At 69.4% G+C, this 115,343-nt stretch carries 99 protein-coding genes and 1 pseudogene (1 of these 100 running past the window's edge); 56 read left to right on the top strand and 44 right to left on the bottom strand.

Going from position 1 to position 115,343, the window contains the following annotated elements:
• From SROS_RS37955 to SROS_RS54085, 3 genes are all read right to left on the bottom strand, one after another.
• Nucleotides 1-352, bottom strand: the 5' end (the start) of a protein-coding gene (locus tag SROS_RS37955) for a cytochrome P450 (RefSeq protein ID WP_043653761.1). The gene continues 743 nt to the left of window position 1, outside the view; 352 of the gene's 1,095 nt are visible here — the first part of the coding sequence; the start codon lies at nt 350-352; its stop codon lies beyond the left edge, outside the window.
• A gap of 206 nt (nt 353-558) precedes the next feature.
• On the bottom strand, nt 559-897 hold the full coding sequence (locus tag SROS_RS37950) for a hypothetical protein (protein ID WP_148269330.1): 339 nt from the start codon (nt 895-897) through the stop codon (nt 559-561).
• Between the two features lie 92 nt (nt 898-989).
• Nucleotides 990-2,516: a golvesin C-terminal-like domain-containing protein gene (locus tag SROS_RS54085; RefSeq protein ID WP_012894263.1), complete on the bottom strand. Its 1,527-nt coding sequence runs from the start codon at nt 2,514-2,516 to the stop codon at nt 990-992.
• A gap of 698 nt (nt 2,517-3,214) precedes the next feature.
• Between SROS_RS54085 and SROS_RS37940 the strand changes: the two genes are divergently transcribed.
• Nucleotides 3,215-4,171, top strand: a complete 957-nt coding sequence (locus tag SROS_RS37940) for a TIGR03885 family FMN-dependent LLM class oxidoreductase (RefSeq protein ID WP_012894262.1) — start codon at nt 3,215-3,217, stop codon at nt 4,169-4,171.
• Between the two features lie 554 nt (nt 4,172-4,725).
• Complete coding sequence (locus SROS_RS37935; protein WP_012894261.1) at nt 4,726-5,478, top strand: restriction endonuclease; 753 nt, start codon at nt 4,726-4,728, stop codon at nt 5,476-5,478.
• Nucleotides 5,479-5,481: 3 nt separating this feature from the next.
• Here the strand turns inward: SROS_RS37935 and SROS_RS37930 are convergent, their stop codons facing one another.
• The gene (locus SROS_RS37930; protein ID WP_012894260.1) at nt 5,482-5,847 is read right to left on the bottom strand and encodes a winged helix-turn-helix transcriptional regulator; all 366 of its coding nucleotides are present in this window, start codon (nt 5,845-5,847) and stop codon (nt 5,482-5,484) included.
• 87 nt (nt 5,848-5,934) lie between these two features.
• On the opposite strand from SROS_RS37930, the gene SROS_RS37925 reads away from it, so the two are divergent.
• Complete coding sequence (locus tag SROS_RS37925; protein WP_012894259.1) at nt 5,935-6,558, top strand: NAD(P)-dependent oxidoreductase; 624 nt, start codon at nt 5,935-5,937, stop codon at nt 6,556-6,558.
• 315 nt (nt 6,559-6,873) lie between these two features.
• On the opposite strand, the gene SROS_RS37920 is transcribed toward SROS_RS37925, so the two are convergent.
• Nucleotides 6,874-7,311, bottom strand: a complete 438-nt coding sequence (locus SROS_RS37920; RefSeq protein ID WP_012894258.1) for a nitroreductase family deazaflavin-dependent oxidoreductase — start codon at nt 7,309-7,311, stop codon at nt 6,874-6,876.
• A gap of 120 nt (nt 7,312-7,431) precedes the next feature.
• Here SROS_RS37920 and SROS_RS37915 point away from each other — a divergent pair.
• Nucleotides 7,432-8,637: pseudogene (locus SROS_RS37915) on the top strand (RNA-guided endonuclease InsQ/TnpB family protein); the annotation flags it as partial.
• 176 nt (nt 8,638-8,813) lie between these two features.
• Here SROS_RS37915 and SROS_RS37910 read toward each other — a convergent pair.
• A complete protein-coding gene (locus SROS_RS37910; RefSeq protein ID WP_052317224.1) occupies nt 8,814-9,566 on the bottom strand; it encodes a bleomycin resistance protein in 753 nt (250 codons plus the stop codon).
• 644 nt (nt 9,567-10,210) lie between these two features.
• Between SROS_RS37910 and SROS_RS37905 the strand changes: the two genes are divergently transcribed.
• Nucleotides 10,211-10,792, top strand: a complete 582-nt coding sequence (locus SROS_RS37905) for a sugar O-acetyltransferase (protein WP_012894255.1) — start codon at nt 10,211-10,213, stop codon at nt 10,790-10,792.
• Complete coding sequence (locus SROS_RS37900; protein WP_012894254.1) at nt 10,789-11,511, top strand: TetR/AcrR family transcriptional regulator; 723 nt, start codon at nt 10,789-10,791, stop codon at nt 11,509-11,511. The genes SROS_RS37905 and SROS_RS37900 overlap by 4 nt, the downstream gene beginning before the upstream one ends.
• Before the next feature lie 521 nt (nt 11,512-12,032).
• Here SROS_RS37900 and SROS_RS37895 read toward each other — a convergent pair.
• A complete protein-coding gene (locus tag SROS_RS37895; protein WP_012894253.1) occupies nt 12,033-12,485 on the bottom strand; it encodes an Lrp/AsnC family transcriptional regulator in 453 nt (150 codons plus the stop codon).
• A gap of 62 nt (nt 12,486-12,547) precedes the next feature.
• Between SROS_RS37895 and SROS_RS37890 the strand changes: the two genes are divergently transcribed.
• Both SROS_RS37890 and SROS_RS37885 read left to right on the top strand, forming a co-directional pair.
• Nucleotides 12,548-13,342 (top strand): AzlC family ABC transporter permease, encoded by a 795-nt coding sequence (locus SROS_RS37890; RefSeq protein ID WP_012894252.1) that lies wholly within the window; start codon nt 12,548-12,550, stop codon nt 13,340-13,342.
• Between the two features lie 9 nt (nt 13,343-13,351).
• Nucleotides 13,352-13,681, top strand: coding sequence for a branched-chain amino acid transporter permease (locus tag SROS_RS37885; protein ID WP_012894251.1), 330 nt, complete (start codon nt 13,352-13,354; stop codon nt 13,679-13,681).
• Nucleotides 13,682-13,872: 191 nt separating this feature from the next.
• On the opposite strand, the gene SROS_RS37880 is transcribed toward SROS_RS37885, so the two are convergent.
• Together SROS_RS37880 and SROS_RS37875 are read right to left on the bottom strand one after the other, a co-directional pair.
• The gene (locus tag SROS_RS37880; protein ID WP_012894250.1) at nt 13,873-14,472 is read right to left on the bottom strand and encodes a dihydrofolate reductase family protein; all 600 of its coding nucleotides are present in this window, start codon (nt 14,470-14,472) and stop codon (nt 13,873-13,875) included.
• A complete protein-coding gene (locus tag SROS_RS37875; RefSeq protein ID WP_012894249.1) occupies nt 14,469-15,350 on the bottom strand; it encodes a metalloregulator ArsR/SmtB family transcription factor in 882 nt (293 codons plus the stop codon). Before SROS_RS37875 ends, SROS_RS37880 begins: the two co-directional genes overlap by 4 nt.
• A gap of 531 nt (nt 15,351-15,881) precedes the next feature.
• Here SROS_RS37875 and SROS_RS50350 point away from each other — a divergent pair.
• Nucleotides 15,882-16,223, top strand: coding sequence for a hypothetical protein (locus SROS_RS50350; RefSeq protein ID WP_148269329.1), 342 nt, complete (start codon nt 15,882-15,884; stop codon nt 16,221-16,223).
• 311 nt (nt 16,224-16,534) lie between these two features.
• On the opposite strand, the gene SROS_RS37870 is transcribed toward SROS_RS50350, so the two are convergent.
• On the bottom strand, nt 16,535-17,368 hold the full coding sequence (locus tag SROS_RS37870; protein ID WP_012894247.1) for a dioxygenase family protein: 834 nt from the start codon (nt 17,366-17,368) through the stop codon (nt 16,535-16,537).
• Between the two features lie 414 nt (nt 17,369-17,782).
• Here SROS_RS37870 and SROS_RS37865 point away from each other — a divergent pair, with 414 nt between their 5' ends.
• The 5 genes from SROS_RS37865 (at nt 17,783) to SROS_RS37845 (ending at nt 24,175) form a co-directional block, all read left to right on the top strand.
• Entirely contained in the window at nt 17,783-18,787 is a 1,005-nt protein-coding gene (locus SROS_RS37865; protein ID WP_012894246.1) for a MurR/RpiR family transcriptional regulator, read from the top strand.
• A 199-nt stretch (nt 18,788-18,986) separates the two neighbouring features.
• A complete protein-coding gene (locus tag SROS_RS37860) occupies nt 18,987-20,456 on the top strand; it encodes an APC family permease (RefSeq protein ID WP_012894245.1) in 1,470 nt (489 codons plus the stop codon).
• Nucleotides 20,453-21,772, top strand: a complete 1,320-nt coding sequence (locus tag SROS_RS37855) for a glutamine synthetase family protein (protein ID WP_012894244.1) — start codon at nt 20,453-20,455, stop codon at nt 21,770-21,772. Before SROS_RS37860 ends, SROS_RS37855 begins: the two co-directional genes overlap by 4 nt.
• Entirely contained in the window at nt 21,762-22,919 is a 1,158-nt protein-coding gene (locus tag SROS_RS37850; RefSeq protein WP_012894243.1) for an amidohydrolase family protein, read from the top strand. Before SROS_RS37855 ends, SROS_RS37850 begins: the two co-directional genes overlap by 11 nt.
• Entirely contained in the window at nt 22,916-24,175 is a 1,260-nt protein-coding gene (locus SROS_RS37845; protein ID WP_012894242.1) for a M20 metallopeptidase family protein, read from the top strand. The genes SROS_RS37850 and SROS_RS37845 overlap by 4 nt, the downstream gene beginning before the upstream one ends.
• Before the next feature lie 12 nt (nt 24,176-24,187).
• On the opposite strand, the gene SROS_RS37840 is transcribed toward SROS_RS37845, so the two are convergent.
• The 6 genes from SROS_RS37840 to SROS_RS37815 all read right to left on the bottom strand — a co-directional run bounded on the left by SROS_RS37840 (nt 24,188) and on the right by SROS_RS37815 (nt 31,534).
• A complete protein-coding gene (locus SROS_RS37840; protein ID WP_012894241.1) occupies nt 24,188-25,441 on the bottom strand; it encodes an NAD(P)/FAD-dependent oxidoreductase in 1,254 nt (417 codons plus the stop codon).
• On the bottom strand, nt 25,438-26,877 hold the full coding sequence (locus SROS_RS37835) for an NAD(P)/FAD-dependent oxidoreductase (RefSeq protein ID WP_245564430.1): 1,440 nt from the start codon (nt 26,875-26,877) through the stop codon (nt 25,438-25,440). The genes SROS_RS37840 and SROS_RS37835 overlap by 4 nt, the downstream gene beginning before the upstream one ends.
• A 20-nt stretch (nt 26,878-26,897) precedes the next feature.
• Nucleotides 26,898-28,331, bottom strand: a complete 1,434-nt coding sequence (locus tag SROS_RS37830) for an FGGY family carbohydrate kinase (protein WP_012894239.1) — start codon at nt 28,329-28,331, stop codon at nt 26,898-26,900.
• Nucleotides 28,328-29,911: an amino acid permease gene (locus SROS_RS37825; protein ID WP_012894238.1), complete on the bottom strand. Its 1,584-nt coding sequence runs from the start codon at nt 29,909-29,911 to the stop codon at nt 28,328-28,330. Before SROS_RS37825 ends, SROS_RS37830 begins: the two co-directional genes overlap by 4 nt.
• Nucleotides 29,912-30,015: 104 nt before the next feature.
• A complete protein-coding gene (locus tag SROS_RS37820) occupies nt 30,016-30,783 on the bottom strand; it encodes a DeoR/GlpR family DNA-binding transcription regulator (protein ID WP_012894237.1) in 768 nt (255 codons plus the stop codon).
• A gap of 337 nt (nt 30,784-31,120) precedes the next feature.
• Nucleotides 31,121-31,534: an ATP-binding protein gene (locus SROS_RS37815; protein ID WP_012894236.1), complete on the bottom strand. Its 414-nt coding sequence runs from the start codon at nt 31,532-31,534 to the stop codon at nt 31,121-31,123.
• A gap of 239 nt (nt 31,535-31,773) precedes the next feature.
• On the opposite strand from SROS_RS37815, the gene SROS_RS37810 reads away from it, so the two are divergent.
• Entirely contained in the window at nt 31,774-32,628 is an 855-nt protein-coding gene (locus SROS_RS37810) for a PHP domain-containing protein (RefSeq protein WP_012894235.1), read from the top strand.
• A gap of 35 nt (nt 32,629-32,663) precedes the next feature.
• On the opposite strand, the gene SROS_RS37805 is transcribed toward SROS_RS37810, so the two are convergent.
• From SROS_RS37805 to SROS_RS37770, 8 genes are all read right to left on the bottom strand, one after another.
• On the bottom strand, nt 32,664-33,083 hold the full coding sequence (locus SROS_RS37805; RefSeq protein WP_012894234.1) for a PPOX class F420-dependent oxidoreductase: 420 nt from the start codon (nt 33,081-33,083) through the stop codon (nt 32,664-32,666).
• 298 nt (nt 33,084-33,381) lie between these two features.
• Nucleotides 33,382-34,347 (bottom strand): D-isomer specific 2-hydroxyacid dehydrogenase family protein, encoded by a 966-nt coding sequence (locus SROS_RS37800; RefSeq protein ID WP_012894233.1) that lies wholly within the window; start codon nt 34,345-34,347, stop codon nt 33,382-33,384.
• 197 nt (nt 34,348-34,544) lie between these two features.
• A complete protein-coding gene (locus SROS_RS37795; RefSeq protein ID WP_012894232.1) occupies nt 34,545-35,915 on the bottom strand; it encodes a hypothetical protein in 1,371 nt (456 codons plus the stop codon).
• 255 nt (nt 35,916-36,170) lie between these two features.
• Nucleotides 36,171-38,255 carry a DEAD/DEAH box helicase gene (locus SROS_RS37790; protein ID WP_012894231.1) on the bottom strand — a complete coding sequence of 695 codons (2,085 nt, stop codon included), beginning with the start codon at nt 38,253-38,255 and terminating at the stop codon, nt 36,171-36,173.
• Nucleotides 38,252-39,646, bottom strand: a complete 1,395-nt coding sequence (gene brxD / locus SROS_RS37785; protein ID WP_012894230.1) for a BREX system ATP-binding protein BrxD — start codon at nt 39,644-39,646, stop codon at nt 38,252-38,254. Before brxD ends, SROS_RS37790 begins: the two co-directional genes overlap by 4 nt.
• Nucleotides 39,643-41,145: a hypothetical protein gene (locus SROS_RS46540; protein WP_012894229.1), complete on the bottom strand. Its 1,503-nt coding sequence runs from the start codon at nt 41,143-41,145 to the stop codon at nt 39,643-39,645. The genes brxD and SROS_RS46540 overlap by 4 nt, the downstream gene beginning before the upstream one ends.
• Nucleotides 41,146-41,219: 74 nt before the next feature.
• Nucleotides 41,220-41,744, bottom strand: coding sequence for a hypothetical protein (locus SROS_RS37775; RefSeq protein WP_012894228.1), 525 nt, complete (start codon nt 41,742-41,744; stop codon nt 41,220-41,222).
• On the bottom strand, nt 41,741-43,384 hold the full coding sequence (locus tag SROS_RS37770; RefSeq protein WP_012894227.1) for a hypothetical protein: 1,644 nt from the start codon (nt 43,382-43,384) through the stop codon (nt 41,741-41,743). Before SROS_RS37770 ends, SROS_RS37775 begins: the two co-directional genes overlap by 4 nt.
• A 539-nt stretch (nt 43,385-43,923) precedes the next feature.
• On the opposite strand from SROS_RS37770, the gene SROS_RS37765 reads away from it, so the two are divergent.
• From SROS_RS37765 to SROS_RS48250, 4 genes are read left to right on the top strand one after another with little or no spacing between them, the layout of a single operon-like run.
• Complete coding sequence (locus SROS_RS37765) at nt 43,924-49,095, top strand: DEAD/DEAH box helicase (protein ID WP_012894226.1); 5,172 nt, start codon at nt 43,924-43,926, stop codon at nt 49,093-49,095.
• Nucleotides 49,092-51,917, top strand: coding sequence for a helicase-related protein (locus SROS_RS37760; RefSeq protein ID WP_012894225.1), 2,826 nt, complete (start codon nt 49,092-49,094; stop codon nt 51,915-51,917). Before SROS_RS37765 ends, SROS_RS37760 begins: the two co-directional genes overlap by 4 nt.
• Entirely contained in the window at nt 51,914-55,990 is a 4,077-nt protein-coding gene (locus SROS_RS37755) for an Eco57I restriction-modification methylase domain-containing protein (protein ID WP_012894224.1), read from the top strand. Before SROS_RS37760 ends, SROS_RS37755 begins: the two co-directional genes overlap by 4 nt.
• Nucleotides 55,987-57,246 carry an HNH endonuclease signature motif containing protein gene (locus SROS_RS48250; RefSeq protein WP_012894223.1) on the top strand — a complete coding sequence of 420 codons (1,260 nt, stop codon included), beginning with the start codon at nt 55,987-55,989 and terminating at the stop codon, nt 57,244-57,246. The genes SROS_RS37755 and SROS_RS48250 overlap by 4 nt, the downstream gene beginning before the upstream one ends.
• Nucleotides 57,247-57,327: 81 nt before the next feature.
• Here the strand turns inward: SROS_RS48250 and SROS_RS37750 are convergent, their stop codons facing one another.
• From SROS_RS37750 to SROS_RS37740, 3 genes are read right to left on the bottom strand one after another with little or no spacing between them, the layout of a single operon-like run.
• Nucleotides 57,328-57,516 carry a hypothetical protein gene (locus tag SROS_RS37750; RefSeq protein WP_052317129.1) on the bottom strand — a complete coding sequence of 63 codons (189 nt, stop codon included), beginning with the start codon at nt 57,514-57,516 and terminating at the stop codon, nt 57,328-57,330.
• Nucleotides 57,517-57,526: 10 nt separating this feature from the next.
• A complete protein-coding gene (locus tag SROS_RS37745) occupies nt 57,527-57,736 on the bottom strand; it encodes a DUF397 domain-containing protein (RefSeq protein WP_012894222.1) in 210 nt (69 codons plus the stop codon).
• A gap of 14 nt (nt 57,737-57,750) precedes the next feature.
• Nucleotides 57,751-58,644: a helix-turn-helix domain-containing protein gene (locus tag SROS_RS37740; protein ID WP_245564785.1), complete on the bottom strand. Its 894-nt coding sequence runs from the start codon at nt 58,642-58,644 to the stop codon at nt 57,751-57,753.
• Between the two features lie 364 nt (nt 58,645-59,008).
• On the opposite strand from SROS_RS37740, the gene SROS_RS37735 reads away from it, so the two are divergent.
• The 7 genes from SROS_RS37735 to SROS_RS37705 all read left to right on the top strand — a co-directional run bounded on the left by SROS_RS37735 (nt 59,009) and on the right by SROS_RS37705 (nt 67,836).
• The gene (locus SROS_RS37735) at nt 59,009-59,467 is read left to right on the top strand and encodes an ATP-binding protein (protein WP_012894220.1); all 459 of its coding nucleotides are present in this window, start codon (nt 59,009-59,011) and stop codon (nt 59,465-59,467) included.
• A 289-nt stretch (nt 59,468-59,756) separates the two neighbouring features.
• Entirely contained in the window at nt 59,757-60,359 is a 603-nt protein-coding gene (locus SROS_RS37730; RefSeq protein ID WP_012894219.1) for a hypothetical protein, read from the top strand.
• Between the two features lie 207 nt (nt 60,360-60,566).
• Complete coding sequence (locus SROS_RS37725) at nt 60,567-61,220, top strand: DUF433 domain-containing protein (protein WP_012894218.1); 654 nt, start codon at nt 60,567-60,569, stop codon at nt 61,218-61,220.
• Nucleotides 61,201-61,650 (top strand): PIN-like domain-containing protein, encoded by a 450-nt coding sequence (locus tag SROS_RS37720; protein WP_043653755.1) that lies wholly within the window; start codon nt 61,201-61,203, stop codon nt 61,648-61,650. The genes SROS_RS37725 and SROS_RS37720 overlap by 20 nt, the downstream gene beginning before the upstream one ends.
• 134 nt (nt 61,651-61,784) lie before the next feature.
• Nucleotides 61,785-63,893, top strand: coding sequence for an AAA family ATPase (locus tag SROS_RS37715; RefSeq protein ID WP_148269328.1), 2,109 nt, complete (start codon nt 61,785-61,787; stop codon nt 63,891-63,893).
• Entirely contained in the window at nt 63,890-65,110 is a 1,221-nt protein-coding gene (locus tag SROS_RS37710; RefSeq protein WP_012894215.1) for an McrC family protein, read from the top strand. Before SROS_RS37715 ends, SROS_RS37710 begins: the two co-directional genes overlap by 4 nt.
• Nucleotides 65,111-65,307: 197 nt before the next feature.
• On the top strand, nt 65,308-67,836 hold the full coding sequence (locus SROS_RS37705) for a GmrSD restriction endonuclease domain-containing protein (RefSeq protein WP_012894214.1): 2,529 nt from the start codon (nt 65,308-65,310) through the stop codon (nt 67,834-67,836).
• 291 nt (nt 67,837-68,127) lie between these two features.
• Here SROS_RS37705 and SROS_RS50345 read toward each other — a convergent pair whose 3' ends face one another.
• From SROS_RS50345 to SROS_RS50340, 3 genes are all read right to left on the bottom strand, one after another.
• Nucleotides 68,128-68,613, bottom strand: a complete 486-nt coding sequence (locus SROS_RS50345) for a hypothetical protein (protein WP_012894213.1) — start codon at nt 68,611-68,613, stop codon at nt 68,128-68,130.
• Nucleotides 68,614-68,850: 237 nt separating this feature from the next.
• Entirely contained in the window at nt 68,851-69,879 is a 1,029-nt protein-coding gene (locus SROS_RS37695; RefSeq protein WP_012894212.1) for an AraC-like ligand-binding domain-containing protein, read from the bottom strand.
• Between the two features lie 100 nt (nt 69,880-69,979).
• A complete protein-coding gene (locus SROS_RS50340) occupies nt 69,980-70,426 on the bottom strand; it encodes a hypothetical protein (RefSeq protein ID WP_148269327.1) in 447 nt (148 codons plus the stop codon).
• 89 nt (nt 70,427-70,515) lie between these two features.
• On the opposite strand from SROS_RS50340, the gene SROS_RS37690 reads away from it, so the two are divergent.
• Nucleotides 70,516-71,547 (top strand): endonuclease/exonuclease/phosphatase family protein, encoded by a 1,032-nt coding sequence (locus SROS_RS37690; RefSeq protein ID WP_081453311.1) that lies wholly within the window; start codon nt 70,516-70,518, stop codon nt 71,545-71,547.
• 69 nt (nt 71,548-71,616) lie between these two features.
• Here the strand turns inward: SROS_RS37690 and SROS_RS37685 are convergent, their stop codons facing one another.
• The gene (locus tag SROS_RS37685) at nt 71,617-71,907 is read right to left on the bottom strand and encodes a hypothetical protein (protein WP_148269326.1); all 291 of its coding nucleotides are present in this window, start codon (nt 71,905-71,907) and stop codon (nt 71,617-71,619) included.
• 125 nt (nt 71,908-72,032) lie between these two features.
• On the opposite strand from SROS_RS37685, the gene SROS_RS50335 reads away from it, so the two are divergent.
• Nucleotides 72,033-72,437, top strand: a complete 405-nt coding sequence (locus SROS_RS50335) for a hypothetical protein (protein WP_148269325.1) — start codon at nt 72,033-72,035, stop codon at nt 72,435-72,437.
• A gap of 1 nt (nt 72,438) precedes the next feature.
• Here the strand turns inward: SROS_RS50335 and SROS_RS37680 are convergent, their stop codons facing one another.
• Nucleotides 72,439-74,400, bottom strand: a complete 1,962-nt coding sequence (locus tag SROS_RS37680) for a DUF6571 family protein (RefSeq protein WP_012894209.1) — start codon at nt 74,398-74,400, stop codon at nt 72,439-72,441.
• 445 nt (nt 74,401-74,845) lie between these two features.
• Between SROS_RS37680 and SROS_RS37675 the strand changes: the two genes are divergently transcribed.
• The 4 genes from SROS_RS37675 to SROS_RS37660 all read left to right on the top strand — a co-directional run bounded on the left by SROS_RS37675 (nt 74,846) and on the right by SROS_RS37660 (nt 80,751).
• On the top strand, nt 74,846-75,238 hold the full coding sequence (locus tag SROS_RS37675; protein ID WP_012894208.1) for a hypothetical protein: 393 nt from the start codon (nt 74,846-74,848) through the stop codon (nt 75,236-75,238).
• Between the two features lies 1 nt (nt 75,239).
• Nucleotides 75,240-77,693: a DUF4132 domain-containing protein gene (locus SROS_RS37670; RefSeq protein WP_012894207.1), complete on the top strand. Its 2,454-nt coding sequence runs from the start codon at nt 75,240-75,242 to the stop codon at nt 77,691-77,693.
• A 216-nt stretch (nt 77,694-77,909) separates the two neighbouring features.
• Nucleotides 77,910-79,655, top strand: a complete 1,746-nt coding sequence (locus SROS_RS37665; protein WP_012894206.1) for a hypothetical protein — start codon at nt 77,910-77,912, stop codon at nt 79,653-79,655.
• A gap of 199 nt (nt 79,656-79,854) precedes the next feature.
• Entirely contained in the window at nt 79,855-80,751 is an 897-nt protein-coding gene (locus tag SROS_RS37660; RefSeq protein WP_012894205.1) for a phosphorothioated DNA-binding restriction endonuclease, read from the top strand.
• 253 nt (nt 80,752-81,004) lie between these two features.
• Here the strand turns inward: SROS_RS37660 and SROS_RS37655 are convergent, their stop codons facing one another.
• Nucleotides 81,005-82,120: an ADP-ribosylglycohydrolase family protein gene (locus SROS_RS37655; RefSeq protein ID WP_012894204.1), complete on the bottom strand. Its 1,116-nt coding sequence runs from the start codon at nt 82,118-82,120 to the stop codon at nt 81,005-81,007.
• Between the two features lie 841 nt (nt 82,121-82,961).
• Between SROS_RS37655 and SROS_RS50325 the strand changes: the two genes are divergently transcribed.
• The 9 genes from SROS_RS50325 to SROS_RS37615 all read left to right on the top strand — a co-directional run bounded on the left by SROS_RS50325 (nt 82,962) and on the right by SROS_RS37615 (nt 91,654).
• Nucleotides 82,962-83,240 (top strand): hypothetical protein, encoded by a 279-nt coding sequence (locus SROS_RS50325; RefSeq protein WP_148269324.1) that lies wholly within the window; start codon nt 82,962-82,964, stop codon nt 83,238-83,240.
• A gap of 62 nt (nt 83,241-83,302) precedes the next feature.
• On the top strand, nt 83,303-83,884 hold the full coding sequence (locus SROS_RS37650) for a hypothetical protein (RefSeq protein WP_012894202.1): 582 nt from the start codon (nt 83,303-83,305) through the stop codon (nt 83,882-83,884).
• A gap of 730 nt (nt 83,885-84,614) precedes the next feature.
• Nucleotides 84,615-85,664, top strand: coding sequence for an ABC transporter substrate-binding protein (locus tag SROS_RS37645; RefSeq protein WP_012894200.1), 1,050 nt, complete (start codon nt 84,615-84,617; stop codon nt 85,662-85,664).
• A complete protein-coding gene (locus SROS_RS37640) occupies nt 85,661-86,653 on the top strand; it encodes an ABC transporter permease (RefSeq protein WP_012894199.1) in 993 nt (330 codons plus the stop codon). The genes SROS_RS37645 and SROS_RS37640 overlap by 4 nt, the downstream gene beginning before the upstream one ends.
• The gene (locus tag SROS_RS37635) at nt 86,650-87,363 is read left to right on the top strand and encodes an ABC transporter ATP-binding protein (RefSeq protein ID WP_012894198.1); all 714 of its coding nucleotides are present in this window, start codon (nt 86,650-86,652) and stop codon (nt 87,361-87,363) included. Before SROS_RS37640 ends, SROS_RS37635 begins: the two co-directional genes overlap by 4 nt.
• 137 nt (nt 87,364-87,500) lie before the next feature.
• Nucleotides 87,501-88,607 (top strand): ABC transporter substrate-binding protein, encoded by a 1,107-nt coding sequence (locus SROS_RS37630; protein ID WP_012894197.1) that lies wholly within the window; start codon nt 87,501-87,503, stop codon nt 88,605-88,607.
• On the top strand, nt 88,607-89,614 hold the full coding sequence (locus tag SROS_RS37625) for an LLM class flavin-dependent oxidoreductase (protein ID WP_012894196.1): 1,008 nt from the start codon (nt 88,607-88,609) through the stop codon (nt 89,612-89,614). Before SROS_RS37630 ends, SROS_RS37625 begins: the two co-directional genes overlap by 1 nt.
• A complete protein-coding gene (locus SROS_RS37620; RefSeq protein WP_012894195.1) occupies nt 89,604-90,755 on the top strand; it encodes an LLM class flavin-dependent oxidoreductase in 1,152 nt (383 codons plus the stop codon). The genes SROS_RS37625 and SROS_RS37620 overlap by 11 nt, the downstream gene beginning before the upstream one ends.
• Entirely contained in the window at nt 90,752-91,654 is a 903-nt protein-coding gene (locus SROS_RS37615; RefSeq protein WP_012894194.1) for an aliphatic sulfonate ABC transporter substrate-binding protein, read from the top strand. Before SROS_RS37620 ends, SROS_RS37615 begins: the two co-directional genes overlap by 4 nt.
• Before the next feature lie 129 nt (nt 91,655-91,783).
• On the opposite strand, the gene SROS_RS37610 is transcribed toward SROS_RS37615, so the two are convergent.
• Together SROS_RS37610 and SROS_RS37605 are read right to left on the bottom strand one after the other, a co-directional pair.
• On the bottom strand, nt 91,784-92,545 hold the full coding sequence (locus SROS_RS37610; protein ID WP_043653745.1) for a hypothetical protein: 762 nt from the start codon (nt 92,543-92,545) through the stop codon (nt 91,784-91,786).
• Between the two features lie 154 nt (nt 92,546-92,699).
• Nucleotides 92,700-93,503, bottom strand: coding sequence for a helix-turn-helix domain-containing protein (locus SROS_RS37605; protein WP_245564429.1), 804 nt, complete (start codon nt 93,501-93,503; stop codon nt 92,700-92,702).
• A 334-nt stretch (nt 93,504-93,837) separates the two neighbouring features.
• Between SROS_RS37605 and SROS_RS50315 the strand changes: the two genes are divergently transcribed.
• The 4 genes from SROS_RS50315 (at nt 93,838) to SROS_RS37585 (ending at nt 95,107) form a co-directional block, all read left to right on the top strand.
• Nucleotides 93,838-94,071, top strand: coding sequence for a hypothetical protein (locus SROS_RS50315; RefSeq protein ID WP_143121272.1), 234 nt, complete (start codon nt 93,838-93,840; stop codon nt 94,069-94,071).
• Entirely contained in the window at nt 94,068-94,460 is a 393-nt protein-coding gene (locus tag SROS_RS37595; protein WP_012894191.1) for a hypothetical protein, read from the top strand. Before SROS_RS50315 ends, SROS_RS37595 begins: the two co-directional genes overlap by 4 nt.
• A 96-nt stretch (nt 94,461-94,556) precedes the next feature.
• Complete coding sequence (locus tag SROS_RS37590; protein ID WP_148269323.1) at nt 94,557-94,835, top strand: type II toxin-antitoxin system Phd/YefM family antitoxin; 279 nt, start codon at nt 94,557-94,559, stop codon at nt 94,833-94,835.
• The gene (locus SROS_RS37585; RefSeq protein WP_012894189.1) at nt 94,832-95,107 is read left to right on the top strand and encodes a type II toxin-antitoxin system RelE family toxin; all 276 of its coding nucleotides are present in this window, start codon (nt 94,832-94,834) and stop codon (nt 95,105-95,107) included. The genes SROS_RS37590 and SROS_RS37585 overlap by 4 nt, the downstream gene beginning before the upstream one ends.
• Before the next feature lie 99 nt (nt 95,108-95,206).
• Here the strand turns inward: SROS_RS37585 and secA2 are convergent, their stop codons facing one another.
• Nucleotides 95,207-97,420, bottom strand: coding sequence for an accessory Sec system translocase SecA2 (gene secA2, locus SROS_RS37580; protein WP_012894188.1), 2,214 nt, complete (start codon nt 97,418-97,420; stop codon nt 95,207-95,209).
• A gap of 181 nt (nt 97,421-97,601) precedes the next feature.
• Here secA2 and SROS_RS54080 point away from each other — a divergent pair, with 181 nt between their 5' ends.
• Together SROS_RS54080 and SROS_RS37575 are read left to right on the top strand one after the other, a co-directional pair.
• On the top strand, nt 97,602-97,727 hold the full coding sequence (locus SROS_RS54080) for a hypothetical protein (RefSeq protein WP_012894187.1): 126 nt from the start codon (nt 97,602-97,604) through the stop codon (nt 97,725-97,727).
• Nucleotides 97,724-98,515: a class II aldolase/adducin family protein gene (locus tag SROS_RS37575; RefSeq protein WP_012894186.1), complete on the top strand. Its 792-nt coding sequence runs from the start codon at nt 97,724-97,726 to the stop codon at nt 98,513-98,515. The genes SROS_RS54080 and SROS_RS37575 overlap by 4 nt, the downstream gene beginning before the upstream one ends.
• 132 nt (nt 98,516-98,647) lie before the next feature.
• On the opposite strand, the gene SROS_RS37570 is transcribed toward SROS_RS37575, so the two are convergent.
• Entirely contained in the window at nt 98,648-98,995 is a 348-nt protein-coding gene (locus SROS_RS37570) for a hypothetical protein (RefSeq protein ID WP_012894185.1), read from the bottom strand.
• Nucleotides 98,996-99,195: 200 nt separating this feature from the next.
• Entirely contained in the window at nt 99,196-100,086 is an 891-nt protein-coding gene (locus tag SROS_RS37565; protein ID WP_012894184.1) for a DMT family transporter, read from the bottom strand.
• A 307-nt stretch (nt 100,087-100,393) separates the two neighbouring features.
• On the opposite strand from SROS_RS37565, the gene SROS_RS37560 reads away from it, so the two are divergent.
• Both SROS_RS37560 and SROS_RS37555 read left to right on the top strand, forming a co-directional pair.
• On the top strand, nt 100,394-100,756 hold the full coding sequence (locus SROS_RS37560) for a VOC family protein (RefSeq protein WP_012894183.1): 363 nt from the start codon (nt 100,394-100,396) through the stop codon (nt 100,754-100,756).
• Nucleotides 100,757-101,057: 301 nt separating this feature from the next.
• The gene (locus SROS_RS37555; protein WP_245564428.1) at nt 101,058-101,948 is read left to right on the top strand and encodes a DMT family transporter; all 891 of its coding nucleotides are present in this window, start codon (nt 101,058-101,060) and stop codon (nt 101,946-101,948) included.
• A gap of 177 nt (nt 101,949-102,125) precedes the next feature.
• On the opposite strand, the gene SROS_RS37550 is transcribed toward SROS_RS37555, so the two are convergent.
• The gene (locus tag SROS_RS37550; protein ID WP_012894181.1) at nt 102,126-103,403 is read right to left on the bottom strand and encodes an FAD-dependent oxidoreductase; all 1,278 of its coding nucleotides are present in this window, start codon (nt 103,401-103,403) and stop codon (nt 102,126-102,128) included.
• 74 nt (nt 103,404-103,477) lie between these two features.
• Between SROS_RS37550 and SROS_RS37545 the strand changes: the two genes are divergently transcribed.
• The gene (locus SROS_RS37545; RefSeq protein WP_012894180.1) at nt 103,478-104,116 is read left to right on the top strand and encodes a TetR/AcrR family transcriptional regulator; all 639 of its coding nucleotides are present in this window, start codon (nt 103,478-103,480) and stop codon (nt 104,114-104,116) included.
• A 68-nt stretch (nt 104,117-104,184) separates the two neighbouring features.
• On the opposite strand, the gene SROS_RS37540 is transcribed toward SROS_RS37545, so the two are convergent.
• Nucleotides 104,185-104,766 carry a GNAT family N-acetyltransferase gene (locus tag SROS_RS37540; protein WP_012894179.1) on the bottom strand — a complete coding sequence of 194 codons (582 nt, stop codon included), beginning with the start codon at nt 104,764-104,766 and terminating at the stop codon, nt 104,185-104,187.
• 216 nt (nt 104,767-104,982) lie between these two features.
• Between SROS_RS37540 and SROS_RS37535 the strand changes: the two genes are divergently transcribed.
• From SROS_RS37535 to SROS_RS37525, 3 genes are all read left to right on the top strand, one after another.
• Nucleotides 104,983-106,188: an acyl-CoA dehydrogenase family protein gene (locus tag SROS_RS37535; protein ID WP_012894178.1), complete on the top strand. Its 1,206-nt coding sequence runs from the start codon at nt 104,983-104,985 to the stop codon at nt 106,186-106,188.
• 109 nt (nt 106,189-106,297) lie between these two features.
• Nucleotides 106,298-107,476, top strand: a complete 1,179-nt coding sequence (locus tag SROS_RS37530; protein ID WP_043653740.1) for an acyl-CoA dehydrogenase family protein — start codon at nt 106,298-106,300, stop codon at nt 107,474-107,476.
• A gap of 242 nt (nt 107,477-107,718) precedes the next feature.
• Complete coding sequence (locus SROS_RS37525) at nt 107,719-108,852, top strand: acyl-CoA dehydrogenase family protein (RefSeq protein ID WP_012894176.1); 1,134 nt, start codon at nt 107,719-107,721, stop codon at nt 108,850-108,852.
• A gap of 223 nt (nt 108,853-109,075) precedes the next feature.
• Here SROS_RS37525 and SROS_RS37520 read toward each other — a convergent pair whose 3' ends face one another.
• From SROS_RS37520 to SROS_RS37505, 4 genes are all read right to left on the bottom strand, one after another.
• Nucleotides 109,076-110,095 carry a CU044_5270 family protein gene (locus SROS_RS37520; RefSeq protein WP_012894175.1) on the bottom strand — a complete coding sequence of 340 codons (1,020 nt, stop codon included), beginning with the start codon at nt 110,093-110,095 and terminating at the stop codon, nt 109,076-109,078.
• On the bottom strand, nt 110,088-110,678 hold the full coding sequence (locus SROS_RS37515; protein ID WP_245564425.1) for an RNA polymerase sigma factor: 591 nt from the start codon (nt 110,676-110,678) through the stop codon (nt 110,088-110,090). Before SROS_RS37515 ends, SROS_RS37520 begins: the two co-directional genes overlap by 8 nt.
• 245 nt (nt 110,679-110,923) lie before the next feature.
• On the bottom strand, nt 110,924-112,366 hold the full coding sequence (locus tag SROS_RS37510; RefSeq protein WP_012894173.1) for an MFS transporter: 1,443 nt from the start codon (nt 112,364-112,366) through the stop codon (nt 110,924-110,926).
• A 359-nt stretch (nt 112,367-112,725) separates the two neighbouring features.
• The gene (locus SROS_RS37505) at nt 112,726-113,481 is read right to left on the bottom strand and encodes a class I SAM-dependent methyltransferase (RefSeq protein WP_012894171.1); all 756 of its coding nucleotides are present in this window, start codon (nt 113,479-113,481) and stop codon (nt 112,726-112,728) included.
• A gap of 72 nt (nt 113,482-113,553) precedes the next feature.
• On the opposite strand from SROS_RS37505, the gene SROS_RS37500 reads away from it, so the two are divergent.
• The 3 genes from SROS_RS37500 to SROS_RS37490 all read left to right on the top strand — a co-directional run bounded on the left by SROS_RS37500 (nt 113,554) and on the right by SROS_RS37490 (nt 115,310).
• Nucleotides 113,554-114,123 (top strand): CGNR zinc finger domain-containing protein, encoded by a 570-nt coding sequence (locus tag SROS_RS37500; protein WP_012894170.1) that lies wholly within the window; start codon nt 113,554-113,556, stop codon nt 114,121-114,123.
• Between the two features lie 142 nt (nt 114,124-114,265).
• A complete protein-coding gene (locus SROS_RS37495) occupies nt 114,266-114,868 on the top strand; it encodes a hypothetical protein (protein ID WP_012894169.1) in 603 nt (200 codons plus the stop codon).
• On the top strand, nt 114,858-115,310 hold the full coding sequence (locus tag SROS_RS37490; RefSeq protein ID WP_012894168.1) for a hypothetical protein: 453 nt from the start codon (nt 114,858-114,860) through the stop codon (nt 115,308-115,310). The genes SROS_RS37495 and SROS_RS37490 overlap by 11 nt, the downstream gene beginning before the upstream one ends.
• Nucleotides 115,311-115,343 lie beyond the last annotated feature (33 nt).

Below are 115,343 nucleotides of genomic sequence, written 5' to 3'. Positions count from 1 at the left end.
GCGGCAGCCCGAGCATGTCGCTGATGGTCTCCAATGTCAGGGGGATGGCGAAGGCCTCCATGAGATCGACGGGATCGCCTTGGTCGAGCATCGCTTTCAGCTGCATCGCGGCGCGGTTTTCGATCTCGCCACGGCGTTTCTCGATCGCCTGCGGGGTGAACCAGTCTTTGACGACGTTGCGCACCGCCGAGTGTTTGTCGCCGTCCAGACCGAGGAGGGTGCCTTCGAGGCCGACGTCGTCGACGTCGAGGGCGGCCTCCCGGGAGCATCCCTCCTGGCGCAGCACCTCCTTGACATCGTCGTAGCGGGTGACGAGTTTGCCCGGGGTGCCGTTGGCCCGGATGATCTCCACAACGCCGGTGTCGGTCTCCCGAAGTGCGTGATACCGCGCGTTTTTGTACAGGCCGGGCCGGTTGACCCCGTCCGGGCCCTGATCCAGCGGATGGGCGACCGGACAGGCGGCGGAGCTTTCAGAAGAGGGAAGAGGGGACATCGAGAGGGGAACCCTTCATACGGTGTGAGGTGGGGACAGCGCAGACAGCTGGCACGAAACACAGATCAAGAGGCGACCACCAGGACGGTCGCGGCGGTCGCGGCGCCCAGGGCCGCGCCGACCACTGTCTGCGCCGGCGTGTGCTCGCCCAGACGCACCCGGGCCCAAGCCGAGACAGCGATCACCCCCACGCCCGCGGCGGCCGCCGGGCCAAGGCGCAGACGGCCCAGGGGAGGCAGACGGCCACGGTCGCGGTGTGCCAGGACACATCCCAGTGGGCGGTGATCGGTGAGCACGCCGAGCATCACCAGCAGTGTCACCATCACCTCGACGACCGGGACGGGGGCGCCGGACTCGATCAGCGCCCCCAGCCCCATGATCAGTGTTGAGGCCGTCAGCGGCAACGGCACAATGCGGCCACGGCCGTCTTAATGCATGCTGGCCCCTCCGGCGGCGGGCCCGGCGAGAGGTGCTCGCCGGGCCCGCCGTACGCCGGTCAGACCCGTGTGATGCGGACGGCGTCGGCGACGATCAGTCCCGTGCCGGCGGTCCACCGGCTCACCCCGACGACGTTGTAGTCCCCGGCGTTCAGCGTGAAGGTGCCGATGGCGCGCCAGGCGCCGCCGCCGGTCCGCTGGTCGACGTAGACCGTCTTGTTGCCGCTGGAGGTGGTGACGATGTACGGCGCGGCGGTGTTGTAGCCGGAGGTGGCCGGGTACCAGGCCTCGACGCGGTAGGTGGCCGTGGCGGGGATGGCGGCCCGGTACCAGGCGGTGTCACTGGCCGTCACCGGTTCGGCGTACCGGTAGTCGGCGCCGTAGCGCTGGCCGGAGTAGGTCGAGGTACCCCAGTTGGCGCTCGCGGTGAACCTCCCCGCCGTGGTGTTGTCGACGATGGTGGACCAGGTGGTGGTGGTGCCGTTGACGTACTGCATGTACCTGGTCCAGTCCCAGTTCGGGCCGGGGTCGGTGTGGTCGTTGCCCGGGACCTCGACGTGGCCGACGATGTGGGCGCGGTCCTTGGGGATGCCGTAGCGGTCGGCGATGTTGCGGGTCAGCGCGGCCGAGGAGCGGTACATCGCGTCGGTGAACCAGGAGGCGTCGTTGACGTAGCCCTCGTGCTCGATGCCGACGGAGCGGCTGTTCCAGTCGCGGGCGTGCCAGGCCCGGTCCTTTTCGCGGACCATCTGGGTGACGTCGCCGTCGGAGGAGCGCACGACGTAGTGCGCCGAGACCTGGGCGGCGGGGTTTTGGAACCAGGAGATGGTGCCGGCGTAGGAGCCCTGGGTGACGTGGATGACGATGCGGTCGATGGCGTTGCTGGTGGGCCGGTTGGAGACGGTGTAGTTGCTGGAGCTGGCGGCGACCCATTTGGCGCCGGGGTAGTCCACGGCGGCGGCCAGGTGGGGGGTGTTCAGGTCGCGGGCCTGGGCGTAGGGGCCGCGGTCGGGCTGTACGGGCTGCGGGGGGACGGTCACGGTGCCGGTGGGCGCGGCGGTGTTGACGCCTTTGGCGAGCAGGTCGTAGACGGTGTCGGCGTACAGGCGGGCGACGTCGGGGGAGGAGGCGTTGCCGTATCGGGCTATGGCGGTGTACCACTTGCCGGGGTCTTTGCGGGTGGTGGCGTCCAGTCCGAGTTTGTCGGCGTGGGCGCGCAGGATCGCGGCGCCGCCGGTGATGTTGGCGGTGGTGTCGGTCTTGAGGGTGTCGATCGGGGTGGCGGTCAGTTGGGCGGCCTGTTCCAGGGTGTGGGTGGTGGGGTTGCTGACCAGGTGCATCACTCCGTAGCCGCCGCTGGCGCTGGGGGCGCCGTGGTGGTCGTCGAGGTGGGTCTCGGCGTAGGCGAGGGCGACGAGCAGGTCGCGGGGGACCTCGTAGGTCGCGGCCGCGTCGGCGAAGGCGTCGGCCAGGGGGTCGGCCGGAGCGGCGCTCGCGGGCGGGCTGAACACGCTCAGTACGGCTACCAGCAGGCCGGCCGACGTGACCGCCATGCGCCGCGACCGGCGTACCTGGACAGAAACCATGAATCCTCCTCCAGGGGGGAAGCTTTCCGGAAATCGGAAAGCCCGGAGGTTTGACACGGTAAGGAACGATATCTCCCGCTGTAAAGACATTTGACAAAAAGATGCATGCTGATGAAGATTTTCTCCCTCGCCTGCCGGGATCCATCGGAAAGGAGAGATCGCGGACGGGGCCCACCGGTTTCTCTGGCGCGTTCCACCGGACTCGGTGCCTTTTCCGATCCGGTTCCGGCGCGTGTCCGCGAGCCGCCGACCGGCGCTTCCGGGCAGTTCGCCGTCGAGGACGGGAAGCCTCCGACGCCTTTCGGTGGTGATGGAGCGTTCCGCTCTCGTGCGGGTCGTCATGCGCGACCTCTGCCGTTCCTTTCCACGGAGGAAGGCCACGGACAAACGGGGGCCGATACGCGGAGCGGACACTCATGAATCATTCTTACGGCCATTGTGCGATTCCGATTACCGGCATCGCACGGATTGATCATGATTTACCGGCGCCGCGCGGATGGACGCCCCCTGGGGCGGAACGGAGATGAACGGGCACCGCCACCGGCGGAACCTGTACACCGCATCCGTGGACGCAGCCCGGGTGTGAGCAGCCGGGCGCGGGCCGTCTCGGACGGCCGGTTTCGGGTGGGCCGTCCTGAATGACTCGTTCCAGAGGGGACTTTCTGCGTGGACGCCCGTCTCGCGGGTAGCCGGAGGTCATGGCGACCTATGGCTTTCACTCATCACATGAGCAGATCCATCCGGCCGAGCTGCTGAAAGCGGTGACGCGGGCGGAACAGGCGGGCTTCGCGGCGGCGATGTCGTCGGACCACTTCTCCCCGTGGAGCGAGCGGCAGGGGCACTCCGGCTTCGCCTGGTCCTGGCTGGGCGCCGCCCTCCAGGCCACGGAGCTGCCGTTCGGCGTCGTCAACGCGCCGGGCCAGCGCTACCATCCCGCGATCATCGCTCAGGCGATCGGCACGCTGGGGGCGATGTTCCCCGGCCGGTTCTGGGCTGCTCTGGGCACCGGGGAGGCGAGCAACGAGCACATCACCGGTGACCGCTGGCCGCGCAAGGACGTCCGTACGGCGCGCCTGCGGGAGTGCGTCGACATCATCCGGGCGCTGCTGGCGGGGGAGGAGGTCAGCCATGACGGCCTGGTGACCGTGGACCGCGCCCGCCTGTGGACCCGGCCGGACGTCCCGCCCAAGCTGGTCGGAGCCGCGGTGAGCGCCCAGACCGCCCGCTGGTGCGCGGAGTGGGCCGACGGGCTGATCACCGTCAACCGTCCGATCGAGACGCTGCGCGAGGTCGTGGAGGCCTACCGGGGGGCGGGCGGCCGGGGAAAGGTCGCCCTCCAGGTCCACCTGAGCTGGGCCGAGAGTGAGCAGGAGGCTCTGGCGATCGCCCACGACCAGTGGCGGAGCAACGTCTTCGGGCCGCCGGTGAGCTGGGATCTCGACACCGCCGAGCTCTTCGACGTCATCTCCGCGGACGTGCCCCCGTCGCGGGTGACCGAGTCGGTCAACGTCTCCGCCGACCTGGGGCGGCACGCCGCCTGGATCAACGACTACGTGGAGCTGGGTTTCGACGAGATCTACCTGCACCACGTCGGCCAGGAGCAGAGTGCCTACATCGACGCCTTCGGCGCCAAGGTCCTCCCTCAACTCCGCTGACGCCTCTCCGGCGCATCTCTCCGTCTCTCCGCCGCTACTCCCTCGCCGGCGCTTCTTCACCGATGTCTCCGGCGCGTGCCCCGGGCAGGCTCCCGGGGCGGCGGGAGATCCGGGTGAGCGTCGCCCCGGGAATGGCCTCGGGGCGGCTGGCTTGGGAATGGTCTCCGGGGCAGTCGGGTGGCTGCGGGTCTGTGGGGGCCGGGTGGGCATCGCGCGGGAATGGCCTCCGGGCCGGTTGGGAGGACGGGGGCTGCGGGGAATCTGAGTGTGGGGTGCTCCGAGTGCTTTTCCGCCGCCTTTGTTATGTTCTTATCGCCCGTTGTGTGGAAATTTCCGGAAGGTGCCGTGCTCGACGTACTCCCTGATTTCAGGGCCGTTCTCCCTCTCCGGTGTGGGGAGTTCGACGGGCGGTCCTGCCTGGTTGAACCCTTGCTTTCCGGGCATTTGGGATTTTATCTACCGTTTGGCGATGACTCCGGAATCCGGTGGGGAGATTCTGTCGGTGGGGCGATTCAAAATCGTCATCGACCCGCTCCCGCTCTGGAGGTCCCCCGATGGCAAGACGTAGATCGACGGCAAGGCAGCGTCCCCGGCGGCGTAAGAGCAAGAAGGGAAACGTCTGGGTGCCGTGGCTGTTCGGCGCGCTTGCCGCGATCATCGTTGTCCCCTACGTGCTCGACGCCGTCCGCGTCTACTGGCCGTGGCTGCTGGGGGTGACCGCGCTCCTGGCGGCCGGGGCCGTCGGAGTGATCGTCGTCCGGCGCCGCATGATCACGGCTGACCGTGATCGGTGGATCGCCGTCCACGGCCGCCTGGGCCAGATCGATCGCATGACGGGGCCCGAGTTCGAGCACCTCGTCGCCGAGCTCATGCGGCGCGACGGATTCAGCGATGTGCGCCGGGTCGGCGGAGGGGGAGACCTCGGCATCGACGTCACCGGGGTGGCGCCCTCCGGGCGGCTCTTCGCCGTCCAGTGCAAACGCTGGTCGAGATCGGTGGGTTCACCCGCCGTCCGCAACGTCGTCGGCGCGGTGGCCAACACCTACCGGGGGCACCAGGGAGTCGTCGTCGCCTCCTGCAGGTTCACCCCGCCCGCGTGGGCGGAGGGCACCTCGGGAGGGCTCGTCATGATCGATCGTGACCAACTGGCCGAGTGGCTGACCGGCGCCTGCTCCCTCCCCGGCGCGCGATCACGGCCCCGCCTCCTGGACAGGCTGCCGGGCCGCCCTGCCGTCCGGCGGGCCGTACGTCCTCCGCCCGTCGTGCGGGAGGACGGTCCCGGCTTCGACGGCGCGGCCGCCGACTGACACCTATGCCGTGGCCCGGGTGTCGTGCAGGTCGCGGGCCGACATCACCGCGTTGACGTTGTGCTCGGCCCAGTCGGTGACGGCCTGCAGCGGCTCCTGGAGCGACTGGCCGAGCTCGGTCAGGGTGTATTCCACCCGGGGCGGGACCTCGGCGAAGACCTTCCGGGTCAGCAGGCCGTCGCGCTCCATCGCCCGCAGGGTCTGCGTCAGCACCTTCGGCGTGACGCCGCCGATCATGTCGCGCAGCTCGGTGAACCGGCGCGGCCCCCGGTGCAGGCTCAGCACCACCAGCACCGACCACTTGTCGCCGATGCGGTCGAGCACCACCCGGGTCGGGCAGGACGGGTCGAAGAAATCTCCTTGCTGCATGGTTTCCAACGTATACCAATAGCACGTTGAAGTAACCAGTATCCGATGGATACGGTCGATTCGACACTGCGTTTCAGGAGGTTGACGATGAAGATTCTGCTGATCGGCGCCAGCGGCATGATCGGGAGCCGGATCGCCGCGGAGGCCCGCGACCGAGGTCACGAGGTCACCGGCGTCACGCGCAGCGGCGCGGAGGGGACAAAGGTCGCCGATGCCTCGGACCCGGCCGCGGTGGCCGGGCTCGCCGCCGGTCACGACGCGGTCGTGTCGGCCATCGCCCCGCCGCGGGACGGTTCCGAGCCTTCCGGCCCGCTGCTGGCGGCCGTCCGCGGCGTGCTGGAGGGGCTCCGGGGGGCGGGCGTGCGCCGCCTCGTGGTGGTCGGCGGTGCGGGCAGCCTGGAGGTGGCGCCGGGGGTGCGGCTCGTTGACACCCCGGGGTTCCCCGAGATCTACAAGCGCGAGGCCCTGGCACTGGCCGAGGCACTGGAGCTCCTGCGCTCCGAGGCCGGTGACCTGGACTGGACCTACATCTCCCCGGCCGCCGTCATCGAGCCCGGCGAGCGCACCGGGAAGTTCAGGCTGGGCGGCGACCAGGTGCTCGCCGACGCCGAGGGCAACAGCTTCATCTCCGCCGAGGACTACGCCGTCGCCCTGGTCGACGAGCTGGAGAAGAACGAGGCCGTCGGGCGCCGGATCACCGTCGCCCACTGACGGCTGACGCGGCGGGCGGGCGAGGCCCGCCGCGGCGCCCCGTCCGGATCCGCCGGCGGACCCCCTCGATGCGCCGACGCGTGTACCTTCTCGTCTCGCTCACCGGGGCCGGGCCGGCCCATCCGGGGTAGTGCCAGGCCGACCCGACTCTGTCGAGGCTGCTCCCCCCTGCCCGGCGATTCCAGGGTCGAGCCGCCTCCGGCTTCGCTCCGCCACCACGACGGCAGAACAGCGGTGGACTTCCACCTCCACACGGACGGACCAGCGCTCCGTGGCGCACCGGGGCTCATGGCACGCTTCTCACCGGCACCCCATCTAGCCGGCGCTGGGACCGGCCCGTTCCAGCACCACTACCGGGATCGCCCTGCTGGTTCCCGTCCGATATCGCTCGTAGTCCGCCCAGAGTCCCGCCATCATCTCCCACAGCCGTTCCCGTTCCTCCCCCTCCGCCTCCACGGCCGTCACGGCGAACTGTTCCGCCCCCACCTGTACGTGCGCGGACGGTTCGGCGAGCAGGTTGAGATACCAGGCGGGATGCGCGTCCGCACCTCCGTTCGATCCCACGACGACCAGCCGCTCACCGTCCGTTCCGTAGATCAGTGCCGTCCTCCGTGGCAGGCCCGACCTGCGCCCCCGCGTGATGAGCAGCAGCGTCGTCACCCCCCACCGCCGGTGCCCTTTGCGCCCGTCCGTCTCTATGTATTCCTTGATGTGCTTGGCGACCCAATCGATCGGGCTGTCCGTGGGGTTCATCAACTACCTCCAGCGTGGAGACCCCGTCCTTCAGGGCGGGGAGGAAACGCGGCACAGCGCCGCATGGGATTTTCTCGAACACGCGTACGGCGCCGGCCGTGCTGCGTCATGATGTGCGCCATGGCGCAGCCTGTGAAGCGGGCCTTCACCTACCGCTTCTATCCGACCCCCGAGCAGGCCGAGCAGCTTGCCCGGACGTTCGGCTGCGTCCGCCTGGTCTACAACAAGGCACTGGAGGAGCGCAGCCGCGCCCACGCCCTCCACGGTCGCCGTGTCTCCTACGGGGAGTCGTCGGCCATGCTCACCGCGTGGAAGCGCACCCAGGAGCTGGCGTTCTTGGGTGAGGTGTCGTCGGTGCCGTTGCAGCAGGCCCTGCGCCACCTGCAATCGGCGTTCACCAACTTCTTCGCCAAACGGGCCGCCTATCCGCGGTTCAAGTCCCGCAAGAGGTCCCGGCTGTCGGCCGAGTACACCCGTTCGGCGTTCACCTGGCGCGACGGGCGGCTGACCCTGGCCAAGACGGCCGGCCCGCTGGACATCGTGTGGTCGCGGCCGCTGCCCGAGGGGGCCGAGCCGTCCACGGTGACCGTGAGCAGGGACGCGGCCGGGCGGTGGTCGGTCTCCATCCTGTGCGAGGACACGATCCGCCCGCTGGACCCGGCCGACGGCGTGGTCGGCCTCGACGCCGGGATCACCTCCCTGCTCACCCTGTCGCGGCCGATCCCCGGCCTCAGCGACGCCGTCGGCAAGGTCGCCAATCCCCGCCACGAACGCGCCGACCGCGCCCGGCTGGCCCGCGCGCAGCGCGCCCTGGCCCGCAAGGAGCGGGGCTCCAGCAACCGGGCCAAGGCGCGGGTGCGGGTCGCGCGGGTGCACGCTCGGATCACCGACCGCAGGCGTGACCACCTGCACAAGCTCACCACCTCGATCGTCCGCGAGAACCAAGTGATCGCGATCGAGGACCTCACCGTCCGCAACCTGATGAGGAACCGCCGCCTGGCCCGCGCCATCTCGGATGCTTCCTGGCGGCAGGTGCGGACCATGCTGGAGTACAAGGCGCGGTGGTACGGCCGGGAGCTGGTGGTCGTCGACCGCTGGTTTCCCTCCTCCAAGCTCTGCTCGGCGTGCGGCACGATCGCTCAGGTCATGCCGTTGGGGGTGCGGGAGTGGGTATGTGCGGCTTGTGGCGCCGCCCACGACCGAGACGTCAACGCCGCGAAGAACGTCCTCGCCGCCGGGCTGGCGGAGAGGTGAAACGCCTGTGGAGCCGGTGTAAGACCTCAAGGGAGCCTTTCTCCTGGCGGGCGACTGGCGGTGAAGCAGGAAATCCGACCTGTGAGGGTGGGAATCCCCTCCCCTCGGGGAGGGGAGGATGTCAATGAAACGTCCTCCGCGTGCTGTGCTTGCGGCCTTCGAGTTCGAAGGTCCGCCGAAACCATCCGGTCGGCCCGTACGACGAGGTCGCGGGTCCGGGTGCCGAAACTCTCGTCTGGACCAGGCGGCTACGGACGGCGGGAAGCGGCACGATGATCTTGTGCTGCCTGCTCCAGGTCCGCCGCGTTGGCCAGCGCATCGGAGAGGCTTTCGCGTTGCGAGTCGTCCAGCGGGGTGTTCCGGACGCGGTCGAGGAGGCTGCCGGCCGTGTCGGGGTCGTCGAGCCTGATGGCCAGTTCGGCCCGGTAGACGAGGGCCTCCACGAGTGTGGTGACCGGTGTGAGGCCGTCTTGCCCGGCGAGCTTGCCGTCCAGGATCTTCGCGGCCTGGCGGGTGTCGCCCCTGGACTCCCCCTGGACGATCGCGTTCTCCAGCGCCCGCGCGAGCGGTCCCCCCGCCACGTCGCCGGAGCCGCCGGGGGACGGCGAGTCCTTCGTCCGGAAGATGCGGATCCAGTTGCCTCCCGGGTCGACGACGGTGAACCCCGTGGCATCGCCGGTGTTCTTCCGCTTCCGCGGCCGTGTGATGCGCGGGATGCCGGAGAGCAGGAGCTTTCCGTGGACGGCACGCATGCCCTCGGCGAATTCCTCGAACAGCGCGGCGGTGTCGTCCACGGCGACGATGCACGAGCCGTACGACTGCTCCGGATCGAAGTCGGCGATGCCGGCGAAATGCAGTTCGATTCCGCCGCGCCGGACAACGACGTACGGATTCGGGCGGGTCTGCCGGTAGGTCCTGTCGAAGCCGAGCATGCCGTAGAAAGCGGCGATCTCGTCGATGTCCCGGCAGGGAAGGATCGGGATGGTCGTCTCACGCTTCACGGTCGCACCTCGAATTCCGTTGTGGATGATGGCCACGTCGTGGGGTCACCTCCGTGACCTACGACCGCCAGACGGTCGCTGAGCGGTGATGGTCGCCCGTCCGGCTCCCGGGCCGGGGTCGTACCCGTCGGGGAGGCCGAGAGCATCAGGGGCCCCACTTTCACGTATATGCCGTACACATTGGTGGGCAGCATATCGGCAAAAGTGATCAGGGTGGTGTATCCGGGGTCGGCTGCCGGTCGGCGGGGACGCGTCCGAGCCCGGATCGCAGCATGCGGACCGGTGCGCGCGAGACCGGAGCGCGGGCCTTGGGGCCGGTATGGGGCGGCGATGTCCCGGTGGGCCAGGCTTCCGTGGCCGCCGCGCCGGATGCGGGGGTTCTCCCGGGTCTCGATCGCGCCCGCGCCCGCGGGGACCGTCCGGCTCGCCCGGCCCGCCTCCATGATGATCGGCGCGGCGCCCGGGTCGAGCCGCGGCCGGCAGCCGCTCAGGATCACGGTCGGCCGAATTTCGTCACGAGTTTTGTCACATATGGAGCCCGTTCATCGTCGGTGAGATCACCGCGCGTGCCGGTCCTTCTCGCTCGCGGCGGGCCGGCCCGACTCCGGCGTCGGCGCCTTCGGGCGTTAGGTACGCTTGTACATATGATGGATCGCGTCACTGACACCGACCGGCGCTCGCAGCGTGAGCGGATGCTCGCCGGTGACCTCTACATCGCCGCCGACCCCGAACTGGCGGAGGAGGGCCGCCGGGCGGCCAGGCTGATCGAGCGCTACAACGCCACCCCGGCCGACGAGGCGGGGGAGCGCCGCCGCATCCTCGGGGACCTCCTGGGAGGCATCGGCGACGACGTCGAGATCCGGCCTCCGCTGTACTGCGACTACGGCTACCAGATCCGGATCGGGGCCCGCTCGTTCGTCAACTTCGGCCTGGTGGCCATCGACGTCGGCCGGATCACCATCGGGGACGACGTGCTGATCGGCCCGAACGTGCAGCTGCTGACCGCGACCCATCCCGTCGAACCCGGGCCCCGCCGCGCCAAGTTCGAGGCCGCGGAGCCGATCACGATCGCCGACAACGTCTGGCTCGGCGGCGGGGTGATCGTCTGCCCGGGGGTGAGCATCGGCGAGAACACGGTCGTGGGCGCCGGAGCCGTCGTCGTCAGGGATCTGCCGGCCAACGTGGTGGCGGTGGGCAACCCCGCCCGGATCGTGCGCCACCTGTGAGCGGGGAGGCTGCCGAGCCCGCGGCACCGCCGCGGGACGCGCGGGCGGGGAGCCCCGAGGCGACGTCCCCCGGGGAGAGGACGGCGCTCCCCGGGGACGCGGCGACGTCCCTCAAGGGCGGGCGGAAGGGTACGGATGGCGCGGAGGGGGAGGGGGCTCCGGTTCCCGCCCGGCGCCCGCGCCGCCATGATCCGAACAGGCGTGACCGCATCATCGACGTCACCATCGACGTGATCGCCGAGCACGGGCTCGCCGGTACCGGCCACCGCAGCGTGGCGGAGGCGGCCGACGTCCCCCTCGGCTCGATGACCTACCACTTCGCGAGCCTGGACGAGCTCGTCGAACTGGCCTTCTCCCGCTACGTGAGCGTCCTGGCCGACCGTTTCGACGCGCGCCTGGCCGCCGCCCCCGAGAGCGGGGACCTTGCCGCGATCGTCACCGACGTGATCATGGTCGACTTCCTGCGGGCCCGCCGTGACCTGGTGCTCGCCTACGAGCTCTACCTCGGCGCCGCCCGCAATCCCGCTCTGCGGGAGGTGACGCGGACCTGGATGCGCCGGAGCAGGCGTGCCCTGGAACGGCTCACCGATCCGGCGACCGCCCGGGTCCTCGACGCCCTGCTGGAAGGACTCGTGCTGCACAATTTCCTCGCGACGGACCCCATGACGCGCGAGGAGGTCCACCAGGCGGTCGCCCGCGTCATCGGTCCCGCCCGCTAGAAGATCATTGAAGATGCCGGGGGCCGACCTCGCCGCGAACCGTCACCCAGCTGATCGCCGCGATCGCCGACGCGACCGGGCTCGGGGTGTGGCCGGCGGAGAACGTCGCGCACGCCGGGCGGCGTCCAGATCAGGTGCGGAAGGAGCTTCTCAAGCGCTTCCGGTCACCGAGAGCGGCGTGCAGGGGATCCGGCATCCGGCCATTCACGCGAGCCCCGCCCGCTCCCGCCGCCGCGCCACTCCATGCCGGGTGGTCAGGGTGCCAGGGGGACCGGGACCCCGAACCCGCGGGTATCCGGTCGGCACGTTCTCCGGTGCGGCGGCTGCGCCGGCCAGGGCCCCGTCTCCCCGCAGCCACCAGACCAAGCACCTTCACCCGAAGGACAAAGGCTGTGACGCGGTCCTACTGCTCGCAGGAGCTTTCGGTCTCGGCACTGCAGGTGTCGAAGCCACCGGCGCCGTTGGCGACATCAATGTCGCCCTTGCCGGTCAGGTCGTACGGCTCCGGAGCCTTATCACCGTCAGTCCTTGATGCGCTTCATGGTCAGGTGGGAGTCGACCCGGGAGACCGCGGGCAGCGGCAGGATCTGCTGGGTGAGGAACTTCTCGTACGCGATCTGGTCGGCGACCGCCACGCGGATGTAGTAGTCGGGGCGCCCGAACATGCGCCGGAACTCCACGACCTCCTCCAGTCCCGCGACCCGGGCCTCGAACTCCTCCACGGTCTGCAGGTTGTTGACCGCGATCTCCACCGACACGACCACCTCCAGGGAGCGGCCCAGGGCCGCGGGCGAGATCTGCGCCCGGTAGCCGGCGATGACGCCGGCCTCCTCCAGCCGCTTGACCCGGCGCAGGCACGGGGGCGGCGTCAGCCCCACCCGGCGGGCCAGCTCCACGTTCGGCAGACGCCCGTCCTGAGTCAGATGAAATAATATTTCACGATCAATGCGATCAAGGCTAATGGAATTACTCATAGGCTTTTCCTCTGGCAATTGTTGAAACCATATTATGCGCTATACGCACTAAAATTGCTTCCATGAGTAGAAAGCGCACCAGAGGCGCGTCGCAGGACTTCGCCGCGGCGGCGACCGACACCGCCTCGGTGGGACTGAGCCTGTTCCCCCTGGGGATCAGCTTCGGCATCCTGGTCGTGCACACCGGTCTGGCCTGGTGGTGGGCGCCGGTGTTCACCGCCGTGATCTACGCCGGGTCCCTGGAGTTCCTGCTGCTGGGCCTGGTCGCCACCGTGACCCCGCTGGGACAGATCGCCGTCACGGCACTGCTGGTCAACCTCCGGCACGTCTTCTACGCCCTGTCCTTCCCCCTGGCCCGGGTCCGGCCGCTGGGCCGTCTCTACGCCACCTTCGCCCTCACCGACGAGGCCTACGCCCTGACCACCGGCGACCGCGCCCGCTGCTGGAGCAGCGCCCGCATCCTGTGGATGCAGGTGCTGTGCCAGGGCTACTGGGTCGGCGGCGCCACCGTCGGCGCACTCGCCGGCTCGCTGATCCCGTTCACCCTGCACGGCCTGGACTTCGCGCTGACCGCCCTGTTCGTGGTGCTGACGATCGACGCCTGGCGGGCCCAGCGGGACCTGCCCGCCCCCCTGCTGGCCGCGACCGGTTTCGCCGCCGCCGCGCTCCTGGCCCCCGGGCAGGTGCTGCCGGTCGCGATGGCCCTGTTCACCGCGGGCCTGCTCGTCCGCTACGCCGTGGGCCGCCGCACCACCGCGCCCGTGCCCGGCGGCCCTGACCACGACGACCGCCCCATGCTCGCTCCGGCCGCATCGGCCCGGGAAAGCGCTCCGGCCGCATCGGCCCGGGAAAGGTAGGACCCCACCATGCCCAGCCCGCTCTACCTGGCCGCCGCCGTAGCCCTCAGCGCCGCCGTCACCTGGGGCCTGCGCGCCCTGCCCTTCGCCGTCCTGACTCCGCTGCGCCGCTCGGCCGTCCTGGGCTACCTCGCCATGCGGATGCCCGTCGGCATCATGCTGATCCTGGCCCTGTACACCCTGCGCGACATCCGCCCCACCGCCTGGCCGGCCGTACTGCCCACCGCCCTGGCCCTGGCCGCCGCGATCGGCCTGCACCTGAAAACCCGCAACGCCGTCATCAGCGTCCTGGGCGCCACCGCCCTGCACGTGGTGCTGTCGACCCTGTGGCAGAGCTGAAGCCCCGCCGCGCGGCCGCCCTGCCGTACATTCCCTGCGGGGACGCTTGAAAGCGCCGCCCGGCTGGAGACGGTCCTACCCGGCTTCGCCGACCGGCGGCGCGTCCAAGCCGTGGCCATGTCCTTCACCGTGCGCCCGGCCCGACCGGCCGCCGAATTGCTCCCAGCCCTCAGGTGCGCTGATCGGCCGGCTCAGCGGACCCGGTCGTAGACCATGGCGATCTCGCCCAGCTCGCCGGTCTCCTGGTGTGTGAGCGTCCACTTCGAAGCCGGCAGGCCGTCGTCGAACAGTCGCTGCCCACCCCCGGCGATCTCAGGGAAGATCATGAGGTACAGCCGGTCGAGCAGGTCTGCCGAGAGGAGCGCCTTGATGACGCTCGCGCTGCTGTTGACGAGGATGTCGCCCTCACCGGTGGCCTTGAGGTCGGTGACGACGCCCGCGGCGGGGGCGTTCACCACACGGGTGCGTTCCCACGGCGCTTCGGCCAAGGTGGTCGAGAAGACCACCTTTTCCGTGTCGACCAGCCACTTCGCGTATCCGCGATCACGCGGATCGGCGTTCTCGTCTTCGGCGACCGACGGCCAGTACCCCATGAATCCCTCGGCGTTGAGCCGGCCGAGCAGCGCCGTCGTCGCGCCCTCCCAGATGCGGGTCATGTGGTCTCGCGCGACCTCGGTGGTCACATACGGGGCGAACGCCCCGAAATCGCTGGGCCCGCCGGGACCGTTGTAACGCCCGTCGAGGGTGAGGCTCAGGTTCGCGGTCACCCTGCGGCCGGTCGAGTCGGTCATTTCGTGCTCCTTGTATCGGTGTCGTGCGAGGTGTCGGTGTCGTGCGGGGTATCGGTGTCGTGCGAGTCCGCGGCGAGGGTCGCCGCGAGCTTGTCGAGGCTCTGGCCGAAGCCGATCTCGATGCCTGCGATGAAATCCGCGGAGTCGACTGTGCTGTCGGTGATCCGCCAGCGGACGTCGAGGTCCGTGCCGGTGTCGACGGGCCGGAGGCCGAGGTCGACATGGGCGGTGAAGGCGAGGCCGCCGTCGGGAAGCAGCGGGGAGAGCCGGTAGGCGAGGCGCTCACCGGGGCGTACGTCGTCGACGACTCCCTCCGCGCGCCCGGCGACCAGGTCGGAGCCGTCGACGTCCTCGGCATCGCGGTACTCGTGGACGATCCGCCCGCCCGGTCGCGCCTCGAAGACGACCTCGGAGACGCGGAGGTCGTCGGGCGTCCACCATCGGGCGAGCAGGGAGGCCTCGGTCAGGTGGCGCCAGACCAGCTCGGGGCGTCCCACCAGCGACCGGAGGAAGCTGAACGAGCGGCCGTCGGCCCACCCCGGCTCCTCGGCGGCGAGCCGCTCCGCGTGGAGGCTGAGCCCGTAGCGGTCGTAGGTCTCGCGCGGGCCACCGACCTGGTCCGCGGTGTCGGCGAGCCGGTTGAGCGCAGCCGCCAGGTCCCGCAGGGGGTCGGGCCGGAGTGCGTAGATGCGGCGCTGGCCGGTGCGCTGGGAGACGACGACGCCGGCGCGCTCAAGGGCCTGCAGGTGCTTGGTCGTCTGCGGCTGGCGCGCCTCGGCGAGCCGGGCGAGGGCGCCGACCGAGCGGGGCCGCTCGGCCAACAGGCTCACGAGCCGCCAGCGGGCCGGGTCGGCCAGTGCGGTGAGGAGTGCGTCCATGGAGGCAAGTATTCTCCACGGAGAATATTCGCGTCAAGGAATATATGCGGATCGGTCGGGTGGCGCCGGGACCGGGCGGGCCGGGGCGGGCCGGGTCGTCGGCGGCACCTCCGCGGGCCGGCGGCGGGGATGTGGTCGGATCGCGGCCGGTGCTGACCCTGGCGCACGCGACCGGCCCGGCCGGAGAGGCAGACCTCTTCATGGGCGGGCCTCTTCATGGGCGGGCCTCGCTGCCATGAGGAGATCATCGATCAAACGACAAACAGGCTGGGGGGTGATCTCTTTGTGTGGGAATTGATGCGACTTATACTTTATGTGACTATTTGTTGCAGATAAGCGGGTATCCCCTGCCTGCGCATATAAATACCTCTCCAAAGCGAGGCAAATACTCTTGCTATTTGCCGGAAAGGGGTAGGTGTGCCTGGTAAATGCTCATTCATCATCCTCGGGCCGGCACTTATCGCCTCCCTCGCGCTCCCTCAGAGCTCCGCCGCGGAGGCCCTGGCTGCCCCGTCCCGAGCGAATCCAGAGGTGGCGGCCCCGTCGGCACCGCAAGATCCGTGCGACGACAAGGGGCATGGCTGCCAGCCGGGCATCACTCAGGGCCAGCTCGACGGCCATCGCTGCATTCCTTCCGACCCGCATGGTCACGGAGACTCGGGCCTGCCGGACTTCGGATACGGCTACTCCATAGGTCACGCACAAGGCTGGGCTCACGAGGAGTGTGACGACAGGGGGGAGTGGACGGACGACAACGGCAACGGCTATGACAATGGCAACGACAACGGCTACGACGACGGCAGCGACTATGACAATGGCTACGACAACGGCAATGGCTACGGCAATGGCAACGGTGCCAGCCACGATGGTTGATAGCCAGTACTGCAGCCATGTTCTGTGATTTGCAGTTCGGCCTGTGTCGGATGTGGTGACGTCTGGCGGGCCGGGTGGAGAACTGTCGGCTCGGGGTGTTTCTCGCATGCGCCACGCCACGCGGGCGGGTATTGAACGGATGCCGAGTCGTACCCGCCCAAGTCCTGGTCGGCCGGGATCGCCGCGAGCAGGCCGGCGGGTGGGACGGCGCCGGGAGCTCCGGACCGGCAGGGCCGTACGCCGTCGTGCCGTCAAGGCCGGGGGGAGTGCCGCCGCCGCGGTCCTCGCGATCCACGGCGGCGACGGGTGCGTCAGACGCGCTGCCAGAGAGCCGGCACGTTCGGGGGCTCCCATCCGGCGTAGGCGGTGTGCGCCTGCAGGCACCGGTAGGTCAGGTTGGCGTAGGTGACCTGGTCACCGGCTCGGTAGCTCGCGCCGGCCCTCCAGGTGCCGCTCGGGGGCGGGGTCGTGGTCGGCGTCGGGCTGGGGGACGGCGTGCCGATGATGTTGAGAACGAAGTCGAAGCTCGCCTCCCTTCCCGAGCCGACCGTGCGCACGTTCATGAGCAGCGACGGGTGGAAGATGGTGTCGGTGTTGTTGCGCGGCTCGTTCGGGAAGTAGAGCTGGGTGGTGAGGACCGGCCGGTTCGGGGCCTGGACCTTGACGTGGATGTGCCGGGTGCGGCCCGGATACAGGCCCGGCACGATCGTGGTCAGCTTGAACGCGCCCTGGGCGTCGCTGAACTGGTGCCCGCGGAAGGTGTACCCGGTGTTGTCGTAGGCACCGTTGGTGTCCGCCTGCCAGAAGTCCAGCAGCGCGTTGGCGATCGGCTGGCACGACCGGCCGAAGACGTAGCCGCTGACGGTCAGCGGGACGCCGGGGCCGGTCAGCGTGCTCCGCAGGGGCGAGTTGGGCTTGAAGTAGGGGCCCTCGGTCTGGGCGATCGTCGGGTCGTCGCCGTCGTCGCAGAACGGCGTGGGGTCGAGCAGCTGGCCCGTCCCCTGCGCGTTGCGGGCCAGCGCGGGGGCCCCGAACAGCAGCGGAGCCGCCGGGGCTATCAGGGCGGCCTTCAGCAGGGTCTTGCGGCTGATGCCCCTGGATTCCTTGCCTTCGATGTTGTCGTCGCGGGTGTTCTCGGCGTCCACAATGGCCTCCTTGGCCTCCGGGGGGGACGTGCCTGGATGCAACCTGTCGAACGCGTGCGCCGTCGGTGCGGCCGGTCGGAACCGGCGCCGTGCGACACCGCCGCGGGGAACTGGCCGGAACCCGGCAGCCTGGACTGGAACAAAGCTGACATCGGACAAGAGGGGCGGAATACCCTTCAAGTTTCCATAACTTCGCGATATGGGGTTTTTTGTCGCAACGGTGCAGGTGGAAGCCTGCCGGAGAGGGCCCCATCGCGGCATACCGAATGTCTATGACCTGAATGAAATGGCGTGACCAGCCGCGATGCCGCATGACCGAGGCGTACGGCCTCCACCCGGGCGGAATCCGGAACGTCCGTGCTGACCGGCCAGAATGAGGAACTGGACGACCCGAGGCAGCCGAGAGGTGTTCCGATGACTGGTGACGACGGCAGAACGGGGCGGGGTGGCGTGCCCGCGTCCGGGGAGGTGGCGGAGCGGGCCGGCGCGTCCGCGTCCGGGAAGGTGAGCGCGGGGAGCGCGGCCGGGAAGGCGGGGGCGGGGAGCGCGGCCGGAGAGGGGGCGGAGGTCTTCGTGTCCGTCGCGGAGCGGGTACGGCGCAGCCTGGACGGCTCCTCGCCGGGGGAGCGGCTGGTCGCCCGGACCCTGCTGGCGAGCTACCCCACGGCCGGGCTGGAGACCGCGGCGCGGCTGGCCGAACGCGCGGGGGTGAGCGCGCCGACCGTGGTCCGGTTCGTGGCCCGGCTCGGTTTCGCGGGATACCGGGCGTTCCAGCAGGCGCTGCGGGACGAGATCGAGGCACGGCGGGCCTCGCCGCTCACGCTCGCCCAGCAGCTCGGCGACGGGGTGACCCCGGACTCCCTGCGGGTGTCGGCCGGAGCGATCTTCCGGCAGCGGCTGGACGAGTCGTTCGCGGCGCTGTCCGACCCCGAGCTGGAGGCCGTGCTGGACCTGCTGGCCGACCCCGCGCGCCGGATCGCGATGATCGGCGGCCGGTTCTCGCACATTCTCGCCGAATATCTCGACCTGCACCTGCGGCTGCTGCGGCCGGGCACCCGGGTGCTCGATCCGCGGCCCGAGAGCCTGGCGGCGTTCTCCGTGGACGTCGGGCGGCGTGACGTCATCGTCGTGTTCGACTACCGGCGTTACCAGCGCGACGTCGTCGAGTTCGCCCGCCGCGTGCACGAGAGGGGGGCCAAGGTCGTGCTCTTCACCGACCCGTGGCTGTCTCCCGCGTCGGAGGCCGCCGACCTCGTGATCCCCGTCCGGGTCGAGGCGCCGAGCCCGTTCGACAGCCTGGTTCCGGCGCTCGCCCTGGTGGAGACGGTGGTCGCGGGAGTGATGGCGCGGCTGGGGAAGGAAGGGGAGGAGCGGCTGCGGCAGTGCGAGGAGATCGTGGGTGACGTCACCGTCGACTGACCGTGCCCCCTGGGCTCCCGGGCTCCTGGGCTCCCGGGCTCCCGCGTTTCCGGGCTCCCGGACTCCCGGTTGACGGCGTCTCCGCCGACACGGAAGGGATGTAACAAATATTTCATGAATTCTTGTTGATGGTCTTCGTGAAAGCTATGTTTCATTACCAACGTGCTGGCCGGCGCCGTCGCCGACATCAGGAGGTGCCATGACCGAAGAACTGCGTTCCCCCCGCAAGCTACGCCTGTGGGAAGCGCTGGCCCTGTCCGTGGGGCTCATGGGCCCCACTCTCGCCATGGCCCTGAACGGCGCCGGCGTGTCCGCCACGGTCGGCAAGGCCGTACCGCTCGTCTTCGTCCTCGGCCTGATCGGGGTCGCGCTGGTCGCCTACGGTTTCGTACGGCTGACGCGGCACTTCAACCACGCCGGATCGGTCTACGCCCTGGCCGGGGTGACCCTCGGGCCCCGGGCCGGGTTCTTCGGCGGGTTCGCCCTGCTGGGGACCTACATCTTCTTCGCCGTGTGCACGCTGGCGGCGACCGCGGTGTTCACCGAGGCGTTCGCCGCCGCCCTGGGCCTGTCCCTGGACGTCCCGTGGTTCGCCGTGGCCGCAGTCGCGGCCGTCGGCGTCTGGGCGGTCAACTCCCGCGAGTCCCGCATCACGGCGCGGACCCTGCTGATCGTCGAGGGCGTCGGCATCCTCGGCATGCTGGTGCTCAGCGCCATCATCGTCATCCGCACCGGGACCGGGCACGCGCCCGGCGGGCAGACGCTCGACCTGTCGGTGTTCGGGCTGGGCGGCACCACGATGAGCGCGGTGATGACCGCCACGGTGTTCGCGTTCCTGTCCTGGGCGGGCTTCGAGGCGTGCGCGTCGCTGGGCGAGGAGACCGCCGACCCGCGCCGCAACGTCCCGCGCGCCCTGGCCGGAAGCGTGCTGCTCACCGGCGGCCTGTACGTCTTCGTGATGTTCGCCCAGACCGTCGGCTTCGGCACGGACGAGAAGGGGGTCGCCGCCTTCTCCGGCTCCGAGTCCTCCCTGTCGGCGCTCGCGCAGACCTACATCGGCACGTGGTTCTCGCTGGTCATCGCCTTCACCGCGGTGGCGTCGGCGTTCGCGGCCTCGATCAGCTCGACCGCGGCGGCGAGCCGGCTCATGTTCGCCCTCGCCCGGGACGGCTTCGGCCCGAAGGCCCTCGCCCGCACCGACCGCCGTACCGGGAGCCCCACGGTCGCGCTGGTGGCCGCGCTGGTCCTCGCCGTGGCCGGCGACGTGATCCTCGACCTCACCGGCGTCCACGCCTTCGACGCCTACTACTGGTTCGCCACGCTCGGCGTGCTGTGCCTGCTGGTGGCCTACGCGGTCGCCGGGGCGGGCGTGATCGCGTTCATCCTCTCCGGGCGCGGCCGGATCCCCCGGCACGAGATCGTGATCCCGGTGCTCGCCATCGCCTACCTGTGCTTCGTCTTCTACAACCAGTCGGTGGGACAGGCCAGCCCGCTCAGCTACTTCCCGTGGATCGCCGCCGCCTGGTGCCTGGCGGGCATGGTGACCGTACTGGCCGCGCCGAAGCTGGCACGCCGGATCGGCGAGCGCCTGACCGCCGAGCTGACCCGGCCCGACGACCCCGCCGGTACGAGTCCCACCCCTGAGGCCCGGAAGGCGGCCCAGGCATGACGTCGTCCCCGTCCGAGGAGCAGCACTCCGCCATGACCACAGCGCCCACCGTCTACGTCGCCACCTGCGACCTGGCCGCCCAGCTCCGCGGCCGTGCCGTGCCCGCCTCCCGCGAGGAGGCGCTGCTGCGGAGCGGTACCGGCTGGGTCCCCGCCGACCTGGCGATCACCGGCTTCGGGCCGATCGCCGACAACGTGTTCGGCTCCACGGGCGACCTGCGGCTCATGCCCGACCCTGCCACCCGCGTCGACATCCCCGCCGACGGCGGCCTGCCGGGCACGCGGCTGTACCTGGCGGACCAGACGCTGCCCGACGGCACCCCCTGGGAGTGCTGCCCGCGGAGGTTCCTCACCACGGCCCTCGAAGAGCTCCGCGCCGAGCTCGGCGTCACCGTGATCGCCTCGTTCGAGCACGAGTTCACCCTGGCGGGCACTGCGCCCTCGCCGCCCTTCTCCTTCGAGAGGTACCGCACCGCCGAACCCTTCGGCTCCGACCTGGTGACCCTCCTGGAGCAGGCCGGGTTCGCCCCCGAGACGTGGCTGCCGGAGTACGGCGACGCCCAGCACGAGATCACGCTCAGCCCGGCGGAGGGCCTCGTCGCCGCCGACCGGGCCGTGCTGCTGCGCGAGCTGGTCCGCGACCTCGCCCGGCGGCGCGGGCTGCGGGCCTGCTTCGCCCCGCTCCTCGACCCGGCGGGCACCGGCAACGGCGTCCACATCCACCTGTCGTTCCGCGACGCCGACGGAAACCCGGCCCTCCACGACCCGTCCCGGCCGGGCGGGCTGTCGGAGCTGGGGACGCGGTTCTCCGCGGGCATTCTGCGCCACGCCCCCGCGCTGACCGCCGTGACGGCCGCGAGCCCGGTGTCCTTCCTGCGCCTGACCCCGCACCGCTGGAGCGCCGGCGGGGCCTTCCTCGCCGAACGCAACCGGGAGGCCATGCTCCGCATCTGCCCGGGGACCGGACCGGACGCCGGCGCCCAGCTCAACCTCGAATACCGGGCCGCGGACGCGACCGCCAACCCCTGGCTCGCGCTCGGCGTCCTGCTCAGGGCGGGACTGGAGGGGATCCGGCGCGGATACCCCGAGCCCGTCGTCTGGCCGGAGTCGGTCACCGAGGCGGAGCTCGCGGCGGTGCCGCCGCTCCCGAAGTCGCAGGAGGAGGCGCTGAACGAGCTGGAGAAGGACGACGTCGTCGGCGGCTTCTTCGCCCCCGACCTGCTGACCACCTATCTCGCGGTCAGGCGGGCGGAACTGGCCGCCCTGGCCGGGCTGGACGACGCCGAGTGCTGCCGGAGGATCGCCGATGTCCACTGAGCCCTCCGTCCCGCTGGAGCGGGCGATCGAGGAGATCCCGCTGGTGGACCACCACGTTCACGGGGCCCTGGCCGCAGACGTGTCGCGGCGCGGGTTCGAGGAGCTGATCACCGAGTCCGACCGGCCGGTGCCCGCCTGGATGACCCAGTTCGACTCCCAGATCGGGTTCGCCATCCTGCGGCACTGCGCGCCCGTGCTCGGCCTCGACCCGCATCCGGACCCCGAGACCTATCTCGCCCGCCGTACCGAGCTCGGCACCGAGGAGGTCAACAGGCGCCTGCTCACCGCCGGCGGGATCGGCCACTTCCTGGTGGAGACGGGCTACCGGGGGGACGAGATCCTCGACCCGGCGCGGATGGCCGCCGTCACCGGCAGGCCCGCCGACGAGGTCGTCCGGCTGGAGGCGATCGCCGAGCGGGTCGCCGCCGAGGGGACCGGTGCCGCCGGATTCGCCGCCGCCTTCGAGGCGGCCCTCTGGGAGCACAGCCGTACGGCGCGCGGGCTGAAGACGATCGTCGCCTACCGCCACGGGCTCGACTTCGACCCCAGCCCGCCCACCCCGGACGAGGTGACGGCGGCGGCCGGCCGCTGGCTGCGGACCGCCGAGCGGAGCGGGAACGTCCGGGTCGACGACCCGGTGCTGCTGCGCCACCTCATCTGGAAGGGCGTCGAGCGGGGCCTGCCGCTGCAGTTCCACATCGGGTACGGCGATCCCGACGTCGACCTCCACCGCTCCGACCCGCTGCTGATGCGGGGGTTCATCGAGCTTGCCGAGCCCCGGGCCGTCCCGCTGCTCCTGCTGCACTGCTACCCGTTCCACCGCAACGCCGGATTCCTCGCCCAGGTCTATCCGAACGTCTACTTCGACGTCGGGCTGGGGGTGAACTACACCGGGGCGCGCAGCGTGGCCGTCGTGGCCGAGAGCCTGGAGCTGGCACCGTTCGCCAAGATCCTCTTCTCCTCGGACGCCTGGGGCCCCGCGGAGCTGCACCACCTGGGCGCCCTGCTCTGGCGGCGGGCGATGACCCGGGTCCTGTCGGGCTTCGTCGCGGACGGGGAGTGGAGCGAGTCCCAGGCGGTGCGGGTCGCCACGATGATCGGCGCGGAGAACGCCCGCCGCGTCTACGGCCTCGGGGAGGACGCATGACCGGCGTCCACGGCCGCGACACGAGGGCAGACCTCCACGCCCACGACACGAGGGCAGACCTCCACGCCCGCGACACGAGGGGAGAGTGGGTGACCGGCATCCACGAGCGGCTCCGCGCCGCGCTCCACGCCGAACTGCCCGCCGCCTACGACCTGCGGCGTGAGCTGCACGCCGAACCATGCGTGTCCGGTATGGAGGAGCCGACGCTCAAACGGATGCTGGACGCGCTGCCCGCGGGTGCCGCGGTGGAGCGGGTGGCCCAGACCGGCGCGCTCGTCCGCGTCGGCGGCGACGGCCCGGCCGTCGGGGTACGCGGCGAGCTGGACGCCCTGCCGATCGTGGAGGAGACGGGTGTCTCCTGGGCCGCGCGCAACGGCGCCATGCACGCCTGCGGCCACGACGTCCACCTCGCCGCGCTGGCCGCGCTGGCCGGGGCGGTCGAGCGGGTGGGCGCGCCCGTGCCGATGGTCGCGGTGCTGCAGCCGCGCGAGGAGACCTACCCTTCCGGAGCCCTCGACATCGTCGAGTCCGGCGCGCTCGACCGGCACCGGATCGGCGCGATGGTCGCCGCGCACGTCCAGCCGGTGCTGGCCGCCGGAGAGACGGCCTGCACCCCCGGCGCGGTCAACGCCTCCGCCGACGAGTTCACGCTGATCGTGCGGGGTGAGGGTGGGCACGCCGCCTACCCTCAGCTCTCCCGCGACCCGGTCCTGGCGCTCGCCCAGATCATCGTGGCCGCCCAGCAGCTCGTCAGCCGCGACTCCGACCCGATGACGCCGACCGTGGTCACCTTCGGGACGGTGTCCGCGGGCACCGCCCCCAACGCCACCCCGGCCGACGCCGTCGCCCGGGGCACCCTCCGCACGATGTCGGAGGCCTGGCGCGGCCAGCTCCACGACCGGTTCCGGGTGATCGCCGACGGGGTCGCCCGCGCCCACGGCTGCGAGGCCGAGGTGCTCATCGCGCGCGGGGAGCCGGTGCTCGTCAACGACACCCGCCTCGCCGAGGAGACCGCCCGGCTGCTCTCCTCCGCCGCTCATCACGCGCCCGCCACCCTGCGATCCTGCGGGGCCGACGACTTCGCCTACTACGCGTCGGCCGTACCGTCGCTGATGCTGTTCGTGGGCACCGACACGTCGTCGGGCCTGCACAGCCCGGGGTTCCTGCCGGGGGACGAGACGGTGGCGGCGGTCGCCGAGAGCCTGCTGGCCGCCTACCTCGCCGCCGCGCGCCTGATCGGCGCCACCGGCCGCTGAGCCCCGGCGTCGTCACCGGATCCCGATGTGCACGGTGCCGCCCTTGGGATCGACCGCGGAGAGGATGTCCGTCGGGACGCGGAACACCCGGCCGGGGGCCGCCGGCCACCACAGGCGCCTGCGGGCGACGACCTTCCCGCCCTGCCGCAGGACGACCTGCGGGAACGGGATGTAACGGTCGCTCCACAGCAGCAGGCGGCGCCGGGAGGGGACGGGGTCGCCGGGACGCAGGATCTCCGGCGACACCCACCGGAAGGGCGCGTCGGCGACGAGACGCACCTGCCCGGCCGGCACGCGCTCGCCGTTCAGCCACGCGATGACGGAACGGGCCACGTGGGCGCCGTCGATCGCCGCGATGTCAGCGGTGTCGACCGGGTGCAGCATGTTGCCCACGGCGAACACGCCGGGCCGGTCCGTACGGAGCGCGCTGTCGACCAGCGGGCCCTTCGTACCGGGGTCCAGGGTGATCCCCGCGGCACGCGCGAGCTCGTGGTCGGGGATCCAGTCGCCGGTGAGGATGAGCGTGTCGCACTCGACGACCCGTCGCTCACCGGTGTCGACGTTCTCGACCTCGACCGCTTCGAGCGCCGGCCGGCCGATGATCCTCGTCACGCGGGTGCGGGTGGCGACCCTGGTCCGGAAGAGGATCCTGCCGGGGACGGAGAACAGAGCGTAGGAGTCCGGACGGGGATACTCGGTGGTCATCAGGACGGTCCTGCAGCCGGCTTCGCGCAGGGTCAGCGCGGCCGACCAGCTGACCAGCTCCGCGCCGACGATGACGGCCCTCTTGCCGACCTTCCCGTGCCGCAGGTGGACGAGGTTCTGCAGGTGCCCGGTGGTGTAGACGCCGCGGGCGCGGTCGCCGGGAATGAGGCGGGCGGGGCGCGGGCGCTCACGGGCGCCGGTGGCCAGGACGACGGCCCGCGCCTCGACCCGGATGCGGCCCTGAGGGGTGGTGGCCTCGATCGCGTGGTCACCGGCCCAGCCCGTCACGGTGGCGTCCGTACGGATCGTCGCACCGGCGGCTTCGGCCTGCTCGACGAGCCTCCGGGCGTAGGCGGGCCCGCTCATGAAGCGTCGCATGTCCCTGATCCCGTAGCCGGGATGGTCGCTGTGCCGGGGGATGCCCCCGGCCGTGCTCTCCCGGTCGAGGACGAGGACGCCGCCGCCGAGCCTCGGCGCGAGCTCGCGGGCGGCGCTCAGCCCGGACGGTCCCGCGCCGACGATGACGACGTCCGGGGTGAGGGTGGTGATGTCGGTTGTCATCGCTGTGCCTCCGGCGACGGGTGGCGCTGTTCACAGGCGCTCCCGCCCTTGGTGTCCATCAGTTTCCCGACCTCGGCGCCGCAGAAGAATCCCTGGCAGCGCCCGTTCATCGCCCGGGTGCGGCGGCGGAGCCCTTCCAGGCCGGCCGGGGGGATCGGCGACCGGAAGGTGTCGCGGATCTCGCCGGCGGTCACCCTCTCGCAGAAGCAGACCACCCTGCCGTAGGCGGGGTCGCCGGCGATCCGGGCGGCGTCCTGGTACGGGCGGAGGTAGGCCTCCCCGAGGTTGGGCATGTGCGGCGGCTCCGGCAGGTCCTCCCGTGGCGTGAGCGCCAGGCCGGCGTCCCCGATCAGCTCGGCGACGTGCTCGCCGACGGCGATGCCGGAGGTGAGGCCGGTCGAGCGGATCCCGCCGACCAGGACGTAGCGTCGCCCCGCGTCGGCCTCGATGAGGTAGTCCGGGTGGTCGCTCGCCGCCCGCAGACCGGCGTAGGTCGCCGTGACCTCCTCCCGCAGGAGGTCGGGCATCAGCTTCTCCCCCTTGCCCAGCAGGAACTCCAGCCCCTTCTCCGAGGTGCCGGTGTCGGTGCGGTCGGTGAGGTCCTCGGCGGTGGGGCCGAGCAGGACGTTGCCGTAGACGGTGGGACTGATCAGGACACCCTTGCCCCGTGAGGTGGGCACGGGCAGGATGATCCTGTCGACCAGCGGGCGGGCGAGCTTGTCGTAGACCAGCAGCTCGCCGCGGCGCGGCGTGACGGTGAAACGGTCGTGGCCGAACAGCCGGTCGATGACGTCGGCGCCGAGTCCGGCCGCGTTGACGACCCAGCGGGCGTTCACCTCCCCGCCGGAGGTGCGCAGCGCGGTGCGGTCGCCGCGGTCCTCGACCGACTGCACCCTCCGGTTCAGCAGCAGCGTCACGCCGCGCAGGACGGCCTCCGTGGCCAGGGCGAGGTTGGTGGTCCAGGTGCAGATGATGGACTCGTCGGGAACGGTCAGCCCGCCCAGAGCCCCTTCCCCGAGGTGGGGGACCTGCTGGTACACCTCGTCACGGCCGACGATCCGCGTCTTGCCGTACCCGTTCCGCTCCGCCTTCTCCTTCAGGGCCGGCAGAGCGTCGAGCTCCTCCCCGGTCCAGGCCACCAGCAGGGCCCCGGTGCGCTCGACCGGGATGCCGGTCCGCTCCGCGTAGTCGGAGAGCAGGTGGTAGCCCTCGCGGACCAGGCGGGATTCGAGCGTGCCGGGTTTCGCGTCGAAACCGGTGTGCAGAATGGCGGTGTTCGCCTTGCTCGTGCCGTCGCCGACGTCGTCGCGCGCGTCCAGCAGCGCGACGCTCAGCTCGTATCCGGCCAGCTTGCGGGCGATGGCCGAGCCGACGATGCCGGCACCGATCACCGCCACGTCGAACGTGGTGCCCATCGTCCCCCTCGTGGTGCTCACCGCCGTTTCCCCCGTGGTGTTCACCGCTTTCCCTCCCGTGTCACGGCAGCGGCGACGGCCTCTCCCCAGCGGGAACGGAAGTCGGCTGCCTGATCCGCGGACCATCGAGGTCCGTAGGTCGTGCTGGGTTCCCACGCGTCCACCGCGTCCTCAAGGGCGAGCGACGGGTCGAGCGAGGCGCGGGCCAGTGCCACCGCGCCCAGCGGGGTGGCGTGCTGGGAGGGGTAGACGTCGATCCGGATCTGCATCAGATCGGCGACCGCCTGCATGAGAACGCGGCTCCGGGTGAGCCCGCCGTCCACGCGGAGCGTGGTCAACGGCTGCCCGAGGTCGGTGGCGACGAGCTCGCCGAGCTGGGCGACCTGCGCCGCGATCCCCTGCAGTACGGCGAGCACGAGGTGGCGCGGGCCGGTGGAGAGCGTCATCCCGGTGAACGCGGCCCTGGCGTCGGGACGCCACCACGGGGCGGCCAGGCCGGCCAGCGCCGGGACGCACAGGACCCCTTCGGCGTCCGCGGCCGCGACGGAGTCGAGGTCCGCCGCGCTCCGGACGAAACCGAGGTCCTGCAGCCACCGCACAGCGGAGGCGGCCGTGTAGACCTGGCCGTCGAAGCAGTAGGAGGTCTCCCCCCGGACGCGCCAGGCGACCGACGCGGCCAGTCCCGCCGTGGAGCGGGTGGCGGAGGTGCCGGTGTTGGCCAGCAGGAACGCGCCGGTGCCGAAGGTGCATTTCGCCTCGCCGGCCCTCAGGCAGTTCTCCGCGAGCAGCGCCGCCTGCTGGTCGACCACGAGCCCGGCGACGGGGACGTGCCCGCCGAACGCGGAGGTGCCGCCGACCACCTCGTCGCACGAGACGATGCGGGGCAGACGCTCCTCGCCGAGCCGGAACAGTTCGAGCAGCTCCGCGTTCCACTCGACGTCGCCGAGCCGCGTCACCAGCGATCGGCTGGCCGTGGAGACGTCGGTGACGAACTCCCCGGTCAGATGGTGGACGATCCAGGAGTCCGAGGTGGTGACCACCCCCTCGCCCGTCACGTTCCGGCGCAGCCACGCCATCTTGGGGGCGGAGAAGTACGGGTCCAGGATCAGCCCGGTGGTGTCGGCGATCCGATCCCTGAACCCGTCCAGCTCCGCGCAGATGCCCGCCGACCGGCGGTCCTGCCACACGATGGCGGGGGAGAGGGGGTCGCCTGTGACGGGGTCCCACGCCAGCACGGTCTCGCCCTGGTTCGCCAGCGTGACGGCGTCGATCCGCGCACCGGCCCGCGCGACGGCCTCGCGGCCGGCGTCGAGGACCGAGTCGAGCAGTTCGCGGGGGTCCTGCTCGACTCCTCCCCCGGGCAGGTAGGTGGGACGGACGGGGAGCTCGGCGATGCCGAGCACCCCGCCGTCACCGTCGACGACGACCGCCTTGGTGCCGGACGTCCCCTGGTCTATCGCCAGTACCGTCGTCACCGCCCGCGCGCCCCGTCCGTGTCGTCGACGGCCCCCGCGCCTGCGGTGGCGCCGTCCCTGGCGGCTTCCGTGCCCTTGGCGGCGTCGGCGTTCAGCTCCGCGTCGATGGAGTGCATGTCCGGCATCGCCAGCCCCCTGGCCCCGCCGCGGGTGACCAGGAGGTACACCAGGTACGCGGCGCCCAGGACAAGCATGATCAGCACGTAGGTCCACGGGTCCACGAACGAGGCGTCACGGAAGAGCAGCAGCTCGAACACCAGCCAGACCAGCGCGACGACGATCACCGGGATCTCCCACCGGCCCAGGTCGAATCCCCTGCTCGGCGGCAGCGCCTTCCGCTTGACCACGTACATGACGACGGTCCCCGTGTAGATGATCGCGGGCAGCAGGGTGGCGGCGGCGAACAGTCCGAACAGGGCGTCGGTCCGGGTGGAGAAGATCGCCAGGATCAGCTCGCCGATGACGAGCATGAACACGGTGGCGTTCAGAGGCGTGCCGAACCGCGGCGAGATCTTCCGCCAGGCCTGCCAGCCGGGGAACCGCTCGTCGCGGGACATCGCCCACACCAGGCGCACCCCGGTCATGAGGATCACCATGCCGCAGGCGAAGATCGCGATCACCACCAGCACCAGCAGCGCCGTACCCACGACGGGGCCCAGCACCCGGGTGATCACATCGGCGATCGGCGTCGCCGACTTCGCCAGCTCGACCGGGTCGCCGGCGAGCAGGGTGACGGCGACGAGGAACAGGAACCCGAGCACGCCGGAGGCGAGAACCGCCTGCCACATGGCGCGGGGGACGACGCGGGCCGGGTCCTTCGTCTCCTCCGCGAGGTTGGCCGCCGACTCGAAGCCGACGATCGTGAACGCGCCGAGCAGGAAGCCCAGCATCCACGGGCCCGCCGAGGTGAGCGTCCCGAAGCTGAGGTAGCCGTCGGCCGGGACGGCGCCGGTGCTGAACAGGTTCGCGAAGTTGACCTCCTTCGCGACGAACCCCACGCCGAGGAGGAGCAGGACGAGGGCGACCATGCCGATGAGCTCCGCGGACACGGCGAAGTTGTTGACCCGCTCGGTCCACTTGGTGGAGAACGCCACCAGGACGGCCTGGAACAGGATGACCACGCCTGTGATCACCCACGCGTTCAGCGCCGTCCCCTCGTACTGCAGCAGAACGGGCAGAACGGTGGAGGCGATGGTGTAGTCCACCGCGACGACCACGATCGCCAGGAACGTGAACGAGATCCAGCCGATGATCCACCCGAGCACGGGGTTCGCCAGCCGGGACATCCACTGGTAGGAGTATCCGGTCACCGGGATGCGCGCGGCCAGGGACCCGAAGATGAACGCGACGGCCAGCTGCCCGACAATCACGATCGGCCAGGTCCAGATGCCGACCGGTCCGGAGCTGTTCAGCACCGAACCGTAGGTGGTGAAGATGCCGGTGGCGATCGAGACGAAGGCGAACGCGACGGCGAACGAGGCGAAGCGGCCGGTGCCGCGCTTCATCGCCTGCTTGTAGCCGAACTCCTCGACGCCTGAGGTGGTCTCACTGCCGGGGGTGGGTGGTGAATACTGGGACATGGATTCCCAACTCCTATGTTTCCTGTCAGATGGCGCATCGGCTGGGGGAGTCTGAGCCGGGCGGCGTTACCGCGCCGTCCGGCTCCTCGAACCATCGGGGACCTTCAGGGAAGAACGATCACCCCGCCCTCGCCCGTGATGGCGTCCCGAATGCTCGGCGGAGGCTCCGCCTCCGTGATCAGGCCGTCGAACTCGTCCATGCCGGCGACGCGATGGCGGGCGACCCGGCCGAACTTGCTGGAGTCGGCGAGTACGTACGAGCAGGCCGCGTTCCTGAGGATCGTCCTGCGTACGGCGATCTCGTCCAGGTAGTAGTCGGTCAGACCGGCCACGGCGTCGACGCCGCCGGACCCGAGGAACGCGATGTCCGGGTTCAGGTCCGCGAAGAACGCCTGGGCGACCGAGTTCGAGAGCGCGAGATCTCCTCCCCGGAGCCTGCCCCCGCAGACGAGGATCTCGATGTCGGCCCGCTCGGAGAGCTCGGCCGCGACCAGGAGGGAGCAGGTGGCCACGGTCCCGGAGAAGTCCAGCGGCAGCGCGCGGGCCACGTCGACGGCGGTGGTCCCCACATCGATCACGATCGTCTGGCCCGCGCGGGTGAGCGCCGCCGCGGCGCGGCCGATGCGCTTCTTCGCCTCCGCGGCGGTCCCGGTCCGCTCGACGAACGGGGTCTCCTCCCCGGCCGCCTGCCCGAGCGCGATCGTCGCGCCTCCATGGACGCGCACCAGCTTTCCCCGGCGTTCGAGCAGGACGAAGTCACGGCGGATCGTCTCCGCCGACACGGCGAGCTCGCGTGCGAGGTCGTCGGTGCTGACCACGCGGGAGGCCCGGAGCGCCTCCCCGATCCGCGAATGCCGCTCAGCGGGCAGCATGCTTGCCCGCTTCTGTGGACTTCTGTGCTTCCATGAGGGGAAGTATGCGTGGCTGTTGATTAGAGCGTCAATATGTCGGGCTGCCGCAACCGGACTTTTTACTCAAATCTTCACCAAGTCCGCGGGTGGGAGCCGGTGGTGGGGGACACTCCGGCGGCGGTTGCGCAGGGGGGCGGGGTGGCGGTGAAGCGGGGCGCCCCGGTGGCGGTTGCACGAGGCGGTTTCGAGGCGGTGAGGTAGGGCGTCCCGGTGGCGGTTAGGCGCGGGAGTCCGGTGGTGGTTGCGCGGGGAGTCGGGCGGCGGTGAAGCGGGGTGCCCCCTGTGGCGGCTGCGCGGGTCACTCCGGAGGCTGTTTCGTCATCTGGAACCAGACCACGCGTCCCGCCGGATCGTCGTGCCATCCCCACGCCGAGGCCAGCTCCCGCACCAGCCACAGTCCCCGGCCTCCGCCGCTGTCCGCGTCGACGTCCTGGTGGACCCGGGGAGTACGGCTGGCCGACCCCTGGTCGATTACATCGACGTGGAGCACCTCGGTGCGCTCGGTGACGACCACCGCCACCTGCCCGTCGGGGCGGCAGCCGGAGTCGGAGTGCCGCACCGAGTTGGTCACGAGCTCGGTGACGAGGAGGAGAGCGTCCTCCAACCGGCTGGGGCCGACGGCGCCCAGCAGGTCGCGGACGTATAACCGGGCCTGCGGAACGGACGCGACGTCTCCAGGAAGTGCGACATGTCCCAGCATTTCCGATGCCATCGCGTCACCGTCCCCGCGATCCGCCGGGCTATGTCCCCTGCTTTCCCCCGATCCTGTGAGCCCGGTCACACTGCCGGCCGGATGCCCGCCGGTGACCTCGGCGCGTGCCCCCTGACCGCACCGGCGGCGGATCCCGGCCTTCGACGGACAACGGAGGACACGCACCCGGACACGCCACCCCGCGGTGAGCGGCTCGCCGCCGGTCCCCGTACCGGGTGGATTGCTGACAGGCTGGCGGTATGCGGATCGACCTGCACGCCCACTCCACCGCCAGTGACGGTACGGACCCTCCCGGCGAGCTGGCGGAGAAGGCGGCCGCGGCCGGGCTGGACGTGGTGGCGCTCACCGACCACGACACGACCGCCGGGTGGGAGGCCGCCGCGGCCGCGCTGCCCGCGGGGCTGACGCTGGTGCGCGGCGCCGAGCTGTCGGGCCGGTGGTACGGCGCCGAGCCGACCGTGGGGCTGCACCTGCTCGCCTACCTCTTCGACCCCGGTCACGGGCCGCTGGCCGCGGAGCTGGCCCGGGTCCGCAGGTCCCGCGAGCAGCGGGCGGAGCGGACGGTGGCGCTGCTGAACGACGGCGGCATCGACGTCACGGTCCCCGAGATACGCGAGTACGCGGCCGGCGGCACCGTGGGACGCCCCCATCTCGCGCAGGCGCTCATCCGGCGGGGCCTCGTCGAGACCGTGAGCGAGGCCTTCGCGCCGGAATGGCTGGGCCGCCGCTACCGCCTGCCCAAGGCCGACATCGACGCGTTCACCGCCGTCCGGCTGGTGAACGAGGCCGGTGGCGTCTCGGTGCTGGCGCACCCGCGGGCGAGCAGCCGGGGCCACATCGTGCCCGACACGCTGATCGCCGAACTCGCGGCGGCGGGCCTGTGGGGCGTCGAGGCGGACCACACGGACCACACGGCGGACGACCGCGCGCACGTGCGCCGGCTCGCCCGCGACCTGGGCCTGCGGGTCACCGGCTCCAGCGACTACCACGGCACCAACAAGACCGTCCGCCTCGGCGCCTTCACCACCGACCCGTCCGTCTACGAGGACCTGATCTCCGCCGCGACGGGCACCGTACCCCTCGTCGGAGCGTGAGGGGGACCGCCGGGCGGTCCTTGCAGGAGTGGGCGTCAGCCGGGCTGGCTGTTGTCCTTGTGCGCGCCCCAGCCGTGCCAGCGGTCGATCTCGATCCAGGCGCTGACCCTGCCGCGGTCCCGCTGCGGATACTCCTTCCCGAGGTACTGCTGGGCCAGCCGGTCGATGCCGCTCAGATCCGTGTCGTCACGTAATTCGGCGACATGTCCGATGATGCTGACGTGCGTGTACCAGTTGTCCTCGTCGAGCACGGTGAGGGTGACCCGGGGATCGGCGCGTATGTGGTCCAACCGCTTGCGGCCCTTGTCCATGTTGATCAGAATCCGGCCGTCGTCCCAGAGGTACCAGGTGGCCGTGGACACCGGCTGGCCGTCGGACCGGAGCGTCGCGATGACGGCGGGGTTCGGCTTCTTCAGCATGGCGACTGCTTCCTCCGGAAGCGGCGGGTTCGACATGATCTCTCCTCTCCGCATCGGCGTTCCCCGCGGTGAGGTGCCGCATGCGGTTCACGAGATGCGAGACGTACGTCCACGGTGTCACACCCGGTGGAGCCGGTTCCCACCCCCCTCCGCGCGCCGTCCGCCCCGCGGTGGGAACGCCGGATCGGTGGCATGGCTGATCGTCCGGCTGCGCGGGCGTCCGGCAGGGGGGTGCGGGCGTCCGGCAGGAGGGTACGGGCGTCCGGCAGGGGGTACGGGCGTTCGGCGGAGAGCGTGGGCGTCCGGCAGGGGGACACGGGCATTCGGCAGGGGGTCAGTAACCCGTGGTGGGATCGATCACTCCTTCCAGCGGAAGGCCCTCCCGCAGGTGACGCACGTTCCGCTCGACCCGCTCGCAGAGCATCCGCATGACGTACTCGGCGGAGTCCGCGCAGTGCGAGGTGATGAGGGCCCTGGGGTCGCTCCACAGAGGGTGCCCCTCGGGGAGCGGTTCGGGGTCCGTCACGTCCAGGCCGGCGGCGGCGATCGCCCCGTCCCGGAGGGCTTCGATCAGCGCGTCCGTGTCGATGTGCGCGCCGCGTGCGACGTTGACCACGACGGCGTCCGCCGGCAGCAGGGCCAGCTCGGCGGCGCCGATGACGTGCCTCGTCTCCGGGGTGAGGGCGAGGGCCAGCACCAGGACGTCGGTCTCGGGGAGTACGGCGTGCAGAGCCGTGGACGGCAGCGTCTCCTCGGCGCCCTCGACCTTCTCCGGCCGGCGGCGGATCACCCGGACATGGCACTCGAAAGGCCGCAGGAGACGGACGAGCTCGGTGGCGATGCCGCCGCCGCCCAGGATCGTCACCCTCTGACCGTGCAGCGACCGGGGATCGACCGGAGACCAGTGCGGCGTCCGCGCCTGCCGTACGACACTGCGCAGGCAGGCCAGCGTCAACATCAGCGCGTGCTCGCTCACCTGCCCGGCGAACGACCCCTTGGCGCAGGTGAAGGTCACCGGCCGGTGGAAGAGCCCGGTCGTCGCGAACTTCTCCACCCCCGCCCAGGGGAACTGCACCCACCCGATCCCCGGGTGACCGTCCAGCGCCAGCCGGAGCTCCTCCGGCTCCCCGGGGATGAGCCACACCAGGCCGTCGGCCTCGTCCGGCGGCACGATGACACCGCCCCCGGCGGCCACGGCCTTCTCGATGTTGGTACGGAGAAGGTCGAGGTCGGGGGAGTTGGCGCGGCCGTAGGCCGCTCCGATCTCCGCGGACGGGGCGATCGCGATACGGGCTTCCATGGGGCCACATTCTGCCGCGCCCGCCCGGCCCGGGTCCGACCCGGGTACGCGGTGTCCGTTCTCAGTGCGTCTGATCCGTTCTCACGGGTCCGGCCCGTCAGAGCTCCCCGGATGCGGCGGCCACATACTTGTCGGCCCCTTTCAGCACGATGGTCGGCGCGAAGCGGCTGTGCGGGCCGACACCGCTCCTGCGGGGATCACGGTGTCGCGGACAGATCGTCGTCCGGACGGGTTTCGATCGCGCGAAACGCCGCGATGGTAGGAGGCTCCAGCGCCTCCGCGTGGTGGGATCGCGCGCACTCGTCCAGCGCCTGGAGGACCGCGGCAGGGTCGGTGACGCTGGTGGCATGACGGTCGAGGAACATGAGCTGTCGCTGGGTCAGCGTCCTGACCGAGAGCCGGCCGTCATCCTTCATGATCAGGATGGAGCCCACGAGCATCACCGCCTTGTCGGTTCCCTCCAGCGACTGCACCAGTTTGGCGACGGCCTCCGCCTGCCGGTTGTCGTTGTCGGCCTGCTGGCTGTGGATGGTGGCCAGCTCGATGCCACGGCGGACCTCCTCGGCGATCTCCTTGGCGGTTGCCGAGGTCGCCACATCTTTGGTCCACATCGTCAGCCGCTGGAAGAAGGATCCGATGATCGGCCTGGAGTCGGGTTCGACCGTCCATCCGAACGCGGCGGCCAGGTCGACGAGCGCGTCCCGCACCGCCGGGCCCGCCTGGGTCTCGCTCACATGAACAGCGCAGGCCTGCCTCTGCGGTTCCACACCCGCAGTCGCGTCCATGGCCTCGGCCTGCGTGCGCAGTGCTTCCCGGAGGGAATCCTCCGCGCGGGCGCCTTTCCCGATGGCGGCGAGCATGTCCTCGGCCGCTCCGGTGAGGGGGCTGTCCAGGTGTCCCCGCTCCGCGAGGAGGCGGAACAATTCCATCCGGGCGCTCAGATCAGCGCGCTCTCGCTCACGCTTATGCTCTGCCGTACGCTGCCACTGCTCCTGGATGGCGCTCTCACGCTCATGCTCTGTCGCACGCTGCCGCTGCTCCTGGATCGCCCTCTCACGCTCCAGCTCATGCCGCTGCTGTGCCCGAAGCAGGTAGCGCTTCAACTCCTGCTTCCGTAGGGATCGGTCCTCCCGATACCGCTGGAGTATTTGGTTCTTCCGGTCCTCGAAGAGAGCTTCCGGTCCGCCTTCCTGCCCTGTCCGGAGGTGCTGACCGATGCGCCGGGCCTGTTCGGAGATTGAAACCGTCTCGGTGCTGGAGAGCTTGAGCTCCTGCCCCCCGGCGGAAATGCTTACGACCATGCCGTGTTCCGGCTGTGAAAAACCGAATTTGGTCCGATGGCGCAGCCAGACGACTATCGCATGAGCGAATGCGGGGATGTCGGCCGGATCGAAGGAGAAGAGCAGCGACTCACGTGCACGGTCGATGGAGTCGGGGTGGCCCTGTCCGTCAGCGGTGCCGATCCGTGACAGAAGCCTGGTCTCATGCGCGGCAGTCCTGCGCAGATCCTCCAGCAGACGGCGGGAGAGCTCGTCGTCGTCGCCGTCCACCGTCACGAGAACGTCCATGATTCCTCACCTGCTCGATGCGGGGCCTCATTTCATGAGACGCCTCTCAGCACCATGGCGGAGACGGAAGAGGTCTCAGGTCGATACCGAAGCGCTCCCGGTCGGCAGTCGGCATGGCATCGATGACAAGTGCGACAACCGGCGTGACCTTCGACTTTCGTGCTCATTAGGGGCTCAGGCGTGTGCCGCGACCAGCCTCAGCTGCTATCCCGTCGACATCACGGACGGATCTGTGGGCATTACTGGTGAGGCTGGTCACCGTGATAGAAGGTGCGTTGGCCCGGTAAGCGTGAAGACCGCTGCCGAAAAATCGGCGAGGCGAGTGGCCAGCGTCTCGACGGCGAGGTCGCGTGGAAGCGCGGTATTGAATTTGAGCCCGTTCAATGCTCTGTCATCCACCTCCGGACGCCTGATCTCGAGGGTCCGCAAGCCATCGCGCCAGGCGGATCTGGTGAGATCGTTGCGCAATCTGACGCGCAAGTCGTCCACCCGATGGGTGGGATCGGCCAGAGGTCCGAGTGTGGCCTTCAACGTGGCGTTGCCCCGGTATCCCGCCCAGGTCCACCAGTAGAGGTCGCCGTCCTCACGTACGATCACGGTGCCCTCAGGATGAACGGTGCCGGCGATCTCCGCGCGCATCTTGGCGAGTACGTCGACAGCCCGGCGTGTGAGCCGTACCGAGGGGTCGGCACCCAGGGCGACATCGCGCATGGCGCGTGCCAGTGAGAAGGACGTGCCCCCGAACGCCGATGACGCCCATCGAGCCTCTCCTCCCGTTCCCTCCACGGGGTCGACGAAGCACCGCCGCCGTTTCCAGTCGATCCAGTCCACCTCCCAGGTCCTCCCCGCGAGAAGCAGCAGACGCGGACCTTGAACCGAGGAGGTCAGCAGGCCGGGGTCGGTACGGCCGATCTCGATGCTGCCGTGGAGCACGGTGAACTCCGGCGGTGCAGTGAACACCGCGGTCAGGTCCATGAAATGACGGCGCCCGAAGCGTTGTTCAGCCGCAGGCCCGATGAGTAGTCCACCACCGTCTCGTTCGAGGAACCCCTCAGCGATCAGGTGGTCGAGCAGTGGCTGAGCGGAGCGATGTTCAAAAGGGCTGAGACCGTTCCACCAGTCCGGCCAGAGCGAATCGCCGATCCGTCCTTCCTGCAAAGTGAGCGCCAGGAGTTGCTGGGCGACAATGTGCCGTGGCTCCTGCGGGGGCTGCACCGGCTCGACATAGCCTGTGCCCCACAAGTGCAGCAGCCCCGCCGCGGTGAGGAGATCGTCACGGCTCAGTGCCAGAACCAGGCAGTTGCGACGCGTGCCCGATCGCCGTCCCGTACGGCCGAGCCGCTGGAGAAATGAGGCGACGGACCAGGGCGCGTTGATCTGGATGACGCGGTCCAGGTCACCGACGTCGATCCCCAGTTCCAGAGTGGACGTGGAGACGATGACGCAGTCACGGGCTTGGGCGAAGGCTTCCTCGGCACGACGGCGTTCGTCGGCGGAGAGAGAGGCATGGGACAGGAAGGTGTTCACGCCGTGGCCGCGGAGCATCTCTCCCAGTTCCTCGACCATGCGCCGGGAGTCACAGAAGACCAGCCGTTTCTCACCCTGGTGCAGCGCGGCGATGACGCGGGCCGCGTTCGCCGTGGAGCCGACGTAGTCCAGCTCGATGTCAGGAGGATCGGAGCCGATGACCGCCTCGGGAGCGATCACCTGTGCGGGGCGTGTCCCCATGCCGGACCCCTGGAGCCAGGAGAGCAGATCGCCGGGGTTGCCGACCGTGGCGGAGAGCCCGATCCGCTGAAGAGGGCGTTCCGCCAGGCGGGTGAGCCGTTCCAGGACGCACAGCAGGTGCCAGCCCCGGTCGTCCTTGGCGAAGGCGTGCACCTCGTCCACCACCACCGTCCGCAGGTCCCGCATGAGGCGCCGGTGGTCCACCCGGGTCCCGATGAGCATCGCCTCAAGCGATTCCGGAGTGGTCAGCAACACGTCCGGCGGGTCACGCAGGATTGACCGCCGCCGCGAACCGGAGACGTCGCCGTGCCAGAGCTCCACCCGCCTGCCCAGCCAGGTTGCGTACATCTGCAGGCGTGGGAGCAAATTGTTGAGGAGCGCCTTCAGCGGACAGACGTACAGAACCGACAGGCCTGACCATCGCTGCTCCTCCATCGAGGAGAGCAGCGGGAAGACCACCGCTTCGGTCTTGCCGCCGGCGGTCGGGGCGACCAGGAGGGCGTCATCCCCGTTCTTGATCGGAGAGAGAGCCTCGGCCTGCAGTGTTCTCAGCTCAGGCCAGCCGAGGGTGTTGGTGACGTGGTAGGCCAGCGTCGGATGCAGTGACGTCACGTCAGGTCGAGTTCCACCTCGTCCGCCGACAAAGTTCGGTGTGCACCGTGTGCCGTGCCGCCTGCAGTGCCACGCGCCGTATCGCCCGCCGTTCTGCGTGCCGTGCCACGCGCCGCGTTGCGCTCGTCGTCGTTCAGTTCGGTGTCGGAGATGGTCAGCCGGTAGTGCCTGCGGGGATCGAAATCCTCATGGTCGGCCACGCGGTGCAGCACGTCCGCGACGAGTTTCCGCAGGAATGTCCGGGGAGCCGTACCGACTCCCAACCGGCCCGCGACGGTTGCGGACAGGTCCTTGATGTAGCCGTCATCGACCAGCGATCTGATCCGTGCCTCGGCGGGGTTCCCCCCGGCGTAGAGGTCGCGTACGGCACAGCCGAGCTGGACGAGCTTGTCCGTGTCGAAACCGGTAAGACGGATCTGCACCGCGCGGGCCGTGTCGAACCGGGGATCGGTGTCGAAGTCAGTGGCCAGCCGTTGGGCGAGTGGGGTGAGCCGCTGCACGCCCTGCTGCCCGTCGTAGAACGCGGGGGTTCCGGTGATGACGAGATAGAGCCCCGGGAACCGGCCCTTGTCGATCTCATCGATGAGCTGCCGGAGCGTGTTGAGGCTCCGCTCCCGGATGTCGCTGCGCATACGCTGCAACGTCTCGATCTCATCGAGCACGACGAGCAGCCCGGGGTGACCGCAGTCCCGCAGCACCACCAGCAGGCCCTGCAGGAAGCCCAGCGCGTTCCCCGAGTCCAGCTTCCCCTTGATGTTCGCGTAGCGGAGAACAGCCGCCGCCACGTTCGGTTCCCCGCCCACCCACGCCAGCAACCCGTCCGCGATGGCCTGGTCTCCGGCGAGTCTGGCCCGGCGGTAGAAGCGCAACGCGGTGGCGAAGGCGGGAGCGGTCTGGGCCGCCTCGGCGAGCCGGGACTCGATGAGCTCGTCGACCGCCGGCACCATCGCCCGCCGGTTGTCCTTGGCGATTCCCGCCGCGGCGCTCACATCGTCCTCAAGGGTGAGGAGCCAGCTGTCGACGATCTCCCGTAGCGCGCTCGGCGGGCTGCTGGCCGTGGAGAGCCCGCCGATCAGGGCACGGTAGACGGTCTCCAGCTTGTGCAGGGGCGTCTGGGTGTCGGAGATCTGGATCTCGCTGGTAGCCATCCGCATCCGCTTGGCCCGTTCTGCGAGCCACCGTGCGAAGAAGGTCTTGCCGGAGCCGTACTCGCCGCGGATCGCCTTGAAACCACCGCGACCGCTCGCCGCGACGGCGAGTTCCTCGTCGAGGACTTTCTCGAACCCTTCCATGCCGACGGCGAAGAGATCGAGGCCGTTCTGCGGGACGGTACCGCGCCCCAGAGCGGCGATGATCTGCTGTCGTCTCGCCCGGCTGACCTTGTGCCTCATGGCTCAACCTCCTCGTCGAAAAACTGTTCCATCAGGAGCCGCAGGTTCAGGTCGACGGTCTGGTCGCCGTCCTTGAGAGTGAGGACGTCATATCCGTCGACGTTGAGCAGGCGCTTCGCCGCACCCATCAGCAGGCCCGTCCGCTCTACCGGTTCGTTGATCAGTGCCCCCGCCTCCGTCACGGAGAGACGGCCATCACGAGCGTCCAGACCATTGATCAGCGCGGTGACCTGCTCGTCGGAGATCGCACTGCGGGAGATCCGCCGCTGCTCGGCGAACGCGTCGGACGCGGTCACCCGTTCGCCGAGCGTCACGGGACGGTCGGGAACGCTCGGCCCGGTCGTCGTCGGCATGGTGACCGGGACGCTCTCACGCGGGACGGGCGGCGGAGCCTGTGGCACAGATCCCAGCGGTGGCTGGGAGACCTGTGCGGATATCGGTGAGGGCCGGGAGGTTGGTACGGACCTCGGCGGTGGCTGTTGCGAGATCGGCACGGAGGTTCGGGAGGCGCGTGACGGTGTTTCCGGCGACGGGGGGTTCACCGATGAACCGATCGGCGGGCTGATCCATTCGGAATCGGGACGGTGCGTCTCGGCGTGCTCGGCCGGCTCGGAGACCTGCCGGAGCGGGGGCCGGCTCACGATGATCCGCCTGTGGCCGAGGATCGCCTGAACCCATTCCCTCGCGATCGGGCGAGAACCACGCGGACCCGCCGCGCGTGCGAACAGGTCGGCGACCGCGTGCGCCGTCCGCGGCTCCAGACCGGGAAGCAGCGTCAACTCCTTGCCGGGGCGAACATGTGCGTCACAAGCCAGCACGCGGCCCATGAGCAGCGCGAGCTTGTAGCGGTCGGTGTCCAGATCAGGGCCGGTGGACGGCTGGAGAGGGTCGTCCCAGCCGGGAGTATGGGCTTGCCCCAGCACGGGCTCACCGCCGTGACGGCGGAAGTCGTCGCAGTCGAGAACGAATATCTTGTACGGCGGAGCCGGCTGCCACAGCAGGTTGCGGGAGGAGAGGTCACCGAGCACGAACCCGTGGCCGTGCAGCAGGTCGACCAGCCGGGCGGCGGCCAGAGCGATCCCGGTACGGCCTGCGATGTCCGGCTGACGCGGGTCCTGCCAGGCCCGGTCGGGCTGGAACAGCAGGTAGCGCGCCTCGACCGGCGCGGACGCGCCGCCGATGTCACGGAGGAACTCGGCGGGAATCTCATGCATGAGGAATCCGGTGATCCGGTCTCCGTCACGGACACGTGCCACCGGCCACGCACAGACGCCGAGCAACAGATGCCGTTCGGTGGGCGGGAGGTTGTCACCGAAGTTCACGAGATCGGCGAGGGCTCTGTCGTTCACCGCCCCGGCCTGCGGTGTGTACTCCTTGTAGACGAGCCGACCGGGGCCTGTCACCCGGGTGACCGTCCCCTGGCCACCCTCGCCCAGGGGTTCGGGCTCCAGAGACAGTGAGGCCCGCCGCTGGTCGAGTGGGTGCGCTACGAAGGTCAATTCAGACTCTCCGGGTGCAGATCGCCGTACGGAGGGGCAACTGGGGGAGTACCTGCTCACTCATCAGGTGATCGTCAGTTCTTGGGAGTAGGGGCGCAGCCGTCCGAAACGAAGTAGATCTCCATGGAGATCGACCCGCTGGGGGCGGAGAGATCGTGGAAGTTCCGGGTCGCGGCCGTCCCGAAGATCTTCGGGTAGGCCTTGCCGAGGGCGGTGTTGACCCGCGTGGCGAGACGGACGCCTTCTCCGGAACCACCGTCGGCACCGAAGGTCAGGACCATGCCGGCGTGCCGACCGGCCAGATGCTTCTTGTACCGGAGAAGTTTCCTCTTCACCTGCACGGCCAGCGCGCTGTCATCGGCGCTCGGACTGACCCGGAACGAGACTTTGACGGGTTTCGCCCGGACGCCTCCGATGCGGGTCGCGCAAGGTGACGGAGTCGGGGTGGGTGCCCCCGTGCTCTCTCCCGCCAGCGGCTGGGCCGGCGCGGGAGGCGGAGCCTGGGCGCCGAGCATGATGATCGTAAGACCGAGCAGCAGGTCGGCGAAGAGCCAGCCGGCCAGCAGGATCGGGGTGGAGGGCCTTCGCCTGGTCCTCACCACAGTGATCCCTGGCGGCGGTCCATACCGACGCCGGAGGCGACGGGGCCGAGGACGTCGGCCGCACGGTCCACCGCGGTCCGCAACTCGACGATCGCGTCCTTCAGTTCGGTGAACTCTCCGTCGGAGAGCTCCTTCACCTTCGCCGGCAGGTCGGCCAGAACCTCCGCGACCGCGCCCGGGAGCCGGTCAAGCGTGTGGCGCGTCTCCTGTAGGAGGGTGATCGTCCTCCCCGAGGTGTCGGAGACCATCTCGATCCGGGAGGCATGCGCGTCGGCGGTGCTCGACCAGTCGCCGAGGGCCTCGCGAATCTCCGTGCTGGTATCTCCGAAGACCCGGCGGAACTCCGCGGCTGTGACGGTGAGGGAGTCGATGATCTGCCCGCCGATGAGGCCGACGGCCTTCTCCGTCGACGAGCCGACGGAGTCGAGCGAGACGGTCGTGCGGTCGATGGTGTGCCCGATACTCGCTGTCGCGCCGACCAGTTCTCCGACCTGGCTGTCCAGGCCGGAGATGGCGGATTGGAAGGCACTCTCGGTGGCTGAGCCGATCAGGTGGATCGAGTCCGTCGCGCGGTCCACGGCGCGGCCGATGTTCGCCGTCGTGCCGGTCAGCTCGCCGACGCGGGTGTCCAGGGCGGAGACGGTGCCCTGCAGAGACGTCATGGACCGTGCGAGGTCCTCGTTGAACGCGCGCCGCATGTCGAGGGTGGTCTGTGAGATGGCTGTCGACAGCTGGTCGCCGACACTCGTGACCGCTTGTCCGGTCGTGGACCCGACAGTGTCGATCATGGCTGAGATCTGTTCCACCGCCGCGGTCATGTCGTCGTGGGCGATGTCGATTTTCGCCAGGTGGTGACCGAGGGTCGCGATGGCCTCCCGCACGTCGATCGCGCTGCCGGTCAGCGTCTCGGTGGTCTGCTGCGCGGCCTTCCACGTCTGGGCCAGTGCGTCCACCAGTTCGGTTTGCGCCTTGCGCGCCGTCTCGCCGACGAGGGTGATCTCGGTCATCGTCCTGGTCAGCTCGGTCCCGAACCGGGTCGGGGAGGAGAGCCGGACCTGGCCGAGCAGCAGACTCGCCCGGGTCAACGCCCTGCGGAGACGAGCCCGAAGGACCGCCAGGTCGTGCTCGGAGGTGTCCTCCTTCTGCTCCGCGCTGTTCCGCATGACGTTCTCGAAGATGGTCCAGAAGATGAGGACGCCGATCGCGGCGAGCGTGTAGAAGGCGATGTTGTCGAATGTGAAGAACTCGGTCAGCCGTCCGTCGAAGCCTTGCTGCCACATCTCCAGGAAGGGCCGCTGGGCGGCCTCGGGGCCATCGGCCCGGAGAACCTCACCGTAGGCGTCCGTGGCCTGCATCAACCCCAACCACGTGACAAAGATCGGTACGAAGACGAGGATGGAGTTGAAAAGCACGAGGATCCAGCGAGGTATCCTCTTCCATTTCGTTTCCGCGGGTTCACTGTCCGGGATGATGGTGTCCTCGGCTGAGAAAGCGGCGAACAGGTCGATCTCACACCAGCGTTCAGCCTTGTCGGAGTCGGTGATCGCGTTCGCGAGGTCACGCAATTCATCTTTACGGGCCGCCAGGCGGGGATCGGCGGCGAGTTCACGCAGCTCGACGGTGAGCTCGTGATCCATCACGGACAATCACCACTCTCTCGTTAATGAATATGGGCATTGATCGACAAACCCGACATAACGCCCCATTGGCGGCATCCATGTGGTTATTGCGGCATGTGACGCTTAAGTTAACGGACGCATCAGAAGATATATGGGTTTACCGCTGGGAAGATCCGGCATGGGAACGATGCAAGGACTTCAGTGTCCGCCCGGATCGGGCCGGTTGCCGGATGGGCTGCCCGGTAGGGCGGAGAGTCGGGTGGCGCTGTTCCTTCGGGTTCTCCGGATCGCTTGGCTCGGCGACGCCGGTGGCGGTGCTCGCGGTGATGGGGCGGCTTTCGGTCCGCTCATAGGAGCCGTCGCGGGGAGCGCGATGAACGGACGTGTGGTCGCCCTGTGTCATGCCGTTCCGAAGTCGCGGCAAATTCACCGTTCAATTTTCCGGTGTTAGATGATTAAATCGGAGATTCCTCCAGCGCAGCCGTAAAGAGGTCGCCTTCGGCATGCGGAAACGGTCATTTCCGGCACAGTTCGAAAAAAGGGACTTCTGTCTATAAATGGATGTCTTTCAGGTACATGAGCGGCTAATCGCCGACTACGACCGGTTCACGACCTCGCTCGTGCACGTCCGCGACGACCGCATCGCCCGGCACCTGGAAGACGAGCGAGAGGCTCGCGTGCGATGGCCGCATCCATGGGTCTCGCTGAATCCCAGCTTCGCCGGTGGGGGAACGGTCTCCGAGCTGGTCGGAGCGGGGCTGCTGCACCCGATGTGCGAGCGTCTCTTCAGAATCAAGACCGATGGGAACGATCCAGGGGATCGATCCCTCTCGCTCCACCGCCACCAGCGCGAGGCGGTCGAGGCGGCCCGCGACGGCGGTAGCTACGTCCTGACCACCGGGACGGGCTCCGGCAAGAGCCTCGCCTACATGGTCCCGATCGTCGATTCCGTTCTCCGTGACCCCGACCCCGGCCGGGTCAAGGCGATAGTCGTCTATCCGATGAATGCGCTGGCCAACAGCCAGCTTCACGAGCTGGAGCGATTCCTCGAATGGGGACTCCCCAAGGACGCGCGTCCGGTCAGCTTCGACCGTTACACCGGGCAGGAGAGCGAGGAGAAGCGCAACCGTATCCTCGCCCGTAAGCCGGACATCCTGCTCACCAACTACGTGATGCTGGAATACCTGCTCACCAGGCCCGATGAGCGCAGGGATCTGATCGGGGCGGCGCAGGGCCTGCGCTTTCTCGTGCTGGACGAGCTGCACACCTACCGGGGCCGCCAGGGTGCCGACGTGGCACTGCTCGTACGGCGTCTACGGGACGCCTGCGACACGCCGGACCTGCAGTGCGTGGGCACCTCGGCCACGATGGCGACCACCAAGACCTTCGCCGAGGCGCAGACGGTGGTGGCCGAGGTCGCCACCCGCCTGTTCGGCACCGACGTCAGCCCTGACCGGGTGATCGGTGAGACTCTCATCCGTGCGACGAGCGACAAGGCCCCGACCTCCGCCGAGCTTGTCATCAGCATGGCGAAGGCCGGCAGTGGCCGGTCTTACGCGGAGCTGGCCGACGACGCCCTGGCGATCTGGATCGAGTCGGAATTCGGCCTGGAGGCCGAGCCGGGAAGCGACCGGTTGGTCCGGCGCCGCCCCGAGAAGGTCGCCGAGACCGCCAAGGCTCTGACCGATGTCACAGGCCGGCCCGAGGTCGAGTGCGCGGGTGCGATCGAACGGCTTCTCCAGGAGGGGGCGCGGGCACCGCACCCGGAGACCGGACGGCCGCTGTTCGCGTTCCGCCTCCACCAGTTCCTCTCGAAGGGCGACACCACCTACGTCAGCCTGGAGCCCGAGGCCGAGCGTCACATCACCAGCCAGTACCAGGTCAGCGTCCCGGGCCAGCGGGAGAAGATCCTGCTGCCCCTCGCCTTCTGCCGGGAGTGCGGACAGGACTACCTGGTCGTCGCAAGGGAGAAAGGCGAGCGCTACAGCGCCCGCCAGGAAGCGAACGTGCCCGGCGGCGACACGGTCAACGGCTACCTCTACATCAGCACCGAGCATCCCTGGCCGGTCGATCCGGTGGGGGAGGGCAGGCTGCCGGACTCCTGGCTGGAGCCGGCCGCCGACGGCCGCACGCAGGTGCGCCCGTCGCTGAGCGACCGGCTCCCCCGCGAGGTGTGGCTCGGCCCCGGTGGTTCCGAGGTCCCCGCCGGTGAGGGCATCCACGCCTGGTACGTGCCCTCGCCGTTCCGTTTCTGCCTGCGCTGCCGGGTGTCCTATGAGCAGAGCCGGGGACGGGACTTCGCCAAGCTGGCCACCTTCGCGACCGAGGGCCGCAGCTCGGCCGTGTCGATCATCAGCGCGAGCATCGTGCGGAGCCTCCGTGAGCAGAACGAGAAGGGCCGGCTCGATGACGAGGCCCGCAAGTTGCTCACCTTCGTCGACAACCGGCAGGATGCCAGCCTTCAGGCGGGACACCTGAACGACTTCGTCCAGGTCACCCAGCTCCGTGGTGCTCTTTACCGTGCGGCGCGAGCCGCGGGTGAGGAAGGGCTGCGCCACGACGAGGTGGCCCAGCGGGTGGCGAAGGTGATGAACCTGCCGCTTGAGGCCTTCGCCCGCAACCCGGAGGTGAAGTTCGGCCAGAAGGAGGCCGTCCTCAAGGCGTTCCGCGGGGTCCTCTCCTACCTCATCTACCTCGACCTGGAGCGCGGCTGGCGTATTACCATGCCGAACCTGGAGCAGACCGGGCTGCTCCGCTTCGACTACGTGGCACTCGACGAGATCGCCGCCGACACCGAGCACTGGGAACGCACCCATCCCGCGCTGCGCACCGACGAGCCCGCTCATAGGGCCGAGCTGGCCCGCCTCGTGCTGGACGAGATGCGGCGGGCGCTCGCCGTCGACGTGGACGAGCTCACGCCCGAGGGCTTCGAACGGATCCAGAAGCAGAGCGACCAGAATCTCACCGGGGCCTGGGCACTCGCCGAGGGCGGGAACCGCGACAGCGCCCGCACCGTGTTCGCCCGGTCGGGGCGTCCGGGTGAGAGCCGCGACAGGGTCAACTTCACCGGCCGGTCCGGTCTCGGCAGCTATCTCCGCCGCGCGGGAATGTTCCCCAACTATGGGCACAGGCTCACGGTCGACGACGCTCAAGAGATCATCGTCGACCTCCTGTGGGTCCTGGAGAAGTACGGCCTGCTCACCGAGGTCCAAGAAGGGCGCGACGGGACGAAGGGCTACCGTCTCAGGTCCTCCGAGCTGATCTGGCGAGCCGGAGACGGCACCACGGGCGCCCCCGACCCGATCCGGAAGACAGTGGATCCGGAGGTCGGCACCCGGGTCAGCACGTTCTTCCGCGACCTCTACGCGGAGGTCGCGTCCGGGCTCGCGGGCATTCACGCGGCCGAGCACACCGCCCAGGTGCGAGCCGAGGATCGTCAGGAGCGTGAGCGGCTGTTCCGCGACGGCGAGCTTCCCCTGCTCTACTGCTCGCCCACGATGGAGCTCGGAGTCGACATCGCCACCCTCAACTCGGTGGCGATGCGCAACGTGCCGCCGACCCCCGCCAACTACGCCCAGCGCTCCGGCCGGGCAGGGCGGAGCGGCCAGCCGGCCCTCATCACCACCTACTGCTCCACCGGTAGCTCGCACGACCAGTACTATTTCCGGCGCAGCCGCCTGATGGTCGCCGGGAGCGTCCAGCCGCCCCGGCTCGACCTGACCAACGAGGATCTGATCCTCTCCCACGTCCACGCCATCTGGCTGGCGGAGACGGGCGCGCAACTGCACAGCCAGATGGCCGACGTGATCGACATCTCACGCCTGGACAGGCTGCCCCTGCACGAGCACATCCGGATCCAGCTTGCCGACGACAGCGCGCGCCGCCGGGCCGTACCGCGTGCCCGGCGCATGCTCGACACCATCGCGAAGACCGAGCGGCTGGACAGGACCACCTGGTGGGACGAGGGCTGGGTCGAGCGGAAGGTGCTCGGGGCGGCTGAAAAGTTCGACGCCGCCTGCGGCCGGTGGCGCGACCTGTACCGGGCGGCGATCGCCGAGCAGGCCGAGCAGAACCGCCGCGTCCTGGATCACGCCTCCACGCCGCAGGCCCGTCAGCGGGCACAGGGCCGCCGTCTCCAGGCCGAGAACCAGATACGGCTGCTCAAGAACGAGGACACCGAGCAGCAGTTCAGTGACTTCTACACCTACCGCTACTTCGCCTCCGAGGGATTCCTCCCCGGCTACTCGTTCCCCCGGCTCCCGCTCGCCGCCTACATCCCCGGCCGCAAGCAGCGTGGCAGCTACGTGCAGCGCCCCCGGTTCATCGCGATCGGCGAGTTCGGTCCGGGTGCGTTGATCTACCACGAGGGCCAGCGCTACCAGGTGGCCAGCATCCAGGTCCCGGCCGGAGAGTCGGGCGAGGTGGCAACCGCCGAAGCCCGTATCTGTGGCGCTTGCCGCTACTGGCACGCCCGCGAGGCGGGCGTCGACCGATGCGAGGAGTGCGGTGCCGAACTGGGGGGCTCCCTGGGCGGCCTCATGCACCTGCAGACCGTGCACACCATCCGCCGCGAGCGCATCTCCTCCGACGAGGAGGAGCGACGCCGGGCCGGGTTCGAGCTCCTCACCAGCTACCGCTTCAGCACCCACGGCACCCGCTCGGGCCGGATGCAGGCCGATGTGGTCAGAGACGGCCGCTCGCTGGCCGAACTCGTGTACGGCGACACCGCCACGGTCCGCGTCATCAACCGGGGCAACAAGGGACGTCGTAACCGTAACGACGTCGGCTTCTGGCTGGACCCGGTCCGTGGTCGCTGGCTCAGCGAGTCCAAGGCCTCCGAACGCACTCCCGAGGATCAGGGCCTGACATCGGCCGAGGACGCGCAACGTGTGTTGAAGGTCGTCCCGTTCGTCGAGGACAGCAAGAACATCTGTGTGGTCCGCCTCTCCGACCAGGTATCGGAGACGGAGGCCACCACCCTCCGCTACGCGCTGGAGCGCGGCATCGAGGCCGAGTTCCAGCTTGAGGACGCCGAGTTGACGAGCGAGGCGCTGCCCGACCCGCTCCGGCGGGCGCGGATGCTGTTCATCGAGAGCGCCGAGGGCGGGGCGGGCGTGCTCCGCAGGCTCCACGACGAGCACGACGCGCTGCAGCGGGTCGCCCGGAGGGCGCTGAAGATCATCCACGTTGATCCGGACACCGGTGAGGACTACGGCCGCGCTCCCGGCGCTCGCGAGCGGTGCGAGCGCGGCTGCTACGACTGCCTGCTCTCCTACGCCAACCAGCTGTGGCACGAGCAGATCGACCGGCTCGCGGTCGTGGAGCGGTTGCGCGAGCTGGCCTCCGCCGTCACCAAGCCGACCGGCGGCCACACGTCCGCGGAAGAGCACATGGGCAGCCTCAGGGACTCGTCCGGCAGCGAGTTGGAGCGCCGGTTCGTCGAATTCCTCCGGGAGGGTGACTACCGCCTGCCCGACGGCGCCCAGGAGATCCTCGCCGACGCACGGGCGAAGCCGGACTTCGTCTATCGCACGCAGGCCGGGAACGTCGCGGTCTTCGTCGACGGGCCCCACCACGACGCCGCGCACGTCAACGAGCGCGACATGCAGGCCGAGGACAGGCTGATGGACCTGGGCTGGCTGGTCATCAGATTCCGATACGACGAGGAGTGGGACGAGATCGTGCGCAGCTACCCGAGCGTCTTCGGCACCGGACGGGCCACCCGATGAGCTACACCGTCGGCTCCCTGGTGTCCGCCCGAGGCCGTGAATGGGTCGTCCAGCCCGGCAGCGGGGATGAGTTCCTTCTCGCCCGCCCGCTCAACGGCGACACCGACTTCGAGGCCTGCCTGTTCGCCGACGAGGTCACCGACGCGACTTTCCCGTCGCCCCGGCCCGAAGAGGTCGGCGACAGCGTCGCCGCCGGACTGCTCCGTACGGCGCTGCGCATCGGGTTCACCTCGGGAGCCGGCCCGTTCCGCTCCCTGGCGTCGATCGCCGTCGATCCGCGTCAGTACCAGCTCGTCCCGCTGCTGCTCGCGCTGCGCATGGAGACCGTACGGCTGCTCATCGGCGACGACGTCGGCATCGGCAAGACCATCGAGTCCGGGCTGATCGCCAAGGAGCTTCTGGAGCGGGGCGAGGCGTCCGGCCTGACCGTGCTCTGCTCCCCGGCCCTGGCCGAGCAGTGGCGCGACGAGCTGCGCGACAAGTTCGCCATCGACGCGACACTGGTACTGCGGTCCACCGCCACCCGTCTGGAGCGCGAGCTCCGTCTCGATGAGACGATCTTCGATCGGCACAGACACACGGTGGTCTCGACCGACTTCATCAAGGCCGACCGCCGCTACCAGCAGTTCGTCCGCACCTGCCCGGACCTGGTCATCGTCGACGAGGCACACACCTGTGTGTCGGCGGGCTCTTCCAGCAGACAGAGCCAGCTCCGCTACCGGCTGCTGCAGGAGATCGCCGCCGATGCGCGGCGACACCTCATCCTGGTCACCGCGACCCCGCACAGCGGCAAGGAGAACGCCTTCCGCGACCTCATCGCCCTGCTCGACCCCGCCCTGGCCACCGTGGACCTGGAGAGCGCGAAGGGCCGCGAGCACCTGGCCAGATACTTCGTCCAGCGCCGCCGCCGCGACATCCGCAAGTTCCTCAGGGAGGACTCTCCGTACCACCAGGAGACGCCCTTCCCGCAGGACCGTCACGTCCGCGACGTCTCCTACGCGCTCACCGGCGAGTACGGCAAGCTCGCCCGCCAGGTCCTCGACTACGCCCGCGAGACGGTCCGCAAGCCGGGCACCGGCCTGAGCCGGCGCGTGTCCTGGTGGTCGGCTCTGGCGCTGCTGCGCTCGGTCGCCTCGTCACCGAGGGCCGCCGCCGCGACGCTCACCACCCGCTCGGCGACCGTCCCCGCGGAGACCGCCCAGGAGGCCGACGAGCTCGGACGCTCCAGCGTCCTCGACCTCACCGACGAGGAGGGGCTGGAGGGCATCGACGCGGCGGCCGGAGGCCTTACTGGCGGGGACGGCGAGACCTCGCCGGACAGCGAGCGATTGAAGCGGCTCGCCCGAGCCTTCGCCAAGATCGAAGGGCCGAAGGACGACGCCAAGCTGACGGCGCTCATCGACGAGGTCAAGTCGCTGCTGCTCGACGGCTACGACCCGATCGTCTTCTGCCGGTTCATCCCCACCGCCGAGTACGTCGCCGAGCACCTGGCCAAGGCCCTCGGCAAGAAGGCCCACGTCCGCCACGTCACGGGGCAGCTCCCGCCGGAGGCGCGGCTGGCGGCCATCGAGGAGCTCGGCGCGGAACCGGGACGGCACGTCCTGGTCGCCACCGACTGCCTGTCCGAGGGCGTCAACCTGCAGGAGCACTTCCAGGCCGTTGTCCACTACGACCTGGCGTGGAACCCGACCCGCCACGAGCAGCGGGAAGGTCGCGTCGACCGGTTCGGCCAGCGCAAGCAGACCGTCCGCGCGGTCACCATGTACGGCCTGGACAACGGCATCGACGGTGTCGTGCTCGACGTGCTGATCCGCAAGCACCGCACGATCGCCAAGCAGACCGGCGTCGCCGTACCCGTCCCCAGCGGCGGAGACGACGTCATCAAGGCGCTCGTCGAGGGCCTGCTGATGCGCGGCGACGACAGCCAGGACCAGCTCGACCTGGACCTCGGTGTCACCAAGACCCGCGACCAGATCCACCGGTCATGGGAGAGCGCCGCCGACCGCGAGTCCAAGGCCCTCACGAAGTACGCCCACTCCGGCGTCAAGCTCGACGAGGTCGAACGGGAGGTCGCCGAGATCCGCGCCGCGCTGGGCAGCCCCGCCGACATCGCCGGGTTCACCCGCGAGGCGCTGTCCGGCTTCGGCGCGATCATCGACAACCGGGTCGAGGGCTTCGCCGCCGACACCAGGCAACTGCCGATCTCCGTACGGCACGCCCTCGGTCTCAGCTTCAACGGCAAGGCCCCGGAGCTGGACTTCCATCCCGACATCCCGGCGCCACCGGGCAGCCACGCCCTGGTGCGGACCGACCCCCTGGTCCGCCATCTCGCCCGGACGACCCTGGACTCCGCCCTCGACGCCGAGGGCCCGGCCAGGCGCTTCGGCGTCACCCGCACCGACGCCGTCACGACCCGCACGACCGTGCTCCTGGTCCGCTACCGCTTCCACGTGACACTGCCCGGCCGCACCGGGACGCGCACGCTCATCGCCGAGGACGCCCAGGTGCTCGCCTACCGGACCGGTGCGGACGGGCGCGAATGGCTCGGCGACGCCGAAGTGTCGGACGTGCTGACCTCCCGCCCGGAGAACACCCTGCGCCAGCTGGTCGAGCGCGCCGCCCAGCGCGCCGCCGAGGAGATCCCCGCCCTCGATCACGACCTGCGCACCCGGGGCGAGGCCCTCGCCGCCAAGCTCGCCGAATCCCACCAGCGCGTCCGCGGCGCCATCGGCGCGGGAGTGAGAGGACTCAAGGTGACCGCCAACCGCGAAGCCGACGTGCTCGGCGTCTACGTCTACCTCCCGGCCGGCGGTGCCCGATGAGAGGCACCTCCTACCTGGCGGTCGAGGTCGCGGGCGGCCTGATCCCGCAGGACGTGCTGTCCCGGATCGGCGCCGCCGACCGCGAGCTGCCCGGCATCCGTCCCGAGGACTATCACCTTGCCGCCTCCGAACGGCTGGGCGACGCGGCGAGCCGTAGATGGGACTACCTGCTCGGCGCCTACCGCGCGTTCCGCGAGCGCGTGGACGGGCTGCCGGACGGCGACCCCGCCACGACGCCGACCCGAGAACGCTGGCTGCAGGTGCTCCTGAGCGAGCTGGGCTTCGGGCACGTGCCGTACATCCGTGGCGGATTGAAAGCGGGGGACAAGGAGTTCCCCGTCTCCCACCTGTGGCACAACGTGCCCATGCACCTGCTCGGCTGGAACACCAGGCTGGACAGGGCCACACCCGGCCGCGCCGAGACCAAGCGGGCACCGCAGTCGATGCTGCAGGAGTTTCTCAACCTCTCCGACGACCACCTGTGGGGCGTGCTCTCCAACGGCCGGCAGCTCCGCATCCTGCGCGACTCCACCGCCCTGGTCGGCTCGGCGTATGTCGAGTTCGACCTCGAAGCCATCTTCGACGGCGAGCTCTACTCGGAGTTCGTGCTGCTCTACACGCTGCTGCACGCCTCCCGCTTCGAGCTCATCTCCGGTGACGACTCGACGCCCACGTGCGCCGACTGCTGGCTGGAGAAATGGCGCGCCTTCGCCGCCGAGACCGGCCTGCGGGCCCGCGACCAGCTCCGCGACGGCGTGCAGAAGGCCCTCGAAGCGCTCGGCACCGGCTTCCTCGTCGCGAACCCGGGGCTGCGCGACCAGCTCGTCTCCGGCGCCCTCAAGCGGGAGGACTTCCATCACGAGCTGCTCCGCCTGGCCTACCAGCTGATCTTCCTCTTCGTCGCCGAGGACCGCGGCGCCCTGCTCACCCCGGACGCGGCGCAGGACGCCAGGGACCGCTACGCCACCTACTTCTCCACCCGGCGCCTGCGTAGCCTTGCCGCCCGCCGCGCCGGAGACCGCCACACCGACCTGTGGAAGACCACCGCCAGGGTCATCAGGGCCCTCGGAGACGACGACGGCCTGCCCATGCTCGGCCTGCCCGGCCTCGGCGGTCTGTTCTTCCGTACGGCGGGCACCCTGGCGGAGCTGACCGACACGCCCGTGCCCGACCAGTTCCTCGTCTGCGACCTGCCCAACGAGGCGCTGCTCACCGCCGTCCGCCACATGTCCACCGTGCGCGGCAAGGACGGCCGGCCGCGCGACGTGGACTTCCAGCACCTGGGAGCCGAGGAGCTGGGCAGCGTCTACGAGTCGCTGCTGGAGCTGGTCCCGCACCCGGATCTCGCGGTGCCGACGTTCGAGCTGAAGACCGTGGCGGGCAACGACCGCAAGACCACCGGGTCCTACTACACGCCCTCGTCACTGATCGAGTCGCTGCTCGACACCGCGCTCGACCCGGTCATCGACGAGCACGCGAAGTCCGGTGTCGCCGATGACCTGTTGAAGATCACCGTCTGCGACCCGGCCTGCGGCTCCGGTCACTTCCTCGTCGCCGCCGCCCGGCGCATCGCCAAGCGGTATGCCGCGATGGTCACCGGCGAGGCCGAGCCGGTGCCGTCGGCGGTCCAGAAGGCGATGCACAAGGTCGTCGGGACGTGCATCTACGGCGTGGACATCCAGCCGCTCGCCGCCGAGCTGGCCAAGTTCTCCCTCTGGATGGAGTCCCTGGAGCCGGGCAAGCCGCTCGCCTTCCTCGACGCCCACATCAAGGTGGGCAACTCTCTGCTGGGCACCACGCCCAGGCTGCTGGACGACGGCATCCCGGATGAGGCGTTCAAGGCCATCGAGGGAGACGACAGGAAGATCGTCGCGTCGTTGAAGAAGGACAACGCCAGGCAGCGCCGCAACCAGGGCATGCTCTTCACGGAGACGGGCACTCGTCTCGGCAACAAGGAACTCGCCGGAGAGGTTCAGGCCCTGGCCGCCGTCCCGGTGTCGACCGTGGCCGACGTCCGGGAGCAGGAACGGAGGTTCCGCGAGTTCGAGCGGTCCGACGCGCTGACCCACGCCCGCCTGGTCGCCGACGCCTGGTGCGCGGCATTCGTCTGGCGCAAGCACGCCGACGCCCCGCCCGCCATCACGACCGACACCGTACGGCGGCTGCAGGAGGGAGGCGGCCTTCCCTCGGCTGTGGCCCTGGAGCTCGACCGGCTCGTGGAGCGATACCGCTTCTTCCACTGGCATCTGGAGTTTCCCGACGTCTTCGACGCCGAAGCCGGGGCCGGCTCCGACGCCAACGCGGCGACCGGCTGGAGGGGTGGTTTCACCTGCGTGCTCGGCAACCCACCGTGGGAGCGGGTCAAGCTTCAGGAGAAGGAGTTCTTCGCCGCCAGACACGAGGGCATCGCGAACGCCAAGAACGCCGCCGCCCGGAAGAAGGCCATCGCGGCCCTGGCCACCAGCGCGGAGGAGACCGACCGGTGGCTGTTCGCCGAGTTCGCGGGGGAACTTCGCAGCGCCGACGGCTGGACTCACCTGCTCCGCGAGTCGGGACGGTATCCGCTGACCGGGCGGGGTGACATCAACACTTACGCCGTCTTCGCCGAGACGGGGCGGACGCTCCTCGCGCCGAGCGGCCGGGTCGGCATGGTCCTGCCCACCGGTATCGCGACCGACGCGACCACGCAGTTCTTCTTCAAGGACATGGTGACGACGAAGACGCTCGCCTCGCTCTACGACTTCGAGAACGAGGACAAGCTCTTCGCGCACGTCCATCATTCGTTCCGATTCTGCCTGTGGACCGGGTCGGGCCCTCAAGCGCCTCGGCGCCGGATCGACCTGGCGTTCCGGCTCCGCCAGGTCGCGCATCTTGACGAGCGCTCTTTCACCCTCACACCCGAGGACATCACATTGCTCAATCCGAACACCGGAACTTGCCCGGTATTCGACTTCAAGCGCAATGCTGAGATAACTCTGGGAATCTATCGGCGAGTCCCGGTGCTCTGGCGAGAGAATCCCAAGAGCAATCCCTGGGAGCTGTCGTTTATGGCCATGTTGCATATGGCGAACGACTCCGGCCTCTTCCGTCCCAGCGCTGAAGAACGGGAGACGTTGGAAGGGATGCTGGCGGCTGGGTGGCAGCTCGACGGAAACCACCTCGTCAAGGGTGACGAACGCCTCCTTCCTCTATTCGAGGCGAAGATGCTCCACCACTTCGATGACCGCTTCGGAACTTACGAGGGCCAGACCCAGGCGCAGGCCAACGTGGGCACCCTGCCCCGACCTGCTCCTGTGCAGAAGGGCGACCCGGCCTACGTGGTGCAGCCCCGTTACTGGGTGGCCGAGAAGGAGGTTCAGGAGAGACTCTGTCCAGGGAACGTCGTCGAGGGTGATCGTCGTTTCCGTAAGTGGGACAAAGGGTGGCTACTCGGGTGGCGTGACATCTGCCGCAGTTCCGACGAACGTACTTTGATTGATTCTGTTTTTCCTCGTACCGCTACCCCTGACACCACTCTGTTAATGCTTCCCAATCGAGGGTCTGCCGCTTGTCTTTCCGGCAATCTCTCCTCATTTATTCTCGACTATGTAGTTCGACAGAAAAGCAGTGGTACGCACCTGAAGTATTTTACGGTGCGACAGTTGCCTATTCTTAGTCCAGAGGCATATGGCGAGGATTGTCTCTGGGGTCCAGGTGAGCGGCTGCACTTATGGGTTAGGGCGCGGGTGCTGGAGCTTTCCTATACCTCCTATGGCTTGGAGGCGTTCGCCCGCGACAACGGGGACAAGGGTGCCCCTTACAGGTGGGACGAGGAGCGGCGGTTCTGGCTGCGGGCCGAGTTGGATGCGGCCTACTTCCACCTCTATGGGGTGGTCCGCGAGGACGTGGACTACATCATGGACACCTTCCGTGCCTTCCGGAACAAGTCTCCTGACCTGTTCGAGCGCACCAAGAAGGCGATCCTGGAGATCTACGACGCCATGCAGGACGCCATCGACGGGCGGAAGCCGTACCAGACCCCGCTTGACCCGCCCCCCGGCCATGGCCCTCGTCACCCGGAGCGGCGCGCGTGACGCTCATTTTTATCGACGGGGATGGGCTGGCGGATCTGACCTCCTATCTACCCAGCGAACAACCGGCGGAACTGGCAACGCGTGCTGCGCTGAGCGCCGAGGGACTCAGGATCTCCTATGAGGAGCCGGCGGCTTGGCTGACGCAGCCATGTGAAGGACGAAACGGCTATCTGCACCTGCCCCTCTACCGCCGTGAAGAGGCTGTACCCGTCGAGCTCAAGCGACAGGAGATGGACTACATCTTCATGCGTGACGAGGCGGAGGTCTGGGCGGAAGAGGTGTTGGGCCTCAGCTCGACGGCTATCGTCGCAGTGAAGGCCTCCGATTGTTGCGGCCGCGCCATCGATATCGCCATTACGACAAGCAACAGCAAAGTGCTTTTCGATGAGCAGTTGGAGTGTCCATGCCGGGATACTGCAGGTAACTACTTTGCAGATCTTGCCGAAGAGCTCTTCGACTTAGTGCTTTGGGCCAATAGCGCACGTCATCGAGCTGTTCTTGTGGGCTGGGGTATGGCGGGTGTACTCGCGCTCACTACGGAGATCCGCCTCCTTGCAGAGCATCCGAACCGCCGGTTCCGACAGTGGGGACAGTTCGGGGGTGGGATTGAGTGGGAGGACGCGCAGACTTGGGATGCACACCGGCGCGGTAATTGGGAGGGCGACGATTGCCGCAGAGTTGCACTGGCCGAGCCACGGGCCTTGGACGAATGCCATGCCGTACTCGATCGGGTCCGGCGGATGGCGAATTCAGACCAAACCGAAGGATTTCAGTTTGATCTATTGATTGGTGACCCCGTTGTCGAGACCGACTCCCCTATTCTCCTGCCTGTCAGGCTCGGGCGGGAGAATTTTCGGCAGCGCAGCGACTGGGCTGAGTACAGGTACCTTTGCGAGCAGGCAGAGGAGCACGAGAAGTACGGCTTCGTTCAGCGGTTGCGTGGAGATCTGCCGCACCGTCGCGCCCGCAGCACGCCTGCCAAGCGGGCCGTTCTATTGCGTTGCAAGGGAGCGTGTGAGAACCCGGATTGTGAGAATCCCGGACGCCCCTCGGACACCTCGGTCGGCGGCGGTCCGATCCTGGACGTTGATCACATCGATGACCACGCCAAGGGCGGCCGAGATTATCCGGAGTTAATGATCGCGCTCTGCCCCAATTGCCATGCAGTCAAGACACGAGGGCGGAGCCGAGATGTTCTCCGAGAGAGGCTGAGGGAGGTTGCCCGTGAGCGTCACCTTGCCTGGCAGTCAAACTGAATGCCTGGCAAGGCGGTCAGTTGCTCCGATGGAGACATCGAGAAACGACCTCAACCGCCGATGTCCGGGTAGGTGTGGAGTTCAGCCGACCTGGCTGTTGTCCTTGAGCGTGCCCCAGCCGTGCCAGGTGTCGATCTCGATCCAGGTGCTGAACCGGTGGCGGTCCCGCCGCGGGTACGGCTTCCCGAGGTACTGCTGGGCCAGCCTGTCGAGGCGACCGAAACCTTTGGCCCCGCATAACCGGCCGCAGGTCCTTGTCCCTGACGACAAGCCCTGTTGATCAGGAGGGTGTGTCGAAGTCGCCGTTCTTGATGCCGCCGACGAAAGCCGTCCACTTGTCGCGACGGAACACGAGCGTGCCGCCCTCGCGGTCTTTGGTGTCGCGGACGGCGACGGCGTCGTCGACGAAGGCGACCTCGACACAGCTCGGGCCGTCAGCGCTGAGGCTGCTTTTGCGCCAGTGCGCACCGGAGAGGTCGGCCTGCTGCATGCTGCTTCCTTCCGCTAGTGATCTTCGCGTAGGGATGTGATGAGCGCGGCCGTGTCGGCAGGGCTGAGCGCTATCGCGCGAAGATGCTCACACATGTGGTTGTAGTGCTGGATATCCGTCTCTTTCTCAAGAAACAGACCACCGGCCATGCTGTCAATATGAATCACGTCGGGGCCGTCCTCGTCGAACTTCAAGACGATGAAGCTGCCCGGCATGCCCGGGTGGGCTCCGGCGGAGAACGGGATGACCTGGACCGTGATGTGTGGGCGCTGTGCCTGGCGGGCGAGATGGGTGAGCTGATCGCTCATGACGGCATCGCTGCCGACTGTCCGTGCCAGTGCCGCCTGATCCAGAATCGCCCACAGTCGTAGAGGCGTGTCGCCTTCCAGGAGGGCCTGCCGCCGCAGTCGGGCGGTGATGCGTATCTCGACTTCTTTGTCGGTGATGGTCGGCCGTACGCCGCGAAACATCGCCCGCGTGTAGTCCTCGGTCTGCAGCAGGCCTGGGATGAACAGCGACTCGTAGTTGATGGCCTGGCGTGCCTCGGCCTCCAGGCCGATATAGGCGCTGTACGGACCGGGGAGGTCTGCTTCGAAGCCGTGCAGCCATCCACGCTGCTTGGCTTCCCTCTGCAGCGCTACCAGGTCGGTGCGGCGGCTGCCGGTGACGCCGTAGGCGTCGAGCAGGGCATTGAGTGTCCGGAGCTGCGGCTTGGTCTTGGCCGTCTCGATCCGATGGAGTGTGGCGAGGTTGACGTCGGTCTTCTCGGTCACCTCGGCCTGGGACAGGCCGGCCTCTTGACGGAGGCGGCGCAGTTCGGCTGCCAGACGGCGTAGGCGCACCGTGGGTGGCTGACGTCTGGCCGGCGATAGGGGTGCGATTTCGCCCATTCCGTGTTTCTCCTCCATCTTCAACACCCATCTGGATTATGCGGGCAGTGTAAAAGCCTGTATTGCATTCACTCATTGTGATGGTGCATGCTCTCTGCGTAAAGCCTTCCAGGTGGGTTCCCTTCCAGAAGGTGAAACGCGTGATTCCCCAGTCAGCCGGGCGGGCGATCTTCCCTCCCGACGCGGCCCACCCCTGTCGGGTGTCCGCCCGGTGCCAGCGGTACGACCCCCGGCAGCCCCCTGCCGTTCCCCGGTCGTACCTCCCGTAGGACCGGCACCGTGCCCCCGCCGCCCCCGTGCGGGGAGAGCAGCCGCCCCCGTCTGCGAACGGTGCCGGTCCTATGCCCTGACACCTGACGCGCCGACCAGGAACGGGTGAACGATGACCGACGTCACCACCGGAAAGCACCACCTGGAGCTCTCCGTCTTCCCGACCTCGCCCTACTACGCCCGCGTGCACGTCCAGCGCGTACTGGAGGGCTGGCGGCGGGACGACCTGATCGAGACGGCCCAGCTCGTCGTCTCCGAGCTGGTATCCAACGCGATCAAGGCGCACGTCTCGTCTCCCGCCGTTACGGAGGCGGCGGCGCACGCGAGTCCGGACCACATCTGGATGGACCTGTACCCGGTCGAGACGGCGGTCGTGCTGCGCGTCTGGGACGTCTGCCGTACCCCACCCCTCCTCAGAACCCCCGACCTGGACGACGAGGGCGGACGCGGCCTCTGCCTCGTCGACCTGCTCGCGAGGAACTGGGGCTACTACCGGCCGGCGACGGGCGGAAAGATCGTGTGGTGCACCCTGGCGGCCCCACCAGTGGTTCCTGAGGAGCGGGCCGGGTGATCACCGCCTTGGACGACCCGATCTGGGGGTCCGATAGGCACGTCTCTGATCGCCTGAGCAGTGAGCCGGCCGCCTGATGATTGCACTGGGGCTGATGCTGCGATCGACTGACAATGTCATAGCTCACTGTAATTATTGCTTCACCGAGCGGTGTTGTTCTCGTGACGGCAGGCCGCAGACGATCACCCCTGGAAGCGACTGACGAGGAGTACGGTGGCATTGGGACGGATCTGGGGAGGCGCGGTGATGAGTAGACCTCTCCAATCGGCCCAATCCCCTGGCGGGCGCCGTGCTCGCGGTGCTGAAGGTGGCCCGCGAGACGCGCATCGAGATCACCAAGGCGAAGCTGGTGCAGCTTCTCTATCTCGCCGACCTGGATGCCATCGAGTCGGGGCGCACGCAGTTCAGTGGGGCTACCTGGCGCTGGGACGACTACGGCCCCTACGACCACGCACTCGTCCGCGCCGAGGAATGGGTGATGGAGAGCGAGCTGGTGGAGCGCCGCGACACGCGAAGCGCGGAGGATGGCTCGCATGCGCTCTCCCTGACCGTCGACATCGAGGATCCGCTCAACGTGGCCGACATGGAGTGCGTGCGAAACGTGGTCCGTCTGTACGGAGGCAGGAGCGCGACCGGCCTGAAAGATCTCTCCTATGAGACTGCTCCGATGGTCGAGGCTCGGGCGGGTGGCGAGCGGGGAGCACTGCTCGATCTCAACCGGGCGCGCCGCCGCGAACAGGTGGCGGCGCTCCGGGAGCGGTTCCGATCGCGGCGTGAAGCCAGGCCTCCACAGCAGGATGACCCAGGGGTCGGTGACGCGCTCATAGCGGAGTTCCTGGAGGCCAGAGACGGTCTGCGACGAGCCAATGCGAAGATCTTGGATGATCGGTGAAGGGATCCATCCGCAAGGGTGGCGTCTATCTGGTGTCCGACCGGTCGCTGACGATGCCCCCAACGACCAGCGCAACTTCCACCCGAAACGGCCAGTGATCGTTCTCAGTACAGTGCAGGGCAAGCCCATGTAATGCCTGGTCAGTCGGGAGGAAATTGGAATGATGGCCAGGCAGGATCGGATCACGGAGCGCGAGAGGGGGAAGTGATGGCTTATGACCCGAAGCTGGCCGCGGCGCTGTCGGGTGCCACGCTCCGTCAGCTCGCACACTGGCGCAAGGCCAGCGTGAGCCGTGGCGCGGTGCTGATACCGGAGATCTCCAGCACGCGGCCCGTCCTCTACTCCTTCCGTGACGTGGTGGCGCTGAGAACCTGCGTCAAGCTCCGTAACGACGCCTCGCTGCAGAAGATCAGGCGGGCGCTCGACACGCTCCGCGACGATCTGAAAGAGCGGGACCACCTTTCGTCGTACACACTGGTCGCCGACGGCAGCAGCATCTATCTGGCCGCGCCCGACCAGGCGGTCGATCTGGTGCGGAAGAAGGCCAACGTGGTCATCCACGAGATGGTAGACGTCCTGCAGCCCTTCTACCGCGACGGCAGGCACATCCCGCCGTTACTGCAACCTCGTGCGCACGTGGCGGTGGATCCGGCGATCCGTGGCGGGGTTCCTGTGATCGAAGGCACCCGCATCCCCTACGACGAGGTCGCCGCGCTGCTCCGGGATGGAGTGCCGCCGGAGCGGATCTCCGACTACTACCCCAGCGTCACCGCTACGGCGGCCCTGGATGCCGCTGATTTCGCCGACTACGTTGACAGCTTCGATCCCCCCAGGGAGCGGCGTGAGGTTGCTGCTGGATGAGAACGTGTCCAGGCCGCTCCACAAGGCCATCATTGCCTTCGTTCTGGAGCACGAGATCGTCCATCTTCTCGATCTCGACCGCTGGTCCGGAACCCGGGATGAACACCTTTATCCCCGAGCGGCGGCCGATGGGTTCCATGTCATTCTGACCAATGACGCCCGGCAGATGCAGCGCCCCAGGGAAGTCGAGGCGATCGCGGATTCCGGGCTGCATCGGATCGAATATCCACACAGGCATCCGGGACTGGTCGGAATCGGTCTTGCGATCGCCACGGTCGCCGCCGGGCTGCCCGCTGCCCTGGCTGTCCTCGCCAAGGCGGACGGACAACGCCTGGTGACCTTGCGCGGCATCGACCCGACCCCGGCCAGCCGCCTGCGCGTCGTCGACCCGGCCGCCGCTCCGCCCAAGTACTGGCCGGACCTGGCGTAGTTCTTCCGTGCGACTGGGCCGTTGATTCTGCGCACCGTCCTGGGGTGCGGAGACCCGGACGAAGGTAGGGGAGTGGGCGATCCTGATGAGGGCATCACCGGACAATCCGTTCTGGGGCGTAACGGCCAGGTCAGATGGCTCGATCCATGATGGTGAGTGCCTGGACGGAGATAACCGCACGTATTCAGTTCACCGGAGCGCAGATCCTGGCCGAGCACCCGGAGGGTATGCGTGGCCGCGAGCTCTGGTCGCTCGTGGAGAAGCGTTTCCCGAATCTCGATCAGGAGTGGAAACAGGCCAGCACGGGCTCGACGGGCCCAGAGAAGATCTTCCAGTGGCGCAGCGTGGGCCTGGTCAAATACGGTTGGCTGACCAAGTCGGGTGGCCGCTGGTATCTCACCTCGCTCGGCCGGGTCGCGCTGGCTCAGCACGTGAAGGCCGTTGCCTTCTTCGAGGAGGCCGAGTCCGGCTACCGCTACTGGGACAAGCACAAGGCCGGGTTCGACATGGCCAAGCGGCTGGCGGAAGCCGTACCGGAGGGGAGCTGGGTCGCGGCCGGGGACCTCGCCTCGCAGACCGGCCTTGAGATCGCACCGTTGGTGCGGTGGCTCCAAGGTGAGCGGCCCGAGGGCTGGCATCGGGTGCTGGATGCCGACGGCGGTCTTCCCGACGACGCGCATGCCGACGAGCGGCTGCGGAAGGAGTGGCAGGGGCTGCTCATCGAGGACGGGTTGGACGCTCTGCTCGGCATGGTGCCGCAGGACCGGCGGATCTCCGGTGCCGATCTGCACCAGCTGGTGATCGATGATCCTGTGGGTGGCGACGGGCCGGAGCGTCCGCGGCGGGCCTGGCTGGTGCGCGGGTCCAATGTGCACGGGGTCAACCTGGTGGGTGACTGGCTGGCCGAGGGTTACTGCTCGCTTCCGGCCTCCAAGCTCCGCGAGCTGCCGCCCGGTGCGGCGCAGGAGACGATCCAGGCGGCTGTGGACGTGGACTACGCGCACGGCTCATACAACGACCGGCTGAAGAAGACGGCCGAGTTCCACGCGTTCCTGTCGCGGATGCGCGAGGGCGACCTGGTGCTCAGCAACGACGGGGGAAAGGTCTACCTGGGCCACCTCAAGGGAGGTCCGGCGTTCCGGGCCAGTATGGGCAACCGGGCCAATCTGCAGCGACCGGTCAGATGGCTGAACCCGGAAACTCCGCTCGACTTCGTCGACGACCTGCCGGACGAGATCTCGGCCAAGCTGGCCACCCAGCACGACGTGCTCGACCTGACGGAGTTCGTCGAGGAGCTGGAACGGCTGATCGAGCCGCGGCCTTCGAGGCCGCCGATCACGCGGGAGATGGTCCTGCCGGACGCCGGTGCCGAGCTGGCCGGCGAGTTGCTCGTCGACCAGGACTGGCTGCAGGAATGCGTGGAGCTGCTCCGCGACCGCCCTCAGATGATCTTCTACGGACCGCCGGGGACCGGGAAGACCTACATCGCGCAGCATCTCGCGCAGTTCCTGGCGGGTGGGAAGCCGGAGAACGTCAAGCTCGTGCAGTTCCACCCGGCCTACTCCTACGAGGACTTCTTCGAGGGCTTCCGGCCGGTGCAGACCGCCGACGGGCAGGGCGTGACCTTCAAGCCGCTGCCCGGTCCACTGCTGCGGCTGGTGGACGCCGCGCGGCAGCATCCGGAGGAGCCGCACGTTCTGATCATCGACGAGATCAACCGCGGCAACCTCGCCAAGATCTTCGGTGAGCTGTACTTCCTGCTGGAGTACCGGGACAAGGCCGTCGACCTGCTGTACTCCTCGGCGGAGGGGACCGGCCAGGCGTTCACCCTGCCCAAGAATCTGATCATCCTGGGCACGATGAACACCGCCGACCGGTCGATCGCGCTGGTGGACGCGGCCATGCGGCGCCGCTTCGCGTTCGTGGAGCTGCATCCGGAGGAGACGCCGACCCGGGAAGTGCTGGGGCGCTGGCTCGCGGGCAGGGAGTTGCCGGCCGACGCGGCCCGGCTGCTGGCGGAGCTCAACGCCCGGATCGAGGACCGCGACTTCAAGATCGGCCCCTCGTATCTGATGCGGGCTGGCATCTACCAGGACGCGAAGGGGTTCGAGCGGGTCTGGCGGACCCAGATCCTTCCGCTTCTGGAAGAGCATCACTACGGCGACGGGGTCGAGGTCTCCAAGCGATACGGCCTGCCCCAGCTGCGGCAACGGCTGGGACTCGATCAGGAACCCACTCCGTGATCAGCCTGATGGAGGGTGGTCCACCGGTCGAATACGAGCTGTCGGCCGAGCAGGCAGTGGCTCTGGTGGCGGCGAAGGCCGTACGGGTGAGTCCGGGACCGCGCGCGGGGATCTGGAAGGTCCGTGACAACGGATACGTGGGCGCGGCGGTCATCGGCGGGGTCGAGGTGCGGATCACGCCGAAGACGCCGGTGGATCGGGTGTTCTTCCTCCTCGGATACGCACGCCGGCCGCGTGGCTGGCGCCAGGGGGAGGTGGACGCGGGGGATCATCCCGAACTGCTTCCGGCGCTCGCGCACGCCTACGCGCTGGCCGCTGATCGAGCCCTCCGGCAGGGAGTGCTGCAGGGCTACCTGGAGATGGAGGAAGCCCTGCCGGTCGTCCGAGGCCGGATTCGGGAGGCCGACCAGCTCCGCCGCAGGTACGGCCTGCCGCTACCGGTCGAGGTCCGCTACGACGACTACACCGTCGACATCGCCGAGAACCGGCTGCTGCTGGCCGCGTCGGCACGGTTGCTGCGCCTGCCCGGCCTCGCCGTACAGACCCGCAGGACGCTGCGGCACGTCATCGCCAGACTGGCGGGGGTCACCGCTCTGGTGCCGGGGCGGCCATTGCCGGTGTGGCGCCCCAGCCGGATCAACACGCGCTATCACACCGCGCTCGGGCTGGCTGAGCTTGTTCTCCGTGGAGCCTCCTACGAACTCGACGACGGTACGGCCGTGCGTGTGGACGGCCTGCTGGTGGAGATGTGGCGGGTCTTCGAGGACTTCGTGACCGTTGCCCTGACGGAGGCGCTCCGGCCGCACGGCGGGCGCAGCGAGCTGCAGGACAAGCGACACCATCTGGATCACGGGCGGCGGGTGCTGCTCAAGCCTGACCTGGTGCGCTATGTCATCGACTCCGGCGGAACGGAGATCCCTGCGGCGGTGGTGGACAGCAAGTACAAGATCTCAACCGGTCCCGAAGGTCACAGCGCCGACCTCTACCAGATGCTGGCCTACTGCACGGTGCTCGGACTCGATCACGGGCATCTGGTGTACGCCGAAGGGGACGCGGAGCCGTACCGGCATGTGGTGCGCGGCGCGGGGATCGAGATCATGCAGCACGCGATCGACCTGACCCTGCCTCCGGCTGACCTGCTTGCCGCCATCGAGCGGCTTGCGGAATCAATCGTTCGAGCCGACGACGACCATGAGCTGACGGCTTCTTATTCGTGACTAATTCCATTTGCCGCTTTTGTGTGCGTCGTGTCGCATATGAAGCACTTGAGCACTAAAGGGGCATTCTTGGCTCTTCTCGGGCCGACAAATAAGAGCGTTTCTTAATCGCTTTTCGGTTTTCTGTTTACGTAGAGCGATCGGTTGTGTAAGGATCGTTGATCTTTCATGGTTGTAACGTTCCGAAAGGGGCCCGCGTGAAGGCCAACGAGACGACGCTGCGTGGGCTCATCCGTGGTGAGCAGCAGTTGCTGGTGCCGCTGTACCAGCGGCCCTATTCCTGGGAGCGCGAGCAGCTCGCCACGCTGTGGAATGACATCGAGTTGCAGGCCGACCGGATCGAGCAGGGAAAGGACAACAGCCACTTCCTCGGCTCGGTCGTGCTGGCGCCCGGCCCGGACAACTCGCCCGGCAGGTCACAGTGGCTGGTGGTCGACGGCCAGCAACGGCTGACCACCCTGATGGTGGCCCTGTGTGCGCTCCGGGACCACCAGATCGCCGAGGATCCGCTGCACCGCGACCGGATCAACGAGACCCATCTGATCAACAAGTTCAGCCCGGGTGACCTGAGATACCGCCTGCTGCCGACCCAGGTGGATCGTCAGGCGTTCAAGAACTGCGTCGAAGGCCAGCCGTTCGGCGACACCGACAGCTTGATCCCGGGTGCCTACCGGTTCTTCCGCACGAAGCTGGTGGCGATCGACGATCCGGCGGATCCCCACGACATCGCACGTATCGAGAGCATCGTCCTCAACCGGCTGAATCTCGTGCAGATCGTCGTGGAGGACGACGACAACGCCTTCCGGATCTTCGAGTCCATCAACAACACCGGTATGAGACTCAGCCAGGTCGATTTGATTCGCAACTACGTCTTCATGCACCTGCCGACCAGGGGCCAATACGTCTATGACGTCCACTGGCTGCCGATGCAGAAGCTGCTCGGCCCCAAGGGAATGGATCAGCTGATGTATCTGGCCCTGATCCTCGACCGGGGCGACGAGGCGCAGTACAACGACACCTACCGCGGTCATCAGGAGCTGCTCCGGGCCGTGACCATGGACAACAGGAACGTCGAGGATCGGGTCGAGGGCTACGTCAAGGATCTCGCCCGCCGTGCTCGATACCTTCACCAAATCCTTGAGCCCAGCGGCGAAACGGAGATCGACGCGCGCCTGCGCTTCCTCAACGAATGGAAGGGAAACACCGCCTACCCGGTCATCATGCGCCTGCTGGAGCTTCGCGACAGCGGCGACGCCACTGACGACGAGATCGTGGAGGCGCAGCGCTACATCGAGAGTTTCCTGGTCCGCCGTCTCATCGGGGGAGTCTCGACCGGTAGCCTCAACAAGATCTTCATGCGGCTGACCCGGGAACTGACCGAAGAGAAGCCGGCTGACACTCTACGGGCCGGGCTCTCGCCGGCTCGGCTGTACTGGTCGTCCGATGAACGGTTCCGCGAGGACATCCGGAGCCGGGCGTTCTATTGGCAGGGCCGGACTGCGCAGCAGAAGCTCGTGCTCCGCCGGTTGGAGGAGTCCTACGGGGCGAAGGAAGCGGTTGAGCTCTCGGACAAGAAGATCACCATTGAGCATGTGCTTCCGCAGAGCCCGACCGCCGACTGGCTGGAGCAGCTCGCGCCCGAGGGGGACGTCGGTCGCCTCCACAAGGAGCTGGTGCACAGTCTGGGCAACCTCACGCTCAGCGGTTACAACTCCGAGCTCGGCAACATGTCGTTCGCCAAGAAGCGAGACTTCCTCAGCCGCAGCGGTCTGGTCATGAACCAGGAGATCGCCAAACGTGAGCGGTGGGGGAAGACTGAGATCTACTCTCGCGCCGACGAACTCGCCGCACGAGCGATCGAAATCTGGCCGAGTCCGATGGACGTCGGCCCGGTCGGTCCGTCCCGGGACTGGACGCTGCTTCACGCCGCCCTCGCGGCACTACCTGCGGGCACCTGGACGACCTATGGAGATCTGGCCGAGTTGATCGGTTCGCACGCCGTTCCGGTCGGCGCTCACCTTTCCACGTCACAGGTGTTCAACGCCCATCGGGTGCTGACCGTGACGGGGCAGGTTTCCAAGGGGTTCCGGTGGGTGGATGAAGAAGACGATCGCGATATTCATCAGGTTCTCCGCGCCGAGGGCATCAAACTCGACGACGCCGACCGTGCCGACCCCGGCCAGCGGATCTCGGCACGGGAGCTGGCCGAGCTGCTGGACCTTCCCGGCGCGCTGAACCTCAGCGAGGTGGAACTCGCGGCCGGCGACGATCACGCCGATGTCGGCGAACACGAGAAGCGCTTCTTCCAGCAGTTGGGCGACGCACGCGGACCGCAGGCGGCCGGCGCGGTCTCCCGGCTGCTGGACTGGTGGCGCGGCCGTGGCGGTGAGGTGCAGTTCGGTCGGTCGGCGGGTGCCTCCTGCGCGCCCTTCGTCAAGCATGGTGGTGAGACCCTGGCCATGGTCCGCTTCTATGCCACGACGGTGGAAGTGCCGTTCGGGACGCTCAAGAAGCGCGCTCCGTTCAACGATCCCATTCTCCGTGACGAGCTGCGCAGGCGGTTCAACGAGGCTCCAGGCGTGGAGCTGCCCTCGGCCAAGCTGGAGCTCTATCCTTCCTTCGAGATCGATCTGATGGTGGACGAAGCCGTCTGGGACGTGGCGGTCGCCTGCCTCGACTGGTGCGCCGCCCAGATGAAAACCGATGGCGGCCCATCGGCGACCTGAGGTGAGCACGTCGATAGGGGATGACGGCACGCGAACGCGGCCCCTGTTCTTGATCGGCCGGCCTCGACAACCGTCGATCATCAGGGGTCGCGTTCGCTGTTTGTGCGGCTGGGGTCCTCTGCCTGCCCCTCATCCGGCTCACGCTCGTCTCGCCGGCCGAGAACACGTGGGGCCAGGGGCGCGGTCATATCCGGCCGGAAACTCCCGCTACCGGACGCCTCCGCAGGCCAGCGGTTTCCGAGAGGGCCGTCTTTTCGGAAGCTCTTGAACCGATGCAGACCCGCTCTGCTATCAGGAGGAGCCGCAGGTTCCGATGTAGCCGGTCTGGTTGTTCATGTTGCACATGCGGAACCTCACGTTCGTGTACCCGAGATCGCCCGCTGAGAGTGTACCCGGGTTATCCATCATTATCCCGCTCGGAAAGATCGTCCAGCCGAAGGGAATTCCGTGCTGCTCCCCCTTGTACTGTAAGACGCCGACATAAGGGGAGAGGAAAGCGCCGCAGGTGGAAGAACTTTTTTTCCAGAACATTTCGCCGCTCACGAATATTGAGTAACTGCCATTTCCATCGGGCTTATAAGTGTAGGTGAATTCGGCTGAAGCGCAACCGTTTGCACTTTCTCGGTAAATTTCTGTTTTGGCGTGCGCCGCCGGAGCCGTACTCGCGACCAGAGCGCCGGCCGCCAGCACGGAGACGGCCAGGCGACGACTTGTTGACGTGGCCACTCGCGACATCGTGGGCTTGATTCCCGATGGCTGGACGAATGTCTTCCGCATGATTCTCTCCTTGTAAGGATACGAAAAGACTCTTTTGTGTGCGCTGGAGGGCAGGACGGCGGAAGTTTGGCGAACGCCGTGGCGGGTTCGTCGTGGAGGGCGGAGACAGCGGAGCGCCGTCGCTGCGGGTGTGGAACCCCTCGTGACCCTGTGGTCTGCCGCGGATTCGCTCCAGCGATCACCTTTTAATTCTCGTCGCACCGCCTTTCTTTGATTCGTTGATGCGTCGACCATCCCCTAGTCGGCCTGGAAAGTTGTTGACGGTTTCTGCAGAGTTGTTGCCGATTCCTGCACAGCCTCGTGCTCGGCTTGGTGGCGGTAGTCGGATGGGGAGGAGCCGTAGGCGGCGCGGAAGGTGCGGCTGAAGTGGGGGTTGCCGGCAAAGCCCCAGCGAGTGGCGATGGCGTGGATGGGGCGGGAGCGTAAGGCGGGGTCGGTCAGGTCGCGGCGGCAGCGTTCCAGGCGGCGGTGGCGGATCCAGGCGGCCACGGTCAGGCCCTGGTCGTGGAAGAGCTGGTACAGGTAGCGGACGGAGATCTGGTGGGCGGCGGCGATGGTCTCGGCGCACAGGGTCGGGTCGCCGAGGTGCTGCTGGATGAAGGCGTGGATACGCGTCTGCAGCACCTGCCGATGAGTCTCGGCTGGCAGCGCGGCGTCGGCTTCGAGGTGGTGGGCGCACATTGCGGCGAATAGGTCCACGGTGATGGCCGACAACCGGGCGGCGTCGGCTGCGGTGTATTCGGCGGCGTGTCGTACCAGCTTGCCGAGGTGGCCGCAGAGCAGGGCGCCGATACCTTGACGGCCGGACAATCCCACTGCGGTGAGACGAGAGACGGTGCCGGCGGGCAGCGGCAGCAGAGTCCTGGGGATGTGCAGGGTCATGCTCGCGGCCCTGTCGCCGTTGCCGCTGGTGGTGCCGTAGAAGGGCCGGGAGGTGTCGTAGAGTGCCAGGTCCTGCGGGCCGAGGACGGTTTCCCGGCCGGCCTGGGCCAGTGTCATGGTGCCGCGCAGGGTGAGCGACAGGCAATACATCTCGGGGTCGGACTGGCGGATCAGCTTGGGGGTTCGCTGGGGACGTAGTGACGGGTAGTGCAGTGTGGCCACCTGCACCGCACCGAGGTCGAGCAGGCGCATGGTGGCCCGGAAGTCGGCCTCGTGGTCGCTGCGGATTACGGTGGGCACGTGTGTGCGGCAGGTCATCTCGTGCCACCAGGCAAAACGGTCGGCTGTGGGCAGGTCCTCGCTGCGGAACACGGTCTCGATCACTGTTGTTTCTCCGCGATGTGTTTCGTGACTACCGGGGATGCGAAGCGGGCATTTTCCCTCTTTTAGTCAGGTGTAGCCGGGTTGCGGATTGCTGAATAGGTCAAGTGTCTAAAGCGGCCAAAAGCCTCATTTGTGAAGGTTGTGGCCCGGTATGTTGTCGGGCCGAAAACGCCGGGATTCCTTTGTGGTGCAGGGCTTCGATGCTCCAGCGGCCGCGGATCAGCGCGGCGATCTGGGCATGGGTGACCCGGCCGGGCGGGAGACTGGTGACGGCGTAGATGGTGACGATCGTGGTCGTGCCGGTCCTGCGGTCGGTGCGGCGGCGCTTGGCCTGGATGGTCTGGGCGGCGTGGGGGACCGGCGGCGAGCCTCGGCCGCCTGGCGGAGCCGTACGTGGCGGGTGCTGAGGTCTTCGGCGAATCGTCGCCCCGTCGGTCCCACCCACATGGCCCGGCCGGTGGACTGGCCGGGCCTGAAGTAATCCGTCCGCCTGCTTGTGTGTCGGCTCTGCCTCGACGGTCTTCAGAAGGCCTGCCATGTCGTTCATGTCGTGGCTATACGGCTTTCGCCCCCGAACGGCGGCGTGGGTTGTCCGATCGGCCGTCGCAGCCGTCATCCGTACCGCAAGATTGGATCATGCATGACGACGAGATCACCAGGGTGGCGACAGTCTCACCGGCGAGTGCCGAGCCGGCCGTGGTCCCGCGGGGTCGGAGGCGGCGCTGGGTGAGCGTGCTCGCCTGGCTGGTGGTGTCGCCGTTCGCGGTGTGGGCGGTGCTCCGGCTGATCCCCGCCGACGTGCACTTCCGATGGGTGCAGCTCGTGGCGTTCACGCCCTATGTGGCCCTCGCCTCGGTTGTCGCCCCGCTTGTCGCGCTGGTGTCGAGGCGGTGGGCCGCGCTGGCCGTGAGCCTGGTGGTGACCGCGACGCTGGCGGCGTGTGTCGTCCCGCGCGCGCTGCCGGACGGCGGCCGGACACCCTCGGGTCCGGCGTTACGGATCCTCTCCTCCAACCTGGAGGTCGGGGGAGTCCCTCCAACGGCTCTCGTCGATCTCGTGCGGAGGCTCCGTCCCGATGTCCTCGCCCTCCAGGAGCTGACGCCATCGGCCGCCGAAGGGCTCCGGAAGGCGGGGCTGGCGACGCTCCTGCCGTACAAGGCGGAGCTCGCGCTGGAGGGGCCGAGTGGGTCAGGCGTCTACGCCCGGCACGCGATCACGCCGGGGCAGGCCATCGAGTACGGCTTCGGCCAGATGGTGGCCACGGTGGAGGTGCCGGGGGCGGGACCCGTCGGCATCGTGTCCGTGCATCCCTGCGCCCCGAGTGACGAGTCGGGGCTCCCGTGCTGGGCGGACGGCCTGGCGGCGCTGCCCCGGCCGGGCGGTGCCGTACAGGTGCTGGCCGGGGACTTCAACGCCACCCTTGACCACGCTCGGATCCGCGACCTGCTGGACGCGGGCTACCGGGACGCCGCCGACGCGACGGGCGACGGCCTCACGACCACGTGGCCGTTCCGGCCGCGGCGGTTCAACGGCTTCGGCATCCCGACCGTGACGATCGACCACATCCTGGCCGACCGGCGCGTGGGCGTCCGCTCATTCGGCGTGCACCGGCTTCCGGACACCGACCACCGAGCCGTCTTCGCCGAACTGGTCCTCCCGCGTCGCTGATCCTCTCCCACCGCGGGTTGGGCCCAGGTTTGTTGATCCACTTCCGGCCATCCGCCACCTTCTGACGGGTCAGGATCGTACGGCGGAAGGCGGGACCTTCGCCGGGACGGACCGGAGCTCGTCTTCGAGGGCGTCGACGAGTGCCCTGGCCGCCTGGCGGAGCCGTACGCGGCGGGCGGTGAGGTCTTCGGCGAACCGCCGGGCCGTCGGCCCCACCCACACGGGCCGGCCGGTGAACTGTCCGTGGGCGGGGTCGAGCGCCGCCTCCAGGATCGCGACCCGCGCCCTGACCTCCGCCAATGTCTGTTCCAACACCTGACGCCGCGGGTTGGGCACCAGATCCTCCGGACGAGGATTCATATATCTCCTCTACGGATGCGGATACAACGGCGGTTTCATTGGACATTATTGGATCTACGGCACATCAGCCAGCCCTGGAGGAATTCATGGCATGTTCTGTACGGCGCGGCGTCATGGTGTGCGCGGTGGCGTTGCTGGCGGTGTCCGGATGTGGGGATGGGGGGCCTACTGCGGCGGAGGCGGGGGAGACGCTCAAATCGCATATCACTGAGTTGATGGAGGAGAGCCACGTCCTCGACGTCCGTATTACCGATTCCGGTGGGCGTGATATTCCCTGTGGGGATGGAAAGGCCAAGCGGACCTTCGCGGCCACGGCCAGAGATTCCGCAGCGCAACGTGATCCGGATGGGCTCAATACCTATTTGCTGGGCGCGCTCTCCTCGGTCGCCCCTTACCGGATTGCTGAAGACCGGGGAAATGCTCCCATCAAGCTTGCCAATGACGAATACAAGACAGTGATCATTCTGGAGTCGCCGGGGGACGGGCGGTACGGGGTACGGGGAGAGACCGAGTGTCTTCCGGCTTCGTGATCTAGGTGTCGTAGGCCAACCCGCGCTCTCTTCCCCGCTTGTTGCCGCCCTCGAACCGATCCGCCATCTTTTCGGACAAGTCTCCTACTGACAGGTCGTCATCACCGCCCATCCCGTTTGCCGCCGCCCACTTCTCGAACGCCTCAAGTCCCTTGTTGCCCTGTTTGATCAGTTCGGAGAACGGTTTGAGGTTGCCCTGCGCGTCGGCGATGGCCACGCCGGGTGGGCAGGTGGCCTGGAACTCGGCGGGGGTCACCTTCGGGGCGAAGCCGTTGGCCATGAGCACCTGTGCGTATGTGTGCTGACGGCCGAGCGTCGCGAGGTCGTCCTCCTTGTCGGCCCGGTCCACTCGGGTCTCGTCGTCCCCGCCGAAGGCGCCTTTGGCGGAGAGCGAGGTGCTCAGCGCCAGCCAGCCGAGGCCCATGCTCAGGGCTTGCCCCGGTATCGTGCTCGTCGCTCCGATGGCCGTGTCGCGGATGAACCCCACCAGGTCGTCCCGCTGCTTTTCGATCATGTCCAGGTTGCCCTGGACCTTCTCGACGGCGGCCAGCTCGAAGCCGCGCACGTTGCCCAGGGCCGTGAACACCCGGTCCAGGCGTTCGACGTCCCCGGTCCGCCGGGTCGTCGCCGACGCATCGGCGATCAGTTTCTGGGAGAAGCGTCCCATCCCCTCGTCGAACGGGGCGAGGTTCTCGGCCGAGTCGGCGAAGAGCTTGAGGAAACGGTAGGTGTCCTTGGGGCTCAGGGTGAACGCGGACTTCATGCCGAACGCCGAAGTCGAGGGCTTCAGCGCGCTGTCCTCTGTCATGTTCGCGTCGCCGATGTTGGCGCCTTCGGTGATCTCGGTGGTGTACGCGCCGGCGATCTCCGCCAGGTGGACCCGGACCTCCTCGCCGAGTTTGAGATCATCCATCGTCGTCATCACGGTGAACGCGAACGCGGCCGACTCCTGGCTGTGTTTGCCGTCCTCCTCGTCGTAGGCGCCGGAGGCCGCGGCCAGCATGCGCCCGAAGGCGTCCTTCTTGTCGTCCTCGCTGATGTGCTTGCCGCCGGCGTGATCGTTGAAGTTCTTCAGGAACGTCTTCAGCTTCGACTGGTCCTTCGTGTACGGCCCGGTTATCGCCGCGATCGCCTGTCGCGCGGCGGCCGGATTGTTGCCCAGGGCGTAGAGGAAACCCGGGCCGATCTTCCGGGGATCGGCCAGTCCCTGTGCCAGCACGACGTCCTTCAGCCACCCGGCGGGGAACTTCCCCCCACTCAGCAGCAGGCCCGCTTCGGGGCCCGCGTCCCGTATCGCATCCTTGATCTTGGCGAAGCCCGGGACACGAGATCCCGCGGTGACCGCGGTGCCGAAGGCCTGGCTGACCGCGCGGAGCACCTCGTCATCGGGACGGATGGGGGCGGCGGGTGCTTGGGGACGTGAGGAGTCCAGGTTCTTCCGCAGGAGTACGGGGAGCCCGATGGTGCGTTCCGTGCCGAGGGCGGCGAAAAAGGCGGCGGTGAAGGCGGCGTCGTTTTTGTGGGCGGCCAGTTCTTTGACGATCTGCCGGTATTCGTCGGAGGAGGGGCGTCCGAACCAGGGCGTGTCCACCGGCTCGATGGCCAGGAAACGCTTGCCCAGCGCCGTGCCCTGTCGCTGGGCCTCCGCGGGGGAGGCGTGTTTGCCCTCGTCGTAGCCGACCATCCCGGAGCCGGGCAGCCACGGCACCAGATCGTCGCTCGCCCGGATGGTCTCGTTGCGCTTACGCAGTCCCGGGAGCTCGTCGTCGATCCAGCCCTCGATCTGTTTGATCGGTTGCAGGCCCAGGGCCGACACCTCGGCCGTGGCGAGCAGCAGGCGGATTCTCTCGGACTGCTCGCCGATCACGTCGCGGCCGCGTTCCAAGGCGGTGACGAAGCCCTGCATCAGGTCGGGGTCGATCCCGGTGAAGTCCGGCGACACAGGCCCCGTTCCCGACGGCATCGGCTCCACCATTCCCCTCGCCCCATTTTTAGTTATTTCACTCTAGCTACCTAATGGGCATATTAAGGAGTGAATAATGCATACTTATCCGATATTGCTGGGAACGGGCCGGGGTGGATGCCGAGCCGCGAAGGCCCAGGGCCGGACGCCTTCAAGCATGCGCTCCCCGTCAGCCTTGAGGATCCACACCCCGCTCGGCGAGCGAGCCCAAGATCACGATTATGTCCACTGGAAATGCGCGCGGAGCACTCGGCGGGCAGCAGGCGGCCCCGGTATTCACGCTTGCCTGAACGCCGGGGCTCTGTCCTCAGAAAACGCCGGGGCTGTCCTCGGAAGGGGCAGGACCCTGCCGGAGACGGTGCCGGGATAAGGACGCCGGTTTCTGTCGGATCCGGCTGGTACTGATGATCACCACAACGATTCCGATGACTTGTGGAGCTGTGAGATGGCAACGGTCACCTTCCGGGACGAGACCGCGACGGGAAAGCCGATAGAGGAGTTCATGCTCCCTGACCTGCCGGAGAACATTTCGGCGCGGGAGCTCGTCCGGCTCCGCGTCCGCGAGGAGGTCGCCCGCTACAACGCTGCTCCCTCTCCCCGGTTCAACGGCCTGGTCCGTCCGGTGGACGCCGAGGTGGAGCTGAACGGCTACCGGATGGACGCGAAACGGCGGATCGACTGGGAGAAGCAGGCGGACGCCGCCGAGCGGGCGTTCCGGCGCAACGGGTTCCTCCTGCTCGTCGGTGAACGTCAGGTCGACGACCTGTCCGAGATGATCGACCTGACCGTCGACCCGGTCGTGTCGTTCATCAAGCTCGTTCCGCTGGTCGGTGGCTGACATGACCGAGCTTGACGACTTCACCCGCACCTACGGCCACCTGCTCGGATACGTGGAGGAGGCGACCAAGGAGATGTACCGTCGCTTCGACGCGCTCTTCGAGCGGGGACTGCCGCCCGGGCCGGACGACGACTGGCGGGAGTACGGCCGCTGGGCGCAGTTGAAGCTGAGCCTGGGACCTGAGGGCGGGCATGACCACGACGAGCGCGTCCTCCAGCTGATCCGTTCGGTGGCCGAGCGCGACATTCCCTGGACGCCCGGAGACGCGCGGGTCCTCGTGTACATTGCCCAGTCGCTGGTGTACCGGGGCCACACCCGCTATGAGGAGATCTTCCGGCTCCCGCTCGCCGTGACGCGGCGGTTCGGTTTTCAGGAACGCCGCGTGATCCTCGAAAGCATCGGAGCGGAGCGCTGGCTCCTGGAACATCGGCTCCCGGTATGGGAGGCACTGGCCGAGCAGTTCGACGGACTGCTGATCGAACCCGCCGAGAACGGCCCGGCCGGCGTGGTGCGGAACGTGATCTGGGAATGCGACGACGTCGCTCGCGTGCTGGCCGAGGAGTACGGCGCGCGCCTGGCCGCCCCTGAGGTCCTGCCCCTGCTGCGGCACTGGAACACCGCAAGATCCTCCAAACCCAGTGGGAAGTGGCTCAAGACCGCCGCAACGCTCCTGACTCCTGAAGCCGCCGGCCTCGTCCGCGAGATCCTCGTTCTGGTGGCGGCCCACCGGGAGAAGACGATCGATCACGTGGCCGACAACGGCTACGAGTGGAGGGAGACCGTCTTCCTGCACGAACGCACCGCCGTACCCGTGCGCGGCATGGTGTGGACGTGCGAGCTGATCGACGAGCCCTGGGTGGTCTCACTCCTCGGCGATGTCGCGCTGACCTGCGGCACCGGGATCGGCGGGTCGGGCGCCAACTGCCGCAGCGAGAGGCTCGCCAACGCCGCAGTGAACGTCTTGGCCCGCCGCGGTGGGCTGGAGACGGTCGCGTCACTGGCCAGAGTCCAGGTCAAGGTCCGTAAGAAGACCGTGCTGGCCAACGTGGCGCGAACGCTGGACGCGGTGGCCGCCCAGGCGGGACTCAGCCGTGAGCAGCTGCTGGACCGTACCGTGCCGACCTTCGGGCTCGGCCCGGACGGGGTGCGGGAGGAGAAGATCGGCGACTGTCTCGTACAGCTCCGCGCCGACGGCCCCGCGCTCCGGTTCGTCAACCCCGCGGGCAGGAGCGTCAAATCGGCCCCGCAGGCCATCCGCAAGGATCCGGCGCTGGCCGAGCTCAAGACCACGCTGAAGGAGCTCAAGCAGACGCTGCCAGCCGAGCGGTTCCGGCTGGAGCAGGCGCTGATCGAGGAACGCCTGTGGCGATGGCAGCAGGTGACGGAGTTCTTCCTCGACCACCCGGTCACCGGCCTGTACGCCCGGAATCTGATCTGGCAGATCCTCCAGGGCCCAGCCGGGCTGCCGGTCAGAACCGACACCGGCTGGGAGCTCACCGATCCGCGAGGCCGCAGGATCCAGCCCAATCCGGACACCCCGGTTCAGCTCTGGCACCCGATCCGCGAGGCGGCTGAGGACGTGCGGGCCTGGCGCGATCACCTTCTGGAGCACGGGGTGCGCCAGCCGTACAAGCAGGCGTTCCGTGAGGTCTACCTGCTGACTCCGGCCGAGGAGCAGACCCGCACCTATTCCAACCGGTTCGCCGGGCACGTGCTCCGGTACGGCCAGGCCAAGGCCCTCCTCAACCAGCGCGGCTGGACCGACCTGTCGATCGGCCACTGGGACTACGAGTCCGGTGGCCAGAGTGAGGCGGTCAAGGATCTGTCCGGCTGGCGGGCCCGCTGGGGCATGCACATCACCGGTGACCCGGAAGCCGACGGGTGGGGAACCGCCTCCTTCTGCGCCAGCGAGCAGATCCGTTTCCACCGGGACGGGCAGGAGGCCGCCGACCGCTACGACTACGCCTATCGCGAGGGTGTTCCGCTGGACGAGGTGCCGCCGCTGGTGCTGTCGGAGGTGCTCCGCGACGCCGACCTGGCCGTGGGGGTCACCTCGGTCGGTCTGGACCAGCAGGCCGCCGGCGGGCACGAGGAGTACTGGCACTCCTACGGGTTCGGCGAGCTCACCGAGACCGCCAGGACCCGGCGTGACGCGCTCACCCGGCTCCTGCCCCGGTTGAGGATCGCCGATCGGGCGGAGCTGACCGACCGGTTCCTGCGGGTGCGCGGAGATCTGCGGACCTACCGGATCCACCTGGGGTCGGGCAACATCCTGATGGAGCCCAACGACGCCTACCTGTGCGTCGTCCCCGGCAACGACCGTGGCGCCGCGTCCGTCTTCCTGCCCTTCGAGGAGGACGGCGGCATGCTGTCGGTCATCCTGTCCAAGGCGTTCCTGCTCGCCGATGACACGGCCATCACCGACCCGTCGATCACTCGCCAGCTCGGCGCCTGAGAGCGCCGGGGCGGATCGTTGATCGACTTCACGGAAACAGCCCGTTAGGGTTGGGCGCTTTGCCGGCTTGATCCTTTTCTCGTCCCCCAGACCTGATCCTTCTTCCCACCCCCAAGCCTGACCCTTCTTCTCACCCCCAGGGAAGTCCACGTGCGCCCCCGTCGTCTCGGCCGCTATCGCTTCGGATGGCCTGCCACCCTTCTGGCAGGTGGCTATGTGACCGCGGTCGTCGTGTTCGGCGTCATCGCGGCGGTGAGCGGCGATGGCGAGGTCGTCTGGTGGCTCGTGATCCGCCGGTGGTGGAGGCCCTTGGAACCGGGGTGGTACGTGCTGCCCCTGGTCCTGCTCGGAGGGATGCAGGGCTGGGCCCTGTGGCAGATCCTCCGGGGGCGGGTGGCCGGCCAGGACGCCGGACCGGACAGGCGCGTCCGCCGGCTGCGGAGGGTGCTCTACGCCTACCTGGCCGTCCAGCTGACCTACTACGTGGTCTTCTTCCTCCCGTCGCCCTGGTGGGTGGACATCGCCCGGGATGTCGGGCGACTCGCCCTCGTGGTGCTGTTCCACCGGGTGCTGGACGGCGCCCCCCGGGCGCTGAGGTCTGTCGCGCTCGCGGCCGGGACGCTCGGCGTGGTGGGCTCGATCGGCGAGGAGGTGTTCGACGAGCTCGGCGTCCGTGCCGTCGAGCAGATCTTCGACCTTGCCGGGCTACTCTGGTCGCTCTGGATGGCCCTGATCCTCGTGGCCCAGGCGAGGGACGGCCGGTGGGGCAGGGGCACCGTGTGGTCGGGGGCCGCGAGCATGCTGCTGCCGTTTCTCGTCATGCCGCTGGCACTCGGTGGCTTCGACAGCTTCAGCGCCCCCGCTTTCACCGTGATCCTCGGCGTCTCCGGTGCGCGCGCCACCTTCATGCTGGTGTGGCTGGCCCGGTCCGCCCACGATCTCGCGGGCCCGCACGCGGGAGCCGTACCGCGCCGGGAGAGGCCGGTCCCGGGCAGGGTCTCGCTCGGACGGTGGCCGCTGCCGGTCGCCGCGGTCGTGACGCTCTTCCTCCTCCCGGCGGCGGACCACGCGCGCGGCCCGTTCACCTCGCGGAGCGACTGCGAGCGGGCCCGGTCCGCAGTCGGGGAGTACGGCCGGCACGTCGAGTCCCGCCCGATGACCGGGGAGACGGCCTTCGTGTGCGAGGTGCGCGGGTCCGACGGGTCGCCGTTCAGTCAGAGCACGCCCGACCTGGCGCTGGTGGCGTACGGGCACCGGCTGTGCGGCGTCTACACGCGGAACGACCCGCGGGAGATCGTCCGCGTCCGCGAGAGCAGTGGCGTCGACGTGCGCGGGCTGACCTACACCCTCGACGAGATCTGCCCGCGCGCCGCCGCGATCGTCAAGGCGGCGATCGACGCGGAGGACCGCGAGATCGCGGAGCGGGAGGCGGAGGAGCAGCGCATGTGCGACGCGGCGCCTCGCCACCGCCCCCTGATCAGGACGGAGTCGGCGTCGGTGCGCAGGGAACCCCTGTGGACGGACTACGGCAGCGTGGAGGCATATGAGGAGGACGGCGAAAACGACCCTTTCGAGGACGGCCTGTACGAGCTCCTGGAGAAGAACGGGCTGGTGGCCGCGCTCCCCGGCCACATGGTGATCGACGTCCACTCCGACGTCGTGACCTGCGTCACGACCGAGACCTACAGGCGTCGCCCGCCCGTGGAGACCAAGGGGTGGCACCACGTCGTCGAGGTCGGCTACCGCAGCCCGACCGGCGAGATCATACTTCGCGACACGATGGGCGGTGCCGAGCTCCCCGACCTCGCCCTCCATGGCAGGAGCGGCGACTACCGGATCCGTGTCCACTACGCCTGGTTTCCATGGAAGGGCGAGAAACGCGGCGGGCAGCGGCTGCTGATCATGGCGTATCCGGGGCGCGGGGACGAGGTCGTCGTCCACCGCAAGCGGACCGACCCGTGACCGGCACCGGCAGGCAGCCGTCCGAGTACCACCCGCCAGCCGTCCGGCACTGGCCCACAACCCTCTGGCGCCGGTCCACCGCCGGCCCAGTCCTCCGGCACCAGCCGGCAGCCGTCCGGCACGCCCGCCACCGGACGGCGGCCCGGGGCTCGGCCGGCACCTGTCGCGGCCTGCCGTGATCGCCATAAACTGATCGATCATGGACTGGATCGAGCGGATCGCCGGGATCCGGCGCTGGACGCGCGGTGGCGAGCGGGCGCCGCACAAGCCGCTCCTGCTGCTGTACGTCCTGGGCCGTTTCCAGCGGCATGGCAACCTGCCGATCCCCTTCAGCGCCGCCGAGGCCGATCTCAAGCGGCTGCTCAAGGAGTACGGCCCACCGCGGGACACCAGTCCCGGCTACCCGTTCCACCACCTGACCAGCGACGGCCTGTGGCTGGTCGACACCGTCACGGGCCCCGGCAGTCCCGGCCCGGAGCTGGGCCGCCTGCGCGCCGGCCAGGCCACCGGCCGGCTCCACCCCGACCTCGCCCGCGCCCTCGTGGAAGACCCCCGCCTGGCGGCCGGGATCGCCCATTTCCTGCTGGACGCGAATTTCCCGCCCTCGCTGCACGCCGACATCTGCCGGCTGGCCGGCCTGGACCTGGACGGCCTGGAGACCGTCCCCATGGCCAGGCCCGTCCCCGCCCCCGCCGTACGTCGTGACCCCGCCTTCCGCGACAAGGTGCTCATGGCCTACGAGTACGCCTGCGCGTTCTGCGCCTACGACGGCTGGCTGGACGGCACCGCGGTCGGGCTGGACGCGGCCCACGTGCGCTGGTGGGCCTTCGACGGCCCCGACGACCTGGCCAACGGGCTGTGCCTGTGCGCCATCCACCACAAGCTGTTCGACAAGGGAGTCCTGGGACTGGCACCTGACCGCACCGTCACCGTCTCGGCCAGGTTCGTCGGCCGGTCGGCGTCGGCGCGGGACATGGTGCTGTCCCTGGCCGGGCAACCCGTCCGCGACCCGCAACCGGGTATGGACGCCGTCGAGTCCGACCACATCGACTGGCACGGCCGGCAGGTCTTCCGCACGCCCGCCCGGAGCGCCTGAACGCCGGCGGGTGACCCGTTCGGTTCGAAACTACGTCTGGTCTCTCCCGTACTCCGACCTCCCCCTCAGGTCGGATCTCCACGTCACGAGGGGAGGCTCGGATCGCGCGACAGGCCGGGGCCGCGCGATGTTTCCTCCGATTGGTTGCCGGCCGGAGTGGCCCGTCCTCGTTCCCGGCCGCCCTCCTTTCTTGCGGTGAGCGTGATTCGGTGACGTCGGTCACACCCGGGGACGGATCCCTTTCGGGGCCGGGTCAGTCTTCGGGGTACTTCATGAGCCAGCCGTCGGTGGCCTCGTGGCCGTCGGCGGACTGGGCCGCGAAGTCGTCGGCGAGTCCGGTGATGGCGTCACGGCCTTCGAGATGGGCGAGCCAGTCGCGGGGAAGCGCGGCCTCGCCGTGGAGAGCGCCCAGGAGGTTGCCGCAGACGGCGCCGGTGGAGTCGCTGTCACCGGAGTGGTTGACCGCGAGCAGCAACGCCTGCCGGACGTCGTGGGGCCCGGGGTTGACCAGCGCGCAGTAGACCGCGATCGCGAGTGCCTCCTCGGCGATCCACGCCCCGCCGAGCGACTCGACCCTCTCCGGGCTCGGGGCGCCTTCCGCCGCGAGGGACACGGCGGCGCGCAGGGCCTCGGTGGTCTCCTTGTGGGAGGGATAGGCCGACAGCAGGTCCATCGCCCTCCGTACGGCCCGCGCGAGTGGTTCCTCCCTCTCCGGGGTGCCGGCCTCCGGGGTGCCGGCTTCCGTCAGGTAGTGGACGACGGCGGCGAAGGCGCCCGCGGCGAGGTAGCCGGTGGGGTGGCCGTGGGTGATCTGGGCGCACTCGGCGGCCAGCTCGAACGCGTGCCGGGCACTCCGCGCCCGGAGCCCGAAGGGAGCCGAGCGCATGACCGTTCCGCACCCTTTGGAGCCGGGGTTGACCGGTCCCGGCTCACCGAACCGCGCGGGAGCGACTGCCTCTCTGTGGCGCAGGCCTGACAGGCAGGCGTTGCCGGGGGCCCGCCGGGAGTAGAGCCACCCCTGCTCGCGTAGCCGGCCGGTACGGAACCCACCGTCCGCGGGCGGCGGGGAGGGGTGCTGCTGGGTGTCCAGCCAGCGCAGGTAGGCCCGCTGTACGGCGGTGGCGTCGTCTCCGCGGATCAGCCCCTCCACGGTGAACAGCGTCATCTGGGTGTCATCGGTGATCAGGCCGACCCTGCCGAACCGGTCGGGGGCCGGCTCGGTCAGGCCCGCGGGGCCGTACCGCCTGCGGATCTCGCCGAGCGAATCGAACTCGACGGGAGCTCCGAGCGCGTCGCCGAGCGCGCCGCCCAGGAGGCAACCTCTCACGCGGCTGCGGTGCTCCGGCAGTTCATCGATGGGACGGCGCACGATCAACTCCTTGGGCCTCCGTCGGCTGCCGGCGGGCAACGGGAAGCTCAGTGGCGGCCTCGGGAGGTATGACGAGAGGGCTGCGGTCCAGGCTAATACGGCATCTTCTGGTACGTCTGTGGTATTTCTCCGCTCCACCTCCTGGAACAGGGACGAGCCGGTGACCTCCGGGGCCGGCGGCAGGCCGTCACGGCGATCTCCGGGGCCGGCGGCAGGCCGTCACGAGGACGCCGGCGGCCACCGCCAGCGCGGATCCCGCCGCGAGCAGGAGAACCCGGAGCATGGGCCGCCGCCCGGCGAAGGACTCCCGATGGTCGGTGCCCGCCGCGTCACCACCAGCCCCAGCCCCAGTCCCGGCACTACCGGCATCGGCCCTGGCACCAGCACCGACACCATTGACACCAGCCCCAGCATCGATACCACCGGCACCAGCCCTGGTGTCACCGGCACCGCTACCACTAACGCCGCCGTTGTCTCCTGGATTGTCCGCGGGGCCGGTCGGCTTCTCGCGGACAACTCCCGGACCGGGAGGGCTCTGGTCGGCAGGGACGTCCGTCCTGTCCCGTCCGGTGGATCGTCCGGACGGGACAGGACGCGCGGATTTCGCCGATCCGGCAGCGGACTTCCCCGGCCCGGCAGCGGACTTCCCCGGCCCGGCAGCGGATTTTCCCGGTCCGGCGGGGGACCTCTCCGGCCCGGTAGGGGCATGCGGGCCTCTTCTCGCCGATGGCCGCGTCCCGAGGGTGGAGTGCGGGCCCCTCCCGGCGGCTTCTGCCTCGTCGTGCAGGCATCTGGCCTTGGCCAGGAGGGCGGCACGGGGACGGGGGTCGCGTACCTGGTCGTGAATGATCCGTTCCAGCAGATGGAGCGGAATGATTTTGACCCCGGAACGGTATTCGCCCCAGCTTGTTTTGCCGGTTCTGTATCGCTCGCCCAGTTGGCGGACGGTGGCACCGCCGGTGAGCTCGCGCAGGAAATCCGCCAGTGCGTTGGCCTGCTCCGTCTCACCCTTCAGACTTCCCTGTGGACGCCCTGGACCGCCCATGCGCTCGCTCCCCTGATTGACCGCGGCAAAATGCATTGTCCGCTGTTTAGACGCAGTTACCGGCGAGATTGTTGATGGACAATCGGCGCGGGCGGAGCGTGGTGTCCACCGGTTCCCGGAGCGCCTCGGAGGCTGCCATGACCCCTCTCTCCCCGACCCGCCGGATCTCGGGCGGACGCCGTACGCACACCTGGTCGCGGCGCCTCGCGTCCCTGGCCGGCGTGACCGCGCTGGCCGTCGCCGGCCCGATCGCGGTCTCCCCGGCGGGCGCCGCCGCGGAGCCGAACCACTGCGGAGGCTCCTTCGGCCTCGTCAGGACCTGGCCGATCCGGAGCCAGGGGGCCGAGGTCGGCGGCATCGACGTCTACTACAGCAACTCCACCGGCCAGAACTGCATCATCGTGCATCCGGCCGCCGGTTATCCGCAGGGCGCCTTCAACCACATCACCGCGGCACTGAGAAAGAGCGGGTCCGACGAGTGGAAATGGGACGGTCCCGGGCGGAACTACACCCGTTACGCAGGGCCGGTCTATGTATACGCGAAGGGCAGTTGCATCGATTTCTACGGTGAAATGCGCTCCTCCGGGGCGGGGATCGGAACGGGGGTGGGGACGGGGATAGGGAGGGGGGTCACGGGCGGGATCAGCAAGAGCGTGAAGAGGTTCCTGGAGAGCAAGGCCCGAGTGTCGGAGTACCAGACGGGTCGGCACTGCGGCTGAGACCTGCCCGGTAGTGCTTCGCCAGCGCCTCTCCGCGCTTTCCGGGACCCCGGCCGCGCGCCGGACAGAGCTCTCATGGGGCGGGTCGTCGAGCGACGGCCCGCCCTTTCGCATGCCGCCGCCTCCCCGGGTGCCCGGCGCCTTCGCATCCGATGACCGCCGCCGCCCCCGGCGCTTCCGCATCCGATGGCCGTCGGGCCCTCGGGACGCCTCCGCGCCCGATGACCGTCGGGCACCCGGACGATCCCGGGCCTGGTGGCCGTCGCGATCCCGGGTGCTCTCGCACCCGATGATCGTCGTGGTCCCCGGGTGCTCTCGCTTCTGATGATCGTTGTGATCCCTGGGCTGCCTCGATGTCCGTCGGCCGCCGTGGTCGCCACACCCCGAGCGGTCCCGCGGAGGCCGGCTCCGAGTGTCATCATGCGGACCGGGGCTTGACTTAGATTAAACCTACCTGAAATATAGGAAATGTGCCGTATGTCCCTCTGACCCTCCGCCGGGTCGTCGACTTCATGCGCCTGGACAGCAGTCTCTGTCCGTAAGGGCGCTCCGTCTTCCACGTTGAGCTCCCGCCCCCTCTTCCGAACGCCTTCCCACGTCCGCGTCCGTTCCCGGACGTGTCCCGCACGTTGCCCGGATGTCTCCCGGACGTCCTCCGCACGCCCTCATCGCGTCACCACGCCGGGCGTGCGCGCATCTCCGCTCTCAGATCTGTAAGGGGCCAATCATCATGTGGACATCTCGTCGACGGACACGCGCCGCGGTCGCGGTCGCGGCACTTTCGGTCGCGGCGCTCACCGCCGCCTGCGGAGGCGCCGCGACCGGCACCGGCAAGACGACGACAGCGGCGGCAGCAGCGGGGAGCGGGGGCGGCGGGGCCGTACTCAAGATCAAGGATCCGGGGAACGCGGGGCCGCTGGCGGTGGCGAAGAAGGAGGGGATCCTCGAGAAGCGGCTGGCCGAGATCGGGGCGAAGGTCGAGTGGGGCGGATCGTACGCCTCGTTCACCGCCACGATCGACGCGGTCCGCTCCGGATCGATCAACGTGCTGGAGGGGGCCATCTCGCCCGTCCTCGGCTACCTCGCCAACAGCAAAGACATCAAGATCTTCGCCTTCACCGACCCGGTGACCGACCCGGCCGCACCGCAGACCGACGGGCTCGTCGTCAAGCCCGACAGCCCGGTCAAGAGCGTCAAGGACCTGGCCGGCAAGCAGGTCGCGGTCAACAAGGGCGGGCGCGGGGAGTATCTGCTGCTGCTGGCCCTGCAGGAGGCGGGGGTCCCCGCCGACCAGGTCAAGCGGGTCTACCTCAACCCCGATCAGGGCGCCTCGGCCTTCGCCACCGGCAAGGTGGACGCCTGGTGGGCGATCGTCCGGGCCTATCCGGAGGTGGTCGCCAAGGGGGCGAGGGTCCTCGTGCACGGCCGGGACCTGCCGGACAAGGACCTCAACATGCAGGCCGCCCGGGTGGAACTGCTGAAGGAGCACCCCGAGGTGGTCCGCGTCTACTTCAAGGTCCTGCAGGAGCTCACCGCCGAGGCCAGGCAGAACCCGGAGAGGTTCCAGAACGTCTTCCTCACCCAGGGGCCGACCGCCGTCTCCGGGCCGCGTCTGGCCGAGGAGGTCGCCAAGGCCAGGTACGCCAACGTGCCCCGCTTCGCCACCGCCGCCGACGGCGCGTTCGTGACCGACGTGGCCGGGATCTTCCAGAAGTACGGCGTGCTGCCGGGCACGGTGAATCCCGGCGACGTCATCCTCGACCTGAAGCCGGCGGCATGACCCTCGAAAGGGTCGCCCAGGCTCCCCCCGCGTCAGCGGAAGGAACGGCCGCCGCGTCCCCGATCGCTGCGTCCCCGGCCGCCGCATCCACGGCCGCCACATCATCAGCCGCCGCGTCTCCGATCGCTGCGTCTCCGATCGCTGCGTCCCCGGCCGCCGCGTCCCCGGGCGCAGCGCCGCCCGGGGATCTCGAACCGCCTCGCTACCTGGGCTCGCGCCGCCGCCGTCCCGCCGTCTCCACCGCCGTCAGGGTCACGGTCCCGCTGCTGCTGGTCGCCGCCTGGTGGTACGGCACGGGCAGCGGGGCCATCTCCCCGGATGTCCTCGCCGGCCCCGGCGCCGTCCTCGGCGCGCTGGGCGAGCTGGTCGCCACCGGGCAGCTCGGCGACTACCTGCTGGCCTCGGCCCGGCGGGCGGGGCTCGGCGTCCTCGCCGGCGGCGGCATCGGCCTGCTGCTCGGCGTGGTCGCGGGGCTGTCGGCCCTCGGCGAGGAGCTGATCGACCCGACCATGCAGATGAAGCGGGCCGTGCCGTTCCTGGCGCTGGTCCCGCTGTTCATCTCCTGGTTCGGCGTCGAGGAGACGTTCAAGGTGGTGCTGATCGCGGTCGCCGCGGTCGGTCCGATGTACGCCTACTCCTATCTCGGCGTCCGCGGCGTGGACCGCAAGACCGTCGAGGCCGCCCGGGGGTTCGGGCTCACCGGCGCCCGGCTGGCCCTCGGGGTCATCATCCCGACCGCGCTGCCGAACATCCTCATGGCCCTGCGCATCTGCCTGTCGGTCTCGCTCACCGGCCTGATCGCCGCCGAGCAGATCGGCGCCACCGAGGGGATCGGCTACCTCGTCACCCTCGCCCAGCAGTACTACCGCAGCGACTACATGGTCCTGTGCATCCTGATCTACGCGGTGCTCGGCCTGCTGATCGACCTGGCCATCCGGGGCGTGGAGCGGCTGGCCATGCCGTGGCGCGGGCAGGTGGCAGCCCGATGAGCGCGACCGTGAGCAGTGCCGTCAGCATCAGGGGACTGCGCAAGGCGTTCGGCCCCAAGACCGTCCTGGACGGGATCGACCTGGAGATCCGGCGCGGGGAGTTCTTCGTCCTGCTCGGGCCGAGCGGCACCGGAAAGACCACTCTGCTGCGCATCCTCGCCGGTCTCGAACTGCCCGACGAGGGGACCGTCCTGGCGCCGCGCCGCCGTACGACCGTCTACCAGGAACCACGCCTGGTCCAGGCCCGGAGGGTGCTGGCCAACGTCACCCTCGGGCTGCCCCGCTCGGCCCGCGAGGCGGGGCGCGGCGCGCTGGCCGAGGTCGGTCTCGAAGGGTACGGCGGTGCGTGGCCGGCCACGCTCTCCGGCGGGGAGGCCCAGCGGGTCGCCCTGGCCAGGGCGCTCGTCCGTGACCCGGAGCTGCTCCTGCTCGACGAGCCGTTCGCCGCGCTCGACGCGCTGACCCGCCTGCAGATGCAGGAGCTGGTGGCCGAGCTGTGCGCGCGGCACCGGCCCGCCGTCGTGCTGGTCACGCACGACGTGGACGAGGCCGTACGGCTGGCGGACCGGGTCGCGGTCCTGCGGGAGGGCGCCTTCGCCGTGGAACAGCCGATCGACCTGCCGCACCCCCGTGACCGCAACGATCCCGCCTTCATCGCCCACCGGCGTCTGTTCCTGTCCCACCTCGGCGTCGCCGCCGCCTCGCACTGAAGCACCGAAGCACCGAAGCACCGAAGCACCGAAGCACCGAAGTGCCGAAGCGCCGAAGCACCGAAGTGCCGAAGCGCCGATCCGAAGTCCCGCAGTACAGAGAAGTCCCGCAGTACAGAGCAGTACAGAGGAGTCACGTGTCAACGATCGACAAGATCTGGTTCACCCGCTGCCCGGTGCCCACCGCCAGCGGCCTGGCATACAACCTGGGCTGGCTCCACGAGGAGTTCGGCGAGGTCGGGGTCCTGCAGGACGCCGGCCCGGAGCTGGCCGAGCACCACTTCGACCACCGGCTCCTCGGGCTGTTCCGCGAGGGCGGGAACGTTCCCGCACTGGCCGCGCGCTCGGAGGGGGCGAAGACCCGGCTGATCGGGCTGACCTGGATCGAGGAGTGGCAGTCCATCCTGGTCCGCCCGGAATCGGGCATCACCGGCGCGGCGGGGCTGCGCGGCGCGCGGATCGCGCTGCCGGGCTGGGCGGAGACGCGGGCGCGGAGCTTCCCCCGGGCGATGGCCCTGCACGGGGTCAAGGGAGCGCTGTCCCAGGCCGGGCTCACCTTCGACGACGTGACGTTCGTCGAGGTGGAGCAGCCGACGTCCGACGTCGGGCGGGACGGGGCCGGCCGGGCCGGGACCTGGCCGGGGCTCAGGGAGCTGGCGGCCGGCGAGGTCGACGCGGTCTATGTGAAGGGTGCGCGCTCGGCCGAGCAGGCCAGGGAGATCGGCGCCGTGGTCGCGGTGGACCTGGACGCGCATCCGGACCCCCGTACCCGCGTCAACAACGGCACCCCGCGGCCGATCACCGTGCACGAGGACCTCCTCGCCGACCACCCGGACCTGGTGGTGAGCTTCCTGACGCAGACCTTGCGCGCCGCCGACTGGGCGGCGGGCAACCTGGAGGCGGTACGGGGCTTCCTGGAGGCGGAGACCCGCTCCGGCTCCCGGGGTGTGGCCACCGCCTACCGGGGCGACTTCCACAGGGGCCTCCACCCGGACCTCTCGCCGGAGCGGCTGGACCTGCTGAAGATCCAGAAGGACTTCCTCCTGGTGCACGGCTTCCTGGCGGCGAACGTCGACGTCGACGACTGGGTGGCGCACGAGCCGCTGGCCGCGGCCCGGGAACGGCTGGCGCGGCAGTCCGGCGAGCCTGCGGACTTCCCGGCAGAGGTGCCGGACGGGCTCCCGGGTGAGCGCGGTCACGGGTCCTCGGTCGCGGTTCCGCAACGGGACGGGGTGGCGGTCTGATGGCCAGGTTCCTGATCACGCTGCCGGGCCGGGCGGACGGCGGGCGCGGCGTGAGGCCGGCCTTTCCGGACTCCGTCACCGACCTCCGGCGAGCCTTCGGCCCGTTCGACCATCTGGCCCAGGTCGGCAGGGCCGCGGAGATCGCGGGCTTCCACGGGGCGCTGGCCTCCTTCGATCCCGAGGGGGACGAGTCCCTGGTCGTGGCGGCGGGACTGCTCCGGCAGAGCCGCAGGCTCCGGGCGGTGGCCGGGTTCCACCCCGGCATCGCCACCCCCGTCTACGCGGCCAAGGTCTCGGCCTCCCTGCAGCGCTTCTCCGGCGACCGTCTCGACTGGCGTATCGCCGTCGACCTCGACCCGGCGGTGGCGCGGGCGCAGGGCGACTTCCTGGAGGGGCCGGACCGCTACGCGCGGGCCGAGGAGTTCCTCACCGTCGCCAAGGGGGTCTGGTCCGAGGAGGACTACACCTACGAGGGGCGGTTCTACCAGGTGCTGGCGGGCGGGTTCCAGTCGCCGCTGGCCGGCCGGGCCTTCCCCAGGATCCACCTGTCGGGGACCTCGAAGGAGGCTCTCGAACTGTCCGCCCGCCACGCCGACGTGCACGTCTTCGACCCCGAGGACGACATCGAGGCCGCGAGCCTGCCCGGGGTCGCGTACGGCCTGCGGATCCCGGTCCTCGCCAGGGATGACGACGACGAGGCGTGGGAGGCGGCCCGCCGCCTGTGGGCGCGCGGCGGGCGGACGGCAGGGAGCCTGCCGGATCCCGACCCGCGGACCCGGCTGTGGCGGGGCTTCCGGCCCTCCGGTTCTCCGGGGGCGCTCCCCGGCGCCTCTCTCCGGAACGGGCTGGTGGGGTCGTTCGAGACCGTCGCGGCGGGGATCCGGGACTACATCGACCGGGGTGTCGGCGTCTTCTTCCTTGAGGCCACGCCGTACATCGAGGAGACCTACCGCCTGGGCGAGCGGCTGCTGCCGCTGCTGGCGAAGGAGGACGTCCGTGTCCGTTGACATCTACTGGCGCGTCGGGACGCACGGCGACCAGCCGTCGCTCCGCAGGAGGGTCGTCAGCCGGGGGGAGTGGGCGCCGGTGGTACCGGGCAGCCTGGCTCCCGGCGTCCGCGACGGCGAGCGTGACGACTACAGCTACGTCGAGCACATGGGTGACGTCGCGCGGGCCTCGGAGATCTCCGGGTTCGTCGGGGGGCTGCTGCCGTCCTTCCCCAACACCGACGACCCGTGGGCGACGGCGGCGACCCTGGCCAGGGAGACCACGACCTACCGGTTCATGGTCGCCTTCCAGCCCGGGTTCCTCCACCCGGTGCAGGCCGCGCGCATGTCGGCCAGCCTGCAGCGGGCCACCGGCGGACGGCTCGTCTACAACATCATCTCCGGCGGCGGCGGCCCCGACCAGCTCTGGTGGGGCGACAGGGTCGACCACGACGACCGCTACGCGCGCACCTCGGAGTTCCTCGACGTGCTCAGGGGCGTCTGGAACGGCGGGCCGTTCGACTTCGACGGGCGCTTCTACAAGGTCGAGGGCGCGGGGCTGCCGGAGGGGCTGGCCGGGCAGCCGTTCCCGGAGATCTACTTCTCCGGCTCCTCCAGGGCCGCCATCGACGCGGCCGGGCGGCACGCGGACTACTACCTGTCCTGGCTGGAGCCGTTCCACGCGCTGACCGAGAAGTTCGACCAGGTCAGGGCCAACAGCGACCGCACGCCCAAGTTCGCCGTCCGCATCGACGTGCTCGCCCGGGAGACCGAGGAGGAGGCCTGGGACGAGATCCGCCGGGGCTGGGACAACATCGATCCCACCGTGCTCCGCGGCGCCACGGGCGACTCCATCGGCTGGCAGCGCAGCCAGTCGTTCGTCACCGGGGCCGTCAACGGCTACCGCGACCTGGAGGTCACGCCCAACGTGTGGGGCGGCTTCCACCTGCTGCGCGGCGGACCCGCGTTCGGCCTGGTCGGCAGCTACGGGCAGGTCGCCGAGCGGCTGGACGAGCTGATCAACCTCGGCGTCGGAGCCTTCATCCTCGCGGGCGTGCCCCACCTGGAAGAGGCCTACCGGGTCGGCGAGAACGTGCTGCCGCTGCTGCGCGGCCACGACCTCCGTATTGATTCCCCACTGTTGGAAGGAACCCCATCATGAGTGTTCGAGTCGGATATTTCCCCCACAACAACTCCCTCTGGGTGCTGCGCCACCGCGGCATCCTGGAGCGCGCGATCCCCGACGTGGAGTGGGTGGACCTGCGCACCCTCCCGGCCGGTGACAGGCCCGCGCCGACCGACGGGCTGCCCTCGCTCCACGGCGACCACCTGTTCGACGGCGGCTACGACTTCATCGGCACCGGCTCCACGCCGCCGGTCACCGCCCAGGGCAAGGGACACGACGTCGTCTACGTCGCGGTCTCCGGCTCCCGGCACGAGAACGGCAGGCTGGTGGTGCTGGAGGACTCGCCCATCGCCTCTCTTGAGGACCTGAAGGGGAAGAGGGTCGCGCTCGGGCACGGCTCCTGGCAGACCACGCTGCTGCTGTTCGCCCTCGACAAGGTGGGCCTGGGCTGGAAGGACATCGTGCCCGTCGACGCCGGGACCGACGCGGGGGCGCTGCTCCTCAACGGCGAGGTGGACGCGTGGGTCGGCTCCTACCCGTCGCTCAGCAAGGTCGAGGAGCAGACGTCCGTCCGCGAGCTGGTCGCCACCGACGGGCTGTTCAGCCACCGCTCGCTCTGGTTCACCCGGCGTGACTTCGCCGAGAAGCAGCCCGAGCAGCTCGCCGCGATCGTCGCCGCCCTCCAGGAGTCCGACGCCTGGATCCAGGAGAACTACCGCGAGGCGGCCGAGCTGTTCGCGGCCGACGACGGCGGCGACGTCGACCACTGGGAGAACGCCCTGCGCAAGCGCCCCTTCGGGCTGCACCCGGTCACCGAGGAGTTCGTCGCCGAGCAGCAGCGCGCCGCCGACCTCTTCCACGCCGGCGGCCTCATCGACCGGAAGATCATGGTCGCCGACGCCGTCGACCCGGAGATCGCCAAACTGATCGGCTGACGGCGGGGCGAGCACCCCGCTCGTGTATCGCCCCGGTCAGACGGGCCGCAGGGGGCGGGAACGTTTCCCGCCCCCTCGGCGACACGCGGCGGCGCGGCGACATGCGGCGACATGCGGCGGCGCGGCGGCTCACGGCTTGGCGGACGGGCGGCCGGCCACGAAGTTCTGGAAGCCGATCTTCACCCGTTCGATCGGGTCCCGGATCCGCTTCTCCCGCCACTCGGCCCGGCGCAGCCTCCGCGAGCCCGGTCTGTAGCGCCGCCGCGCCCAGGGGGAGCCGGGACGGGCCAGCCGGACCGCGCCGATCAGGGCCAGCGGGGTGATGTAGATCCCGAGCAGGCCGGTCCAGATCTTCCCCTTGGCAAGGCTGATGAGCGACAGCAGCGTGTTGGTGCCGACGATCAGCGCGATCTCGGTGCGGGACAGGACCTTGCCGTCCGCGCCGGGGTTGAGCGCGTCGCCGAGTTCCAGGGGGCTCGCGCCGAGCAGGGCCAGGCCGCACAGCGCGACGGCGACGAACACGGCGTCCACCGACAGGCGGCCCTGCTGCGTCCAGTAGACGTCGTCGAGGTGGAGCACCAGCGCGAACTCGTCCAGCACGAGCGAGGTCCCGCTGCCGAAGAGCGCGGCGAGCAGTCCCGCCGAGGCCGAGGTGTTGTCCTCCACCGCCAGCCCGCTGATCCCGCCCACGCACATGAAGACCAGGCCGAACACCACATGGTGGATGTGCATGCCGCCGGGTGCCACGTTCCCCGGCCACCATCTCACCTGGGCCCGGATCAGGCGCACGCTGATCCGGATGAACAGGAACGTGGCGATGAAGGAGACGAAGAAGCAGAACAGCCGGAGTTTCCCGGCCGCCACGATCTCCGTCGAGAACCATGACCCCACGGCGCCCCCGCAGTCGCGAAAAAGGGGGACTCCGGGCAGGCTATCAACCGGCGTGACGCGCCGGCCGCGGTGCACCGCCCGCCGCCCGGTCCACCGCCGCCCGGTCCACCGCCGCCCGGTCCACCGCCGCCCGGTCCACCGGCGGCCGGGTCCTCTAGTCGGGGTGGTGCTGGTGCTGCAGGTAGGCGGCGGTCTCGGGGTTCGCCGGGAAGTAGGCCTCGATGGCCAGCTCGGCGACGGTGATGTCCAGCGGGGTGCCGAAGGTGGCCATCGTGCTGAAGAAGGCGAGCTCCCGGTAGCCGCGGCGCAGCCGCAGGGGGATCACTATGTCCCCGGGGCCGGGCCGCTCTATCTCGGGCTCCGGCTGGTCGCAGGGGTATTCGTCGAGCTCTCGCCAGAGCGAGGCCAGGTCGGGGTCGGCGGTGAGGCTGATCTGGCGGCGCAGCCGGTGCAGCAGGTGGGCGCGCCACTCGCCCAGGTTGATGATCCGCTGGGCCATCCCGCGGGGGTGCAGGCTCAGCCGGAGCACGTTGACCGGCGGGACGAGCAGCTCCGGTGCGACGCCGCGCAGCAGCACGCCGGTGGCGGCGTTGCGGTCCACCAGGTTCCAGCCCTGGTCCACCACCACCGCGGGGTACGGCTCGTGCCCGCTCAGCACCTGGCCGAGCGCCTCCCTGACCGACGACATCTGCGGCGAGTTGAGCGGTGTCTCGGCGTAGACCGGTGCGAACCCGCCGGAGAGCAGGAGGTGGTTGCGCTCGCGGAGCGGGAGGTCCAGCTCCTCGGCGAGGCGCAGGATCATGTCCCGGCTCGGCTTGGACCGGCCGGTCTCCACGAAGCTCAGATGCCGGGTGGAGATGTCGGTCTGGATGGCGAGATCCATCTGGCTCATCCGCCGGCGTTCCCGCCACTGGCGCAGAAGCTCGCCGACAGGCCGGGACGCGCTGGTGGAGGTCACAAAGCACACCATAACCGGCACGGATTGGTAAAACCATTACCGTCCACGTAACGGGGGCCGTGACGTCCCCGACCGCAAATCTTTACGGCAAATGCAAGCTTTTAGTGCAAAAATCCTGACATTTTTGGATGATCTGCCGTTTGAGGACAGCAAATGCGAAGCGCGGGGTGGTGGGTGCGGCAGCCTTCCGGGGCCGGTGGGGGCCGAGCCGTCGTTCGGCGCCTGAACGCTCCCGGCGTGTCGCGCAGGGACTTATCCACCTGTAACACAGCAGACCTTCAGGTGTTTGTCCAGTTCGCTGGACGCCCTTCGACCAGTACGCTAGCTTCCGTGGGTGCTTCAGACATACTCAGAAATCCGCGACCGGATCTACGAGCTCGCACGTCGGCATGCTCTGCGCCCCGACTGGATCGATGCGGGTCGAACAACGCGATCTCTTCTGCTCTACGACTCCGATCAGGTGGTGGTAGCCCGCTCCCGGGTCCCCGTACGCCATATGGACCCGGACCTGCTCGCAGCCCTCGCCCATGATTTGGAAGACGTGTTCGGGAAAGGATGGATGGAATGACCGGCACACCCCTGCAGCTCACGATGAGGGCCATACGCAAGGCCGACTATTGGATCGCACTCCCGGTGGACGCTCCCATCGCGGGTGGCGTCTCCGGTGACACCCTGCCGGAACTGTACGAAGAAGTCGAGGCGGCCAAGCACTTCATCCTCGACGCGCCTTCAGAGGCTGAGATCGTCGTGACCTATCTGTACGAAGTGGCCGGCGTGTCTCCCACGGTGCTCGACACCTACCGCGAACTGCGCACTCAGCGCGATCAGGTGGCAGCCCGGCTCGGTGAGACCGCCAGGGAAGCCGTGGCCGCCCTCCGGGCGGCAGGTGTCTCGGTCCGGGACAGCGCGGCCCTGCTCGAGCTGTCGAAATCTCGTATAGACCAGCTGAGTGCGTGAGAAGGAGCCGTTCCGGTCCCGGCTCCGGCATGGTTCGCCGTGGGCGTGGGTCCGGGTCGTTGGCTGCCGCGCTTTTCGTTGGCTAAAATTATGTACATGACAGTTCTTCCTCTGGCGGACGCCCGAGCCCGGCTCTCGAGCATCGTCGAGTCCGCCGTCAGCACGCATGAGCGATTCGAGATCACCCGTAACGGCGTGCCCGCGGCCGTGCTGGTCGCCGTGGACGACTACGAGACGATGCGAGAGATGATCGAGATCCTCGCCTCCGCCGAAACCGTGGCGGCCCTCCGTGAGGGGATCGCCGATCTGGAGGCAGGACGTACCCACTCCCAGGCCGAGGTGGAAGCCGAGCTCCGCCGGGCCGGCCGTCTGTGAGCGAGCGATACGAACTCCACCTCACCCGCCGCGCCAGACAGGATCTCGCCGAACGCCTGCCGGCGAAAGTCGTGCGGGCGGTCTGGGAGTTCATCACCGGACCGCTGCTGGACAACCCTCGCCGGGTCGGCAAACCCCTCGACGAACCTCTCGCTCCCCAATGGTCCGCGCGTCGCGGCGACTACCGGGTTCTCTACCTGATCGACGATGGCCGGATCCTGGTCCAGGTGGTCACCGTCCAGCACCGAGCGGACGCGTACAGATCCCGCTAGTGCCGCATCGGGCGATGTCCGTCCCGCACGCCGTCGTGCCCGCAGCCCGAAGGCCGATCAGGCGTGCCGCCGGTCAGCGGGCCGTTTCACCGGACGGGGTCAGCGGCGGCGGCGGACCTTGGTGGTCAGGCGGTTGAGGATGCGCTCCCACTCGGTGCCGAAGGGGTTGTCCTGGACGAGGTAGGTCCAGGTGGCGGTGGGGCGTTTGAGGCCCGCGCCGTCGAGGTCGAGACCCTCGGAGGTGATGGAGGCGCTCTCGAAGGTGGCGACCGAGCGGGACTCGATCTCGGCCAGCATGTGCTCGTAGGCGGGCTTGGCCTCCTTGTTGAACTCCTCGATCGGGCTGAGGCGGCCCAGGGCGCGCAGGTGGATGCCCTCGCGGAGCTCGCCCAGGAAGGCCAGATGGTCGGCCCAGCAGCGGTCGAGATGGAACAGGACGATCTGCCGGGCGGCATCCTGGAGCACCTCCTCGCCGACGGCCTCCCGCAGCTCGGACCACCGCTCGGGCGCGGCTCCGGAGAGCGCGTCGGCGGCTGATTCGCCGCGCAGGACCTTCTCGCGGAGGCCGAGGACCAGGCTCCGGTGGTGTTCGAGGAGGCGGGTGTAGCGCCAGGTGTTGCGGTGGATCTCCATGTTGACGCCCTCGGCGACCCGCTGGGCGTGGCCCACCAGGTCGCGGTCGGGCACGCCCTTGGCGTACTCGTCGGCCACGTAGTGGGTGATCAGCTCGTCCTCGCCGCTCACGAAGAAGACCGAGCCGCCGGGGTCGCCCTGGCGGCCCGCGCGGCCGCGGAGCTGGTCGTCCAGACGGCTGCTGGTGTGCCTGCCGGAGCCGATGACGTACAGCCCGCCGAGCTCGTCCACGCCGTCGCCGAGGCGGATGTCGGTGCCGCGCCCGGCCATCTGCGTGGAGACCGTGATCGCGCCGCGCTCGCCGGCCCTGGCGATGATCGACGCCTCCTCGGCGTCGTTCTTGGCGTTGAGGACCACGCACTCCAGGCCGCGCCCGCTCAACGTCAGGGAGAGCCGCTCGGACTCGGCCACGTCCAGGGTGCCGATCAGGATCGGCCGCCCGGTCGCGTGCACCTCGACGATCTCGTCGACCAGCGCGTGGTCCTTCTCCATCGCGTACTCGAAGAGCCGGTCGGGCGCGTCCGTCCGGACGCACGGCCGGTTGGACGGGACCACGGCCACCTTGAGGTCGTAGAACTCGCGGAGCTGGTCCCCGACCGCGACCGCCGTGCCGGTCATGCCGCACTTCTCGGGATAGCGGGTGATCAGGCCCTGGACGGTGATCGAGTCGAGGATCTCGCCGGTCTCCGAGGCGGGCAGCGTCTCCTTGGCCTCGACGGCGGCCTGCAGGCCGTCCGGCCAGCGCTGCAGCAGGGCCACCCGGCCCCGGGAGGGGTTGATCAGGTGGACCTTCCCCTCGCGCACGATGTAGTCGACGTCCTTGGTCAGCAGGGCGTGCGCGTGCAGGGCGAGGTTGACCTCGGTCAGCGTGGTGGCGTTGTCGTAGAGCTCCAGGCCCAGTGCCTGCTCGACGGTGTCGATGCCCTTGGTGGTCAGGTGGACGTTGCGCGCCTGGTCGTCGAGCTCGTAGTGGTAGCCCTTGACCAGCTGGCGGACCAGTGCGGCCATCTCCGGCACGGAGTCGCCCGGGTCGGCGGCCCCGGCCAGCACCAGCGGCACCCTGGCCTCGTCCACCAGCACCGAGTCGGCCTCGTCCACCAGCGCCACGCTCGGCTCGGGCACGACCAGGTCGGACACGTCGGTGCGGGTCCGGTCGCGGAGCACGTCGAAGCCGATCTCGCTGACCGACCCGTACGTCACGTCCTTGGCGTAGGCCGCCCGGCGCTCCTCGGGGGTGGAGGTCTCCGCGATCCAGCCGACCGAGACGCCCAGCGATCCGTACAGCGGGCCCATCCACTCGGCGTCGCGCTGCGCCAGGTAGTCGTTGACCGAGATCACGTGCACCCGCTTGCCCTGCAGGGCGTATCCGGCGGCGGCCATGGCGCCGGACAGGGTCTTGCCCTCGCCGGTGGCCATCTCCGCCACGTTGCCCGACAGCATGGCGAGCATGCCCACGAGCTGCACGTCGTACGGCCGCAGGCCCAGCGTGCGTCGCGCGGCCTCCCGCACGATCGCGCAGAACTCGGCCAGGTCGTCCATCGAGGGCTCCGGAAGCTCGGCGAGCCCCCTGATCCGCTCCTCCCGGTCCCCGGCGGACGCCACGGTCCGATCGAACGGCGCCAGGTCGATGGAGCCGGGACGCTCCAGGAAACGCCTGAAGAGCTGAGTTATCGAGGCCACGTTCCCTCCAACGCCCGTTTCCGGGCACACGTTCCCGCTGTCGCATCACCGTACCGACCAAACGGATCATCCGTCCTGCGGGGACCGCGGGGCAATGCCGGTGGCGCGGCCGGCCCGGCCCCGGTGAACCGGATTCGGTTCGGTGTGGACATGGGCGGGCGACGCGGGACAGGCTGGGTCCGTGGCCTTCTCCGACTACCGGTACGAGATCTACCTCGACGGGCGGGGCGGCCTCGACCTCACCCCCGGGCCGGCGGGCCACCGCCCGCCCGCCGACCTCGACCCTTCCGCACCGGAGGCACGATGAGCCTGTCCGACCTGCAGCCGATCCCCACCGACCAGCTCGTCTTCCGGCTGCCGCAGAAGTTCGACACCGTGGAGGAGGAGCGCCGCCACCGCCAGGAACGCCTGGTGGCAGCCCTGCGGCTGTTCGGCCGGTTCGGCTTCGAGGAAGGGGTGGCCGGGCACATCACCGCCCGCGACCCCGAGCACACCGACCACTTCTGGGTGAACCCGTTCGGCATGTCGTTCAAGCAGATCCGGGTCAGCGACCTCATCCTCGTCAACCACGAGGGCCAGGTCGTCGAGGGGCGCTACCACGTCAACCAGGCGGCGTTCGCCATCCACGCGATGGTCCACCAGGCCAGACCGGACGCGGTCGCCGCCGCGCACAGCCACTCGGTGTACGGCAAGGCGCTGTCGTCGCTGGGCACGCTCCTCGAGCCGCTGACCCAGGACGCCTGCGCGTTCTACGAGGACCACGGGCTGTTCGACGACTACACCGGCGTGGTCGTGGAGACGGAGGAGGGACGCCGCATCGCCCGGGCGCTCGGCTCCTCCAAGGCGGTCATCCTGCGCAACCACGGCCTGCTGACGGTCGGCGACACCGTGGACGCCGCCGCCTGGTGGTTCATCACGATGGAGCGCTCCTGCCAGGCCCAGCTCCTGGCCAAGGCCGCCGGACCGACGGTGCCGATCGACCACGAGAACGCCAAGCTCACCCACGGCCAGATCGGCAACGACCTGGTCGGCTGGATCAACTTCCAGCCTCTCCACGACCAGATCACCGCCGCCGAGCCCGACATGTTCGGCTGACCCGCACCCACCTGTCCCGCCACAAGCCCTCAGGTCTGCCGCGCCACAGACCCCCGGGCCTGCCGCGCCGCAGGCCCGGGGGCCGGGCCCCCGGGCCTTTCTCCGGCCGCCTTTCCTGGTGGCGGCGGCGATTCAGCCGGTCTTCTCGCAGAACTGGATGTGGCCGGCGTTGTATCCGTCCACCCAGCCCTTTCTGTCCCAGTCCGCCGATGCGTCGTAGGAGAAACTCTTCCCCTTGTCGCAGTCTTCGCCGGCGTCGGTGTAGCCCTTGCGGTAGGCCTTCCAGTACGCCTCCGGTTTGCCGCCGTTCTCCGGGCCCGTGGTCGGGTCCGCCCCGGCCGTCAGGTCGTGCGTGGCGTGTGCCACGACCGCCCGCGCGGAGGCCGGCGCGGCCGAGGCCGGGGAGATCGTGGCCGGTCCGAGGGCGGAGGCGGCGAGAAGGGCCGAGCTGATCAGTATCAGGCGCCGCTTGCTGTCCATGGCGTCTCCTCTCTGATCGGGCCGCCGGGCGGAGACCGTCCGGCGGCCCGCGTTTCTATGGCCACGATATGAGTAGAATTATCGATAAAAAAGCAGTTATTTGCTTATTGTCTTATTCTTGGGAGAAGTGTGGGTGGGCGGTTTTTCCCTTCTGTTTGGTTTATTTCTCGGCGTTAGGGAAATCCGTGAAGGCGCCGCCCTCACATGGTGACCGGCTCCACGGCCGCGCGCCTCTCGCCGAGGGTGAGCAGGCCGACGGCGGCGAGCAGCAGGACCGCGCCCGCGACGGCCTGCGGGGTGAGCCGCTCGCCGAGGAGGAGCACCCCGATGACCGCCGCGCCGACCGGCTCCACGAGGGAGATCACCGACGCCGTCGTGGCCCGCACCGCGGCGAGACCCGCGAAGAAGAGGCCGTAGGCCAGCGCCGTCGGAACCGCGCCGAGGTAGACGATGAGCGCCGAGGAGGCGAGCAGGTCGCCCTGCGGCAGCAGCTCCTGGACGGTCGCGAGGGGGAGCAGGCAGAGGCCGCCGACGACGAAGCCGCCCATGGCGGTGGCGTAGGGGCCGTCGGTGGAGGCCCGGTTGAGCAGGGTGACGCCCGCGTAGCCGGCAGCCGAGAGCAGTGCCCAGCCGATGCCGGCCGCCGAGAACGTGGCCGATCCGCCGTCCAGGGTCAGCAGGGCCAGCCCGGCCAGCGCGGTCGCGACCGCGCCCAGTCCGGCCCGGCCGAGCCGCTCGCCCAGCAGCAGGCGCGCGCCGGCGGCCACGAGGACCGGTGTCGCGCCTATCGTGACCACGGTCGCCACTGCCAGGCCGGACGCGGCGATCGCCGCGAAGTAGGCCGTCTGGTAGACGGCCATCGCCACGCCCGTGACCACGGTCCGCCCCAGGGCTCCGGGGCGTCCGAGGCCGAAGACCCGGGAGGCCAGCAGGAGCATCACCGCGCCGGCGGCGAAGCGCCAGAACGAGACGGCGACGGGACCGAGGCCGCCCGCCTGGTAGAGCAGCGCGCCGGCGGCGCCGCCGGTGCCCCAGGCGGTCGCCGCGATCGATACGTACAGCAGGCCCCGCCGTACGGAGACATGCGTCATGGAGATCTCTCCAGATGAAGTGGTTGTCGTCAGGCCGCGCGTATGCGGGCGCCAACCACCCACCGGATCGCCCGGATCCGGTTGTCAGGAGAGAGGGCCGCCCGCTATCGGGCGGCGGGCGGGGACATGATGAGCGTGGTCACGGGTCGACCCTAACGAGAGGACCGGTGCGCGGGCCAGCGGTTATCCGGCGGCCCGTCCGCGCCGGCGACACCGGCGGGCGCCCTTCCGGCGGCCCGTCCGGCCCGTCCGAAGGCCGTCGATTAACCTGACGTCACCTGACAGGTATGGGCGTGATGATGGGCCCATGACGACGAAAGCACAGCTCATCGCCGTGACCATCGACTGCGCCGAGCCCAAGCGGCTCGCCGAGTTCTACGCGACCGTCCTCGGCTACGAGGTCCAGTACGCCGAGGACACCTACGCCGGCATCGGCGACGGCACGACGAGCATCTACTTCCAGCAGAACCCGGACCGCAAGCCGGCCTCCTGGCCCGGCGCCGACAAGCAGTTCCACCTCGACGTCCGGGTCCCCGACCTGGACAAGGCGGTCCAGGACTACCTGGAGCTCGGAGCCACCAAGCCTGACTTCCAGCCCGGCGAGGGAGGCTGGGTCGTGCTCGCCGACCCCGAGGGGCACCTCTTCTGCGTCTGCCCGCCCCGCGACTAGCGGATCCGCCCCGCGACCAGCGGGTCCGCCCCGCGTCTGGCGGGTCCGGTCCGCGAGTCTCCACGGTCGCGCCGGAGGGACGGGGGGACGGGCCGTCCCCCCGCTCCGCTCCGAGGGATGCGCCGCTCGCGGATCGGCCTGCTTGGTCTGTTTGGTCCGCTCGATCCGCTCGGAAGTGCGGGGATGCGTCATGGATAGGGGGTGATGACCGAAAAGGGGTTTGATCTGGCTTGGGCGGCCCGTTACCCACTCGTCGGGCACTCTAAGCTTGCGGGATGACCCAAGAATCATTTCTTTACGTATGCCTGATCGCCCCTGGTGGGTGGCGATGACTTGGGTCGGGATGTCGATCGCTCTGGTCGGCGCGCTGGGTTATGCGCTGGGTGCCGCGCTCCAGCAGTTCGAGGCGGTCTCCGAGGGGGCCTCGCTCAAGCTGATGAGGCGGCCCCGCTGGTGGGTGGGCGGGGTGATCGGATTCGCCGGGGCGTCCATGCACGCCGTCGCGCTGAGCTTCGCGCCGCTGGTCGCGGTACAGCCGATCAGTGTGGCGACGCTGGTGTTCGCCGTACCGCTCGCCGCGATGCTGCACGGCAGGCGGCCGCACCGGGCGGAGATCGTCGGGTCGATCGCCGTGGCCGTCGGCCTGCTCGGCCTGATGCTGCTCGTTCCCGTGCACGCCGTGCGGCCGCACATGACGGGCGGGGAGGCGTTCGGCTTCCTGGCCTGCATCGGGCTGGTCGTGCTGGCGGCGCACCTGGCCGCGCGGAAGGCGGCGGGCTCGGCCAAGGCGCTGCTGCTGTCGATCGGCGCCGGTGTGGTGACGGCCAGCGTGTCCACCTTCGTCCGGGTGGTGGGCGGCAACCTCAACGGCGACCTGAGCAACCTGCTGAGCTGGTTCACGGTCGCGGTCCCCGTGCTTCTGGTCTGCGCGGTGGTGCTGCTGCAGAAGTCCTACGCGGTGGGCTACTTCGGCATCGCCTACGCGACGGTGCAGGTGGTCGACCCCATCACCTCGATCACGGCCGGAGCGCTCCTGCTCGACGAGGCGATGCCGACCGGCCTGGCGAACGTGATCCCGGCGATCTTCGCCGCCGCGCTGCTGGTCTGGGGAACGATCACGCTGGGCAGGCTCTCCCCGGATCATGGCGGCGGCCAGACCTCCACCCGCGAAACGGCCTCGCTCCCGTCGTAGCCCGCCCTGCCGGGGTTCGCGCCCGTCGTGGCCTGTCCCTGCCGGGGTTCGCTCCCGTCGTGGCCTGTCCTTGCCGGGGTTCGCGCTCCTTGTGGCCTGTCCCTGCCGGGGTTCGCATCCGTCGTGACCTGTCCTTGTCGGGACTCGCGCCCGTCGTCCGGACAGGTCATGGCCCGGTCAGGTGGTGGGCGGTGTCCAGCCGAGCACCTCGTCCATCGCGCCGGTCATGCGCCCCGGGGCCAGCCGCCAGGTGAGCGCCATCATCGTGTCGCGCAGCCGTACGGCGAGCGGGTTGCTGAGCTGGGAGGCCCGGCAGATCGACGCGGACCGGGCCACGATCTTCGCGGTCCGCTCCAGCCGGGCGGCGGTGTAGCCCGCCAGCCCCGCGCCCTTGCCCGCCACGTGGGCCAGCACCACCGCGTCCTCGATCGCCTGGCAGGCGCCCTGCCCCATGTTGGGGGTCATGGGGTGGGCCGAGTCGCCCAGCAGGGCGACCTTGCCCCTGTGCATGGCGGGCAGCGGGGTGGCGAGGTAGTGGACGTCGTTCCTGAGCACGTTCTCCGATGAGGCGGCGGCGAGCAGCGCCGGGATCGGGGCGTGCCACTTTCCGAACAGGCGGAGCAGTTCGGCCCGCTGGTCGCCGCCGCCCCCACCGGCCGGGACCGTGTCGGTGGCGTAGCAGTAGGCCACCCCTCCGGCCAGCGGCATGATTCCGAAGGCCTTGCCGTCGCCCCAGCTCTCGGAGGTCTGGCCGGGGACGCCCCCGCCGGGGATGAGCACCCGCCAGCTCGTGATGCCGGAGTAACGCGGGGCGGGATGGCCGGGGAACAGTGCCGTCCTGATGGGGGAGTGGATGCCGTCGGCGGCCACCACCAGATCGGCCTCCACGTCGGCTGCCCCGGTCTCCGGGCCGGCCTCCACGTCCGCTGCCCCGGTCGCCATGCCCGCCGCCTCGGTCTCCGCCCCGGTCGCCACGTCCGCCGCCCTGGTCTCCGTGCCGCCCGCCGGGCCGTCTGCCCGATCGGCTCCCGGGCTCCCCGTCTCGACGGTCACCCGGCCGCTCTCCGGGTCCACCCCCGTCACCGTGGCGTTCAGCCGGACCGTGCCGGGGGCCAGGCGCGCCGAGAGCGCGTCGACCAGGTCCGCGCGGCGCAGCAGCACCACGGAGTCGCCGTGCCGGGCGGAGGTGCTCTCCTCGGTGGTCTTCATCAGCCATCGGCCGTCCGCGCGCCGTACGCCGGCCTCGCCCTGGATCGCCGACAGCTTGCGGATCTCGTCGCCGACGCCGATCGTGTCCAGTGCCTTGAGGGCGTTGGCGGAGACGGCCAGCCCGGAGCCGACCGGCTCCAGGGACGATGCCCGCTCGAACACCGTCACGTCCCAGCCCCGCTGCTGCAGCGCCACCGCCGCCGTCAGCCCGCCGATCCCCGCCCCGACCACCACTGCGCGTGCCATGACCTTCTCCCTCACTACGGATGTAGTTGGACGTTACTACGCCTGTAGTTCAACTACAAATGTAGTATCGCGGGATGAAGTCCCAGCGTGCCGAGCTCGTCGCGGAGACCGCCATCACCCTGCTCGCCGAGCGAGGTATGCGCGGCCTGACCCATCGGGCCGTGGACGAGGCGGCCGGACTGCCGCCGGGTTCCACGTCCAACCTGGCCCGCACCCGCTCGGCGCTGCTGGAGCTGACCCTTGAGCGGCTCACCGAGCTGGAGGTCGCCGCGTTCGAGGAGATCTTCAGCGCCGCCGGGCCGAGCGGACCGAGCGGGCCGAGCGGGTCGGGCGGGCCGAGCGGGTCGGGCGGGCCGAGCGGGTCGGGCGGGTCGGGCGCGCTGGACGCGCTCGCCGAGATGACGGCCCGGGTGCTGTGGGCGCAGCTGACCGTCGACCGCCGCCGGACGGTCGCCCGCTACGAGCTGGCTCTGGAGGCCGGCCGCCGCCCTGAGCTCCGCAAGGTCTACGACGAGGTGGGGGGCCGTTTCCGCGACCCCGCGGCCGCGCTCCTCGCCGCCGCGGGGTCGCCGGACCCGGTACGGCACGGCCGCCAGATGGTCGCCTTCAGCGAGGGAGTGATGTTCGACGCCATCGTCGGAGCCGGAGTCCAGCCGACCCTGGACGACCTCCGGCTGGGGATCGGGGAACTGCTGAGGGGGATGCTGGGTTGACACCCCTCAGGGCTGAAGCCCGGGGTCTCCTGGGAAGTTCCCGATGACCTCCGCCGGGTGCCCGGCCGTCACCGCTCCAGCAGGCGGGCGCGGTGGGCGGGCCACTCGTCGTCGAGGATGCTGAAGTAGACGGTGTCGCGCCAGGTGCCGTCCGGGCGGCGGCGCTGGCGGCGCAGGACGCCCTCGTGGAGGCCGCCGATCCGCTGGATCGCGGCCTGGGAACGGGTGTTGAGGATGTCGGTCTTGAGCTGGACGCGGTTCGCGCCGAGCTTGTCGAAGGCGTAGTCGATCAGCAGGATCTTGCAGGCGGTGTTCACGGCCGAGCGCCACACGGCCCTGCCGTACCAGGTCCAGCCGATCTCGATGCTGTCGGCGTATCCCGGCGTGGAGATGTAGGTGGTCCAGCCGACCGCGCGGCCGGTCTCCCGGAGGATCACCGCGAACGGCACGTGGTCCGGGTCGCCGATCAGCCGCTCCGCCGTCGTCCCCAGCTCGTCCTCGGTCCGCGGCGTCGCGGCCGGGAGCCAGCGCCACACCTCCTCGTCGCCGCCGGAGGCCAGGAACAGGTCGGGGATGTGGGCGAGGGTCAGAGGCTCAAGCCGTACGGCATCGCCTTCCAGGGTGACGGGGGCGGGCATGTTCGCGGTCATGGTGATGAGCCTAGGGCGGGCGGCGGACCTGCCAGAAGGTCCACTCGGGCGGTGGTCTCCGGGGACCACTTCGACGCCGGTCCCCTGGTCCCGCGGCCGGGTGCGGAGGCCCTCGGAGGCCGTGAGGACGCGGGCCTCACGGCGTCCGGCCAGGAGAGTGTGTCGACATCCATACCGTCCGGTCGGTACGCTCCTGGGAGACCGTGAGGAGAACCCATGGATTTCGCGTTCGACGCCACGACCGAGAAGCTGCGGGGACGGCTGCTCGACTTCATGGATGAGTGCGTCTACCCGGCGGAGGAGGCCTTCGAGGCCCAGGCGGCCGAGAGCGGATGGGCCAGTCCTCCGCTGATGGAGGATCTCAAACAGGAGGCGCGCGGGCGGGGACTGTGGAACCTGTTCCTGCCGGGGGAGCACGGCGCGGGGCTGACCAACCTGCAGTACGCGCCGCTGGCCGAGATCATGGGCCGCTCGCCCCGGCTCGCCCCCACCGCGACCAACTGCGCCGCCCCGGACACCGGCAACATGGAAGTGCTGTCCATGTTCGGCAGCGACTGGCAGCGCAAGGAGTGGCTGGAGCCGCTGCTGCGCGGGGAGATCCGGTCGGCGTTCGCGATGACCGAGCCGGACGCCGCGTCGTCGGACGCCACGAACATCGCCCTGTCGATCGTCCGGGACGGCTCCGAGTACGTGATCAACGGGCGCAAGTGGTTCGCCTCCGGGGCGATGAACCCGGCCTGCAAGATCTTCATCGTGATGGGGAAGACCGACCCGGAGGCCTCCTCGCACCGGCAGCAGTCCATGGTCCTGGTGCCGCGCGACACGCCCGGCATGGACGTCCGGCGGGGCATGCACGTGTTCGGCTACTCCGACGCCGACCACGGCGGGCACGCCGAGATCGTCTTCGACGATGTCAGGGTGCCGGTGGACAACCTGATCGGCGAGGAGGGCGGCGGCTTCGCGATCGCTCAGGCGCGCCTCGGGCCGGGACGGATCCACCACTGCATGCGGCTGATCGGCATGGCCGAGCGGGCCGTCGAGCTGATGTGCACCCGGACCCTGTCCCGGAGCGCGTTCGGCAGGCCGATCGCCCAGCAGGGCGTCGTCCAGGACTGGATCGCCGAATCGAGGGTGAGGATCGAGCAGCTCCGCCTGCTCGTGCTGAAGACCGCCTGGCTGATGGACACCGTCGGCAACCGGGGCGCCCACACCGAGATCCAGGCCATCAAGATCGCCACCCCGCGTGACGTGGAGTGGATCCTGGACAAGGCCATCCAGGCCCACGGCGCCGGAGGCGTCAGCCAGGACTTCCCGCTGGCGGGCCTGTGGGCGGGCGCGCGGTCCCTGCGGCTCGCCGACGGACCCGACGAGGTGCACAAGCGCTCCCTCGCCTACCGCGAACTCAAGAAGCACATGACCTGAAGCCCCTGTCCCCGATCACCCGCTCCGCCGTACCGGCGTCACCACGGTGGATCGCGGGATCTCCCCACGTCCGAGCCGGGGCCGGGGGCCGGATTCATCGATGAAGGGAATGTCCGTGGCGTTGGACGAAGAGACGATCAGGGAGCGCGCCGTCGCGTTCCTGGCCGGGCACGACCCCGGGGACCGGCTGGAGTTCCTGCGGGCCCGGTTCGACGCGGGGCTGGCCTGGGTGCACTTCCCCGAGGGGCTCGGCGGGCTCGGCGCCCCGCGAGAGCTGCAGAACGTGGTGGAGCAGGAGCTGGCGGGGACCCCGCAGCTCGACACCGGGGTGCAGGCGATCGGGCTGGGCATGGCCGCGCCGACCATCCTGACCTTCGGCACCGAGGAGCAGCGCAGGCGGTTCCTGCGGCCGCTGTGGACGGGCGAGGAGATCTGGTGCCAGCTCTTCAGCGAGCCCGGCGCGGGGTCGGACCTGGCGACACTCGGCACGCGGGCGGTCCGCGACGGCGACGAGTGGGTCGTGGACGGTCAGAAGGTGTGGACCTCCGGCGCCCACCACTCCCGCTGGGCGATCCTGGTCGCCCGGACCGACCCGGACCTGCCCAAGCACCGGGGGCTCACCTACTTCGTGTGCGACATGCACGCCCCCGGCGTCGAGGTCAGGCCGCTGCGGCAGATCACCGGGGAGGCCGAGTTCAACGAGGTCTTCCTCACGGGCGTACGGCTCGACGACTCCCTGCGGCTCGGTGAGGTGGGCGACGGGTGGCGGGTCGCCCAGACCACGCTGATGAACGAGCGCGTGGCGATCGGCGGCGCGCCGGTCCGGCGGGGCGGCGGAATGATCGGCGTGGTCGCCGAGACCTGGCGGTCCCGGCCCGAACTGCGCACCCACGACCTGCACCAGCGGCTGCTCCGGCTCTGGGTGGAGGCGGAGGTGACGCGGCTGGCCGGGGCGCGGCTGCGCGAGCAGCTGTCCGCCGGGCAGCCGGGACCGGAGGGCTCGGGCATGAAGCTCTCCTTCGCCTCGCTCAACCAGGCGCTGTCCGGGCTGGACGTGGAACTGCGCGGGGAGGAGGGGCTCGGCTACGACGACTGGACCTTCCGCCGCTCCGACAGCGTGGACTTCTTCGGCAGGGGACCCGGATACCGCTACCTGCGCGCCAAGGGGAACTCGATCGAGGGCGGCACCTCGGAGATCCTGCGCAACATCGTGGCCGAACGGGTGCTCGGCCTGCCGTCGGAACCCCGCGTCGACAAGGACGTGCCCTGGAAGGACCTGCCCCGATGACGCGGAGCGAGCCCGACGCGGTGAGCGGAGTGGTTCGCGCAGTGAATGAGGAGTGGTGAGCGACCGATGACGCGGAGCGAGCCCGGCGCAGTGAGCGGAGTGGTCCGCGAGGGACGAGTGGCCCGCGCAGTGAATGAGGAGTGGTGAGCGACCGATGACGCGGAGCGAGCCCGACGCAGTGAGCGGAGTGGTCCGCGAGGGACGAGTGGCCCGCGCAGTGAATGAGGAGTGGTGAGCGACCGATGACGCTGTTGTATACCGAGGTCGAGGAGGAGCTGCGGGCCTCCGTGCGGGATCTGCTCGCCGACCGCTGCGGCTCCGACGCCGTGCTGAGGCGGGTCGAGTCCGCCTCGCCGTACGACATGGATCTGTGGAAGACGCTGTCGCGGGAGATCGGGGTGGCGGGGCTGCTCGTGCCGGAGGAGTACGGCGGGGCGGGGGCGTCGGCGCGGGAGGTCGCGGTGGTGCTGGAGGAGCTGGGGCGGGCGGTGGCGCCGGTCCCGTTCCTCACCAGCTCGGTGCTCGCGACGAAGGCTCTGCTGGAGATCGGCGAGGAGGACCTCGTCCAGGAGCTCGCCTCCGGCGAGACCACGGCGGCGCTGGTGGTCTCGCTGGCGGCTTCGCCGTACAAGCCGCTGCCGGAGACCGTGACCTTGACGGAGACGGGTGAGGCCGGCCGGTGGGCGCTGAACGGACAGATCAGGGCGGTGGCCGGGGCCGACGTGGCCGATGTCCTGCTGGTCCCCGTCGGGACAGGGCTTTTCCGGGTCGATCCCGCTGACGCGCGGATCGAGGTCGTGCCCTCGCTCGACCTGACCAGGCCGGTCGCCACCGTCACATTCTCCGACACCCCGGGTGAGGTGATCGGTTCCCTTGACATACGGAAGGTGCTGGTTTTCGGGGCGGGGCTGCTCGCCTCCGAGCAGCTCGGGGTCGCCGAGTGGTGCCTGGACACGACACTCGCCTACATCAAGGAGCGCCACCAGTTCGCCCGGCCGGTCGGCTCCTTCCAGGCGATCAAGCACCGGATGGCCGACCTCTGGCTGGACGTGGTCCGTGCCCGCGCGGCGGCGAGGAACGCCGCCGACCTGCTGGCGGCGGTCCCGCACGCCGTGACGGACGCGACAGGCGTGACGGACGCGGCGGCGGTCGAGGCGGGCGAGCCGGCGGCGGCGGTGGCCAAGTCCTGGTGCTCGGAGGTGGCGCTGCGCGTCGCCGAGGAGGCGGTGCAGCTCCACGGCGGGATCGGAATGACCTGGGAGCACCCGGTGCACCTGTACCTCAAGCGCGCGAAGTCCACAGAGATCGCGCTCGGCACCCCCGGCGCCCACCGGGACGCCCTGGCGGTCCTGGCGGACCTGCCCGCTCCCGCCTGACCCCGCCCCTCCCTGTCGGCTGCGCGGCCAGGTCGGACACCGGCTGCGCGGCCAGGTTGGACACCGCCCGCGTCGCCAGGTTGGACGTCCGCCGCGAGACCGACGCGGCCGGGCGTCCGGCCGCGTCGCCGTACCGGCCGCGGATCGGGCAGACGGCGAGTGAGAGTCACGAGCATGCCCGGCCACGGCGCCCCCGCGTCCGTGGCCGGGCATGGGCAGTCCCTTACTCGGCCGAGGGGGCCACCGGCTCGGAGTCGGTCCAGCCGGACTCCAGCACCACCTCGGTACGGTCGCCCTTGCCCGGCATGCCGGTGACCAGGGAGGCCAGCACCATCGAGGTGTCCCGATCGATGATCAGCTTGCCCTGGGTGGGCTGGCCGTGCTGGATCGGGAACGTGATCGCGACGCCCGGCCTGCCTCGCGGGTCCGTGGTGTCGCCCTCGACCCGCACGGAGGGCAGCGCCGCCAGCGCCCGGTACGCGGCGCCCCGCACCTCCGGAGAGGTGGGCAGCTCGTACAGCAGCGACGCCAACGCCCTCGGCAGGTTCTCGTCCACGTAGTCCTCGGCGATCCCGTCCGCGCGGATCGCCTCCAGCGTCCGGTTCTTCAGAGCCTCGGAGTCGGCGGGCAGCGCCCTGATCTCTTCCAGAGTCAGCTGCTCGCCGCCGAGCTGGAACTTCTGCTCTCCCTTGCGGGAGACCAGCTTCCCTTCGCCCGGTGAGGTGAAGAAGCCGCCTTCCTCGACCTTCCATTCGGTCGGTGAGCCGTCGCGGCGCCAGGCCTCCACGTCGAGGGGGCGCGTGGCCAGCTTCCGGGAGCCGGACCAGGCCCGGCCCTCCTTGGAGATCCATTCCTCGGCGATGTTGGAGCTCTCCAGCTGGTACGTGTCGCCTTCCTTGCCGTACGGCTTGGCCCACCGCATCGTGTACAGCCGCTTGACGTGCCAGTAGGCGCCCTCGGGAGCGGCCTCGGCCCTGGTCGCCGCGGCCAGCAGGATCGAGTGACCGGACAGGGTGGTCGTGCTGATCCCGGCGGAGGGGGAGAGCGCGGGGGCGGAGGTCGTCAGGCCGGGTACGAAGACCGCCGCCGCGACCGCGGCCGCCGTGGCGAGTCCCGCGACACCGGCCTGCCACGGCAGGCGCCGCCTGGTCGCCGCGCGCATCCGTGCCTGCACCCTCGTCTTCGCGAACGGGTCGTCGTCGGGCCGGCCGTACAGCTCGCGGACCTCGGTGAGCTCATCCATGGTTGGCCTCCATCGGGTTGGTGCCGCCCAGGGCGGCGCGGATCTTGGCTCTGGCGCGGCTCAGCCGTGAGCCGACCGTGCCGTAGGAGATGCCGAGCGCGGCGGCGATCTCCTCGTGGCTCAGTCCCGCCAGGGCCGTCAGAAGCAGGACGTCGCGCTCGCCCCGCCCGAGACGGGCGATGGCCTCGGCGAGGGCGGGGCGCAGGCTCTCGGCGCTGACCTGCGCCGCCACGCGTTCCTCGTGGCTGGGCGCGTCGGCCGGGGGGCCGTGCCTGTCCACGGCGCGCAGCGTGCGGACCTCGGTTCTGCGGTGCTTGTGAATGAGGTTGGTGACGATGCCGTACAGCCAGGTTCTGACGCCGGCCTTGGCGGGGTCGTACCGCGCCCGCTTGCGGAACGCCGTCAGGAACGCCTCGGCGACCACGTCCTCGGCCGGTCCGGGGCCGAGGCGCTGGGTGACGTAGCGGTGGATCTCGCTGAAGTAGGTGTCGAAGACGGCGGAGAAGTCGTCGAGCGACTGATCCGGCGGCCGTTCGACCGGCGTGGTTGTCATCGAGAACCTCTCGTGGCGAATGTCGGTCATGGGGTATCACCCGATGGGCCGATTCGCTTTCCCGATCACCGGAAGACGGGCGGGGGAGATCGCCTTCCGGGTTCAGCGGGTCACCGAGGTGCCGTGTGAGTGGGTCGTCCGGCCGCCGAGGGAGGCGTGCGGCGGATCCGGACAGCATAAAGCCCCTGGTAGACCCATGCTGCGAGCATGAGGCCGACCGAGGGGCTTCGGCTGGGCGCGCTCGGGGAAGGCGACGACCGCCTACCGGTGAAGGCTCAGTGGACCGGGTCCGCGTCCTCGCGGGCCTGCCGGGGCAGGAGGAAACCGACCAGGAAGGTCAGCGCGACCATCCCGGCGACGACCCAGAAGGTGCTCCGCGCGGCGGCGGTGGGGTCGCCACCCATCGCGCCGAAGAAGACGGTGCCGAGCAGGGCCACGCCGAGCGCCGCCCCGACCTGCTGGAGCGCGGTGAGCGTGCCGGAGGCGGAGCCGGTCTCGTGCGGCTCGACGCCGGCCAGCGCGATCTCGAAGTACGGGCCCATGATCAGTCCCGATCCCAGGCCGGTGACCAGCAGGGCGGGGGCGAGCTGCCAGGGGCCGACCTCCGGGCCGAGCAGCAGCAGGAGGGCGACGACGCCGACCGTCATGATCGCGGCACCGGCGTGCAGCACCCTGCGGCCGTGCCTCCTGACCGCCTGCATGGCGCCCATCCCGATGATCATGCCCACCGAGAGCGGGACGCCGGCCAGGCCGGCCTTCAGCGGGGTGTAGCCGAGGCCGAGCTGCGTGTAGAGGTTGAAGACCAGGCCGAATCCGCTGAAGGCGGCGAAGTAGATCGTCCCGGTGAACATGCCGCCGATGAACGTGCGCTTGCGGAACAGGCTCGGCGCGATCAGCGGGTCGCCGCCCCTGCTGTTCTTGCGCGACTCGTACCAGCCGAAGAACGCGAACACCGCCACGGAGCCGGCCATCATCACGAACGTCCAGGCCGGCCAGTCGTGCTCACGGCCCTGGACCAGCGGGAAGACGATCATCAGCGAGCCGAGGGAGGCCAGGAGCGCGCCGGGGAGGTCGAGCTTGAGCGAGCGGGTCGGCCGGGTGGCGGGCAGGAACTTCACCGCGGCCAGCACCGCGAGCAGGCCGATCGGCAGGTTGATCAGGAAGATCATGCGCCAGCCGGTGCCGAAGAAGTCGGCGTCGACCAGCCAGCCCGCCAGGATCGGGCCGCCTATCGCGGACAGTCCCATGATCGGGCCGAACGCGCCGAAGGCCGCCTGAAGCTCCTTGGGCGGGAACATCTCCTTCATCATGCCGAGCCCCTGCGGGACCATCGCGGCGCCGAACAGGCCCTGGATCACGCGAGCGGCGATTATGGTCTCCGGCGAGACGGCCACCGCGCAGAACAGCGAGCCGACCACGAAGCCGGCCGCGCCGATGAGGAACATCCGCTTGCGGCCCACGATGTCGCCCAGCCGCCCGCCGGTGAGCAGGCCGGCGGTCATGGCCAGCGTGTACGCCACGCCGAGCCACTGGATCATCGAGGTTCCGCCGCCGAGGTCGGCCTGCATCGTCGGGCCGGCGATGTTGGTGACGGTGGCGTCGAGGAGTTCCATCACGGAGCCGGCGAGGATCACGAAGAGCGCGGGCCAGCGCCACCTGTACGGCGTGGGCTCGGTGGCTTCCCGGGCATCCAGCGGGCGGATGTCGAGGGTGGTCATTGCTCCTCCAGAGCCTGTCGTTCGGGGGATATGTGAACGCTACGAGGGTTCGCGGAAAGAGTCGTTCCGCGAACGTGCTCAGATCGAGGGTCTTCGGTGGAACAGTTCATTCTGTTCCATTATATCAGAACGGAATGCTTCATTCCGATATTTTTCGGATGGCTTTCCGGTCTGCCCGATCCTCCGCTCCGGATCCCCGTCGCGGTCACAACGACCACGTTATAGCGGGTATAGGTCATCTCCTGTCCTACATGACGGCGGTGCCAGGACATGGTGAGAACCGGCTGCGGGGCGGAGTGAAACCCCCGCCCCGCAGCCGGATCAGCCTGCGGGGCGGCGTGAACCCCCCTGCCGCCGGATCAGCCGCGGACGGCGCAGAGGAGCCGGTTGTTGCCGCGCTGCCACAGGGGGCCGATCTCGGTGAAGCCGGCGTCGCGGAGGGCGTCGACATGCGTGGAGAGCAGGGGGGACTCCGAGCCGTGGTGGTCGGCGCCCGCGGTGGCGCGTTCGGCGTGGAGCTCGGCGAAGGCGGGGTCGGCGGCGACCGCGTCCCACCACTGGCGCCAGTCTTCGGGGCGCCGGCCGGCGAAAGCGCGCTCGGTCTCCCGGTCGTGCACGGCGCGTTCGAGGCGGGCGATGGCCGGGGCGGTGTCGTCGGTCTCCATGTGGTCGCCGTTGAGCAGGAGCCCGCCCGGACGCAACACGGTCGCCAGCTCGGCGTACATCTTCGGGAGATCCGATCCGGAGATCCAGTGCAGCGCGGTGGTGCTCACCGCGACGTCGGCCGGTCCGTCCAGGCCCAGGGAATCGCTCCATCCGGGTGTGCGCAGGTCAAGGGAGACGAACCTGAGATGAGGGTAGGCGGCCCGGCCGAGGCCGAGCAGCAGCGGGTCCGCGTCGACCGAGACCACCGTCGCCCCGGGCAGCCGCTCCAGAAGCCGGGCGGACAGTGAGCCCGGCCCGCAGCCGAGGTCGATGACCAGTGGATCGGGACGGCCCGCCGCCTCGACGGCGTCGATCAGCGCGGTGAAACGCTCCTCGCGATCGGGCAGGTAGCCCTCCTGCTGGCGGTCCCAGCGTGCGATCCACTCAAGTGCGGCATCGTGGGTGAGCACAATCGTCTCCTTGTAACTGTCGTTTAAGCTTGTGGCAGTCACAAACTAAAGCGCGAGGATGTAACCGGTCAAGTGGATTTCAACAGTCACGCCGATGCGATCGTCCGGGTGGCGGTGGGCCTGGTCAACGAGCTGACCCCCGGGGAGAGGCGTGGGCGCGCCTTCCCGCCGCCGCGCGATCTCGCCACCGCCGCCGCCGAGGGCCTGCGGACCGGCTACCCGAATCACCGGGAGGTCACCGAAGGGGAGGCCGGTGAGCTCGCCGAGATCGCGGCACGCCTGCGCGGGGTCTTCGACGCCGTCGCGACGGGAGACATCGACGCGGCGGCCCTGCAGGTCAACGGCCTTCTTGAGGAGACCCGCGCCCGGCCGCTGCTCGACCGGCACGACGGGGAGCCGTGGCATCTGCACTTCCACGGCCCCGGCGGCACCATGGCCGGCGACTGGGCGGCGAGCTGCGCCACCGGGCTCGCGATCGTGCTGGGGAGCGAGTTCCACGACCGCCTCGGCGTGTGTACGGCGCCGCACTGTGATCGGGTGTACGTGGACGTGTCCCGCAACGGCACCCGCCGGTTCTGCGGCACCGCCTGCCAGAACCGCGTCAAGACCGCGGCCTTCCGCGCCAGGGGCAGAGTCCCGTGAGGGCACCTCCTGGTGGCTGCTGATCGCCGAGTGGCACCGTCGCCAAGCCAGATAACCCGTTTCAACGTCGAATCAGAATTCGACTCCTGATTTTGATCCTGAATCGGGGAGTATCGTGGAGGCAGAAGGGAGAGCCACCCTCATGACCGATGTCAAGCCCAGGAAGTCTCCGGCAGGAGCGGCCAAGAAGCGAAAGCCCCACACGCTCCCGGCGCAGCGCGGGAACGAGGTCGTCGGCACAGCACAGGCCCCTCGCAGGAAAGAGCTTGAGGAGCGGGCGGCGCTGGCTCTGTTCGATCAAGCGCAGCGCCTGGACGGAGTAGCCGCCAGCACCCATGAGACCGGCACCCGTGACACGGTCAGGGAAGTCGTCCAGGATCTGCTCGCACATGCCGAGCCGGTGCGGGCGACGATCGCATCGAAGATCCTCGGCGTTGACGAGAAGACCGTTCGCGCATGGGTCAAGGAAGGGCTGCTCATCCCGGTCAAGGGAAAGCCTCGATTGATGCTTGAAGCCGAACGCTTGTACGCCGTGGCAACGCTTGTCCAGGATCTGCGCCGGGGCGGTCGCACCCGTAATCTTGTCGAGTCGGTCTGGCGCCGCCTGCAAGACCGGGGACTCCTGGAGGATGATCAGCTGATCGGCGGCCTCCGGCAGATGGAACAGGGCGAGGGCCGTCCGTGGCGGGAGATCAAGGCCGAGTGGAGTTCCAAGAACTCAGAGCCGGCCGCCGGTGAGGACTGAGGTCTATCTCTCGGTGCTCGCGGAGAAACAGGCCGAGACCTTGCGCGGGGCGGATCTGCGGGCGTTTGTCGCCTTCGTTGGTGATCTGGAAGCGCGAGGCTGCGCGGCCCTTGGATATCGGCTCACCGGGGAGATCCCGGTGAGCCGGCTGTGCGTCAAGCATCTGAGAGATGCCACGCGCGTCGTGGTCGCCTTCGAAGCGCCGGGGCGCGCATGGGTTCTGATGCAGGGGCCCCATGATGAGCGCAACCGGACACAGGATGTCTACGCCTCCCTGTGGGAGGCGTGCGGGCTGGACGTGCCGCCGGCGGGCGAGCGAACCAAGCCCGCCTGCTGTGACGATGACGGTACGGATCCAGACCTGTCTGAAATCGATGACCTGGTGGCCCGTTGCCGGGATCTCGCCAAGCCGTCTCGTCGGCGGCGTAAGCGTGCCGGCTGACGGGCTTCTACCGGAACGGCAATCAGATACCGG

The sequence above is a fragment of the Streptosporangium roseum DSM 43021 genome, assembly GCF_000024865.1.
In the GTDB taxonomy this organism is placed as follows: domain Bacteria; phylum Actinomycetota; class Actinomycetes; order Streptosporangiales; family Streptosporangiaceae; genus Streptosporangium; species Streptosporangium roseum.
This window is presented reverse-complemented; position numbering and strand designations above follow the sequence as displayed.

What these genes read in the sequence shown, in the direction of transcription:
- SROS_RS37810 (WP_012894235.1), top strand. Translation starts at nt 31,774, where the DNA reads ATGCGGATCGACCTGCACGCCCACTCCACCGCCAGTGACGGTACGGAC.
- SROS_RS37820 (WP_012894237.1), bottom strand. Translation starts at nt 30,783, where the DNA reads ATGCTGCCCGCTGAGCGGCATTCGCGGATCGGGGAGGCGCTCCGGGCC.
- SROS_RS37735 (WP_012894220.1), top strand. Translation starts at nt 59,009, where the DNA reads ATGACCGACGTCACCACCGGAAAGCACCACCTGGAGCTCTCCGTCTTC.
- SROS_RS37520 (WP_012894175.1), bottom strand. Translation starts at nt 110,095, where the DNA reads ATGGATGAGCTCACCGAGGTCCGCGAGCTGTACGGCCGGCCCGACGAC.
- SROS_RS37640 (WP_012894199.1), top strand. Translation starts at nt 85,661, where the DNA reads ATGACCCTCGAAAGGGTCGCCCAGGCTCCCCCCGCGTCAGCGGAAGGA.
- SROS_RS37865 (WP_012894246.1), top strand. Translation starts at nt 17,783, where the DNA reads ATGACTGGTGACGACGGCAGAACGGGGCGGGGTGGCGTGCCCGCGTCC.
- SROS_RS37740 (WP_245564785.1), bottom strand. Translation starts at nt 58,644, where the DNA reads ATGGAGGAGAAACACGGAATGGGCGAAATCGCACCCCTATCGCCGGCC.
- SROS_RS37770 (WP_012894227.1), bottom strand. Translation starts at nt 43,384, where the DNA reads ATGGATCACGAGCTCACCGTCGAGCTGCGTGAACTCGCCGCCGATCCC.
- SROS_RS37760 (WP_012894225.1), top strand. Translation starts at nt 49,092, where the DNA reads ATGAGCTACACCGTCGGCTCCCTGGTGTCCGCCCGAGGCCGTGAATGG.
- SROS_RS37635 (WP_012894198.1), top strand. Translation starts at nt 86,650, where the DNA reads ATGAGCGCGACCGTGAGCAGTGCCGTCAGCATCAGGGGACTGCGCAAG.
- SROS_RS37545 (WP_012894180.1), top strand. Translation starts at nt 103,478, where the DNA reads ATGAAGTCCCAGCGTGCCGAGCTCGTCGCGGAGACCGCCATCACCCTG.
- SROS_RS37495 (WP_012894169.1), top strand. Translation starts at nt 114,266, where the DNA reads ATGACCGATGTCAAGCCCAGGAAGTCTCCGGCAGGAGCGGCCAAGAAG.
- SROS_RS37565 (WP_012894184.1), bottom strand. Translation starts at nt 100,086, where the DNA reads ATGACGCATGTCTCCGTACGGCGGGGCCTGCTGTACGTATCGATCGCG.
- brxD (WP_012894230.1), bottom strand. Translation starts at nt 39,646, where the DNA reads ATGAGGCACAAGGTCAGCCGGGCGAGACGACAGCAGATCATCGCCGCT.
- SROS_RS37855 (WP_012894244.1), top strand. Translation starts at nt 20,453, where the DNA reads ATGACGTCGTCCCCGTCCGAGGAGCAGCACTCCGCCATGACCACAGCG.
- SROS_RS37680 (WP_012894209.1), bottom strand. Translation starts at nt 74,400, where the DNA reads ATGCCGTCGGGAACGGGGCCTGTGTCGCCGGACTTCACCGGGATCGAC.
- SROS_RS37890 (WP_012894252.1), top strand. Translation starts at nt 12,548, where the DNA reads ATGAGTAGAAAGCGCACCAGAGGCGCGTCGCAGGACTTCGCCGCGGCG.
- SROS_RS37555 (WP_245564428.1), top strand. Translation starts at nt 101,058, where the DNA reads ATGCCTGATCGCCCCTGGTGGGTGGCGATGACTTGGGTCGGGATGTCG.
- SROS_RS37685 (WP_148269326.1), bottom strand. Translation starts at nt 71,907, where the DNA reads ATGAATCCTCGTCCGGAGGATCTGGTGCCCAACCCGCGGCGTCAGGTG.
- SROS_RS37690 (WP_081453311.1), top strand. Translation starts at nt 70,516, where the DNA reads ATGCATGACGACGAGATCACCAGGGTGGCGACAGTCTCACCGGCGAGT.
- SROS_RS37905 (WP_012894255.1), top strand. Translation starts at nt 10,211, where the DNA reads ATGATGGATCGCGTCACTGACACCGACCGGCGCTCGCAGCGTGAGCGG.
- SROS_RS37525 (WP_012894176.1), top strand. Translation starts at nt 107,719, where the DNA reads ATGACGCTGTTGTATACCGAGGTCGAGGAGGAGCTGCGGGCCTCCGTG.
- SROS_RS50345 (WP_012894213.1), bottom strand. Translation starts at nt 68,613, where the DNA reads ATGCGGAAGACATTCGTCCAGCCATCGGGAATCAAGCCCACGATGTCG.
- SROS_RS37930 (WP_012894260.1), bottom strand. Translation starts at nt 5,847, where the DNA reads ATGCAGCAAGGAGATTTCTTCGACCCGTCCTGCCCGACCCGGGTGGTG.
- SROS_RS54085 (WP_012894263.1), bottom strand. Translation starts at nt 2,516, where the DNA reads ATGGTTTCTGTCCAGGTACGCCGGTCGCGGCGCATGGCGGTCACGTCG.
- SROS_RS37825 (WP_012894238.1), bottom strand. Translation starts at nt 29,911, where the DNA reads ATGTCCCAGTATTCACCACCCACCCCCGGCAGTGAGACCACCTCAGGC.
- SROS_RS37840 (WP_012894241.1), bottom strand. Translation starts at nt 25,441, where the DNA reads ATGACAACCGACATCACCACCCTCACCCCGGACGTCGTCATCGTCGGC.
- SROS_RS37860 (WP_012894245.1), top strand. Translation starts at nt 18,987, where the DNA reads ATGACCGAAGAACTGCGTTCCCCCCGCAAGCTACGCCTGTGGGAAGCG.
- SROS_RS37815 (WP_012894236.1), bottom strand. Translation starts at nt 31,534, where the DNA reads ATGGCATCGGAAATGCTGGGACATGTCGCACTTCCTGGAGACGTCGCG.
- SROS_RS37590 (WP_148269323.1), top strand. Translation starts at nt 94,557, where the DNA reads ATGACAGTTCTTCCTCTGGCGGACGCCCGAGCCCGGCTCTCGAGCATC.
- SROS_RS37935 (WP_012894261.1), top strand. Translation starts at nt 4,726, where the DNA reads ATGGCAAGACGTAGATCGACGGCAAGGCAGCGTCCCCGGCGGCGTAAG.
- SROS_RS37885 (WP_012894251.1), top strand. Translation starts at nt 13,352, where the DNA reads ATGCCCAGCCCGCTCTACCTGGCCGCCGCCGTAGCCCTCAGCGCCGCC.
- SROS_RS37805 (WP_012894234.1), bottom strand. Translation starts at nt 33,083, where the DNA reads ATGTCGAACCCGCCGCTTCCGGAGGAAGCAGTCGCCATGCTGAAGAAG.
- SROS_RS37675 (WP_012894208.1), top strand. Translation starts at nt 74,846, where the DNA reads ATGGCAACGGTCACCTTCCGGGACGAGACCGCGACGGGAAAGCCGATA.
- SROS_RS37795 (WP_012894232.1), bottom strand. Translation starts at nt 35,915, where the DNA reads ATGGACGTTCTCGTGACGGTGGACGGCGACGACGACGAGCTCTCCCGC.
- SROS_RS37715 (WP_148269328.1), top strand. Translation starts at nt 61,785, where the DNA reads ATGGCTCGATCCATGATGGTGAGTGCCTGGACGGAGATAACCGCACGT.
- SROS_RS37560 (WP_012894183.1), top strand. Translation starts at nt 100,394, where the DNA reads ATGACGACGAAAGCACAGCTCATCGCCGTGACCATCGACTGCGCCGAG.
- SROS_RS37745 (WP_012894222.1), bottom strand. Translation starts at nt 57,736, where the DNA reads ATGCAGCAGGCCGACCTCTCCGGTGCGCACTGGCGCAAAAGCAGCCTC.
- SROS_RS37510 (WP_012894173.1), bottom strand. Translation starts at nt 112,366, where the DNA reads ATGACCACCCTCGACATCCGCCCGCTGGATGCCCGGGAAGCCACCGAG.
- SROS_RS37570 (WP_012894185.1), bottom strand. Translation starts at nt 98,995, where the DNA reads ATGGACAGCAAGCGGCGCCTGATACTGATCAGCTCGGCCCTTCTCGCC.
- SROS_RS37615 (WP_012894194.1), top strand. Translation starts at nt 90,752, where the DNA reads ATGAGTGTTCGAGTCGGATATTTCCCCCACAACAACTCCCTCTGGGTG.
- SROS_RS37625 (WP_012894196.1), top strand. Translation starts at nt 88,607, where the DNA reads ATGGCCAGGTTCCTGATCACGCTGCCGGGCCGGGCGGACGGCGGGCGC.
- SROS_RS37800 (WP_012894233.1), bottom strand. Translation starts at nt 34,347, where the DNA reads ATGGAAGCCCGTATCGCGATCGCCCCGTCCGCGGAGATCGGAGCGGCC.
- SROS_RS37575 (WP_012894186.1), top strand. Translation starts at nt 97,724, where the DNA reads ATGAGCCTGTCCGACCTGCAGCCGATCCCCACCGACCAGCTCGTCTTC.
- SROS_RS37530 (WP_043653740.1), top strand. Translation starts at nt 106,298, where the DNA reads ATGTCCGTGGCGTTGGACGAAGAGACGATCAGGGAGCGCGCCGTCGCG.
- SROS_RS37535 (WP_012894178.1), top strand. Translation starts at nt 104,983, where the DNA reads ATGGATTTCGCGTTCGACGCCACGACCGAGAAGCTGCGGGGACGGCTG.
- SROS_RS37920 (WP_012894258.1), bottom strand. Translation starts at nt 7,311, where the DNA reads ATGAACCCCACGGACAGCCCGATCGATTGGGTCGCCAAGCACATCAAG.
- SROS_RS50340 (WP_148269327.1), bottom strand. Translation starts at nt 70,426, where the DNA reads ATGAACGACATGGCAGGCCTTCTGAAGACCGTCGAGGCAGAGCCGACA.
- SROS_RS37895 (WP_012894253.1), bottom strand. Translation starts at nt 12,485, where the DNA reads ATGAGTAATTCCATTAGCCTTGATCGCATTGATCGTGAAATATTATTT.
- SROS_RS37650 (WP_012894202.1), top strand. Translation starts at nt 83,303, where the DNA reads ATGACCCCTCTCTCCCCGACCCGCCGGATCTCGGGCGGACGCCGTACG.
- SROS_RS37765 (WP_012894226.1), top strand. Translation starts at nt 43,924, where the DNA reads ATGGATGTCTTTCAGGTACATGAGCGGCTAATCGCCGACTACGACCGG.
- SROS_RS37875 (WP_012894249.1), bottom strand. Translation starts at nt 15,350, where the DNA reads ATGGACGCACTCCTCACCGCACTGGCCGACCCGGCCCGCTGGCGGCTC.
- SROS_RS37940 (WP_012894262.1), top strand. Translation starts at nt 3,215, where the DNA reads ATGGCGACCTATGGCTTTCACTCATCACATGAGCAGATCCATCCGGCC.
- SROS_RS37725 (WP_012894218.1), top strand. Translation starts at nt 60,567, where the DNA reads ATGGCTTATGACCCGAAGCTGGCCGCGGCGCTGTCGGGTGCCACGCTC.
- SROS_RS37540 (WP_012894179.1), bottom strand. Translation starts at nt 104,766, where the DNA reads ATGACCGCGAACATGCCCGCCCCCGTCACCCTGGAAGGCGATGCCGTA.
- SROS_RS37670 (WP_012894207.1), top strand. Translation starts at nt 75,240, where the DNA reads ATGACCGAGCTTGACGACTTCACCCGCACCTACGGCCACCTGCTCGGA.
- SROS_RS37645 (WP_012894200.1), top strand. Translation starts at nt 84,615, where the DNA reads ATGTGGACATCTCGTCGACGGACACGCGCCGCGGTCGCGGTCGCGGCA.
- SROS_RS37925 (WP_012894259.1), top strand. Translation starts at nt 5,935, where the DNA reads ATGAAGATTCTGCTGATCGGCGCCAGCGGCATGATCGGGAGCCGGATC.
- SROS_RS37850 (WP_012894243.1), top strand. Translation starts at nt 21,762, where the DNA reads ATGTCCACTGAGCCCTCCGTCCCGCTGGAGCGGGCGATCGAGGAGATC.
- SROS_RS37845 (WP_012894242.1), top strand. Translation starts at nt 22,916, where the DNA reads ATGACCGGCGTCCACGGCCGCGACACGAGGGCAGACCTCCACGCCCAC.
- SROS_RS37880 (WP_012894250.1), bottom strand. Translation starts at nt 14,472, where the DNA reads ATGACCGACTCGACCGGCCGCAGGGTGACCGCGAACCTGAGCCTCACC.
- SROS_RS37755 (WP_012894224.1), top strand. Translation starts at nt 51,914, where the DNA reads ATGAGAGGCACCTCCTACCTGGCGGTCGAGGTCGCGGGCGGCCTGATC.
- SROS_RS37515 (WP_245564425.1), bottom strand. Translation starts at nt 110,678, where the DNA reads ATGACCGACATTCGCCACGAGAGGTTCTCGATGACAACCACGCCGGTC.
- SROS_RS37660 (WP_012894205.1), top strand. Translation starts at nt 79,855, where the DNA reads ATGGACTGGATCGAGCGGATCGCCGGGATCCGGCGCTGGACGCGCGGT.
- SROS_RS37595 (WP_012894191.1), top strand. Translation starts at nt 94,068, where the DNA reads ATGACCGGCACACCCCTGCAGCTCACGATGAGGGCCATACGCAAGGCC.
- SROS_RS37550 (WP_012894181.1), bottom strand. Translation starts at nt 103,403, where the DNA reads ATGGCACGCGCAGTGGTGGTCGGGGCGGGGATCGGCGGGCTGACGGCG.